We start from the raw sequence: 113,093 nt of genomic DNA on the forward strand, positions 1-113,093 counted from the left end.
CCGGCAAACCCCTGACGACTACCCCGGCGGGGGCCGGGCGCCACCCCGCCTGGTGCGGGGCCCCCCCCGGGGGCGGCGCCCCGTAAAACCCTGGTCCCGCGGCCCCCCGCCCCGTGTCGGTGATGGCGCGTCAGCGCCGATGCGGTGCCGTCGCTCAGGGAGCGCCGAAGCCGACCTTGCGGGCGGTGGGCTCGCCGAGCTCCACGTAGGCCACCCGGTCCGATGCGACGAGGACCTTGCGACCGTGGTCGTCCACCAGGGTCAGCAGTTCCGACTTGCCGGAGAGCGCGTCGCTCACGGCGCGCTCGACCTCTTCGGCAGACTGCCCGCTCTCCAGAACGATCTCGCGGGGTGCGTGCTGCACGCCGATCTTGACCTCCACGGCTTCTGTCCCTCCGAATGCTCTGGGTTCCCCAACGTCAGCTGGGGAAGGGTGCGCGGCCAGCCGCGCGGTACGCAGCACACATTAGCCCGGTACGGGGACGGAAACGGACGTCGCCGACCACGCCAGCAGCGAACACGGTCAGTGTGTGTCGTTGCCGTGCAGCGGGAAACCGGCGATGCCCTTCCAGGCGAGCGAGGTCAGCAGCTGCACCGCGGTCTCCCGGGGGACGGTGCTCTCCGAGGAGAGCCAGTACCGGGCCACCACCTGGGAGACCCCGCCCAGGCCCACGGCCAGCAGCATCGACTCGTTCCGCGACAGCCCGGTGTCCTCGGCGATCACCGCGCTGATCGCCTCGGCGCACTCCAGGGACACCTTGTCCACCCGCTCGCGCACGGCCGGCTCGTTGGTCAGGTCCGACTCGAAGACCAGCCGGAAGGCGCCGCCCGGGTCCTCCACGTACGCGAAGTAGGCGTCCATGGTGGCCGCCACCCGCAGCTTGTTGTCGGAGGTCGACTCAAGAGCCGTGCGCACCGAGTGCAGCAGCGCCTCGCAGTGCTGGTCGAGCAGGGCCAGGTACAGCTCCAGCTTCCCGGGGAAGTGCTGGTAGAGCACCGGCTTGCTGACGCCCGCCCGCTCGGCGATGTCGTCCATCGCCGCCGCGTGGTAGCCCTGCGCGACGAAGACTTCCTGGGCCGCGCCCAGGAGCTGGTTGCGCCGCGCTCGTCGTGGCAGGCGTGTGCCCCGCGGGCGCGCCGCCTCGGTCTGCTCGATGGCGCTCACGCTGCCTCCCAGAGATCGTTCCGTTCGCGGCCCGTACAAGGTGGTGCACCGCGGCCGTCATCGTACTTTTGGGTAACGGGGCTGTGCGCGGTCCGCGGGGAGAAATTCTGCCCGGCTCCGCTCTCCGAAGGCGACATAACGCCCCAGGTCATCGGTATTCGTCTTCGTTGAGCTCGACGACCCGGGCCTGTTCGGCGCGGTCCGCCTCGTTCGCGGAGAAGCTGCTGCCGGTCACCTTCTCCTCGCGCTGCGCCGCGAGTTCGGAGTACTTCTCGGCGGTGTCGGCTTCCGGCTCCTCCACGCCGATCCTGGTGATGGTCGGAGCCTCGGCCGCTTCCTTGAAGGTGTCGGGTTCTGTCGGGTCGACGCGCATGATGGCTCCCTTCCCGGTGCTCGCCTGGGGCCGTGGCCCGTCGTGGGCGGCCGCCCTAGATACGAGCCTAGGAGAGTGCCCGCAACCGCGCGATGCGGTGTGTGACGGCGAACACACGATCGGGGGCGTGATCGTCTCGTAACATCGAGACCATGTCTTCGACCGAGTCGCCGGACGCCGCGACAGCCGCCGCCCTCCCGGTTCCGCCGGCCGGTTCAGGGGCCCCGGACGAGTTGGTCGAGCGGTTGACGCTGGTCTCGCCGCCGCGGTTGACGATGGCGGTCCGGACCCCGGCCGCGCGCCCGGGCGCCCCGGCGGACGCCGCCGCGCCGGCCCGCGAGCCCGCGCTGTACGTCCATGGCCTGGGCGGCTCGTCCCAGAACTGGTCGGCCCTGATGCCGCTGCTCGCCGACCGGCTGGACGGCGCCGCGATCGACCTCCCCGGCTGCGGTGAGTCACCGCCCCCTCAGGACGGCGACTACGCGGTCTCCGCGCAGGCCCGCGCGGTCATCCGCTACCTCGACGCGGTCGGCCGCGGCCCCGTCCACCTCATCGGCAACTCCATGGGCGGCGCCGCCGCGACCCGGGTCGCCGCCGTCCGCCCCGACTTGGTCCGCACCCTCACCCTCATCTCGCCCGCGCTGCCCGAACTCCGGCCGCAGCGCACGGCGATGCCCACCGCACTGCTCGCGGTCCCCGGCGTGGCCCGGCTGTTCGGCCGCCTCACCCGCGACTGGACGCCCGAGCAGCGCACCCGCGAGGTGCTGGCGCTGTGCTACGGCGACCCCTCCCGGGTCACCCCCGGGGGCTTCGACGCCGCCGTCGAGGAGTACGCCCGGCGGCTGGAACTCCCGTATTTCTGGGAGGTGATGGAGGAGTCGGCGCGCGCCCTGGTGGGCGCCTACACCCTCGGTGGCCAGCACAATCTCTGGCGCCAGGCCGAACGGGTCCTGGCACCCACGCTCCTCGTCTACGGTGGACGCGACCGCCTGGTGTCCTTCCGGATGGCCCGGCGGGCGGCCGCGGCGTTCCGCGGCTCGCGGTTGCTGACACTTCCGGAGGCGGGGCACGTGGCGATGATGGAGTATCCCGACGTGGTGGCGCGGGCGGTCCGCGAACTGGTCGACTCCGTGGCGGCGGAGCCGGCGACGGCCGCCGGCGCAACCGGTGTCGAACAGCCCGCCGCGAACGGGAGTTGACGGCGCGTGGGACGACACAGTCGCCAGAGTGGAGCGCAGGGCCCGGCCGGTGAAGCGGCCGAGCCCGCAGGCAGTACGCCGTACGTCCCGGGGACGGGGCGCCGCCGCCGGAGGTCCGGCCCGGCGGAGGGCGACGGGACGGTGCGCGGCGGCCATCCCGAGCAGCACGAGGCCGGCGGCGGCTGGGGCGCGACCCCGGCGCGGCCGGCGGCCGCCCGCCCCGCGGGGGCGCCGTCCGCGCCGCAGATGCCGGCCGGTGTGCGCATCCCCCGCCCCCGGACCGGCGAGCCCGAGACCAGGCCCGCCGGCCCGGCCTCCGGTGCGCCCGGCACCGGGACGCCCGCGTTCGGTGTGCCGGTGGCCTCGCCGGACGGCGGATCGGGCCCGCGGCGCGACTACGTGGAGGCGTTCGACGGACCGTCCGCGCCGCCGGTCCCGCCCGTGCGCGCCCCGCGGGGCGTCACGGAGCCCCTGGAGCAGGTCCCCGGCGGGCCGGCCGAGGCCGCTCCGCCCGTACGCCCCGCCGGAGTCGACGGGTTCCCGGCCGACGGCGACGAGGTACCGCCCGAGGACGAGACCGCGACCGCCGCACGCGGGGGCCGCAAGGGCGGCAAGGCGCGGACGCTGACCGGTGCGGCGGCCGCCGCGGTGACCACCGCGCTCGCCGTCGTCATCGCGGGCCAGGTCGCCGAGCAGCGCCAGGACAGCGGCGGCGGCCCGCAGCCCCGCAGCGGCGACGACCGCAACGACGGCGGTACCGACCAGGCCCCGCGCCCGCAGGTCGGGGACGCCAAGGCCGCCGACTACGCCACCCAGATGACGCAGGTCTTCCCGCTGGACCCGCAGCTGACCGCCAGCGGGCAGTTCCACCCGGTCGGCGGCGACGCCAAGGCGCCCGGCCACGGGAAGGTGCTGCGCTACCGGGTGGACATGGAGCGGGGACTTCCGCTGGACGGCGACCTGTTCGCCGAGGCGGTCCACAAGACCCTCAACGACGACCGGAGTTGGGCGCACGGCGGCCAGCGGGCCTTCCAGCGCGTGGGGTCCGGCGACGCGGACTTCGTGATCACGCTGGCGAGCCCCGGCACCACCGCCGCGTGGTGCGCCAGGTCGGGCCTGGACACCACCGAGGACAACGTCTCCTGTGACTCGGCGGCCACCCAGCGCGTGATGATCAACGCCTACCGGTGGGCGCAGGGCGCCAAGACCTACGGCCCCGACAAGATGCTGGCCTACCGCCAGATGCTGATCAACCACGAGGTCGGCCACCGTCTCGGCCACAACCACGAATCCTGCTCCCGGCAGGGCATGTTGGCCCCGGTGATGATGCAGCAGACCAAGTTCCTCACCACGGACGGGGTGACCTGCCGCCCCAACTCCTGGCCGTACCCGACCGGGCACTGAGCCGGGCGCCCCTCCCTGCGCGTCGTCGATTGGGCGCGGTTCGTCGGGGCCGTCAAGTGCGGGGAGTTCGCGGGCTGAGTGCCCTGGCGGGCGGTCGCTCGGCGCTCCCTTAGCGCGCGGAAACGCCCCCAGGGGTGGAAAGTCACGCGTGTTCACCCCTTCCGGTGGCGCGATGGACAACCGTCCATCGCGCCACCGGCCCTTTTGCATAGCTTCTTCCTGCGAGTGGCGGGGACGGGCCGCGCCAGGACGCCGATATGGGAGGACGGGGGTGCCGTCGTGCGCATCGGACTGCTCACCGAGGGTGGTTATCCCTACGCGTTCGGTGAGGCGCAGGGGTGGTGCGAGCGGCTCGTGCGCGGGCTCGCCGGCCATGACTTCGCGCTGTACGCGCTCATCGCGCATTCCCGGCCGGAGGCCCGCGATCCGGCCGAACTTCCGGCCAATGTCACGTTGACGGGGCGGGCGCGGCTGTGGGGGGAGGTGCCGGCGGCGCGGCCGCGGGTCGGCCGGCGGGCGCGGCGCCGCTTCGCCGAGCACTTCGGTGACCTCGTGGCGGCCTGTGTGGCGGCGTCGGCCGGTGAGCGGTCCGCGGTGGACGGGCAGGCGGACCGTTTCGGCAGCGGTCTGTACGGGCTCGCCGATCTCGCCCGTACCGGCGTCGCGCTGCCCGCGCTGCTCCGCGGCGAGGATGTCGTCCGCGTGCTGGAGGCGGCCTGTCACGGTCCCGGTGCGCCGTCCGCCGTCCAGGGGGCCCAGGTCGCCGATCTCCTGGCGTGCGTCGCGGAGTTGGAGTCGGCGTTGCGGCCGCTGTCCCTGGACTGGTATGGCGAGGACGGCCTGGCCCGGGTCGCTCTGTGCCACGCCGCCTCGGCCGGTACCGCCGCCCTCCCGGGGCTGCTGGCCAAGCGCTTCTTCGGGACGCCGCTCCTGGTGACCGAGCACGGCGTGCGGCTGCGTGAGCACTACCTCGCGCACCCCGGCGCACCGCGGCCGGCCCCGGTGCGCGTGCTGCTCGCCGCGTTCCGGCGTGCGCTGGCCGCCGAGACCTACGCCCAGGCCGCGCTGATCACCCCCGGCAGCGGCCGGGCCCGCCGCTGGCAGGAGCGCTGCGGTGCGGACCCGGCGCGGCTGCGCACGGTCTACCCGGGCATGGACGCGGGCCCGTTCGCGGAGGTCCCGGACGCCGCGGCGGACGACTCCGCGACCCTGGTGTGGACCGGCGCCATCGGCCCGGACAAGGGCCTCATCGGGCTGCTGCACGCCTTCGCCGAGCTCCGCCGGGCCGTGCCGGGCGCCCGGCTGAGGATCATCGGCGGCCTCGGCGCCGACCCGGAGGCCGCCGGCTACCGCGCCCAGTGCCGGGCGCTGGCCGTCCAGCTCTTCCCCGACGAGGCCGTCGACGACCGGACGGCCGGGGAGTCCCCGGTCAGCTTCGAGGAGATCGGCGACCCCACCGCGCCCACCGTCGTCGACGTCTACGCCTCCGCGACCGTGCTGGTGCTCTCCAGTACTGTCGAGGGCTTCCCGCGCTCCCTGGTGGAGGCGATGTTCTGCGGCCGGGCCACGGTCTCCACCGACACCGGCGCGGTCTGCGAGGTGATCGGCGGCACCGGTCTGGTGGTCCCGCCGCGCAACCCCCGCGCGCTGGCGGACGCCTGCCGGGCGCTGCTCACCGACCCGGAGCGGCGCGCCCGGCTGGGCGCCGCGGCCCGCGCCCGGGCCCTCGAACTGTTCACCGTCGAGCAGAACCTCACGGCATTTCGTGGCATCTACGCGGAGTTGCTCGCACGCGGACCGGTCGGTCCGGCGGGGTGCGGCGCCGCGGCCGGGGGCGGCGTCCCGCGGCCGTTCGCCCGGCCCGCCGAGATCCGGGTGCCCTGCGGGCCGTCGCCGACGGCCGCCGCCCGCCCGCCGAGTTGGGCGCGGGGCGAGCGGGCCGACCGGGCGGGGGGAGAGGCTGGGAGAGGTGAGGGTGCATGACCGTCCCCGAGAGCGAGGCCGCGGCTCCGGCCGCCCGCCCGGCCCCCCGGTTCGGGCCGGCCGATCCCGTAAAGGTCCTGATGCACCGTCATCGCGACCTGTGCGAACGGGCCGTCGACCCGCTGGAGATCGCCGCCGGGCTGGAGGTGCACGGGGTCACCGACCGCGCCGCCGCCCGCTTCCGGCACCGCGATGTCTTCTCGTTGGCCGAGGAGCTCTACGCCCGGGTCCCGCGCGCGGGCGGGCCGGAGCGCCCCGCCGTGCAGCGGGCGCCGGACCCGGAGGCCACGGCTGCGGGGGGCGGGGCCGCGCGCGGCGCGGTGCAGCTGCTGCCCGGCGCGATCGGCCTCGCCACGGTCGCCGCCCATGCCTCCGCCACGTCCGCAACGCCCCACGTCCGGACGGTGGTTGACGCGGCAGGGGTGCTGCTGACCCTCCTCGCGCTGCGGCTGGCGCTGCGGCACGGACCGCTGCGTCCCCGTCGCGGCCGCGGCTCCCGTACGGCGCTGCTGTGGACCGCCTGGCTGGTGGGGTACGCGGTCTACGGGGACTGGCTGCTGGCCCAACTGCTGTCCGGCGGGCCTGATGTGCCCGGTCCGCATCCCCGGGCGGCCGTCGCCGCCGCCGTCGGGCTGGTCTGCGCGGTCGCCCCGGCCGCCGGGTGCGCGCGGATCTTCGCGGTGCGGGCCCGGCGCCGGCTGGCCGTCAGCCGTGCGCTGGCCGAACTCGCCGCCCGCGTACGGCCGTTGCTCCTCGGGACCACGCTGCTCTTCGCCGCCGCGGCGGGGGCGCCGGCCGTCGGTGCCGCGCTGCTGCTCGGCGCCTGGGGGAGCCCCGGCGGGCGGTACGGCGTCGCGGCGGCGGTCGCGCTGGCGGGGCTGCTCTTCCTCGCCCGGCTGCTCACGGTGCACGGCTTCCCCGGCGCGGCGGCGGCCGGTACGGGCCTGGCCGTGGCCCTCGAAGCGGCGGCCCTGGCCCTCGTCCTGGCCGCCCGGCTGCCGGGGCTGGCACCGCTCGGCGCCCCCGTGACGCACCTGGTCGCCGCCGCCGGACCGGCCGCGGTCCCCGCGCTCGCCTGCGCGGTCGCGGGGCTGGGCCTCCTGGCTTGCGGACTGCGGGCGCTCACCGGCGCCTGCGCACACCCGCCCGCCCCCGCGCCCGACCGGCACGGGGGCACCCCCCTCACCGACGCGGCGGAGGCACACCGGCCATGACCCGCCGCACGCCCACCCCACACCCCCCTCGGCGCGGCGCCCCGATGCCGCCGCTCCCCACCCTCCGGCCCCCACACCGCGGACCTCACCCCCCATCCGGCCCCCGCCCCCACGGGCGGGCGCCGAACCCGCGGCCGGAGCCGGCGGAATCCAACCCGCTTCCCTCGATCCGCATGAGGAGTCCATACATGAACGTCCACCCGACCACCCGACACGCGCTCAGGGGGGACGCACGATGAGGGTGCTGCTCATCGGCGCCAACGGGTACCTCGGCCGCTATGTCGCCGACCGCCTGCTCGCCGACCCCGCCGTCCAGCTCACCGCCCTCGGCCGCGGGGACGACGCCGACGTCCGCTTCGACCTCGCCACCGGCAGCCCCGGGGCGCTCACCCGCTTCCTGGACGCGGTCCACCCCGGCGTGGTCGTCAACTGCGCCGGCACCACCCGCGGCGGCGCCCGGGACCTGACCCGGCACAACACCGTCGCGGTCGCCACCATCTGCGAGTCGCTGCGCCGCAGCGGGTGCGGCGCCCGCCTGGTCCACCTGGGGTGCGCCTCCGAGTACGGGCCCTCGCAGCCCGGTTCGTCCACCGCCGAGGACGCGGTGCCGCGCCCCGGGGGCCCGTACGGGGTCAGCAAACTGGCCGCCACCGAACTGGTGCTGGGCTCCGGGCTCGACGCCGTGGTGCTGCGGGTCTTCTCGCCGGTCGGGCCCGGCACCCCGGCCGGCTCGCCGCTGGGCCGGCTCGCCGAGGCGATGCGCCGCGCCATGCAGTCCGGCGACAACGAGCTCAAGCTGGGCGGCCTCGGGGTCCAGCGGGACTTCGTCGACGTCCGGGACGTGGCCCGGGCGGTGCACGCGGCCTCGCTGTCGGCCGCACAGGGCGTGGTCAACATCGGGACGGGGCGCGCGGTGCGGCTGCGGGAGGCCGCCGCGGTGCTCGCCCGGGTCGCCGGGTTCGGCGGCTCGCTGCACGAACTCGACTCCCCGCCGGCCCGGTTGGTGATCCCGGCCCCGGCCTCCGAGGGGCATCCGGCGGGCGGGCCGCCCACCGCCTATCCGTACCCGGACGGCTGCGGCACCTGGCAGCAGGCCGATGTCCGCACCGCCCGCGACCGGCTCGGCTGGCGGCCGCGGATCGGCCTGGAGGAGTCCCTCGCCGACATCTGGATGGAGGCCGCGTGCCGGATCTGAGCGCGCCCCCGCATCCGTGAGACGGATGTCCGCCTGCTGGGACGCCCGGACCCCGGGCGCGGGGCCCGCCCAGGCGCTGACCTGGTCGCGGTCACCCACCGTCGCCCGGACGTCGCTGCCCGGCTGCTGGGACGCATTCGTCTCGCGCACCGAAACGGGTGTCTCGGAATGAAGAAGGGCGTGGCAGTGTTACGGGGAGAGTCCACTCCGTCGTTCCCGGTTCCGGCCGGGGCGGGGGAGTCCCATCGACCGACCAACGGAGTCCCCGTGTCGCTGCCACCCCTGGTCGAGCCCGCTGAGGAGCTCACCGTCGACGAGGTCCGCAGGTACTCCCGCCACCTGATCATCCCCGATGTCGGGATGGACGGGCAGAAGCGGCTGAAGAACGCCAAGGTGCTGTGCGTCGGCGCCGGCGGCCTGGGTTCGCCCGCGCTGATGTACCTGGCCGCGGCCGGCGTCGGCACCCTGGGCATCGTGGAGTTCGACGAGGTCGACGAGTCGAACCTGCAGCGCCAGATCATCCACAGCCAGGCGGACATCGGCCGCTCCAAGGCCGCCTCCGCCAAGGACACCGTCCTCGGCATCAACCCGTACGTCACGGTCAACCTCCACGAAGAGCGCCTGGACTCCTCCAACGTCATGGAGCTCTTCGCGCAGTACGACCTGATCGTCGACGGTACGGACAACTTCGCCACCCGTTACCTCGTCAACGACGCCTGCGTGCTGCTGAACAAGCCGTACGTCTGGGGTTCCATCTACCGCTTCGACGGCCAGGCGTCGGTGTTCTGGAGCGAGCACGGGCCCTGCTACCGCTGCCTGTACCCCGAGCCCCCGCCGCCCGGCATGGTGCCCTCCTGCGCCGAGGGCGGCGTGCTCGGCGTGCTCTGCGCCTCCATCGGCTCGATCCAGGTCAACGAGGCCATCAAGCTGCTCGCGGGCATCGGCGACCCGCTGGTCGGCCGCCTGATGATCTACGACGCGCTGGAGATGACGTACCGCCAGGTCAAGGTCCGCAAGGACCCCGACTGCGCGGTCTGCGGCGAGAATCCGACCGTCACCGAGCTCATCGACTACGAGGCCTTCTGCGGTGTGGTCTCGGAGGAGGCCCAGGAGGCGGCGGCCGGTTCGACGATCACTCCCCGGCAGCTCAAGGAGTGGATCGACAACGACGAGAAGATCGACATCATCGATGTCCGGGAGCCCAACGAGTACGAGATCGTCTCGATCCCCGGTGCCCGGCTGATCCCGAAGAACGAGTTCCTGATGGGCACCGCCCTCCAGGACCTCCCGCAGGACCGGAAGATCGTCCTGCACTGCAAGACGGGCGTGCGCTCCGCCGAGGTCCTCGCGGTCCTGAAGTCCGCGGGCTTCGCCGACGCGGTGCACGTCGGCGGCGGCGTCATCGGCTGGGTCAACACCATCGAGCCGGAGAAGCCGGTCTACTAGAGCCGCTTCCCGAAGCCGCTTCTGAAAGCTGCTTCCCCGCGCTGACGCGAGAAGGCGCCGGTCCGTACCCGACGGACCGGCGCCTTCTCGCGCGGCGGGCAGCGCGTCAGATCTCGCCCCGGCGCGTCAGGTAGTTGAACGCCAGCCAGCCGGGCAGCACCGGCAGCCAGAACACCATCAGCCGGAACAGCATCACCGCCGGGAAGGCCGTCTCCCCGGGGAGCCCGGAGATCGTCAGCGCGGTGATCAGCGCGGTCTCCACGGCGCCCACACCGCCCGGGGTCGGGGCGGCCGAGCCCAGCGCGTTGCCGGCGAGGAAGGCCACGGCGATGCTCGCGTAGCTGAGGTTCTCGCCGCCGAACGCCCGGATCGAGGCGTCCAGGCACATCACGTTCGCCGCGGTCAGCAGCAGCATCCCGCCGATCCCGGTGATCAGCTTCCGCGGCTGCTGGAGGATGTCCAGCATCCGCGGCACCACGCCCGCGAACAGCGACCGCACCCGCGTCACCACGAGCTTGCGGAGCACCGGGACGGCGGTGACCACCAGGACCAGCACCGCCACCGTCAGCAGACCGGCGATGACCGTCCGGGACGGCGAGATGTCCTGGGTCTGCTCGGTGCCGGTCAGATAGCCGAAGGCCAGCAGCAGCAGGATGTGGCTGCCCAGCCCGAACAGCTGGGACGCGCCGACACTGGCCACCGCCAGCCCCGGACGGACCCCGGCGCGCTGGAGGAAGCGGGTGTTCAGCGCCACCCCGCCGATCGCCGCGGGGGCCACCAGCTTCACGAAGTTGCCCGCGATCTGCGCGAACACGGTCCGCACGAAGGAGACCTTCTCGGTGACGAACCCCAGCAGGCTCATCGCCGCCGCGATGTAGGTGAGCCCCGAGAAGAGCATCGCCACCAGCACCCACACCCACTGGGCCTTGCTCACCACGTCACCGAGGTTGAAGTTGGTGAGCTGGGACATCAGCAGGTACACCGCGAACGCACCGGCGATCCAGCTGAGCAGGATGCGCGGGCTGAGCCGCTCCAGCTTCGCCGGCTCGATCACCGCGGTGGGCCGGATCAGCAGCACCTGGTGGCGGATCTGGGCCAGCAGGTCCTCCTCCCTGGCCTCCGCCGACGCCTCCTCCAGGGCCCGCTTCTCGGCGTTCTTCTGGGCGTTGCGCTCGGCCCGCCGCGCCTTGCGGTCCTTGTGGTCCTCGGCGGCGCGGGCCTGCTTCGACGCCTCGGATGCGGCCAGCACCGCGTCCCGCTCCCGCTTGGACCGCTCCCGCGCCAGCTGGCGCAGGGTGGCCCGGGTGGTGCGGCTGAGCGCGATCGGCTGGAGCAGCGGCAGGCTGTCGGCCACCGCGTCCGGGCCGAGCACCTCGACGGCCGCGGCGACCGCCCGCTCGGCGCCGACCCGCAGCCCGCAGGTGGCCAGCAGCTGGGCGATGTCCATCCGCAACACCAGATCGCCGGCGGCGATCTCCCCGCCGCGCAGGTCGGTCAGCACGACGGTGCCGGAACGATCCACCAGGAGGGCGTCCCCGACCAGCCGCCGGTGGGCGATCCGCCGCGACTGGAGCGCGGCCACCTGGCGCCAGGCGCTGTGCATCAGCTCGTCGGTGATCTCCTCGTCCGCGAGCTGGTCCAAGCGGCGGCCCTCGATGTGCTCGTAGACCAGCATCACCGCGTCCGGGCCCAGCTCGGAGGTGGCGATCAGCCGGGGCGCGTTGGCCCCCGCCGCGATCGCCGCGTACGCCAGCAGCGCCTCCTGCTCCAGGGCCTGGCGCAGCGACTGGAGGCTGCGGCGCTGGTTGATCCCGCGCAGCGACAGCCGCCGCCACACCCGGTAGAAGAAGCCCTGCGCCTGCTGCTCCCGGTCGACGACGGTGACGTCGATCGGCGGGCCGTCCTCCAGGGCGACGAGGTAGCCGCGGCCCCGGTCGGGGTGCTCGGGGTTGCCGTCCTCCGCGCGCATCGCGCTGACCGGCCGGAAACCGACCCGGCGCAGCCCGGCCAGGAGGTTCTGGCCGGTGGGGCGGACGTTGGGGGAGCCGACGGCGTAGAGGGTGCCGAAGGCGACGGTCCAGCCGATCAGCACCGTCACCACGATGGCGAACGGTGTGGTGTACCGCCCGATGAGGACCGCGAACGCCTCCAGCAGCAGGACGCACCACATCGCCACCCGCCACCGGGGGCGCTGGGACATCCCGACCGCCGTCATATAGGCGATCACCGGCGCCAGATAGCTGTGCACCGGCGCGGAGAGCGCCCCGTTGGCCAGCGGCTGGGTGAGCGCGCTGCGGATCGAGGCGGGGGCGGCCTCGGCCACCCACAGGTCGGTGGCGAGCGACACCCCGTGCGCCAGTACGGCGGCCAGGACGCCGTCCGCGATCCGCAGCCCGTCCCGTTTGATCAGGCGCTCCACCGCGAAGGCCACCGGCACGATCAGCACCAGGACGCTGGAGGCCAGCCCCGCCAGGTTGATCAGCAGCGGCGGGGCCGCCCCGGCGCTCTGCCCGATGTCGTTCTTCAGGCCCTGGGTGGTGCCGTGCGCGAAGGTCGCCAGCGCCAGCACCAGCGCGATCCCGGCGATGCCGAGCAGCAGCCGGAGCAGGTCGGCGGGGCGGTGCACCCGCGCGGGCAGCAGCGGCTCGTCCACCGCGAGCCGGTCGACGTGGAACTCGCCGCGGTCCCCCTCGGGGCCGCCCTCGGCGCGGTGCGCGCCCGTACGGGGCGTGTCGTCCGCGGTCTTGTGGTGCTCCAGCCGCTCGTCCGGCTGCTGCCTGCCCTGGTCGCCCTCCTTCGTCCGCCGGCCGGGCTCGTGCCGCTCGGGTGGCTCGGGCGCCGTGGGCCGTCCTGGCCTCGCGGACGCCTCGGGTCGTTCGGCCTTCTCGATCGTGCTCGCCTTTTCGGTCGCGGAAGCCGGGGTCGGCTCCCGTTGCTGCGCCCCCGGTGTCGCCGCCCGCGGCCCTTTCGGCTGCGCGGTCCCTGCGGTCGGTTCCGGGGCGGTGCCGGTGTCGCCGGCGGCCAGCACATCAGGGGCGCCCGCCTCCCGCGGAGGCATCGCACCCTGCTGTTCGGCCGTCTCTTCTTGATCTCGTATCACCAGTCACCGTCCGGAAGATGGTGGCACGGCCATCCGGTCCGGGGAGGCATCAGGGTGCATTTGGGGGCCGGGGAAAGCCGAACTGTGACCACCGCACCGGGTCTCCGCCGCCCTCCGGGATCGCCCGGAACGGGCGCAGAACCAGGCGTCCAAGCCCATTGTCGGTGCTGTGCGGCAGGATGGACCGAATGAAGGGGACCGGAGACACGGACAGCGCAGGCACCGCCGGTGACCGGGCCGCGCCGGACGACGCAGACCAGCTCCCGGACTACGCGGAGCGGGTCCTCGGCGTCGCCGAGCTGATCCCGCCCGGCAGGGTCATGACGTACGGGGACGTCGCGGAGTGGCTCAAGGACGAGGACCACCCCGAGGGGCCGGCCCTGGGCGGCCCCCGGCAGGTGGGCCGGGCGATGGCGCTCTACGGCGGCGCGGTGCCCTGGTGGCGGGTGGTGCGCGCGGACGGCGCGCTGCTGCCCGGCAGCGAACTGCGCGCCCTGGCCCACTACCGGGACGAGGGCACGCCCCTGAAGGGGGCCTCAAGGGTGGCGGAGGGCCATATACCGCGGATCGACATGCGGCGGGCGCGGTGGGACGGCGGCGCCGGGGGCGAGAGCGGCGACGGGGGCGAGGGGGCCTAGGGCCGGTCGTCACCCTCCCGTCCGCCGGCCCGCCTTCCGGGCGGACGCGGGCCGGGACGAGGGGTTCCAGGGCGCGGCTCGGGGCCGGCCGCTCGACCCGGTACGGTCGAAGACCGCCGTCCCGGCCGCGCGTCCGCGCGCCCGCCCGGGACGGCCCCGCCGCACTGCCGGCACCGTCCGCACCACCACCAGTACCTCCTCCCAGGACCGGCGATCCACGTGAGTTCCTCCCTTCCGGCCGTTCCGCCGGCGCAGCCCCGCGAGGCGGCGCGGCGGGGCGCCCCCGGCGCGTACCGCCTGGTGCGCACCCCGCCGGAGCGGACCGCGCCGCCCACGCTGGACGCCGCCCAGCGCGCCGTGGTGGCGCACCGGCACGGACCGCTCCTGGTCCTCGCCGGGCCGGGGACGGGCAAGACCACGACGCTGGTGGAGTCCGTGGTGCGCCGCGTCCGGGAGGGGGCCGACCCCGAGCGGATCCTTGTCCTCACCTTCAGCCGGAAGGCCGCGGTCGCCCTCCGGGACCGGCTGGCCGCCCGGCTGGCCGACGACGAGAGCACCCTTGTGCCGTCCGGGCGCGCGGAAGGGCCGTCCGCGGGCCGCCGGCCCGGCGCCCCCCAGGCCACCACCTTCCACTCCTTCTGCTACGCCCTGGTCCGGGCCCATCAGGACGCCGACCTCTTCGCCGACCCGCTGCGGCTGCTGTCCGGCCCCGAACAGGACCTGGTCGTGCGCGAGCTCCTGGAGGGCCAGGCGGAGCTGGCCGGCGACGGCCGCGCCCGGGTCGACTGGCCGGACGAGCTGCGCGCCTGCCTGACCACCCGCGGCTTCGCCGACGAGGTCCGCGCGGTGCTGGCCCGCAGCCGCGAGCTGGGCCTGGGCGCGGGCGCGCTGGGCGACTTCGCCCGCCGCACCGGCCGCCCCGACTGGCAGGCCGCGGCCGCCTTCCTCGCCGAGTACCTCGACGTCCTGGACGCCCAAGGGGTGCTGGACTACGCCGAGTTGGTGCACCGCGCGGTGCTGCTGGCCGAGACCTCCGAGGTCGCCGCCCAACTGGCCGGCGCCTACGACGCGGTGTACGTCGACGAGTACCAGGACACCGACGCCGCCCAGGTGCGGCTGCTGCGCGCGCTCGCCGGCCACCAGGGCGCACCGGCCGCCGCCGGTTCCCCGGGGCGGACGCTGCTGGCCTTCGGCGACCCGGACCAGTCGATCTACGCCTTCCGGGGCGCCGACGTCAACGGCATCCTCGACTTCCCGGAGACCTTCCGACGCGCCGACGGCACCCCCGCCCCGGTGGCCGTCCTGCGCACCTCCCGCCGCTCCGGCGCCGCGCTGCTGGCCGCCACCCGCCTGTTCACCCGCCGGATGCCGCTCACCCGGCTCCCCGCCGACGCCGTCCGCGCCCACCGGGAGCCCGCCCCCGTCCAGGAGGGTGGCCGGGCCGAGGTGTTCACGTACGCCACCCCCGGCGCCGAGCTGGACAACATCGCGGACCTGCTGCGCCGCGCCCACCTGGAGGAGGGGGTGCCCTGGCGCGAGATGGCCGTCCTCGTACGCGCCGGAGGGCGCTCGATCCCCGGCATGCGCCGCGCGCTCACCGCCGCCGGGATCCCCCTCGACATCGACGGCGACGACCTCCCGCTCCGCCACGAACCGGCGGTCGCACCGCTCCTGACCGCCCTGCGGGTGGCGGCGGAGGCGGCGGCACCGGGCGGGGCCGCGTTCGGCGGCTCTCGGGGGCCGGGCGCGGAGGTGCCGGAGTCCGAGGGCGCGACCGTGCTGGAGGGCGAGGAGGCGCCGGAGGCGGGGGACGTACCGGAGACCGCGGAGGCGTCGGATTCCGAGGACGTACCGGAGGCGTCGGAGTGCGAGGACGAGGACGTACCGGAGACCGCGGGCATACCGGAGGCCGAGTGCGCGTCGGAGGTCGAGGGCGCGCCGGAGTCCGAGGGCGGCGCGCCGGACCGTACGGCCGCGGCCGCCCCCCGGATCGACCCCGAGACCGCCATCGACCTGCTGACCTCCCCGCTGGGCGGGATGGACGCGGCCGATCTGCGGCGGCTGGGCCGGGCGTTGCGCGAGGAGGAGCGGGCCGCCGGCCGGCCGGTGCCGCCGCCCTCCGACGAGCTGATCGCCCGCGCGCTGGCCGAGCCCGAGCGCCTGGTCGCCCACGAGCCCCGCTACGCCCGCGGGGCCCAGCGGCTCGGCCTGCTGCTGCGCAAGGTCTCCGAGCTGCTCGCCGGCGGCGGGACGGCGGAGGAGGCGCTGTGGGAGCTGTGGGACGGCACCCTCTGGCCGGACCGGCTGGAACGGGCCGCCCGGCGCGGCGGCGCCGCCGGCCGCAACGCCGACCGGGACCTGGACGCGGTGGTCGCCCTGTTCGAGACCGCGGCCCGCGCCGAGGAGCGCACCGGCGGCCGCGGCGCCCGGAACTTCCTGGAGGAGCTGGCCGCCCAGGACATCGCCGCGGACACCCTCACCCGCCGTACGGTCCGCCCGGACGCGGTCCGCCTGATGACCGCGCACCGCGCCAAGGGCCTGGAATGGCGGTTCGTGGTGGTGGCCGGGGTCCAGGAGGGCCTCTGGCCCGACCTGCGCCGGCGCGGTTCGCTCCTGGAGGCGGACCGGATCGGCCGGGACGGCCTGGCCGAACCGCTCCCCGCGGGCGCCCTGCTCGCCGAGGAGCGCCGGCTGTTCTACGTGGCCGCGACCCGGGCCCGGGAACGCCTGGTGGTCACCGCCGTCAAGGCCGCGGCCGAGGACGGCGACCAGCCGTCCCGGTTCCTGACCGAACTGGGCGTCACCCCCCAGGACGTCACCGGGCGCCCCCGCCGCCCCCTGACCGTCGCCGCGCTCGTCGCCGAACTGCGCGCCACCACTGTGGACCCGGACGCCGGTCCCGCGCTGCGCGAGGCCGCCGCCCAGCGGCTGGCCAAGCTGGCCGCACTGCGCGACGACGACGGCTACCCCCTGGTGCCGGCCGCGCACCCGGACAGCTGGTGGGGCCTGGACGAGCCCACCCACAACGCGGTCCCGCTGCGCGACCGCGACCACCCCGTACTGCTCTCCGGCAGCGCCCTCGACCAACTGGCCAACACCTGCTCCCTCCAGTGGTTCCTGGGGCGCGAGGTGAAGGCCGACGCCCCGGCCACCGCCGCCCAGGGCTTCGGCAACGTCGTCCACGTCCTGGCCGACGAGGTCGCCTCCGGCCGGACCCCCGCCGACCTCGCCGTCCTGATGGCGCGGCTGGACTCCGTATGGGACGCGCTCGCCTTCGACGCCCCCTGGAAGTCCCGCCAGGAGAAGGACCAGGCCCGCGCCGCCCTGGAGCGCTTCCTGCGCTGGCACGTCATGGAGCGCGAGACCCTCGGCCGGGACACCGTGGCCACCGAGCACGGCTTCGACGTCACCCTCGGCGCCGGCGCCTACGAGGTCCGCGTCCGCGGCAGCATGGACCATGTGTCCCGGGACGCCCAGGGCCGCGCCTACGTCGTCGACTTCAAGACCGGCAAGCAGAAGCCGACCGGCCCCGAGGTCGCCCGCCATCCGCAGCTCGCCGTCTACCAGCTCGCGGTCCGCGAGGGCGCCCTCGACGACGCCTTCGACGGCCACCGGCCGGAATCCGGCGGCGCCGAACTGGTCCACCTGCGGCTGGGCGCGCCCCGCAAGGAGGGCGGCGAGGCGCTGCCCGCCGTCCAGACGCAGCCGCCGCCGGAGGACGACTGGGTCGGCGACCTGCTCGCCACCGCCGCCGGCCGCGTCCTGGAGGAGCGCTTCACTCCCACCACCGGCACGCACTGCACGCACTGCGCCTTCCGGGCCTCGTGCAGCGCGCAGCCGGAGGGCCGGCAGATCGTCGAGTGATCCTCCCGCCGGCCGCTCTCGTACCGCGTCGACCTGCACGGATGGTCGCCGGGGCGGGAATGTCGGTGGCGGCGGTTACGGTGTTTGACGTGTCAGCCCGCATCAGCGACCCCGAGCAGCTCAAGGAGCTGCTGGGCATCCCGTTCACCCCGGAGCAGACGGCGTGCATCACGGCCCCGCCCGCCCCGCAGGTCATCGTGGCCGGCGCCGGTTCGGGCAAGACCACCGTCATGGCCGCGCGGGTGGTGTGGCTGGTCGGCACCGGCCAGGTCGCTCCCGAGCAGGTCCTGGGGCTGACGTTCACCAACAAGGCCGCGGGGGAGCTGGCCGAGCGGGTCCGGGCGGCCCTCCTGGCGGCCGGCGTCACCGACCCCGACGGCCTTCCTGAGGGTCCGGGCGGCGCCGAGACGCCCCCCGGGGAGCCGCGGATCTCCACCTATCACGCCTTCGCCGGCCAGCTCCTCAAAGACCACGGCCTGCGCATCGGCCTGGAGCCCAGCGCCCGCCTGCTCGCCGACGCCACCCGCTTCCAGCTCGCCGCCCGCACCCTGCGCGCCGCCCCCGGCCCCTACCCCTCCCTCACCACCTCGCTGCCCACCCTCGTGGAGGACCTCCTCGCCCTCGACGGCGAGCTGTCCGAGCACCTGGTGGCCCCGCCCGCCCTGCACGCCCACGACACCGCCCTGCTCGCCGAGCTGGAGCGCGCCAAGCTCAGCAACGCCGATCTGCGCAAGGTCCCCGAGGCCGCCCGCGGCCGGCTGGAGCTGCTCGACCTGGTCGGCGCCTACCGCCGCGAGAAGCGCCGCCGCGATCTGCTGGACTTCGGCGACCAGATCGCGCTGGCGGCCACCCTGGCCACCACCCGCCCCGAGGTCGGCGCGCTGCTGCGCGAGGAGTTCCGGGTGGTCCTCCTCGACGAGTACCAGGACACCTCCGTCGCCCAACGCCTGCTGCTCTCCGGCCTGTTCGGCGCCGCCGGCGGCACCGCCACCGGCCATGCCGTCACCGCCGTCGGCGACCCGTGCCAGGCCATCTACGGCTGGCGCGGCGCCTCGGTGGCCAATCTGGACGACTTCCCCGAGCACTTCCCGTTCGCCGACGGCACCCCGGCCCGCCGCTTCGCACTCAGCGAGAACCGCCGCAGCGGCGGCCGCCTGCTGGATCTCGCCAACGGCCTCGCCGCCCCGCTGCGCGCCATGCACGCCGGCGTCGAGGCGCTGCGGCCCGCCCCCGGCGCCGAGCGGGACGGCGTGGTCCGCTGCGCCCTGCTGCCCACCCACGGCGAGGAACTCACCTGGCTCGCCGACTCCCTCGCCCACCTGGTGCGCACCGGCACCCCGCCCGGCGGGATCGCGGTGCTGTGCCGCTCCGCCGCCGACTTCGCCCATATCCAGGGCGAGTTGGTGGCGCGGGACGTCCCGGTGGAGGTCGTCGGCCTCTCCGGACTGCTCCACCTCCCCGAGATCGCCGACCTGGTCGCGGTCTGCGAGGTCCTCCAGGACCCGACGGCCAACGCCTCCCTGGTCCGCCTGCTGATCGGCCCCCGCTGGCGGATCGGCCCCCGCGACCTGGCCCTCCTGGGCCGCCGGGCCCGCGCCCTGGCCCGCCCCACGGCTCCCGACGACGACCCCGAGCGCCGCCTGGCCGCCGCCGTCGAGGGCGTCGACCCGGCCGAGACGGTCTCGCTCGCCGACGCGCTGGACACCTTCCTGGAGGCCGGCGGCCCCGACGACGGCCTGCCGTTCTCCCCGGAGGCCAAGGTCCGCTTCGCCCGCCTGGCCACCGAACTCCGCGATCTGCGGCGCTCGTTGGCCGATCCGCTGATGGACGTGCTCCACCGCATCCTCGCCGTCACCGGCCTGGAGGTCGAGCTGTCCGCCTCGCCGCACGCCCTCGCCGCCCGCCGCCGGGAGACCCTGGGCACCTTCCTGGACGTCGCGGCCGGGTTCGCCGCCAAGGAGGGCGGCGCCGCCCTCGACGGCGAGGCGAGCCTGCTCGCCTTCCTCGGCTTCCTGCGCACCGCCGTCCAGTACGAGAAGGGCCTGGACAGCTCCCTCCCCGGTGGCGAGAACACCGTCAAGGTGCTCACCGCCCACAAGTCCAAGGGCCTGGAGTGGGACGTCGTCGCGGTGCCCGGCCTGGTGGCCAAGCAGTTCCCCAGCGAGCAGGCCCGCGAGGCGTGGACCAGCCGCGCGAAGGTGCTGCCGCACGCCCTGCGCGGCGACGCCGCGACCCTGCCCGAGGTGGGGGAGTGGAGCGCCCGCGGCGTGAAGGACTTCAAGGAGTCGATGCGGCTCCACCAGGAGACCGAGGAACTCCGCCTCGGCTACGTCACGTTCACCCGCCCCCGCTCCCTCCTCCTCGGCTCCGGCCACTGGTGGGGCCCCAGCCAGAAGCGCCCCCGCGGCCCGTCCGCCTTCCTCACGGCGCTCCGCGAGCACTGCGAGGCCGGCCACGGCGAGATCGAGGCCTGGGCCGACCCGCCCGAGGAGGGCGCGGAGAATCCCGCCCTGGCCGAGGCCACCGTCGACCGGCCCTGGCCGCTGCCCCTGGACGAGACCGCCAGGGCCCGCCGCCGCGCGGCCGCCGCCACCGTCCGCGCCCACCTCGCCCGCCTCGCACCGGACGCCGCCCCGGCCCCCTCCCCCCAGGCCCCGCCCCCCGCGTACGACGCGGAGTGGCCACCGCCACCGGACGACGAGGAGTGGGCGGCCCGCTACGGCGACGAGCCGCCCCCGGACGCCGAGGACGCCCCCTACGACCCCTACGGCGAGCCGCCGTACGACGACGCCTCCGTGCCGTTCGACGAGGCGCACGTCCCCGCGCCGTTCGACGGCGTCCCGTATGACGAGGCGCCGTACGGCGAGTCCCCGTACGCCGACGCGCCCGCGTCCGCCGACGAGGCCGGGCGCGCCGACGCGCCCCCGTACGGCGACACCCCGCGCCCCCGTCTGATCGCCCAGCGCTCCGCCGAGCCCGACCCGGCCGCCACCGAAGGCCCCACGGGCGGGCAGCCCCACCCGCTGCCCCCCGAGGAGCGCCGCCTCGCGGCCTCCTGGGACCGCGATCTGGAGGCGCTCGCCGCCGAGCTGCGCAGCTCCCGCGCGCGGGTCCGCGACGTCCCGCTCCCGGCCTCGCTCACCGCCACCCAGCTCCTCCAGATCGCCGCCGACCCGGACGGCTTCGCCCGCGAGCTGGCCCGCCCGATGCCGCGCCCGCCGCAGCCCGCGGCCCGCCGCGGCACCCGCTTCCACGCCTGGGTCCAGTCCCGTTTCGAGGAGCTGCCGCTGCCGCTGCTCGGCCCGGAGGAGCTCCCCGGCGCCGAGCCGGGCGAGGACGCGGAGATCGCCGACGAGCAGGACCTGGCGGCCCTGAAGGAGGCGTTCGCCCGGACCCCGTACGCCCGGCGGGCACCGTTCCGGGTGGAGGTCCCGTTCCGGATGACGCTCGCCGGGCGGGTGATCCGCGGCCGGATCGACGCGGTCTACAAGGAGCCCGGCCCGGGCGGCGACCGCTTCGAGATCGTCGACTGGAAGACCGGCCGCAACCTCCCCTCCGGCGCCGGCGGCGCGGACCCCCTCCAGCTGGCCGTCTACCGCCTGGCCTGGGCCGAGCGGTACGGCCTGGACCCAGCCGAGGTCGGCACCGCGTTCCTCTTCGTCCGCACCGGAGAAGTGGTCAGACCCGCCCGTCTACCGGGCCGGGACGGGCTCGAACGGATCCTGAGGGGCGAGACCCCCGGCCGGTATCCCCCGGAAGGCCGATAGGCTCGGGCGTATGAGCACCACCCCGGACAACGCCGTCCGCGCGTACATCGCCGGCCACCGCGACGCCTTCCTCGACGACCTCGCCCAGTGGCTGCGCATCCCCTCCGTCTCCGCCGACCCCGGCCGCGCCGCCGATGTGCGCCGCAGCGCCGAGTGGCTCGCCGCCAAGCTCGCCGGGACGGGTTTCCCGGTCACCGAGGTGTGGGAGACCGAGGGGCTGCCCGCGGTCTTCGCCGAGTGGCCCTCCGGGGACCCGTCCGCCCCGACCGTGCTCGTCTACGGCCACCACGACGTCCAGCCCGCCGCCCGCGAGGACGGCTGGCACACCGACCCCTTCGAGCCGGTGACCGTCGACGGCAAGCTCTACGCGCGCGGCGCCGCCGACGACAAGGGGCAGGTGTTCTTCCACACCCTGGGCGTCCGCGCGCACCTCGCCGCGACCGGCCGCACCGCCCCCGCGGTCAACCTCAAGCTCCTCATCGAGGGCGAGGAGGAGTCCGGCTCCCCGAACTTCCCGGCCCTGATCAAGGAGCGCGCCGACCGCCTGGCCTGCGACGCGGTGATCGTCTCCGACACCGGCATGTGGGCCGCCGACACCCCCACCGTCTGCACCGGCATGCGCGGCCTGACCGACTGCCAGATCGATCTGTACGGCCCGGACCAGGACATCCACTCCGGCTCGTTCGGCGGCGCGGTGCCCAACCCGGCCACCGAGGCGGCCCGGCTCGCCGCCGGCCTGCACGACGCCGACCGCAGGGTCGCGATCCCCGGCTTCTACGACGGCGTGATCGAGCTCACCGACCGCGAACGGGAGCTCTTCGCCGAGCTGCCCTTCGACGAGGAGCGCTGGCTGCGCACCGCGCACTCGCACGCCACCCTCGGCGAGGCCGGCGCCTCCACCCTGGAGCGCATCTGGGCCCGCCCCACCGCCGAGGTCAACGGCATCGGCGGCGGCTACCAGGGCCCCGGCGGCAAGACCATCGTCCCGTCCTCGGCCCAGCTGAAGCTCTCCTTCCGGCTGGTCGCCGGCCAGGACGCCGAGGCCGTCCAGCGGGCCGTCCGCGCCTGGGTGGCCGACCGGCTCCCGGCCGGCATCCGCCACGAGATCACCTTCTGGGGCGCCACCCGCCCCTGCCTCACCCCGCTCGACCACCCCGCGCTGCAGTCCGTGGTGCGCGCCATGGGCCGCGCCTTCGAGACCACGGTCCGCTTCACCCGCGAGGGCGGTTCTGGCCCGGCGGCCGACCTCCAGGACGTCCTCGGTGTCCCGGTCCTGTTCCTGGGCATCTCGGTGCCCTCCGACGGCTGGCACGCACCGAACGAGAAGGTCGAACTCGACCTGCTGATGAAGGGCGTCGAGACCGCCGCCCACCTCTGGGGCGACCTGGCGGACGCCTGGCGCCCGTCCTGACCCGCGCGCACCGCCGAACGGCTCCGCGCCCGCACGCAGCAATCACCCACGCCATAGGGGGAGTTGGAAACAGTCGTGACCATCTGGACCGAACGCGAGGCCGAGAGGCCGCTCACCTTCAGCGCGCCGAGCGGAATTGACCGCTCCGCCCACCACCGCCTCGACGAGGCGTGGCTGGCGGCGGCCTGGAGCCACCCGACGACGCGCGTCTTCGTGGTGTCCGGGGGCCAGGCGCTGATCGACGACACCCCCGACGGCCGCACCGAACTGATCATGACGGCGTCCTTCGAGGCGCCGCCGACCGAGGCCCACCGCTACTACCTCGGCACCGACGCGGACGGGATCAGCTACTTCGCCCTCCAGAAGGACGCGCTGCCCGGTCGCCTGGACCAGTCCGCACGGGCCGCCGGGCTCCGCGAGGCCGGCATGCTGCTCTCCCCCCGGGACGCCGGCCTCCTCGTGCACGCCGTGGCCCTGGAGAACTGGCAGCGGATGCACCGCTTCTGCTCCCGCTGCGGGGAGCGGACGGTCATCGCGGCGGCCGGCCACATCCGCCGCTGCCCGGCCTGCGGCGCCGAGCACTACCCGCGCACCGACCCGGCCGTGATCATGCTCGTCACCGACGAGCAGGACCGCGCGCTGCTCGGCCGCCAGGTGCACTGGCCCGAGGGCCGGTTCTCCACCCTCGCCGGCTTCGTCGAGCCGGGCGAGTCCATCGAGCAGTCGGTGGCCCGCGAGGTCTACGAGGAGGCCGGGGTCGTCATCGGCGACGTCGAGTACGTCGCCAGCCAGCCCTGGCCGTTCCCCTCCAGCCTGATGCTGGGCTTCATGGCGCGCGCCACCTCCTCGGAGATCCGGGTGGACGGCGAGGAGATCGAGGAGGCCCGGTGGTTCTCCCGTGACGACCTGGCCGCCGCCTTCGCCTCCGGTGAGGTCCTCCCGCCCTACGGCATCTCCATCGCCGCGCGGCTCATCGAGAAGTGGTACGGCAAGCCGCTGCCCAGGCCGTGACCCCCACGGCCCGGGCCGCGGGCATGATTGGGCCGCCGACCGGCTCCCTCACCGGACCGGCCGGCGGCCCCGCCACGGCGGTGCGCCGGACCCTCAGGCCGCGGCGACCTTCTGCTTGACCTGCGCCAGGGACGGGTTGGTCAGCGTCGTGCCGTCGGCGAAGAGCACGGTCGGCACCGTCTGGTTGCCGCCGTTGGCCTTCTCCACGAACGCCGCGGACTCCGGGTCCTGCTCGATGTTGATCTCGGTGTAGGCGATGCCCTCGCGGTCCATCTGGCCCTTCAGTCGACGGCAGTAACCGCACCAGGTCGTGCTGTACATCGTCACAGTGCCCGCCATGCGTCCCGCGCTCCTTAGCTCGGTGTAGATCGTGATCAAGTGCCACGCGCATCCTGCCGACGCCGTGGCACGCCCCTTACAACGCCCCAGGCCCCCGGACCATTCCCGGCCGCCCGCCGGCCCTCCACCGCCGTCCCCAGCCGGGCCCGCCGGTACGACCGGTCCCGGGCGGTGTGGACGACTTTCCCGCGGGCCTTCGCGGACCTGGCAGCATGGTTGGGTGACAGCAGCAACGGACGCCACTCTCTTCCCGCAGGTCCCGGGCGGGTCCGCGTACCCGGCTCCGCCGAGTGGGCCCGACGAGGTGCTCGACGGGCTCGACCCCGAGCAGCGCGAGGTCGCCACCGCCCTGCACGGACCGGTGTGCGTCCTGGCCGGCGCCGGCACCGGCAAGACCCGGGCGATCACCCACCGCATCGCCTACGGCGTCCGGGCCGGCATCCTCCAGCCCTCCAGCGTGCTCGCGGTCACCTTCACCGCCCGTGCCGCCGGCGAGATGCGCGGCCGGCTCCGGCAGCTCGGCGCGACCGGGGTGCAGGCCCGCACGTTCCACTCCGCGGCCCTGCGCCAGCTCCAGTTCTTCTGGCCCCGCGCGGTCGGCGGCGAGCTGCCCCGGCTGCTGGACCGCAAGGGCCCGCTGGTCGCCGAGGCCGCCGCCCGCTGCCGCATCCGGCTCGACCGCAACGAACTGCGCGACGTCACCGGCGAGGTCGAGTGGTCCAAGGTCACCCAGACGGTGCCCGCCGACTACTCGGCCGCGGTCGCCAAGGCCGGCCGCGAGGCCCCCCGCGACCCCGCCGAGATCGGCCAGATCTACGCCGCGTACGAGCAGCTCAAGCGCGACCGCGGCACCATCGACTTCGAGGACGTGCTGCTGCTCACCGTCGGCGTCCTCCAGGACCGGCACGACATCGCCGAGCAGGTCCGCGCCCAGTACCAGCACTTCGTCGTCGACGAGTACCAGGACGTCAGCCCGCTCCAGCAGCGGCTGCTGGAGCTGTGGCTGGGCGACCGCGACAGCCTGTGCGTGGTCGGCGACGCCAGCCAGACCATCTACAGCTTCACCGGCGCCACCCCCGACCACCTCCTCGACTTCCGCCACCGCCATCCGCACGCCACGGTCGTCAAGCTCGTCCGCGACTACCGCTCCACTCCCCAGGTCGTCCACCTCGCCAACGGCCTGCTCTCCCGGGCCCGGGGCCGCGCCGCCGAGCACCGCCTGGAGCTGGTCTCGCAGCGCGAGCCGGACACCGAGCCGGTGTTCACCGAGTACGCCGACGAGCCCGCCGAGGCCGAGGGCACCGCCCGCCGCATCCGCGACCTGATCGCCGCCGGCGTCCCGGCGAGCGGCATCGCGGTCCTCTTCCGCATCAACGCCCAGTCCGAGGTCTACGAACAGGCCCTCGCCGACGCCGGCGTGCCCTACCAGCTCCGCGGCGCCGAGCGGTTCTTCGAGCGGCCCGAGGTCCGCGAGGCCGGCGTCAAACTGCGCGGCGCGGCCCGCTTCGGGGGCAACGACACCCTGCTGGACGGCGCGGCCGGCCTGCCCTCCGAGGTGCGCGCGGTGCTCAGCGACATGGGCTGGACCGACCGTCCGCCGGCCGGCTCCGGCGCCGTGCGCGACCGCTGGGAGTCGCTCGCCGCCCTGGTGCGGCTCGCCGAGGACTTCGCCCGGGCCCGGCCCACCGCCACCCTCGCCGATCTCGTCACCGAACTCGACGAGCGGGCCGCCGCCCAGCACGCCCCGACCGTCGAGGGCGTCACCCTCGCCTCGCTGCACGCCGCCAAGGGCCTGGAGTGGGACGCGGTGTTCCTGGTCGGCCTCACCGAGGGCATGCTGCCGATCCACCACGCCCGGACCGACGAGCAGATCGAGGAGGAGCGCCGGCTCCTCTACGTCGGCATCACCCGCGCCCGGCGCCACCTGGCGCTGTCCTGGTCGCTGGCCCGCTCGCCCGGCGGACGGCCCTCGCGCAGCGCCAGCCGCTTCCTCGACGGCCTGCGGTCCGGCTCCGGCGGGTCCCGCTACCGCGCCGCCCCGGGTGGGGCCACCGGCGGCGTCGAGCGCGGCAGCGCCGTTGCGGCCCCCGGCCGGTCCCGCCGCACGCACCGCAGCCCCGCCCGCTGCCGGGTCTGCAACCGCACCCTGACCGACCCCGGCGAGATGAAGCTGATGCGCTGCGAGGACTGCCCCTCGGAGCTGGACGAGGCGCTCTACGAGCGGTTGCGGGACTGGCGCTCCGGACAGGCCGCCGCGACCCGCCAGCCCGCCTACTGCGTCTTCACCGACAAGACCCTGATGGCCATCGCCGAAGTGGTCCCGGGGAGCGCCGAGGAACTGGCCGTCATCCCCGGCGTGGGCCGCCGCAAGCTCGATCGCTTCGGCGCCGACGTCCTGGCGATCTGCGCCGGTGAGGAGCCCGGCGCGGGCGCCGCGGAGGGGCGCGGAGAGGGCGCGGAAAACTCTTCGGAAAAATAGTTTGCGCGCGCGGAGCGCATCCCCATAGCCTTCGGGAGCAACGGAAACACTGGAACTTCCGGGATCCGATGGTTCCGTGCTGTACTTGAACACCCCGGATCGGGTTACCCCGGTCCCCTACGACGCCGAGAGGAGGCGAGCCCAGTGATCAGCTTCATCGAGACCAACAAAATGACCGATCTCTCGGTCGTCGCCCCCTGCGCTCTTGGCGTCTCGCTCCTGGGCACCGGTCTGTCCGGCTTCGGCCGTCCCTCCGGTACCGAGGTCGCGCGTGTCGAGTCCCTCGCCGTCCTGACGGCGGGCGAGCGCACCGTGCGACCGACCGAGGCACCCGCGGCAGCGGTAGCGACGGCAGCGGCCAACGCCATTGTCCTCGCCACGGCCGCCGATGGTGCCGAATCCCGGAAGCAGTACCCGTCGCAGCATGACATGTGGGCCTACCGCGGCCTCGAATCCTGGAGAGATCCAGCCTGATCGGCGATCAGGTCGGCACCTTCCAGGGCCGCGGAACCCACACCGGGATCCGCGGTCCTTTTGTTTTGCCCAACGTGCCCGCCACCAGCCGGGCCGGAACAGACGAGGAACACACACCGTGCAACTCACGACGCACACCCCGTCCGCCACCGACCTGATCCCTCCGCCCGACCTCCAGGAGAACCCCTTGCTGCCCCTCACCGAGCTCGACGACGAGATCGACCGCCTCGGCACCGCCGTCCCCTGCCGCACCTACGACCCCGAGGTCTTCTTCGCCGAGTCCCCGGCCGACGTCGAGTACGCCAAGACGCTGTGCCAGACCTGCCCGGTACGCGAGGCCTGCCTGGCCGGTGCCAAGGACCGCCGGGAGCCGTGGGGCGTGTGGGGCGGTGAGCTCTTCGTCCAGGGCGTCGTCGTGCCGCGGAAGCGTCCGCGGGGCCGTCCGCGCAAGAACCCGGTCGCGGCATGAGCACCGCGCGCACAGGAACGATCGACCGTCCCGTCACCCGGGACCCCCAGAAGCAGGACCCCACCATGAATCCGTCTTTCAACGAGACCCCCGCCCCCGCGAACTCCGGCACGCTCGAGTCGCGTCAGAACAGGAACCTCGCCATGCAACTCATGCCAGAAGCCCTGGCCAGGGCCCATGTGGAACATCGCCTCCACGAGGCCGAATCCGAACGGAGGGGCCACCGGCTCGCCGCCGCGCGGCGGATGCAGCGGCGCGCCGAGCGCGCGTCGCTGCGTGCCCGCCGGGCGTTGGCCATGGCCGTGATGCAGTGACCGGACACCCCGGTACCGCACACTGAGCCGACTTCAGTACGGGGCTCGTCCGACCGGACGGGCCCCGCACTGCGTTGCGCCCGGCTTCACGGGGCCGGCGGGGATACCGTCGGACGGTGGACCAGACGACGCATCAGACGCAGCAGCAGGCGGAGTTGACCTCCGACGGCACGGTGTGTGCGCGCTGCGGCGCGGTGGCCGAGGGCGCCCCGCCGACCTGGACCTGCTCGGTCGAGAACGGCGAGCGCCGGTACTTCTGCGACCGCTGTGCCCGGGACAACATCCGTGCCATCGAGGGCCGGCTGGATTCGAGCCGGTGGTGAGGGTCAGGCCGGACTCTCCGCCGGGCTCCCGGCGGAGTCCGCCGCGCCCGCCTCCGCCGCGCCTTCCTCGGTGGCGTCCTCCTCGTAGGCGTCGGGCAGGAACCCCGGCATCCACGCCTCCAACTCGTCGCGCAGCCGCACCGTCGCCCCCAACTGGCACAGCACCCCGATGGTGCTCAACGTCACACGGTGTATCAGCAGGTAGGAGGGCGGCAGATTGAGCTGCTTGCCCAACTGGTGGGCGGGGGAGCGCGGATCGCCGATCCGGGCCGCCTGCCGGCGCATCCAGCCCCGGGTGAAGGTGAAGGCGTGCACCTGCGCGGGCTCGATGATCGGCAGCAGGTAGTCCAGCACCTCGTCCGGATCCAGCGCGATGGACTCCTTGACGAAGCCCTCCTCGCACAGCAGGCGGTAGACCGCGTCCGCCTCGCCGTCCAGCGCCATCCGCAGCGATGTGCCGATCGTCGGCGGCAGTCCGTCCGGCAGCCGGTCGACGGTGCCGAAGTCCAGGACGCCCAGCCGCCACTCCGCCACCGGCCCGTCCGGTGATTCCCCGGGGAGCAGCCGGAAGTTGCCCGGATGGGGATCGGCGTGCAGCAGCCCCGTGCGGGCCGGACCGGAGAAGAGGAAGCGGGCCAGCAGCTGCCCGGCCCGGTCCCGCTGCTCCTCGGTGCCGTCGGCGATCACCTCGGACAGCGGCAGCCCCGTCAGCCACTCCGTCACCAGGACCTGGTCGCTCTGGTGCACCACCGCCGGCACCACCACGTCCGGATCGTCGGCGAACTCCGCGGCGTGCGCCTGCTGGGCCTCGGCCTCCAGGGCGTAGTCCAGCTCCTCCGAGACCCGGTCGCGCAACTCGGCGATCAGCGGCTTGACGTCCATGCCCGGGATCAGCGGCCCGAGCAGCCGCGCGAACCGGCTGAGCTGCGTCAGATCCGACAGCAGCGCCGTGCCCGCCCCCGGGTACTGCACCTTGACGGCCACCTCGCGGCCGTCGTGCCACACCGCCCGGTGCACCTGCCCGATGGACGCCGCCGCGGCCGGCCTGTCCTCGAATTCCTCGAACAGCTCCCGCCAGTCGGCGCCCAACTGCTCGGCCAGCACGCCGTGCACGGTGCTCGTCGGCATCGGCGGCGCCGCCTCCTGAAGCTTCGTCAGGGCCGCGCGGTAGGGGCCGGCGACCTCCTCGGGCAGCGCCGACTCGAAGACGGACAGCGCCTGGCCGAACTTCATCGCACCGCCCTTCAACTCACCGAGCACCTTGAAGAGCTGCTCCGCGGTGCGCTGTTGGAGCTCCCGGCCGACGATCTCGGCGGACCGGCCGCCGATCCGCTTGCCCAGGCCCCAGGTGGCACGGCCGGCGAACCCCAGCGGCAGCGCGGCCAGCTTGGCGGTCCGGGTGACCGCCTTGCGGGGAAGATCAGACATGCGCCCCTCCAACTCACACCGTCCCCTACCGGGGTTATCCCGTCATTGTGGCGTGTCGCGGCCGAGGAACCGAGACGTCTGCCACGGCCCGTACCGCGGCGGCGGCGCAGCCGCACTCGGGATGCGGGGCGATCCGCACCGTCCGCACGCTCGCACACGGCAGCGGGAGTTCCATCCGCGCCCCCGTGCACGGCGGGGGCTCGCCGCCGAGGAACGCCAGCGCCTGGACGGCGGCGAGCCCGGCCACCGCCGTGGCCAGCGCGGCGTCGCAGGCCGGCACCGCCGGCGTGCCGCGCCCCGAGCGCCACTGCGCGAGCAGCCGCGGCCAGGCCGGCTCGGCGTCGGTGCGCCGGAGCTCGTCGCAGCCGGCGCAGGCCGAGACGCCGGGCACCACCAGCGGGCCCACCACTCCCGTGCCCTCCAGCACGCCCGCGTAGAGGTGCGGGATGCCGGCGGTCAGCAGCGGCTCGGCGAGCACGGGATCGGGGGCGTAGGCGCCGAGGCCGTCGCGCGGCGCGAGCACCAGGAGGGAGATGCCGGGCTCGCCGGACTCGGTGACCGGGGCGCCGGACCGGGGCCGGCGGCTCCACGGGGAGGACTCCCGGACCAGCCGGCGGGCGGCCTCGCCCCGCCGCTCGCCGATCTGCCCGGCCGCCGGCCCGCCCGGCACCACGTCCCACGGCGCGACCGTGCCGCCGTCCACCACGTCCACCCGGCCGACCCCCGAGGCCGACAGCAGCGCCGCGATCTGGGCGCCCACCCGCCCCGCCCCCTTCACCTTGACCCGGACCGACCGGCGCACCCCCATCCGCGCCAGCGGCCCCGGCCCGTCCCCGGGCTGCCGCACCGACAGCGCGGCCAGATCCGCCCGCAGCCGCTCGACGGCCGCACCGTCCGCCCGCACGGCACCCTCCGCCGGCCCGTCCGCCGCCGGCTCCAACAGTCCGGCCGCGCCGAGCCGTTCCACCACCCCGCGCGCCCGCTCCGGCGGGACGTCCAGCGCCGCGGCCTGGTCGACCAACTGCCGCAGCGAGCGGGTGCCGTCGATCAGCTCGATGAAGCAGCCGGTCGCCACATCGACCGGCCCGACCACCCGCGCATGGGCCGGCGCCACCCCGAACCGCACCGTCTCCCGGTCCCGCCAGCCGCGCCGCAGCGCGGGCTTGAGCATCGGATGCATGTCATCCGCCCCCGTTCCTCCTCGACCGGACTCCAGCATGCGCCGACCGCAGGAACGGGGCCGAAGTTATCCACAGGCGACGGGCATTCGTCGTACAACGCGTGCACGCCGGGGGCGTTCAGGTGGCGAACCGTCCGTGCGGCGGGACTTCCCGCAGTGCCAGCGGGTAACGTCGGGCGCGTGCCCGCCGACCCTTCTCCGCGTGGATCCGGGGAGACGCCCCTGCGCCGCGCCACCGACCGCCCGCGCCGGGACGAGCCGAGCCCGTCGGCCCGCGCGGTCGAGGTGCGCCGCAGTGCGCGACGGCGCCGGACGGTCTCCGCGTACCGCGAGGGCGACCGCACCATCGTCCTGATCCCGGCCCGGATGTCGCAGGCCGAGGAGCAGCGCTGGGTCTCCGTCATGCTGGACAAGCTCGCCGCCCAGGAGAGCAGGCGGATGCTCGGCGACGGCGACCTGGCCGAACGGGCCGAGCGGCTCGCCGGTCAGTACCTCGCCGGCCGGGCCCGGCCGGCGTCGGTGCGCTGGGTCACCAACCAGAACACCCGCTGGGGATCGTGCACCCCGGCCGAGGGCAGCATCCGCCTGTCGCACCGCCTCCAGGGCATGCCCGAGTACGTCATCGACTACGTCCTGCTGCACGAGTTGGCGCACCTCCTCGTCCCCGGCCACGGACCGGAGTTCTGGCGCCTGTTGGAGTCCTATCCGCGCACCGAACGGGCCCGCGGTTACCTCGAAGGCGTGGTGGCCGCCGACCGGCTGCCGCATCTGCCCGCCGCCCGCCGCCGCTGACCGGCGAGGCACCGGGTGCGTCCCGGGAGCGCCCGTTGTCCGTGCCAGCGGTTAGCCTGGCGGGAGTACGGACTCAACGCGAGGCGCAGGGGGAGGGCCGCTGTCCATGGCCAGGGAATTCCAGCGCGGCCACAAGGCCAGGCTTGCCGATCTGACGACCGAACGGGACCTGTACGTCGGCGTGCAGATCGCCGGTCCCGGATTGGTCGTCGACATCAGCTGTTTCGGACTGGACGCCGACGAGCGTCTCTCCGACGATCGCTACTTCGTCTTCTACAACCAGCCCAAGTCGCCCGAGGAAGCGATCCAGTTGCTCGGGCCGCAGGACGGCGACACCGCCTCCTTCCGCGTCGCCCTCGACCGTGTCCCGGCGCAGGTGCGGAAGCTGACCTTCACCGCCGCCATCGACGGCGAGGGGCAGATGTCGCAGATCGGCCCCGGTTTCCTGCGCATCGTCGCCGGCGGCCGGGAAGTGGCCCGCTATCCCTTCGGCGGGGCCGAGTTCAGCACCGAACGTGCCGTGATGCTCGGTGACCTCTATCTGAAGGACGTCTGGCGGTTCGCCGCGGTGGGCCAAGGCTTCGACGGCGGACTGGAGGCGCTGCTGACCAACTTCGGCGGCGAGATCCTGGAGGAGGCGGAGGACGCGGGAGAGGCGCCGACACCGCCCGCCGCGGCCACGTCGGCCCCACCCGCCGCGGAGGCTCCGGCACCGCCTGCCACCGCACAGGGCGTGCCCGCCTCCGCACCGGCGCCCGACCCCGCACCGGCGCCGCCCGTGTCCGCCGTGCACGCCCCGGCGCCGTCCATTCCCGACCCGCGCGAGCCCGCGCCGTATCCGCCCCAGTCGGGCCCGCCCCCGCTGCCGCAGCCGTCCGTCGCGCAGTCCCCGGAGCCGTCCGCCGCGCAAATCCACAGTGCGCCCACGGTCGTTGCGCCGATGGTCCCGCCGGGCGGGACGCTGCCGCCCCAGGGCACACCGGGCCCGCCCCCGCCGCCCCCGGGCCCGCACGGGGCGCCTCCGCCGCCGCTTCCGCCGCCGCCCATCGGTGTGCAGGGCCCGCCCCCGCCGCCCCCGCTTCCGCACGGCCAGGCACCCGGCGGTCAACAGCCCCCACCGCTGCCCCCGTACGGTCAGCAGCCTCCGCCGCCTGCATACGGGCAGCAGCCTCCGCCGCTGCCCCTGTACGGTCAGCAGCCGCCTCCGCCGCCCGCATACGGTCAACAGCCGCCGCCCGCATACGGTCAACAGCCGCCGCCTGCGTACGGTCAGCAGCCGCCGCCCCCGCCCGTATACGGGCAGCAGCCCCCGCCGTCTCCGTATGGCCAGCAGCCTCCGCCGCCGCCCGCCTATGGTCAGCAGCCTCTGCCGCCCGGCGGGTACGGCGTGCCCCAGGGGCAGCCCGTTCCGCTTCCGCCGCCCGGTGCGTACGGTCAGCCGGGACAGCAACCCCCGGGGGCCCCGTACGCCCCGTATCCGGGGCAGGGTGCGCAGGTCCCCGAGGGCGGTGGGGGACCGTGGCACCCCGGGGCGGAGCAGGGCGGCCCCGACGGGGCGCCGGGCGCCGGGGATCATTACCAGGGCGATTCGCGCCGGGGGCACTGACCGGCGCGGACGCGGCGGCCGGCGCCCACCGGCACGGCCCGCATAACGCATCCGGCGCCCGCCCCCGAGGGGGCGGGCGCCGGATATGACACAGCGTCAGGAAGCCTGGGTCGGCGTCACGTTGCCGCGGACAGCAGCGCCCGGGTGTCCGCCACCAGGCGGACCACCGACGCGTCGGCGACCGCGGGCACCTCGTCGTAGCGGAACCAGCGCAGGTCCAGGGACTCGTCGCTGATCGCCGCCACCGCGTCGGCCGGCGCCAGCGCGGCGTACTGGACGTCCAAGTGCACCGCGCAGGGCGTCTGATGGCGGTCCAGCCGCACCGGCCCACCGCCCAGCAGCGTCAACCCCTGCGCGATCCCGGACTCCTCGCGCGCCTCCCGCAGCGCCGCATCGGCCAGGGACGCGTCCTCGGGCTCGCAGTGGCCGCCCATCTGGAGCCACATCTCCAACTTGCGGTGCAGGGTGAGTAGTACGCGGCCGCCCTCCGGGTCGATCACCAGCGCACTGGCCGTCAGATGCCCGGCCCTGCACGGCTTCCACATGCCGTCCTGATGGGCCGCGAGGTGGTCCAGATAGGCCAGCCGCAGCCCCTCCTGGTCGGCCGACGGCGCGGGCCACTCCTTGAGCACCCGCGCCGCGACGTCCCGCAGGCTCACTGGGCGCCGCCGCCCTTGCCCTCGTCCTCGGGGCCGCGCGCGCCGCCCTCGTCCTTGCCGCCCGACGCGCCCTCGCCGCCGGCGTCCTCGGACCGCTTGGTCAGATCCGGCGCGGCGCCGCTCGCCGCCTCGCCCAGCATCTTGTCGAGCTCGGAGAAGTCGGCGTGCTCGTGGTGGACGAAGCCGTCCGGGTCGTCCAGGTCGGCCGCGGTCGGCAGCATGTCCGGGTGCTCCCACAGGCCGTCGCGGCCGTCCAGGCCCCGCGCGTCCGTCAGGGAGGCCCACAGCCGCGAGGCGTCCCGCAGGCGCCGCGGACGCAGCTGGAGCCCGATCAGGGTGGAGAACGTCTGCTCGGCCGGACCGCCGGTGGCCCGGCGCCGCCGCAGCGTCTCGCGGAGCTTGTCGGCGGACGGCAGATGCGGCTTGGCCGCGGCGTGCACCACCGCGTCGACCCAGCCCTCGACGAGCGCCAGCGCGGTCTCCAGACGGGCCAGCGCGGCCTTCTGCTCCGGGGTGTCCTCGGGCTGGAACATGCCGCCCTGGAGGGCGTTCTGCAGCTCCTCGGGGTGCTGCGGGTCGATCTGGCCGACCATGTCCTCCAGCTTGGTCGTGTCGACCTTGATGCCGCGCGCATAGCCCTCGACGGCACCGAAGAGGTGCGAGCGCAGCCACGGCACATGGGCGAAGAGCCGCCCGTGGGCCGCCTCACGCAGCGCCAGGTAGAGCCGCACCTCCTCCTCCGGGACGCCCAGTCCGGCGCCGAACGCCTTGACGTTCGCCGGCAGCAGCGCGGCCTTGCCGACCGGGCCCAGCGGCAGGCCGACGTCCGTCGACCCGACGACTTCGGAGGCCAGCACGCCCAGCGCCTGCCCGATCTGGGTGCCGAACATCGCGCCGCCCATGGAGCGCATCATCCCGAGCAGCGGGCCCGCCATGGCCTGCATCTCCTCGGGCAGCACATCACCCATCGCCGCACCGACCCGCTCGGCGAGCGGGTCGACCAGGTCCTTCCACACCGGCAGGGTCTCCTCGACCCACTCGGCGCGGCTCCAGGCCACCACCGAGCCGGCGCCCGACGGGAGCGACGTCACGCCGTCCAGCCAGAGGTCCGCGAGCCGCACGGCGTCCTGGACGGCCGAACGCTCACCGGGGGAGACGCTGGCGTCCTTGCTGCCGTCCTCGGCGCCCTGCGCGACGGTCTGCCGCGCGATGTCCTTGGCCATCTCCCAGTTCACCGGGCCGCCCTCGTAGGAGAGCATCTGGCCGAGGCGCTGGAAGGCGGCGCCGAGGTCGCCAGGGTTCATCTGGCCGCCGGGTGCCCCCATGCCGCCGAAGAGCGCCGCGAACGGATTGTCCGCGTCGCCGCTCCCGCCGCCGAACCCGAAGGGGTTCGCGGGGCCCTGGCTACCTCCCTGGCCGCCCTTCTGCTTGCCGTTGTCGCCGTCCTCCGGCTCCTCCGGCGGAAGGCCGAATCCAAATGGGGTGTCACTCACGGGTTTCCTCGGCTCGTAGGGCCGCCGGCCCTTCGCCGACGGCGGCTGCCCGACATCACCTCCAGCGTAGACACTCGCCCCGCCCTGGGGCTCGGTGCTTCGCTGTCCCGGTGGCTGGGGCAGGATGGACGCCACCTGGTACGCACGCGTCCGTCGCGCCCGTACTGAAGACAACCGCTGGAGACGCCCGGTGAGTTCCCCAGATCCAACCGTTCGCGCAGCGCGAAACGCTGCCGCCACCACCGCACAGGCGGACCGCAGCCCGGCCGACGCGGACCGGCCGCTGCGCCGCCCCGTCGTCGCCGTCACCGGAGCCGCTTCCGGAGTCGGTGCGCTGCTCGTCCGCGCCCTGGTCGAGTCCGACGAGGTCAAACAGGTGGTGGCCATCGACGAGCGACCTGGCGACGTCGCCGAGGCGGAGTGGCACGTCCTGGACGTCCGCGACCCCGCCATCGCCGACAAACTGCGCGGAGCGGACGTCGTGGTCCACCTCGCGCTCGATCTCGACCTGGAGACCGACGCCGCGGCCCGCACCGCCTACAACGTGCGCGGCACCCAGACCGTGCTGACCGCCGCCGCGGCCGCCGGCGTCCACCGGGTGGTGCTGTGCACCTCCGCGATGGTCTACGGGGCGCTGCCCGACAACGACGTCCCGCTCGCCGAGGACGCCGAACTGCGCGCCACCGCGGACGCCACCGGCGTCGGCGACCTCCTGGAGATCGAGCACCTGGCGCGCCGCGCCCCGCGCGCCCACCCGGGCCTGAACGTCACCGTGCTGCGCCCCGCCGTCCTGGTCGGCGGCACCGACACCGCGCTGACCCGCTACTTCGAGTCGCCGCGCCTCCTGGTCGTCGCCGGATCCCGCCCCGCCTGGCAGTTCTGCCACGTGGAGGACCTGGTCAGCGCCCTGGAGTACGCCGCGCTGGAGAAGGTCGAGGGCGAGCTGGCGGTGGGCTGCGACGGGTGGCTGGAGCAGGAGGAGGTCGAGGAGCTCTCCGGTATCCGGCGGATGGAGCTGCCGTCCTCGGTGGCGCTGGGCGCCGCCGCCCGGCTGCACCGGATCGGCCTGACGCCGTCGCCCGCCGGGGACCTCGCGTACACCATGCACCCCTGGGTGGTCAGCGGCAGCCGGCTGCACGACGCGGGCTGGCGGCCCCGGTGGGCCAACGAGGAGGTCCTCGCCGAACTGCTGGAGGAGGTCGCCGGACGGCACACCGTCGCCGGCCGCCGGCTCGGCCGCAAGGACGCCACCGCCGCCGGCGCCGCCGGCGCGACGGTCGCCCTCCTGGGCACCGCGGCCCTGGTCCGCCGCGCCCGCAAGGCCCGCCGCCGCATCTGACGCCACCGGCACCCCGCCCGCCTCCGCACACCGCCGAACGGCCGGACCGCGACACCGGACCGCCGGACCGCCGGACCGGTACGCGCCTCCCCACGGGACCGCGGGCGCCCGGTGGGATCGCCGTTCCGGCCGCGCTCCCGGTACGGCACGATGGGACCATGTCTGGTACGCACCCCCGGCCGTCCACCGGCCGCGACCACCCTGGTGAGCAGGCCGCCGAGGCTCCCATCCGGCTCCTGGAGATCCGCGACACCCCGCTGTCCCTGGACGAGGTCTTCACGGCCGTCGGGGACGAGGCGGCGGGCGGCACGGCCCTCTTCGTCGGCACCGTCCGCTCGCACGACGGCGGCGCGGACGTCGACGGCCTGGGCTACTCCGCGCACCCGACCGCCGAGGCGGAGCTGCGCCGGGTCGCCGAGAAGGTCGTCGCCGACTACCCGGTCCGCGCGCTGGCCGCCGTCCACCGGGTCGGCGATCTGGCCATCGGGGACGTGGCCGTGGTCGTCGCGGTCGCCTGCCCCCACCGCGGGGAGGCGTTCGCGGCCTGCCGCAAGCTGATCGACGACCTCAAGCACGAGGTCCCCATCTGGAAACACCAGACGTTCTCGGACGGGACAGAAGAATGGGTCGGCGCGTAGCGCCGTCTCCTGGGGGTGGAGGTCGGGTGACGGGCGGGAGGGTCGGCGCGTAGCGCCGTCTTCTGGGGGTGGAGGTCCGGCGACGGGCCGGAGGGTAGCCGCGTAGGTCCCGTCTTCCGGGGCGGAGCACCGCCTTCCCCCGCCCCCGTGGGGCCGAACCGGTGCCGTGGGTTCCGGTTGCGTAACCAGCCCCTCCGGACCAGCGTTGACGTGGCAGATGATTAATCTGCTTATGGGTCGATCGCGGGCGCGTGAGGGGTAGGGAGGTCGCCATGGGAGCGCTCCTCTGGCTGCTGATTCCGGTGCTGGCCGGGCTGGCCGCTGCGATGTGGAGCAGCTGGGCGATGCGCCATCGCAAGTCCGGGGACGGCGCAGAGCTGGCGGGCTACGCGCGGTTCCGCGCCGCGATGGAGCGGGAGCATGTTGCCGCGGAGCCCGCCCCCGAGCACGTCTCGGACCCGGTCTGACCCGGTCCGTCCCCTCGGCCGCCGGCCCGGTGCGGAGGGCCGTCCCCGTACGGACGGCCCCGCGGGCCGGTAGTCATACCCGTCCCGTACTGTCGTTCCATGCCACGCCGCACCGCGACGCTGCTCGCCTCGACCTTGATGCTGATCGCGCTGCTCTGCGCCGGCGTGCTGATTCCCGTCCCGTATGCGGAGATGACGCCGGGACCGACGGTCAACACCCTCGGTGAACACGAGGGGGAGCCGGTCCTCCAGATCTCCGGCCGGAAGACCTACCCGACGACCGGGCACCTCAACATGACGACGGTCCGGGTCACCGGCCCCGACTACCGCATGAACCTCCTCGAGGCGGTCTACGGCTGGCTGGACCCCAACAGCGCGGTGGTGCCGCACAAGACGCTCTACCCCGAGGGGCAGACGGCCGAGCAGGCCGACCAGCAGAACGCCGAGGAGTTCTCCCAGTCCCAGGAGAGCGCCAAGGCCGCCGCGCTCCAGCAGCTGGACATCCCGGTCGCCACCCAGACCGTCGTCGGCACGGTCCTGAAGGACAAGCCGGCCGACGGGCTGCTGCACGCCGGCGATGTGATCAAGACGGTGGACGGGAAGAACGTCCAACAGACGGGCGACGTCGCGAAGTTCGTCACCCAGCACAAGCCGGGTGAGAAGGTGGTCTTCGGCATCATCCCGGCCAAGGACGCGGCCGCGGCGGAGAAGAAGGGCCGGCGGCCCGAGGGTCCCATCAAGCAGGTCACGATCACCACGGTGTCCGACGGCGGTCGCGCGGTGGTGGGCATCCAGGCCCAGCTGGACCACATCTTCCCGTTCCCCATCAACGTGAAGCTCGCGGACGTCGGCGGCCCGAGCGCCGGGCTGATGTTCGCGCTCGGCATCGTCGACAAGCTCACTCCCGGCGGCGGCCTGACGGGCGGCAAGTTCATCGCCGGTACGGGCACCATCGACGACCAGGGCAAGGTCGGCCCGATCGGCGGCATCTCGATGAAGACGATCGGCGCGCGGGAGAAGGGCGCGGAGTTCTTCCTGACGCCCAAGGACAACTGCGCGGCCGCGGCGAAGGACACCCCCGGCGGCCTCCGCCTGGTGAAGGTCGGCTCCATAGGGGACGCGGTCCAGGCGCTGAAGAAGATCAGGGAGAAGAACACCGCCGGCCTGCCGAGCTGTAGCACGGCAGGCCGGTAGCGGGGGCGGCCGGCGGGCCCGTCCGGCCCGCCGCGCCCGTGCTTCCTCTACTCCTCGAAGGTCGCCGACAGCGCCTCCGCGAGGCCGGGCACCAGCGCCTTGCCGGTCAGCACCTCGGAGGTGGAGTCCTTCTCGCGCAGCCGCAGCGCGGATTCCCGGGAGCCGTCCCGGAGGACGGCCACCGTCATCCGCACCTCCTGGCGCTCGGGGTGCTGGGCGACCCACTTGGCGAGCTGCTTCTCGGACATGCCCGCCGGCTCGGCCTCCTCGGCGGACGGCGGGAGCATCAACCGCTCCACGGTCAGCGCGCAGCCGACGACGGCGTCCGGCCAGGCGATGGTGGCGAGGAACTCGTCCAGCGGGGCGCCGGCGGGGATCTCGTCCTGCTCGATGGGGGTCAGGGACGTACCGGCCGACTCGTCGATGCCCAGCTGGGCGGCGAGCGAGGGCTCCTGTGCACGGAGCTTGGCGGTGTCGACGAGGGCGAACAAACGGGCGGGCTGGTCCCAGCCGAGCCCGGCGGTGTACTCGTCGATTTCGAGGACTGCGCGGGTCAGCGGGTCGGCGGCGAGCGGGGTGCCGTCAACGGGGAGGTTGGTCATGCCCAACATCGTGCCCTGTGAACCCCGGAAATCGGGAACCGAGTAAAGCCGTCGTAAGTTGCATCACTGGGTCCTACTATCGCCGGGCCTGCTCCACACGACAGCGAACTTCGAGGTGCGCACCTTGGCTTTCCAGATGCCGGACCGCGGCGGAGGCCCCACCGGGCCACGGATCAGAGTCGGCCGACCGTCGCGGCGGTTCCGAACCCTGCTCATGACGTTGGGCGTGCTGGCCGTGCTGGCCATGCTCTTCGTGATGTTCTCGGGCTTCTGGACCGACTGGCTCTGGTACCGCTCGGTCCATTTCTCCTCGGTCTTCACCACCACCCTGTGGACCAAGATCGGTCTGTTCTTCACCTTCGGCATCGTGATGGCGATCGCCGTCGGCATCAACATCTGGCTGGCGCACCGGCTGCGGCCGCCGCTCGCCGCGATGTCCATGGAGCAGCAGAGCCTGGACCGCTACCGCATGGGCATCGCCCCGTTCAAGAAGTGGGCGCTGGTCGCGGTCACCGCGGTGATCGGGCTGATCGCCGGGGCCTCCGCCTCCGGTGAGTGGCGGACCTGGCTCCAGTGGGTCAACCGCGTCCCGTTCGGCACGACGGACCCGCAGTTCCACAAGGACGTCTCGTTCTACGCCTTCGATCTGCCCTGGTACCGCTTCCTGCTGAGCTTCGGCTTCGCCTGCGCGGTGCTGTCCCTGGTGGCCGCGGCCCTCACCCACTACCTCTACGGCGGACTGCGGCTGACCAGCCCCGGTTCGCGGGCGACCGCGGCGGCCACCGGCCACCTCTCGGTGCTGCTGGGCCTCTTCGTCTCCCTGAAGGCGGTCGCGTACTGGCTCGACCGCTACGGCCTCGCGGTGAAGTCCAGCGGCCTGAAGTCGGCCGACAACTGGACCGGTCTGCGTTACGTCGACGCCAACGCCTACCTCCCGGCGAAGACCATCCTGTTCTTCATCGCGGCGATCTGCGCGGTCCTGTTCTTCGCCACCCTCTGGCGGCGCACCTGGCAGCTGCCGGTGATCGGCTTCGGCCTGATGGTGCTCTCGGCCGTGCTGATCGGCGGGCTGTACCCGGCGATCGTCCAGAAGTTCCAGGTCCAGCCGAACGAGCAGGCCAAGGAAGCGCCGTACATCAAGAACAACATCAAGGCGACCCGGGACGCGTACGACGTCCAGGACGCCGAGGTGACGCCCTACAAGGGCAACTACAAGCCGGTCACCAAGGAGGACAGACAGCGGCTGCGGGACGCGGCGGACACCACCGCCAGCATGCGGCTGCTCGACCCGAACGTGGTCTCCCCGGCCTTCCAGCAGCAGCAACAGGTGCGCGCCTACTACCAGTTCCCGTCCACCCTGGACGTCGACCGGTACAAGGACCAGGACGGCAAGGAGCAGGACACCGTCATCGGCCTGCGCGAGCTGAACATCGCCGGCATCCCCGAGCGCAACTGGATCAACGACCACTTCAAGTACACCCACGGCTACGGTGCCGTCACGGCCAAGGGGACCGAGACCGCCGAAGGCGGCGGCCCGGACTACACCCAGGCCAACCTGCCCTCCCGGGGGCAGCTGCCCCCGCACGAGCAGCGCATCTACTACGGCGAGAAGACCACCCAGTACTCCATCGTGGGCGGGCCGCAGAAGGAGCTGGACTACTCCGACGACAGCGGTGAGAAGAGCTACCGCTACCAGGGCAAGAGCGGGGTCAGCCTGGCCAACCCGATCAACCGCGCCGCGTACGCGGTGGCGTTCGGGGAGCCGCAGATCCTCTACTCCGGCGCGATCGGCGACGGCTCGCGGATCCTGTACAACCGCACGCCCAAGGAGCGCGTCGAGTCCGTCGCCCCCTGGCTGACCATCGACGGCGACGCCTACCCGGCGGTGATCGACGGCCGGATCCAGTGGATCGTGGACGCGTACACCACCAGCAACGGCTACCCGTACGCCTCGCGCACCACCCTCGGGGACAGCACCGCCGACTCGCTCACCAACGGCCAGCGGGCGGTGGTGGCCCAGCAGAACCAGGTCAACTACATCCGCAACTCGGTCAAGGCGACGGTCGACGCCTACGACGGCACGGTCAAGCTCTACCAGTGGGACACCAAGGACCCGGTCCTGAAGACCTGGATGAAGGCGTTCCCCGGCACGGTCGAGAAGAAGAGCGCCATAAGCCCCGAGCTGAAGGCCCACCTGCGCTACCCGCAGGACCTCTTCAAGGTGCAGCGCCAGCTGCTGACCACGTACCACGTCACCGACCCGGGCACCTTCTACACCGGTTCGGAGCGCTGGCAGATCCCCAGCGACCCGACCACCAAGTCGGGCAACGCGGTTCCGCCGTACTACCTGAGCATGAAGATGCCCGACCAGAAGGACCAGGCGTTCTCGCTGACGACGACCTTCACGCCCAACAAGAAGGACAACCTGGGCGCCTTCATGGCCGTCGACGCCGATGCGAACAGCGCTGACTACGGCAAGATCAGGCTGCTGAAGCTGCCGGCGCAGACACCGGTGCCCGGACCGCAGCTGGCCCAGTCGAAGTTCAACTCCGACCCGACGATCGCCAACGAGCTCAACATCCTCAAGAAGTTCGGCGACTCGGAGATCGAGTACGGCAACCTGCTGACCGTCCCCCTGGACGGCGGCCTGCTCTACGTCGAACCGGTCTACCTGCGCGGCGCCAACACCAACTACCCGCTCCTGAAGAAGGTGTTGGTGAGCTACGGCGACAACAAGCCCGTCCTGGAGAACAGCCTCAAGGACGCGCTCGACGTCGTCTTCGGCAAGAAGGCGCCGAGCACCGGCACCAGCCCGGAGAACCCGCCCGGCGGGGAGCAGACCGGCGAACAGCCGCCGGCCGGCCAGTCCGTGCAGCAGGCCCTGTCGGACGCCGAGAAGGCGTACGACGAGGGCGAGAAGGCGCGCGTGGCGGGCGACTGGGCCGCGTACGGCGACGCCCAGAAGAAGCTGAAGGCGGCGCTGGACCGCGCCGCCAAGGCGTCCCAGAAGGGCGGCAAGGCGGGCAGCTGAGCCGCCGCCAGGGGCTCCGGCCCGGTGGCCGCCGGTTCGTACCGGCGGCCACCGGGACCCGGGGTGTCAACCACGGTCCTCGTGGCGTGATACGTTGGAGTCACAACGACGCGGGGTGGAGCAGCTCGGTAGCTCGCTGGGCTCATAACCCAGAGGTCGCAGGTTCAAATCCTGTCCCCGCTACTGAAGGACGAGGCCCGGATTCCTTGAGAATCCGGGCCTTTGTCATGCGTTCCGATCAATGCCGGTCAGGGGCGGGTCGGACAACCCATGCGGGAAATCTGTGTGCTTGAGTTTGGGATGTCGCCGTGTCGGGAAGTCGACAAACCGCTGTAGTGACCTCACCGGCTGCGGTATACCAGGTGTACGCGGGTTACAGGTGATGCGACGATGGTTCTTATGGGGGACAAGGCAAGGTTGTTGGAGACGGACCGATTTGTGCAGGTGCCCGACGACGGGCGTGATTCCGAGAGAGCGCTGGACGCACTAGAGGCCGACGGAACGGCCGAGGCGTCCGACGCGGTGACCGAGTCCGGTCACCGCCGCGCCGCCGAGGCGGGCGACACCGCCGCCATGAGCGCCCTGGGCGCGATGCTGTTGCGCCGCACCGACCTGGACGGCGCCGAACCTCACCTCCGCTCGGCGGCCGCCGCCGGGGACCGTGCCGCGGCCAACAACCTCGGCGTCCTCCTGCATCAGCGGGGCTACGCCGACGAGGCCGCCGGCTGGTGGCGGATCGCCGCGGTCGCCGGTTCCGCCGCCGCCGCGCACGCCCTGGGCCGCCACTACCGCGAGCGCGGCGACGAGCCGGCTGCCGAGTACTGGCTGCGCCAGTCCGCCGAGTCCGGCCACTACCTGGGCGCCTACGCCCTGGCCGACCTCCTGGAGCACCGCGGCGACATCGGCGCCGAGCGCTGGTTCCGGGCCGCCGCCGAGTGCGGCCACCGCGAGGCCGCCTACCGCCTCGCCCGGCTCATCGAGGACGGCCGGGACGCCGACCGCCGTACGGTGCCCGCCTACGGGGAGTTGACCCGGCAGGTCGAGGCCGAGCAGTGGTACCGCCAGGCCGCCGCCCGCGGCCACCGGCGGGCCGCGCTGCAACTGGGCGCGCTGCTGGAGGAGCGCGGCGACATCCAGGAGGCCGGCCGCTGGTACCTCTCCGCGGCCAAGGACGGCGAGGCCCGCGCCGCCTGCGCGCTGGGCTTCCTGCTGCGTGACGCCGGGGACGAGGAGAGTGCCGCGGAGTGGTGGCGGCGGGCGGCCCAGGACGGCGACGGCAACGCCGCCAACGCCCTGGGCGCGCTGCACGCCGACCGGGGGGAGCTGCAGACCGCCGAGCGCTGGTACCGCGCCGCGCTCGACGCCGGCGACGTCAACGGTGCCTACAACCTCGGCCTGCTCTGCGCCGAGCAGGGCCGGCCCGGCCAGGGCGAGCAGTGGTACCGCCGCGCCGCGTACACCGGCCACCGCGAGGCCGCCAACGCGCTGGCGATCCTGCTGCTCCAGCGCGGCGACGCCTCCGGGGCCGAGCCGTGGTTCTCCAAGGCGGCCGAGGCGGGCAGCGTGGACGCCGCGTTCAACCTCGGCATCCTGTTCGCCGGGCGCGGCGAGGAGCGGATGGCGCTCTCCTGGTACGAGCGGGCGGCGGCCGCCGGGCACACCGAGGCGGCGCTCCAGGTCGCCATAGCGCAGCTGCGGGACGGCGAGCTCAAGGACGCCGAACGGAACCTGCGCTGTGCGGCCGGCGGCGGCAGCGCCGAGGCGGCCTTCCGGCTCGCCGACCTGCTCGACCGGCGCTCCGAGGAGGCGGACGGCGAGCGGTCCGAGGGCGACGAGAGCCGGCAGTGGTACGAGCGGGCCGCGCGGCAGGGCCACCGCCGCGCCCAGGTCCGGGTTGGCATGTTCGCGGCGGCCCACGGGGACGTCGTCGAGGCGGCGACCTGGTACCGCGCGGCGGCCGAGGCCGGCAGCCGCAACGGCGCCTTCAACCTCGGGCTGCTGCTGGCCCGCGAGGGCAGCCTTCCCGAGGCCGCCCTGTGGTGGCAGCGCGCCGCCGAGGGCGGGCACGGCCGGGCGGCGCTGCGGCTGGCGCTGATCGCCGCCCGGCGCGGGGCGCTCGCGGAGGCCCAGCGCTGGTGCGTGCGCGCGGTGGAGCTGGGCCCGCCGGAGGTGGCGGAGCGGGCGGCCCGGCTGCGGACGGCGCTCCAGGAGGAGCTGAGCGCGTAACGGCCGACGGGCGCGGTCCGCGCCTTCGGGGCCGGTCGACGGGCCGGGCCCCGGGGCCGCGGACGGGCCGGCCGGACGGGATTTGCGCTGGTCGTCGCGGTGGGGTTAAAGTTGAGACACAACGACGCGGGGTGGAGCAGCTCGGTAGCTCGCTGGGCTCATAACCCAGAGGTCGCAGGTTCAAATCCTGTCCCCGCTACTGAAACCGAAGGCCCGGATCCTCAAGGATCCGGGCCTTCGGTGTTTTCTGTATGGGACGGGGTCGGTCCCGGTGATCGAGAAGCGCGGCGCGTCGGCTGCACGACGGGATGTCGGATACGCGTAACGGGCTTGCGGGGCAAGGCCGTTGGGCGCGCGAGCGCGGCGTGAGTGGCGATGGCGCTTTGTGTGCGCGGCAGGCATACGGGGCCCGGGTGTGGGCAGGTACGCGGGCGTGGCGTGCGCTGGGGGCGGCCGGGGCGTCGACCGCGGGCCGGGGGTGTCCCGGGCGGCGGTGGGCCGGACCGGTGCTCCGCGGGCGGGCCGGGCTCGTGCGGCGGCCGGGGCGAGGGGGTGTGCGGCCCGGGCCGCGGTGGCCTGGGGGCGCGGCCCGGACGGGGGCCGGGCCCGGATCAGGACGCGGTGGTGCAGTCGGGGCAGATGCCCCGGTACGTCACGGTGACCTCGGAGACCTGGAAGCCGTAGCGCTCGGGCTCGGGCAGCGCGGACAGCGGGTCGCCGTGGACGTGCACGTCGCGGATGGTGCCGCAGCGGGAGCAGACCAGGTGCTGGTGGTCGTGATGGGCGTTGGGGTCGTAGCGCTTGGCGCGGCCGTCGGTGCTCACCTCGATCACCTCGCCGAGCGAGACCAGCTCGCCGAGAGTGTTGTAGACCGTGGCGCGGGAGATCTCGGGGAGCCGCTCGGACGCCTTGGCGTGCACCTCGTCGGCGGTGTAGTGGACGTGGTCGCCGTCCAGGACCTCGGCGACGACGCGGCGCTGTGCGGTCAGCCGCCAGCCGCGTCCCCGGAGTCGTTCCAGCAGGTCACTCATGCCAATCACCTATCAGTCAGATATCCACCAGGGTATCAGCGGGCGTCCATCATCAGATCGGGTACGAGTTTCGGGTGCTTCTTGACTTAGACAATGTCCAATGTAGGATCGGGTTCGGCGAAAGCCAAGGGCAGGTGTACGAAGACTTCAGGAGGCGCACGTGTCGGTAGAGAGCACCACCGGGCCGCTGACCACGGAGGCCGGAGCCCCGGTCGCGGACAACCAGAACAGCGAGACGGCAGGTGTCGGCGGCCTCGGTCTGATCCAGGATCAGCATCTGATCGAGAAGCTCGCGCACTTCAATCGCGAGCGCATCCCGGAGCGCATCGTGCACGCCCGTGGCGCCGGCGCGTACGGCACCTTCACGGTCACCGCGGACGTGACGCGGTACACCCGCGCGAAGTTCCTCTCCGAGGTCGGCAAGCAGACCGAGACGTTCCTGCGCTTCTCGACCGTCGCGGGCAACCTCGGTGCGGCCGACGCGGTGCGCGACCCCCGCGGCTTCGCGCTGAAGTTCTACACCGAAGAGGGCAACTACGACCTCGTCGGGAACAACACCCCGGTCTTCTTCATCAAGGACGCCATCAAGTTCCCCGACTTCATCCACACCCAGAAGCGCGACCCGTACTCGGGCTCGCAGGAGGCGGACAACGTCTGGGACTTCTGGGGCCTGTCGCCCGAGGCCACCCACCAGGTGACGTGGCTGTTCGGCGACCGCGGCATCCCCGCCTCGTACCGCCACATGAACGGCTACGGCTCGCACACCTTCCAGTGGAGCAACGAGGCGGGCGAGGCCTTCTGGGTCAAGTACCACTTCAAGACCGACCAGGGCATCAAGAGCCTCACCCAGGCCGAGGCCAACAAGCTCGCCGGTGAGGACCCCGACAGCCACCAGCGGGATCTGCGCGAGTCCATCGAGCGCGGCGAGTTCCCGAGCTGGACGGTCCAGGTCCAGATCATGCCGGTGGCCGAGGCGGCCGCCTACCGCTTCAACCCGTTCGACCTGACCAAGGTCTGGCCGCACGCGGACTACCCGCCGATCGAGATCGGCAAGCTGGAGCTCAACCGCAACCCGGAGAACATCTTCGCCGAGGTCGAGCAGTCGATCTTCTCCCCGCACCACTTCGTGCCGGGCATCGGCCCCTCGCCCGACAAGATGCTCCAGGGCCGCCTCTTCGCCTACGGCGACGCGCACCGCTACCGCGTCGGCATCAACGCCGACCACCTCCCGGTGAACCGCCCGCACGCCACCGAGGCGCGCACCCACAGCCGGGACGGTGTGCTCTACGACGGTCGCCACGGCGGCCGGAAGAACTACGAGCCGAACAGCTTCGGCGGTCCGTCCGAGACCGGCCGGCCGCTGTGGCAGCCGGTCGTGGTCTCCGGCGAGACCGGCAAGGGCGCGGCGCCCTCGCACGCCGAGGACAACGACTTCGTCCAGGCCGGCAACCTCTACCGCCTGATGTCGGAGCCGGAGAAGGAGCGCCTGATCGACAACCTGGCGGGCTTCATCGCCAAGGTCTCCCGCGACGACATCGCCCAGCGCGCGATCGAGAACTTCCGCAAGGCGGACGCGGACTACGGCAAGCGGCTGGAGGCCGCGGTCCAGGCCCTGCGCGGCTAGCGGTCCCGCGCGGTGCGGCCGCCGCCGATGCGGTGGCCGCACCGCGGGGCGATGCGTCGTCGCTTGCCGTACATGCCGAAGAGGCCGGAAGCCCAGGGGCTCCGGCCTCTTCGTGCGTACGCCCGCTCGTGCGCCCGCACGGGGTGGGGCGGCCTCGGGGTACGCGGTGCCGGTCAGGCCGCCGCGGGCGTCCGGGCGGGGGTGTCGGACCAGCAGCGGATGATGTCGCGGACCGAGACGATGCCGACGGGTTCGAGGTCGTCGAGGACGACGAGGTGGCGGAAGCCGCCGCGCAGCATGGCGCCCGCGGCGTCGTCCAGGGTCCACTGCGGGGTCGCGAAGACCACGTCGGAGGTGGTGTGGCCGTGTGCGGTCTCCCGGTCGGGATTCTCGCCCGCGCCCAGGGAGTTGAGGATGTCGCGCTCGGTGAGGATGCCGATGCCGCAGGTGTCGTTGTCGAAGACCACGGCCGCGCCGATGCGGCGGGCCGCCATCAGTCGCGCCGCCTGGCGGAGGGTGTGAGCCGGCCCGATGGTGAGGACCACCGTGCTCATGGCGTCTTTGACGAGCATGGGCATGGAGAAGAGCCACCTCCTTGAGTGCGGGTGAAAATGCGAAACGATTCACAAGTTCACAAAGTGGGGGGTTCTCATGTTCACATGCGTTCGGGCGCACAACAAGGGGCAGATGTTGGACACCAGTCCGAACATCTGCCCCTTCGCAGGTCAGCGGTGGTTTGTGCGGGGAGTGGCCGGTGGTGGCCACCCGTGAGGGGTCAGCTCCGGTCGTCGCCGACGTAGGAGAGCAGGTCCTCGTGGAGCAGGCCGTTGGAGGCCGCGGCGTTGCCGCTGTGCGGGCCGGGGCGGCCGTCCAGGCCGGTGAAGCGCCCGCCGGCCTCCTGGACGATCACCGCGCAGGCCGCCATGTCCCACAGTGACAGCTCGGGTTCGGCGCAGATGTCCACCGCCCCCTCGGCGACCAGCATGTACGGCCAGAAGTCGCCGTAGGCGCGGGTGCGCCAGCAGTCCCGGGACAGGTCGAGGAAGCCGGCGAGCTTGCCGCGCTCCTCCCAGCCGGTCAGCGAGGAGTACGCGAAGGACGCGTCCTGGATGCTGCCGACCTGGGAGGCGTGCAGCCGGGAGGCCGAGGTCAGGCTGCGGCCGGTGAAGGCGCCCAGGCCCTCCGCGGCCCACCAGCGGCGGCCCAGTGCCGGGGCGGAGACGAGCCCGACGACCGGGCGGTCGCCGCCCGCGCCGCGCTCCATCAGGGCGATCAGGGTGGCCCAGACCGGCACCCCGCGGACGTAGTTCTTGGTGCCGTCGATCGGGTCGATGATCCAGCGGCGCGGGCCCGAGCCCTCGCTGCCGAACTCCTCGCCGAGCACCGCGTCCCGCGGCCGGGCGCGCTGGAGTTGGCCGCGGATCAGCTCCTCGGCGGACTTGTCCGCCTCGCTGACCGGGGTCATGTCCGGTTTGGTCTCCACCTTGAGGTCGAGGGCCTTGAACCGCTCCATGGTCGAGGCGTCCGCGGCGTCCGCCAGGACGTGTGCCAGGCGAAGATCATCGTGATAGTCGGGCATGTGCGAACAGTATCCACTGGTATGCGCGGGATCCACATGGCCGTGCCGCGCCCGCCGGGTGGTCTCCCCGCCGGCGGCGGCCGGGTCCGTCCCGGCGGGTCTTGACAGCTCCTGACGGCACGTCAATTCTGTGATCCGGCCCACAAGTCGGGCGAGGTCGGGGAGGTGGCGGATGCCCGCGGCGCGCGAGGCCCTGCTGGACGCCGCCTATGCGGCGCTGCTGACCCGGGCCTGGTCGGAGGTCCGGATGGTGGAGGTGGCGGCCGCGGCCGAGGTGTCCCGGCAGACGCTCTACAACGAGTTCGGCAGCAAGGAGGGGCTCGCCCGCGCGCTGGTCCGCCGGGAGACCGAGGCCTATCTGGCCGGTGTGGAGCGGGCGTTGGCCACCGGCGGCGCGGAAGCGGGCGGCCCCGCGGACGACCCGGCTGCCCGGGTGGCCGCCGCGGCCACCTGGACGCTGCGCACCGCGCGGGCGAACCCGCTGGTCAGGGCGGCGCTGACGGGCTTCTGGGACGACCGGCTGCCGGCCGGGCAGACCGGACCGGCCGAACTCGTCGACCGGTTCCGCGATCGGGCGGTGGCGGCGCTGGCGCCGGGCCGGCCCCGGGAGGAGCTGCCGGCCCTGGGCGCCGCCTGCGAGGCCGCGGTCCGGCTCACGCTGTCCTGGGTGATCGCCCCGGTGGCCCCGGACCCGGATCCGCCGGAGGCGGCCGTGCAGGTGCCGCGGCAGCGGGCGCCGGAGGGCGAGACCGAGGTGGTCGGCCGACTCGTCCGAAAGGCGTTCGCCGGGATCACGGCCTGAGCGCGGGCGCCCCTCGGACGCGCCGGGAGTGCTTCAGTGCGCCGAGCCGGACAGCTGGAGCCCGACCACCCCGACGATCACCAGGCTGATGGAGACGATCTTCAGCGTGGAGACCAGGTCGCCGAGGAAGGCCATGCCGTAGATCGCGGTGCCGGCCGCGCCGATGCCGGTCCAGACCGCGTACGCCGGGCCGACGTCGAGCTTCCGCAGCGCCAGCGTCAGGAGGCCGAAGCTGCCCAGGGCGAAGACCGCGAAGGCGATGGTGGGGTAGAGGCGGGTGAAGCCGTGCGAGAGCTTGAGGCAGACCGCGAAGCCGGTCTCCAGCAGCCCCGCCACCACGACCAGCAGCCACGCCATATCCCATTGCCTCCGTCAGCTCGGGGACCGCTTCAGCCAGGTGACCACTTCCGGTCCGTCCCAGACCGGATCGGACGGGAACGGACCGGCTTGGACCGTGGTGTGAAGGCGATTATGCCCGGGGCCCGGACGGTCGGCAGGGGATTGCCGCGATCAGTCGCCGTCGCGCCGCTCACGGGTGGCCAGCAGCCGGCGCAGGGAATACAGGCGGGCCGGGTCGGCGTGCCCCTCGGCCACCCAGGCGTCCAGCGCGCAGTCCGGCTCGTCGTGGCTGCACGCCCGGGGGCAGTCGTCGGTGCCGGACGCCAGGTCCGGGAAGGCGTGGATGACCCGGGACGGGTCGATGTGGGCCAGGCCGAAGGACCGCACGCCCGGGGTGTCGATGACCCAGCCGGTGTCGCCGGGCAGCGGCAGCGCCAGCGCCGAGGTGGTGGTGTGCCGGCCGCGGCCGGTGACCGCGTTGACATGCCCGGTGGCCCGGCGGCGCTCCGGCACCAGGGCGTTGACCAGGGTCGTCTTGCCCACCCCGGAGTGCCCCACGAACGCCGTCATGTGCCCGGTCAGCTTCTCCCGGACCCGCTCGGCGGCGCTGCCGTCGGCCAGCTCCTCGCGGTTGGTGACCACGTACGGGACGCCGAGCGTGCCGTAGGACTCCAGCAGCGCGTCCGGCGGGGCCAGGTCCGACTTGGTCAGCACCAGCAGCGGCTCCAGCCCGGCGTCGTAGGCGGCGACCAGGCAGCGGTCGATCAGCCGGGGGCGGGGCTCGGGGTCGGCGAGTGCGGTGACGATCGCGAGCTGGTCGGCGTTGGCGACCACCACCCGCTCGAACGGGTCGTCGTCGTCGGCCGTGCGGCGCAGCGTGGAGCTGCGCGGCTCGACCCGGACTATCCGGGCCAGGGTGTCCTTGGCGCCGCTCAGATCGCCGACGACGGAGACCCGGTCGCCGACCACCGCGCTCTTGCGGCCCAGCTCGCGGGCCTTCATGGCGGTGACCTTGCGGCCGTCGATCAGGCACGTCAGGCGGCCCCGGTCGACGGTCAGGACCAGGCCCTCGCGGGCGTCCTCGTGCTTGGGGCGGATGTTGGTCCGGGGGCGGTTGCCCTTGCGGTTGGGACGGACCCGGACGTCGTCCTCATCGGGGTTCTTGCCGTAGCGACGCATGGTGCGGCGACCCTCAAGCTCTCCGGGCGGCGGTGGACGACGGATCGAGCATCTGCGTCCACAGCGCGGGGAAGTCGGGCAGGGTCTTGGCGGTGGTGGCGACGTTCTCCACCTCCACGCCCTCGACGGCCAGGCCGATGAGCGCGGCGGCGGTGGCCAGCCGGTGGTCGTCGTAGGTGTGGAAGATCCCGCCGTGCAGCGGCCGGGGCCGGATGTGCAGGCCGTCGGCGGTCTCGGTGACGTCGCCGCCGAGCTCGTTGAGCTCCTTGGTGAGCGCGGCCAGCCGGTCGGTCTCGTGCAGCCGCAGGTGGGCGACGCCGCGCAGGGTGGACGGCGAGTCGGCGAGCGCGGCGACCGCGGCGATGCCCGGGGTCAGCTCGCCGACCTCGCCGAGGTCGACGTCGATGCCGTGGATCCGGCCGCTGCCGGTGAACGTCAGCCCCTCGTCGGTCAGTTCGCAGGAGCCGCCCATGGCGGTGAAGATCTCGCGCAGGGCGTCGCCGGGCTGGGTGGTGTGCTCGGGCCAGTCCGGGATGGTGACCCGGCCGCCGGTGACCAGGGCCGCGGCCAGGAACGGCTGGGCGTTGGAGAGGTCCGGCTCGACGACCAGGTCGCGGCCGAGCAGCGCGCCGGGGGTGACCCGCCAGACGTTCGGCTCGCCGCCCGCCTCCGGGGTGTCCACCTGGGCGCCGACGCTGCGCAGCATGTCGACGGTCATCCGGATGTGCGGCATGGAGGGCAGCGCCGCGCCGACGTGCCGGACCTCGACGCCCTGGTTGAAGCGCGGCGCGGACAGCAGCAGCGCGCTGACGAACTGGGAGGACGAGGAGGCGTCGATCTCCACCGCGCCGCCCTCCAGGGCGCCGCCGCCGAAGACCGTCAGCGGCAGGGCGCCGCGGTTGTCGTCGTCGATCCGGGCGCCGAGGGCGCGCAGCGCGTCGATGACGCCGCCCAGCGGGCGCTCGTAGGAGCGCGGGTCGCCGTCGAAGCGGATGGGGCCGTCGGCGAGCGCGGCGACCGGCGGCAGGAAGCGCATGACCGTGCCGGCGTTGCCGACGCCGATGGTGGCCGGGCCGTGCAGACCGGCGGGGATGATCCGCCAGGCCTCGCCGCCGGAGGTGCCCGAGGAGTCGGAGGAGACGGTCTCCTCGATGCCCACGCCCATGGCGCGCAGCGCCTCGGCCATCAGCAGGGTGTCGCGGGAGCGCAGCGGGCGGCGCAGCCAGCCGGGCTCGGAGGACAGGGCGGCCAGGACCAGGCCGCGGTTCGTGACCGATTTGGAGCCGGGCACGGTGACGGTCGCATCGACCGCCCCCGGGGCTACGGGGGCAGGCCACAGGGCAGGGAGGGCGGGGCTCTCGGTCATGCCCTTACTTTAATGGCTGGGCAAGGACACCGATCTTGATCAAAAGCGGCGCAACCTGTGCGAAACATGTCTCCGGTGATGCAACCGCAGGCAGGCGGCCTTTTCGGGGCAACAAGGGCGACGCCGACATACGGAATACGGGTTACCGGACGCGGCCGGTGGGGACCTTTGCCCCTCATATACCGAGCAGCCAGCGCCCGCCGCCCATCAGGGAGCAGAGCGTCACCACGTGGAAGAAGCCGAGCCAGACGGCGGCCGGGAGGTGGGTGAGCCGTGCCAACTGGTCCGGATCGGAGTCCGCCGCTCCGCCGCTCCGCCGCTTCCCCTGGAGCTCGAACGGCGGCCGCACCCCGCCCAGCAGCAGGAACCACACCACCGCATACGCGAACACCGCCTGCACCTGCGGTTCGGTCAGCCAGGACACCAGGAGGAAGGTGCCGCCGGCCAGCACGACGGTGAGCACGCCGTACGCGTTGCGGATCATCACCAGCATCACCAGCAGCAGCGCGGTGGCCCCCCACAGCAGCGCCGTGATGTGCCCGGCGGCCAGCAGGGCGGCGCCCGCCAGCCCCAGCAGGGAGGGGGCGAGATAGCCGGCCGCGGCGGTCAGGATCATGCCCAGGCCGTGCGGCTTGCCCCGGGAGACGGTCAGCCCCGAGGTGTCGGAGTGCAGCTGGATGCCGTCCAGCCGGCGGCCGGTGAGCAGCGCGATCAGCCCGTGGCCGCCCTCGTGGGCGATGGTGACGGCGTTCCGCGACAGCCGCCAGGCGGTGCGCGGGACGACGGCTCCCAGGGCCAGCACGCCGGTGACGATCACCAGCCAGAGCGCCGGGCCGGGCTGGGCCGAGACGACCTGGTCCCAGACGTCGGTGATGCTGTGGGTGTCCATGTCTCCCCTTCGTGTGGCATGGCAGTGTGGCATGCATGTGCGGTAGGTATGCAGCGAGCCGGAAGCCCGAGGACCTGGTGGGGATCTTCGGCGTCCAGCACTGGGAGCCCACGGAGACGCTGGCGCCCAGCTGGAACATCGCCCCGACCGACAACGTGTGGGCGGTGCTGGATCGTCCCCTCAAGGGCGAGGCGGCCGCCGCCCTCCCGCCCGGCCCGGTGCGCCAGCTGCGGACGCTCAAGTGGGGCCTGGTCCCGTCGTGGGCGAAATCCCCCGAGGGCGCGGCACGGATGATCAACGCGCGGTCGGAGACGGTGCACGAGAAGCCGTCGTTCCGGCAGGCGTTGGCCGCGCGCCGCTGCCTGATCCCCGGGGACGGTTACTTCGAGTGGGTCACCGGCGCCGTCGAGCGGGAGCTGGAGGAGCAGGGCCGGAAGAAGCGGCCCCGCAAGCAGCCGTACTTCGTCACGCCCGCGGACGGCTCGGTGATGGCGATGGCCGGGCTCTACGAGTTCTGGCGGGACCGCACCCTGCCCGGGGACCATCCGCTGGCCTGGTGGGTGACCTGCACCGTCGTCACCACCGACGCGGAGACCACCCCGCTCGCCGGGGCCACCGGCGGCGAGGGCCCGCACACGCTCGCCGACATCCACCCGCGGATGCCGCTGGTGCTGCCGCCGGACCGCTGGGACGCCTGGCTCGACCCGGCCACCGACCCCGACGACCTCCGGTCCCTGCTGGCCCCGCCGCCGCCCGGACTGATGCGCGCCTACCCGGTCCCCACCGGCGTCAGCAACGTCCGCAACGACGGCCCGGAGCTGGTCACCGAGCTCGACGGCCCCGAGGTCGGCACGCTGTTCTGAGCCGCCGGGCGGGCCGCGCCGCCCGCCGCGGCGCCCGCGCGGGCAGGATGGGCGTATGAGCACGAGGGCGAATGAGAGCGAGACGGTCGCGACGCCGGCGGGCGACGCCCGGATCTCCTGGTACCGCGACGTCGAACCGGCCCGGGCGGTGGTCGCCGTCAGCCATGGCGCCGGCGGCGGCATCGGGGCCCGCGACCTCGCGGCGCTGGCGGCGGCGCTGCCGGCCCGCGGCTACACCGTCGCGCTGGTCGAGCAGCCGTGGCGGGTGGCCGGCAAGAAGGTGGCGCCCGCGCCGAAGACCCTGGACGCCGGATGGACCGCGCTGTGGCCGGCGCTGGAGAAGCCCGGCCTGCCGGTGGTCGCCGGCGGCCGCAGCGCCGGCGCCCGGGTGGCCTGCCGCACCGCCCGCGAACTGGGCGCGCACGCCGTACTGGCGCTGAGCTTCCCGCTGCACCCGCCGGGGAAGCCGGAGAAGTCCCGGGTCGAGGAGCTGACCGGGGCCGGGGTGCCGACCCTGGTGGTGCAGGGCGGCCGGGACCCGTTCGGGCGCCCCGCGGAGTTCCCCGCGGGCACCGAGATCACCGAGGTGGCCCACGGGGACCACGGTTTCGCGGTGCCGAAGTCGGCGGGGGTGACGGAGGCGGAGTCGATGGCGGTGCTCACCGACGCGGTGGTGGCCTGGCTGGACGGGATGTTCGGCTGAGCGGCCCCGTACCCCGCGCCCTCCCATGGCGCGGGGCCCCGGCACCACCTGCCGGAAACACGCGGAGAATCGGGCGGCCGGGCCGGGAATGATCTGGCGCGGTGCCGCTGTTGTGCCAGGCGTAGACAGTGGAGTACGTCCAGCGCGCACGAGGATTGGGAGTCCGCCGCATGGGAATCGCTTGCCCGGCCCGCCCGGCCGCCGACCTGCAGTGGCCGACGATGCAGGCGTCGCAGCCGGCCCTTGCCGGAGCGGCGGGGGCCCCGGATCGTCGTCTATTCTCCGAATCGAGAGGGCCCGCGGTGCACGCAGCGGGATCCGCCACGGTGATGGAGGAGGTGGGTCCGGTCACCGGAACCGACCCAGGGACCGACGGCCCGGCTGCGGAGCAGTCCGCGGCCCGGACGGAGAGCGACGTCGAGCGCAGCGCGCGCTTCGAGCGGGACGCCCTCGTCTTCCTCGACCAGATGTACTCCGCCGCCCTGCGTATGACGCGCAATCCGGCCGACGCGGAGGACCTGGTGCAGGAGACGTACGCCAAGGCGTACGCGTCCTTCCACCAGTTCCGGGAGGGCACCAACCTCAAGGCGTGGCTGTACCGGATCCTCACCAACACCTTCATCAACTCGTACCGCAAGAAGCAGCGTGAGCCGCAGCGCAGCGCCGCCGACGAGATCGAGGACTGGCAGCTCGCGCGCGCCGAGTCGCATATGTCGACGGGTCTGCGCTCCGCCGAGTCGCAGGCGCTGGACCACCTCCCGGACTCGGACGTGAAGGCCGCGCTCCAGGCGATCCCGGAGGAGTTCCGGATCGCCGTCTACCTCGCGGACGTCGAGGGCTTTGCGTACAAGGAGATCGCGGACATCATGGGGACACCCATCGGTACGGTGATGTCCCGTCTCCACCGCGGCCGGCGCCAACTCCGCGGCATGCTGGAGGATTACGCCCGTGAGCGCGGGCTGGTCCCGGCGGGGGCGACCGCCGAGACGCGGTCCGCCGAAACGCCGGAGTCGCACGACCGGAAAGGCTCGGGATCATGAGCTGCGGAGAGCCGCACGAGAAGGACTGCTCAGAGGTCCTTGACCACCTTTACGAGTACCTCGACCGCGAGATGCCGGCCGGGGAGTGCGCCGAGTTCCAGGTCCACCTCGACGAGTGCTCGCCGTGCCTGGAGAAGTACGGCCTGGAGCAGGCGGTCAAGAAGCTCGTCAAGCGCTGCTGCGGGCACGACGACGTCCCCACCGACCTGCGCTCCAAGGTCATGGGCCGGATCGACCTGATCCGGTGCGGGGAGACCGTGCCCGAGGTGAGCGTGCTGGACCAGGCCCGGCACGAGCAGGCACAGCGGGAGCGCGCGGACGCCCGGGGCGACGCGGAGAAGACCCCGCAGGGCGATGCGGCGGGCGACAGCGCGCACGCCGAATAGCGGCCCGAGAGCACGGCCCGCGCGCCGAACAGGCGCGCGTCGAATTCACTCCTGAGAGTGAGCGGCGGGGCGATCCGTCCCGTCCGATCCGCCGATGCGGCCCTTCTGGTGCCCCGGTCCCTCTATCCTCGCCGGACCCGACGTGCGCGGCCTCCGCCGTGACGGGGGTGCGTCGGGCAGGGTGAGGAGGGCGCGATGCGGGAACTCCCGGCGGCCGCGCGGGTGTACATCGGCTGCGCCGCCCTGGCCGCCGCGCTGTGCGCGGCCCCCGCCCTGCGGCTCGGCGCCGCCGCCCCCTGGACCTGCGTCCTGGCCCTCGGTGTCCTGCACGGCCTGTGCGAGCGGATACGCCGCTGCTCGATGATCACCGGCCCGGCGCGCCGCGCCCCGGGCCCCGACGAGCCGCCCGAGGCGTTCCCGCCGGGCTGGGCCACCCCGGTCCTCCTTGCCGGATCCTTCCTGCTGCCCCCGCCGCTGGCCGCGCTGGTGGCCGTCCCCGGCGCACTGCTCGCCCCCGCGGCCCGGCCCTGGCGAGCCACCCGCCGCGTCTGGCACACCGCCGAACTCGCCCTCGCCGCCTGGACGGCCGCCCACGTCTTCCGCGCCGCCGCCCCCGCCGCGCCGGCCGTGCCCCCCTTCCCGGAGCTGCTGCTGCCCGCCCTGGCCGCCGCCGGGGCCTTCTGCGCCGTGCTGGTCGGGCTCGGCGGCGGGGTGCTGGTCCTGGCCGAACGGCACCCGCCGCGCACCGCCTGGCGCGGCCCGGCGGCCCGACTGCCCCTGCCGCACCTCGTCCACGGGCTGACCGGACTGATGATGGCGGTGCTCTGGCACAGCGCCTACGGGCCGCCCGCGGCGCTGCTGGTGCTGCTGCCGGTCCACCTGACCTGCTGGGCCTTTGCGCAGTACCAGCGCGAACACGCCGCCCACCAGGCCACCGTCCGCGCCCTCGTCCAGGCCGTCGACATCAAGGACCGTTACACCCGCGGGCACAGCGAGCGGGTCGGCCGCGCATCGGTGCTGATCGCCCGGGAGTTGGGCCTGCCGGAGGACCGGCTGGAGGTGCTGCGCTTCGCCGGCATCCTGCACGACGTCGGCAAACTCGGCGTGCCCACCCGGGTGCTGTGCAAGGACGGGCCGCTGACCCCGGAAGAGCGCCGGATCATCGAGCTGCATCCGGAGTACGGGCACGAGATCGTCCGCGGCATCGGCTTCCTGGGGGAGGCGCGGGCGGCGATCCTCCACCACCACGAGCGGATGGACGGCACGGGCTACCCCTACGGACTGACGGACAGTCAGATCCCCGAGTCCGCCCGGGTGGTGGCGGTGGCCGACGCCTTCGACGCGATGACCTCCACCCGCTGCTACCGCCGCGCCCGCCCGGTGCCCGCCGCCGTCGAGGAGCTCCGCCGGTGCGCCGGGACGCAGTTCGACCCGCGGATGGTCCGGGCGCTGGCCGCCGCCCTCGACAGGTACGGCTGGCAGCCGGGCGAGGTGGCCGCGGGGGAGGAGCGGGCGCCCGACCCGGTGCGGGACGGGCGCGGAAACGTCCCGCCAACCCGGGCGGACCGGCCCGGCGCGCGCCGCGGCGCCGCCCGATGAGTCGCCGCACCGCCGGCTGGCTCCACGCCCCGGCCGCCGCGCTGGCCTGCTGGGGCCTGGGCCACACCCTGTGGCACGGCCTCACCGGGCCGCGCACCGCGCTGGCCTTCGGGGCGCTGATCGCGGCGGGCGAGGCGGTGCGCCGGGTCCCCGCCGAGGCCCGGCCCCCGTTCGAGCGGCCCCCCACGGGGCGCCGGGCCCGGGCGCCGTCCCCGGAGAACCTCCGGGCGCTGCCGCCGGGCCTGCGGGAGGGCGCCCCGCTCGGGGCGGCCGGGGCGCTCGGCTACGCGCTGCTCGGCGAGGTGGGCGGGCGGCCGGCCGCCCACGGGGTGCCGCAGACCGTGGCGGTGGTGGTGGCGGCCCAACTGGTCGGGCTGGTCGTGTACTTGGTGCGCGGCGGCGGCCCGGTGCTCGATCCGTTCGCCCGCCGGGTGCTGATCGCCGGGTTCGCCGCCGTCTGCTGCCAACCCCTGTACACCTCCGGCGCGTTGCGCGACTGGGGCGTCACCGGCCCCGTCCGCCCGCTCTTCCTGGCGGTGCTGCTGGTGCTGACCGCGCTGTGCGACGCGGTGCTGGTGGCGGCGCTGATCCGGGCCCGGACCGGCTGGCCGTACGGGCCGCTGCTGCGCGACGAGTTGCGGGCGCTGCCCGGCATCGGCACCGCCATCTGCGCCACCGGGGCGGTCAGTGCGCTGGCCGTGGCCGTCGCCGGGCTGTGGGCGCTGCCCGTCTTCTGCCTGCCGCTGCTGCTCACCCAGATCGCCTTCCGCCGGTACGCCGCGGCGCGCGCCACCTACCGCCAGACCATCGCCTCGCTGGCCCGGGCCACCGAGATCGCCGGCTGCACCCCGCCCGGCCACGCCCGCCGGGTGGCCGCGCTCAGCCGCGAGGTGGGGCGGGAACTGGGGCTCGGCAGACCGGACTTGGAGGTCCTCGAACACGCCGCGCTGATGCACGACATCGGCCAGCTCTCGCTCGTCGACCCGGTGCCGGAGGGGGCCACCGCCCCGCTGCCGCCCGCCGAACAGCGGCGGATCGCGCTGCTCGGCGGCGCCGTGGCCCGGCAGACCGGGGCCCCGCCGGAGGTCGCGGTGATCGTCGAGCGGCAGGCCGATCCGTACCGGCAACAGCCGGTCACCGCCCGTGTGGTCCGCACCGTCAACGCCTACGACGACCTGGTGGCGGGCGCCGCGGGGCCCGCGGGGCGGCTGCGGGCCCTGGAGCGGCTGCGGCTGTCCACCGCCCGGGACCACGAGCCGCGGGTGGTCGAGGCGCTCGCCCGGGTCCTGGCCCGCCGGGAGAACGCGGGCTGAGCCGGGCGGACCGGGGCGCGAACACCGGCTCGCAGGCGCCGCCGAGAGCGCCCGCGCACCACTGTCGCGAAGTGTTCCCCGGCCGTCCACCGACCGGGAACCCACGGGTAATGAGCGCCCCGCGAGATGGGCATGGTTGGATGCGAAGGAAGCCCCCTGAAGGGGGATTCAGGGGGTCGGCGCAGGGCATGAGCCGCACGGGGGTGCTGTGCACCGGGCTGAGCCCGACGGCAATCTGTGGCAGGTTGTCGAGTGGGCCCCCAGAAGGCCCCGGGCGCCGCCCGGGACACCTCCGGAGTGGCACAAGAGCAACCAGCAGGCGGGAATCGTGAGGATCTTCGGCAAGGTACGGCACCGGCCCTCCGCCTCGTGGCGGCAGGCGACCGACCGCGCTTTCACGCTGATCGGCGACGGCCGTTACGAGGACGCGGGGGCGCTGCTGACCCGCGCGGCGGACATGGAGCCCTGGCTGTCGGAGTCCTGGTTCAACCTCGCGCTGCTGCACAAGTTCCGGCACGACTGGGAGCAGGCCAGGGCCGCCGGGCTGCGCGCGGTGGCCCTGCTGGACCGCGAGACCGGGGCGCCCGACTGGTGGAACGTGGGCATCGCCGCCACCGCCCTCCAGGACTGGCCGCTGGCCCGCCGTGCCTGGCAGGCCTACGGCCTGAAGGTGCCCGGCGAGGGCTCGCCGAGCGGGGAGCCGCTGGGCATGGCGCTGGGCAGCGCCGCGGTCCGGCTGTCGCCCGAGGGCGAGGCCGAGGTGGTCTGGGGCCGCCGGCTGGACCCGGCCCGGATCGAGGTGCTCTCCGTCCCGCTGCCGTCCTCCGGCCGCCGCTGGGGCGAGGTGGTGCTGCACGACGGCGTCCCGCACGGCGAGCGGACCACCACCGCGGCCGACGGTGCGACCCGCTCCTTCCCGGTCTTCGACGAGATCGAGCTGTGGGCGCCCTCCCCGGTGCCCACCTGGGTGGTGCTGCTGGAGGCCGCCACCGAGGACGACCGGGACGCCCTGGAGCAGCTGGCGGCCGACGCCGGCTTCGCCGCCGAGGACTGGTCGTCGTCGGTCCGGCTGCTGTGCCGCACCTGCTCCGAGAGCCGGATGCCCAGCGACGAGGGCGACGGCGCCCACCCGGACCCGCACGACCACAGCGAACCGGGCCACCCCGGGCCGCTGGGCCACCGCACCGCCGGCTCCGGCTCGCTGTGGGTCCCCGAGCGCGAGTGCGGTATCGCGGCGCCGGCGGCCCTGGTGCGCGGGCTGCTGGACGGCTGGGTCGCGGACAGCCCGGACACCCGGGAATGGCGCGATCTCGAAGAGGTCTGCTGAGCGCGGGGAGTGCGCCCCCGTAGGCTGTACGACGTTCCCCGAGGGTTTTGCAGGAAGGCGTGCGGCGGAGATGGCCCAGCAGGACAGTGATCAGCAGCAGAGCGTCGAGTTCATCGACGACGTCACGGACGCCGAGCAGCGCGAGGCGGCCCACCGGGAGCGCGGCACGTCCCGGCCGATCACCGTGGTCGGCAACCCGGTCCTGCACAAGGAGTGCAAGGACGTCACGGAGTTCGACGACGAGCTGGCGCAGCTGATCGACGACATGTTCGCCAGCCAGCGCACCGCCGAGGGCGTCGGCCTGGCCGCCAACCAGATCGGCGTGGACCTCAAGGTCTTCGTCTACGACTGCCCGGACGACGAGGGCGTCCGGCACGTCGGCGCGGTCTGCAACCCCGTCCTGGACGAGCTGCCGGCCGGCCGCCGGGTGCTGGACGACTCCAACGAGGGCTGCCTGTCCGTCCCCGGCGCCTACGCCGAGCTGCCCCGCCCCGACTACGCGGTGGTCCGCGGCCAGAACGCCAAGGGCGAGCCGATCGTGGTCCAGGGCACCGGCTACTTCGCGCGCTGCCTCCAGCACGAGACCGACCACCTCTACGGCTACCTCTACATCGACCGGCTCTCCAAGCGGGACCGCAAGGACGCCCTGAAGCAGATGGCCGAGCGGGAGCCCCGCTACGCCGTCGTGCCCAACGACTGACGCGGCGGGCGGGGCTCCGGCCCTGCGGTCCTACGAGGCGTTCTGGTAGGCGGTCCAGACCTGGGGCGGGAGCGAGGTGCCCAGCCCGGTGTCGGGGCCGCCGACGCCGTTCAGCGGCAGCAGTTGGGGCGCGCCCGGCTTGTTCCGGAACATCGCGATCGCCGTGGTCGGCTCGGTCCCGTTCCCGTTCCCGTTCCCGTCGCCGTCACCGGGAGCGCGGTCGGCGCGGACGCCGTTACCGGGCGCGGGGCTCTCCCCCGGTCCCCAGAAGCCGCCCGCCGACGGGGTGCCCACGAACCACGCGGACTTCATCCGGTCCCCGGACTCGGTGGTCGCGGCCGCGACCTGGTGCCGCATCGGCGGTTTGCCCGGCGTGCTCAGGGTGCGCCAGCCCAGCCCCTCCAGCGTGGTGGTCATTTCCAGCGCCACGTCCGGGGTGAGCACCTGCTGCGGCTCGCCGCGGTCGAAGCCGGAGACGTTCTTGCCCTGGTAGCTCATCCTCGTCACGGCGTACGGCTCGGCGTGCAGCCCGCCGTTGGCGAACGTGGTGTAGGCGCTGGCCAGCCGGATCGCGCTGGGCGCCGAGGTGCCCAGCGGGAAGGTCTGCTCCAGCTGCGCCAGGCTCTCCTTGCGCAGTCCGGCGCTGAGCACCAGGTCCCGGATCGGGCCCAGCCCGATCTGCTTCCCGGCCTGGACGAACGGGGGGCTCTCGCCCTGCATCAGGGCGCCGCGCAGATCGTCACCGCTGCCGGCGGACCCCGTCGGGCGCGGCCCGCTCCCGTACCGCTCGGCCTCCTGCTGGAGGACGGCGGCCAGCACGAACGGCTTGAAGGCGGAGCCGGCCGGGACCGCCGAGGTGTCCGCGTTGTTGACGAAGTGGGTGGTGGCGTCCGCCCCGCCGTAGAGGGCGACGATCGCGCCGTCGCCGGGGCGCACCGAGGCCGCGCCGAACTCCACGAAGGTGTCCTCGGCGCGCTTCTTCGGGTCGAGGGTCCGCTTGCGGACGTCGCTGACGGCCTGCTCCAGCCGGCGGGTGCGCTGCTTGTCGAACGTGGTGTGGATGCGGTAGCCGCCGCGGGCGAGGTCCTTGTCGGTCAGCCCGGTCGCGCTCTTGACGAACTTGTTGGCGATGTCGACGAGATAGCCGATCTGGCCGGCCTGGCTGGTGGGTTTGGCCACCGGGCGCGGCTCGGGGAAGGTCTGGTAGCGCGCCCGCTCCTGCTTGCTCATCGCGCCGGTGACGACCAGCCGGTCGAGTATCCATTTCCAACGCGCCACGGCCCGCTTGTGATTGGCCTTGCTCAGCCCCGGGTCGTACTGCTCCGAACCCTTCAACAGCGCCGCCAGCAGGGCGCCTTGGCTGGGGTTGAGATCCTTGGCGTCGATGCCGTAATAGGCGTGCGCGGCCGCCTGGACACCGTTCGAACCGCGGCCGAACCAGCTGGTGTTGAGATATCCCCGCAGGATCTCCTGCTTGGACTTCTGGTTGTTGACCTTCAGCGCGATGATGAATTCCTTCATCTTGCGGGTGGCGCTCTGCTCCGGCGAGAGATAGGTGTTCTTCACGAACTGCTGGGTGATGGTCGAACCGCCCTGGGTGTCCCCGCCGGAGACCATGTTCACCACGGCGCGGCCGATGCCGGTGAACGAGACGCCGTGGTCGTCGTAGAAGGTGGCGTTCTCCGCCGCTATCACCGCGTTCTGGACGTGTTTGGGGACTTTGTCGAGCGAGATGTTCTGGCGGTTGACGGCGCCGACGCTGACCATCTGGCTGCCGTCCGCCCAGTAGTAGACGGTGGCCTCCCGGGCGGCCAGCGCGTTCTCGCCGGGGATGTCGATCTTCGCGTACACGACCGCGAACAGCCCTGCCAGACAGGCCAGGAGAAACCCGAACGACCCCAGCCACAGCCGCCACGACGGCAGCCAGCGGCGCACTCCCGTACGGCCCTGCCGGGGGTAGTCGATATAGCGGCGGCGCTTTTTCCTTCCGTCCATACTTCCGTAGATGCGGTGGGGCAGGCTCCGGTTGCCGGAACGGCCGCCCGCGCATCGAACGCTCATATTCGACGGCGGGCGGCCGTTCCGGCAGGTCGCGGCGGTGGGATCAGAAGTCGTCGTCGAACGAGACCGAGCCCTCGACGGCGACCTGGTAGGCCGAGGCGCGCCGCTCGAAGAAGTTGGTCAGCTCCTGGACGTTCTGCAGCTCCATGAAGGAGAACGGGTTCTCCGAGCCGAAGACGGCCGGGAAGCCCAGGCGGCGCAGCCGCTGGTCGGCGACGCACTGGAGGTACTCGCGCATCGACGCGGTGTTCATCCCCGGCAGGCCCTCGCCGCACAGGTCGCGGGCGAACTGCAGCTCGGCCTCCACGGCCTCCTTGAGCATGTCGATGACCTGCTGCTGGAGCGCGTCGTCGAAGAGCTCGGGCTCCTCCTGGCGGACGGTGTCCACCACCGAGAAGGCGAACTCCATGTGCATCGACTCGTCGCGGAAGACCCAGTTGGTGCCGGTGGCCAGACCGTGCAGCAGACCACGCGACCGGAACCAGTAGACGTACGCGAACGCGCCGTAGAAGAACAGGCCCTCGATGCAGGCGGCGAAGCAGATGAGGTTGAGCAGGAAGCGGCGGCGGTCGGCCTTCGTCTCCAGCTGCTCGATCTGCTCCACGTGGTCCATCCACTTGAAGCAGAACTGGGCCTTCTCCCGGATGGAGGGGATGTTCTCCACCGCGGCGAAGGCGGCGGCCCGGTCGTCGTGATCGGGCAGGTAGGTGTCCAGCAGCGTCAGGTAGAACTGGACGTGCACCGCCTCCTCGAAGAGCTGACGGCTCAAGTAGAGCCGCGCCTCGGGGGAGTTGATGTGCTTGTAGAGCGTCAGCACCAGGTTGTTGGCGACGATCGAGTCACCGGTGGCGAAGAACGCCACCAGGCGGCCGATGAGGTGCTGCTCGCCCGGGGACAGCTTGGCGAGGTCGGCGACGTCGGAGTGCAGGTCGACCTCCTCCACCGTCCAGGTGTTCTTGATCGCGTCCCGGTACCGGTCGTAGAAGTCCGGGTAGCGCATCGGGCGCAGGGTGAGCTCGAAGCCCGGGTCGAGGAGGTTCTTCGTGCGCTTTTCGGCGGAGGTTCCGTCGGCGCGCAGTGCCGTCGATGAGGGGAGGTGGTCGGGTGACGGGTGGGGGGTCATTACTGGCATGCCTCGCAGGACTCGGGGTTCTCCAGGGAGCAGGCGACCGCCTCGGGGTCGGTCACCGGCAGTTGGGCGGGGACGGACGCGGCGCGGGCCGACTGGGCGATCCGGGTCGCCGGCCGCGAGCGCAGGTAGTACGTGGTCTTGATGCCGCGCTTCCAGGCGTAGGCGTACATCGAGCTGAGCTTGCCGATGGTCGGCGACGCCATGAAGAGGTTGAGCGACTGGCTCTGGTCCAGGTAGGGCGTGCGGTCCGCGGCCATGTCGATCAGGGCGCGCTGGGGGATCTCCCAGGCGGTGCGGTAGCGGTTGCGGACGTCGGCGGGGATCCAGGACAGCTCCTGGATCGAGCCGTTGGCCTCGCGGAGCGCGTCGCGGGTCCGCGCGTCCCACAGGCCCAGCTCCTTGAGCTCCTCGATCAGATACGTGTTGACCTGGAGGAACTCACCCGAGAGCGTCTCGCGCTTGAAGAGGTTGGAGACCTGCGGCTCGATGCACTCGTAGACACCGGCGATCGAGGCGATGGTGGCGGTCGGCGCGATGGCCAGCAGCAGGGAGTTGCGCATCCCGGTCGCGGCGATCCGGGTGCGCAGCGCCGCCCAGCGGTCCGCCCAGCGGGGCTCGGCGTTGGGGTAGTGGTCCGGGTGCAGCACACCGCGCGCCGTACGGGTCGCGGACCAGTTCGCGTGCGGGCCGTGCCGCTCGGCGAGGTCGGCGGACGCCTCGTAGGCGGCCAGCATGATCCGCTCGGAGATACGGGTCGACAGCTCCCGCGCCTGCGCCGAGTCGAACGGCAGCCGCAGCCGGAAGAAGACGTCCTGGAGGCCCATCAGGCCCAGACCGACCGGCCGCCAGCGGGAGTTGGAGGCGGCGGCCTGCTCGGTCGGGTAGAAGTTGATGTCCACGACCCGGTCGAGGAAGGTCACGGCGGTGCGGACGGTGGCGTCCAGCCGCTCCCAGTCCATCTCGCCGTCCGCGCCCAGGTGCGCGGCGAGGTTGACCGACCCCAGGTTGCAGACCGCGGTCTCGCCGTCGTCGGTGACCTCCAGGATCTCCGTGCACAGGTTGGAGGAGTGCACGACCCGGCCGGGCTCGGCGGTCTGGTTGGCGGTGCGGTTGGCGGCGTCCTTGAACGTCATCCAGCCGTTGCCGGTCTGCGCCAGGGTGCGCATCATCCGGGAGTACAGCAGCCGGGCCGGCACCTGCTTGAGGGCCTTGCCCGCGGCCTCCGCCGCCCGGTAGGCGGTGTCGAACTCCGCGCCCCACAGGTCGACCAGCTCGGGCACGTCCGACGGGGAGAACAGCGACCAGTCGGCGTCCGCCTCCACCCGGCGCATGAACTCGTCCGGGATCCAGTGCGCGATGTTGAGGTTGTGGGTCCGGCGGGCCTCCTCGCCGGTGTTGTCCCGCAGCTCCAGGAATTCCTCGATGTCCGCGTGCCAGCTCTCCAGGTAGACGCAGGCCGCGCCCTTGCGCCGGCCGCCCTGGTTGACCGCCGCCACCGACGCGTCCAGGGTGCGCAGGAACGGCACGATGCCGTTGGAGTGCCCGTTGGTGCCGCGGATCAGCGAACCGCGGGCGCGGATCCGGGAGTACGACAGCCCGATCCCGCCGGCGTGCTTGGAGAGCCGGGCCACCTGGTGGTAGCGGTCGTAGATCGAGTCCAGCTCGTCCAGCGGGGAGTCCAGCAGGTAGCAGGAGGACATCTGCGGGTGGCGGGTGCCGGAGTTGAACAGCGTGGGGGAGGACGGCAGGTAGGAGAGCGTGCTGGTCATCCGGTACAGCTCGGCGACGTCCGCCAGCGCCCGCGCGGAGCCGTCCTCGGCCAGACCGCAGGCCACCCGCAGCAGGAAGTGCTGGGGCGTCTCGATCACCTTGCGGGTGATGGGGTGCCGCAGCAGGTAGCGCGAGTGCAGGGTGCGCAGGCCGAAGTACCCGAAGCGGTCGTCGGCGCTCTCGTCCAGCGCCGCGTCCACCAGTGCGTCCAGCCGCGCGGTGTGCGTGGTGACGAACTCCGCGGTGGCGTCCGCGATCAGGCCCTCCCGGTGGCCGACCGCGATCGAGGCGGAGAAGGACGAGGCGCCCTGGCCGGCGGCCTCCTCGGCGATGGCCAGGGTGAGCAGGCGCGCGGCGAGCTTGGAGTACTGCGGCTCGTCGGCGATCAGCCCGGCCGCGGCCTCGGTCGCCAGGGACCGCAGTTCGGCCGCGTCGGAGCCGGGGTGCCGGCCGCGCAGCGCGGCGGCGGCCACCTTGCCCGGGTCGGTCGCGGTCAGGTCCGCGGTCAGCTCGGTCAGCGTGCGCAGCAGGGCGACGCCCGGCCCGTCCTCGGCCGCGGGAGGCGCGGCCACCACGGGCTGCACGACCTCGGCGTCTGACGCGGGCTCCGTTGGCGCGATGGTCACCTGATGCTCTCCCTCACTCGGCGGGGGCCGGGAGGGCGGCGGCTGCAACGGCGCGCGGGCAGGCAAGGGGGCACCCCGCGGTGAACCGGGGTGCGCGGGCCGGCCGCGCTCCGTCCACCGACCCATCCCTCGGGGCCCGGACGTCTCGACGCCGCACCGATGGCGGTGCGGACGTACCATCGGCAGGTCTTCGGACTCGGGAGCGCGGATTCCCCATGAAACGGGCCGTATCCTGCGCTCTCATACCGTTGCGGGACAGTTCCGGATTCGCACCGGATTCCCCTGCGGGCGACAGCGAGGAAGAGCATACATCTTGTGTTGCTCCCAGCATGCACCCCCACATCTTGTGTCGTAGCTCATGCCGTTCCTACGGGCGCACCAACCGCCGCACCGCCCGTCCACCGCCGGAAAACGCCTCAGGCCAGCTCTTGGGCGAACGCCCACAGCCGCACCTCCGGGACCGGGTTCCAGTCCCGCTCGGCCGCCCGTACGAACCCCAGCCGGTGGTAGAGCCGGTGCGCCGGCAGCAGGTGCCGCTGGCTCGACAGCACCATCCCGCGCAGCCCCAGCGTCCGCGCCCGCGCCAGGCAGGCCCGCACCAGCGCCTCACCGACGCCGCGCCCGCGCCCCTCGCTCCGCACCGCCAGCATCCGGAACTCGCCCTCCCCGGGCCCGGCCAGATCCGCGTACGGACTCCCGTATGCGGCGAACGTCACCGCCCCGAGCACCGTCCCGTCCGACCTGTCCGTCCCGTCTGCCCCGCCCTGTCCGTCCACGGCCACCAGCACCTCGGCGTGCGCCACCCGGTGCGCCACGTCCCGCAGCACCGCCGCATACGGATCGTCCGCCCCGGTCAGCAGGCCGTCGGCCAGGTACACCTCCACCACCAGCTCCCCGACCGTCTCGAACTCCGCCTGGCGTATGGGCCTGATCGTGATGTTCATGAGACCAGTGTGGCGGCGCCAACCGAGATGCGGAGGCGGGGCGTTGGACGTGTGCCGGTGACTGTCAGTGCCCGCCGCTATGGTCGGAAGCAGCTGTCGTCCCACTCCAACCCGAGCGCGGAAGGAGGAAGTTCCATGGCCCCGCCCACCGACCGGCCGCCCCGCATGTCCCCCGAACACTTCGAGGAGACCGCCCGGATACATGCCCGCGAGGAAGAGGGCGGGTGGCTGGAGCTGACGTAGACCGGCGGGCCGCCGCGCGTCCGGGGATGCGCGGCGACCAGTGAGGGGTGTTCGGGGTCAGTGCCCGGCCGGTGCCTCCGCCGGGGCCGGCGGCAGGTCGGGCGTGACGCCCTTGTCGCCGCGGTCGGCGGTGTAGTCGTCGGGGACGGTCTCGTCGGCGCCGTCAGGGGCCTTGAGGGCCTTCAGGACGAGCGTCAGCACGACCGTCACCAACACGTTCAGGACGAAGGCGGTGAAGCCGATGTAGCCGATCTGGCCGATGCCGGGGATCTCCGCGCTGGAGCCGCCGAAGTGCTTCTGCGTCGGGCTGGCGACGCCGTACGCGGCGAGGGTGCCGTAGACCATGCCGACCGCCCAGCCGGCCAGCAGCGCCCAGCGGTGGAACCAGCGGGTGAACAGGCCGCCGACCAGCGCCGGCATGGTCTGCAGGATCCAGATGCCGCCCAGCAGCTGGAAGTTGATGGCGACGGTCTTGTCCATGGTCAGGACGAAGGCCAGGGCGCCGACCTTGACCAGGAGGGAGACCAGCTTGGCGACCTTGTGCTCCTGCTCGGGCGTGGCGGTGGGCTTCAGGAAGTCCTTGTAGACGTTCCGGGTGAAGAGGTTGGCGGCGGCGATCGACATGATCGCGGCGGGCACCAGCGCACCGATGCCGATCGCGGCGAACGCCACGCCCGCGAACCAGCTCGGGAACATGTCCGCGAACAGCTGCGGGATCGCCAGCTGCGCATTGCCGTGGGTGTCCGTCCCGGCCTTCAGCGCCATGAAGCCGAGCAGGGCGAGGAGGCCCAGCATCAGGGAGTAGAGCGGGAGGATGGTGGTGTTGCGGCGGATGACGTTGCGGCTGCGCGAGGAGAGCGTCGCGGTGATCGAGTGCGGGTACATGAACAGCGCCAGCGCCGAGCCGAGTGCCAGAGTGGCGTACGCCCACTGGGCGTTGGGGCCGCTGGCCAGTTCACCGCGCGGCTTGCCGGTGGGCCCGGGCTGGGCGAGGGCCTTGCCGGCCGCGTGGAAGATCTCGTCGAAGCCGCCCAGCTTGATCGGGATGTAGATGATCGCCACCGCGATGACGAGGTAGATCAGCCCGTCCTTGACGAACGCGATCAGCGCGGGCGCCCGCAGGCCCGAGGAGTAGGTGTACGCGGCCAGCACGGCGAACGCGATCAGCAGCGGGAGGTCCTTGACGAACCAGTTGGCGTGCTCCCCGCCGCCGACCCCCATGACGTCCAGGACGGCCTGGATGCCGACGAGTTGGAGCGCGATGTAGGGCATCGTGGCGAGCAGGCCGGTCAGTGCCACGGCCAGCGACAGGCCCTTGGAGCCGAAGCGTCCGCGGACGAAGTCGGAGGTGGTGACGTAGCCGTGGCGGTGCGAGACCGACCACAGCCGGGGCAGGAAGGTGAAGATCAGCGGATAGACCAGGATGGTGTACGGGACGGCGAAGAAGCCGGACGCGCCCGCCGTGTAGATCGCCGCCGGGACGGCCACGAAGGTGTACGCGGTGTAGAGGTCGCCGCCGAGCAGGAACCACGTGACCCAGGTGCCGAAGCTGCGTCCGCCCAGCCCCCATTCGTCGAGGTTGGCGGACTGCTCGGCCTTGCGCCAGCGCGCGGCCAGGAAGCCCATGACCGTGACGGCGAGGAAGAAGAGGACGAAGACGGTGAGGGCCACCCCGTCGACGCCCTGGGGGGCCGCGGCGAGCGCGGTGTGCGGGAACGTCATCGGGCCGCACCGCCCTTGCGGGCGCGCTGCTCACGCTGGACCAGCTTGTAGGCGACGGACGTCAGCGCCGTCGAGATCAGCACCCACGCCATCTGGTACCAGTAGAAGAACGGGATCCCGATCAGCGTCGGCTCGATCCTCGCGTACGAACTCACCCACAGCATCGCGACGAACGGGGCGAGCAGGCACAATCCGGCCACCACGCGTGTGGGGGTGACGATCGGTCTGTGGTCCGGTGATGCGGCTTTCTCGGCCATGGCCGTGGCTCCCGTCCCTGGTGAACTCCTGGGTGATCGGCTGGAAATCTATGCCAGGGTCGTGGCGCGCGTCACTAGCTGTCCGCATATCGGTATTCAGCAGTGACCGTAAGGGAGTTGGGGGCTTCCGGTGCGTGGGGCGGGGGTTGCCTGGTGGGGCGCGGCGGGGGCCGAGTGGCGGCCTTCCGGAATCCGTACGTCCGGGGACGGGACGAGACGGGACGGGGCAGGGCGGGGCGGAGCGGAGCGGAGGTGGCCCGGTGTGCGGACCGGGCCCCGGGGTGCGGACCCCGGGGCGGACGGGTGCTCAGTCCGCCGGGCGCCGGAGGCGGGCGACGAACTTGTAGCGGTCGCCGCGGTAGACCGAGCGCACCCACTCCACCGGCTGCCCCTGGGCGTCCAGGGAGTGCCGGGAGAGCATCAGCATCGGCAGTCCGACGTCGGTGCCCAGCAGTCCGGCCTCGCGCGGGGTGGCCAGCGAGGTCTCGATGGTCTCCTCGGCCTCCGCGAGCCGGACGTCGTAGACCTCGGCCAGTGCGGTGTAGAGCGAGGTGTACTTGACGAGGTTGCGGCGGAGCGCGGGGAACCGCTTGGCGGACAGGTGGGTGGTCTCGATGGCCATCGGCTCGCCGCTGGCCAGCCGCAGCCGCTCGATGCGCAGCACCCGGCCGCCGGGGGTGATGTCCAGCAGTTCGGCCAGCCGGTCGTCGGCGGTGACGTAGCCGATGTCCAGCAGTTGGGAGGCCGGCTCCAGGCCCTGGGCCCGCATGTCCTCGGTGTAGGAGGTCAGTTGGAGCGCCTGGGAGACCTTGGGCTTGGCGACGAAGGTGCCCTTGCCCTGGATGCGCTCCAGGCGGCCCTCGACGACGAGTTCCTGGAGGGCCTGGCGGACCGTGGTGCGGGAGGTGTCGAACTCCGCGGCAAGGGTGCGCTCGGGCGGAACCGGGGTGCCGGGCGGCAGGGTCTCGGTGATCTCCAGCAAGTGCCGCTTGAGCCGGTAGTACTTGGGTACCCGGGCGGACCGCGCGCCTGTGCCGCCGTTCTCGGCGCTGCCCGCCTCGGTGTTCATGACCCGCCTCTCCGATGTCTGTCGTGCTGCCGTCACCGGCTCCTCCGTACGTAGCGGCTCACATCGTGGCACGGGCCGGATGCCCAGGTGTCCACGCGGGTACCGGCCCGCCCCAGATGTCGGTCCGGTAACGGACCTGACAGCGACTCTTATACACCCTTGACACCCCTAAAGGTCTAGGCCAAGCTGCGGGAACTGGTCTAAACCATTAAAGCCACACCCGTCCTTGAGTGGGGAGAGCGCAATGAAGCGTGGGCTCATAGCGGCGACCGCGGTCGCGGGAATGCTGGTGAGCGTCGCTGCCTGTGGGTCGAGCGGCGGAAAGAATGCGGGCGCCGACGGCTTCAAAGGCCAGAAGCTGACTGTCTGGGTGATGTCCGGCTCTAATCCGGAGCAATGGACGAAGCAGGTTTCCGAGCAGTTCAAGAAGAAGACCGGCGCCACCGTCGAATTCAAGGTCCAGCAGTGGAATGGCATTCAGCAGAAGCTGAGCACCGCCCTTTCCGAGGACACCCCGCCGGACGTCGTCGAGATCGGCAACACCCAGACCGCCGCCTATGCCAAGGCCGGCGCCCTGGTCGACCTCGGTGACCTGAAGAAGCAGATCGGCGCCGACTGGAACGACGCCTTCAACAAGGCCGCGGTGGTGGACGGAAAGCAGTACGCCCTGCCGTGGTTCGCCGGCAACCGCGTGGTGATGTACAACAAGAAGATCTGGGCCGCGGCCGGGATCGAGAAGACCCCCACCACCCGTGCCGAGCTCTTCCACGACTTCGACACCATCAAGAAGAAGACCCAAGCCGATCCGCTCTATCTGCCGGGTCAGAACTGGTACTTCCTCGACGGCCTGACCATCGGCACCGGTGCGCAACTGGTGAAGCGGGAAGGCGGCAAGTGGGTCTCCAATTTCGGTGACGCCAAGGTCGCCAAGGCGATGGACATCTACAAGCAGTACATGGCGTTCAGCAGCGCCCCCAAGAACAAGGACGAGGCCACCCCGCAACAGGCCGAGATCTTCGCCAAGGGGAAGACCGGCGCCATGATCGCCATGGGTTACGAAGCCGCCACCGCCATCAAGGCCAACCCGCAGATCAAGGACGACATCGGATTCTTCACCATTCCCGGCGAGACCGCGGACAAGCCCGAGGGCGTATTCCTCGGCGGCTCCAACTTCGCCGTCGCCGGAATGAGCAAGAACCAGGAACTCGCCAAGGAATTCCTCAAGGTCGCCCTCTCCAAGGACAACGACGCCCAGATGGTGAAGGAGTCCGGCTGGACGCCCAAGTCCCCGGCCCTGGCCGGCGCCGCCAAGGACAACCCGGCCGCCGCTGCCGCCGCCCCGGCCGCCGAGAAGGCCGGCGGCACCACCCCGCTGATCCCCCAGTGGGCCGCGGTCGAGAACGTGCCGAACCCGATCAAGAACTACATGACCGCGGTCCTGAACGGTAAGGCACCGACCGACGCCGCCAAGGACATCGAGCCCGAGCTCAACACCCGGCTCGCCAAGCAGTAGCCGGCCACCGGACGCGTACGGGCCGGCCACCCCCGGCCCGTACGCCCGGCTCCGGGTCCGGCGGCCGCCACCGCGGGAACCACAGGCGCATCCACGGGAACGAGGGGACCACAGCTGATGGCAGTGCAGCTCGACGAGGCGGCCGGGAGGACCGCGCCGCGGACCCGCAAGGGCGGCGCCCCGCCCGGCCCCGACGGTCGGCGGATCGCCCGCGGCGCGCCGTACCTCCTGCTGCTCCCGGCCCTGCTCGCCACCGCGGTCTTCCTGGGCTGGCCCCTCGTCCGCAACCTGGTGCTCTCCTTCCAGAACCTCAACATGAAGGAGCTGATCCAGCACCTCACCGACTGGCGGGGCCTGGGCAACTATCAGGAGATCCTGGGCAGCGACCAGTTCTGGCGGGTCACCGCCCGCACCATCGTCTTCACCGCCGCCAACGTCGTGCTGATCATGGTGCTCGGCACCCTGCTCGGCCTGCTGCTGGCCCGACTCGGGACGAAGATGCGGCTGGCGCTGTCGGCGGCACTGGTGCTGGCCTGGGCGATGCCGTCGATCGCCGCCACCACCGTCTTCCAGTGGCTCTTCGACTCCCGCTACGGCGTCGTCAACTGGGTGCTCGCCCGGCTCGGTTGGCACTCCATGGCCCACTACGACTGGGTCGGAACCCAGTTCTCGACCTTCTTCGTCATCACCGTCCTGATCGTCTGGCAGTCGCTGCCCTTCGTGGCCCTCAACCTCTACGCGGCCACCACGACCATCCCCAAGGAGCTCTACGAAGCGGCCCGGATGGACGGCGCCGGCACCTGGAAGGTCTTCACCTCCGTCACTTTCCCCTTCCTGCGCCCCTTCTTCCTCGCCACGACGTTCCTCGAAGTCATCTGGGTCTTCAAGGCGTTCCCGCAGATCTTCGCGATCAACCAGGGCGGCCCGGACCGGCTCACCGAGACGCTGCCGATCTACGCCTTCACCGAGGGCGTCGGCAACCTCCACTTCGGCATGGGCGCCGCGATCTCCGTCCTGACCATCGTGGTGCTGCTCGCCCTCACCGCGTACTACCTGCGCCTGACGCTCAAGCAAGAGGAGGACGCGCTGTGAAGCGCTCACTCGCCGGCCGGATCTGGCCCAACGCGACCGCCGCCGTCCTCGCCCTCGGCTTCGTCTTCCCCGTGTACTGGATGTTCGCCACGGCCTTCAAGCCGACCGGGGACATCCTCAGCGAGGACCCCGTGTGGTTCCCGTTCCACGGCACCTTCGCGCACTTCGCGACGGCCGTGAACGCCCCCAACTTCTGGCGGCTGGCGACCAATTCGGTCACCGTCACCGTCCTCGCCGTCGGCCTCTCCCTGGTCATCGCGCTGTGCGGCTCGTTCGCCATCGCACGGATGCGGTTCAAGGGCCGCAAGGGCATCCTGCTGACCTTCATGGTCGCCCAGATGGCGCCCTGGGAGGTCATGGTGATCTCGATCTACCTGATCGTCCGGGACGCCGACCTGCTCAACAGCCTGCTGCCGCTCACCTTCTTCTACATGCTGATGGTGCTCCCCTTCACCCTCCTCACGCTCCGCGGGTATGTCGCCGCGGTGCCCAAGGAGTTGGAGGAGTCCGCGATGGTCGACGGCTGCTCGCGCCGCCAGGCGTTCGTCAAGGTCGTCCTGCCGCTGCTGGCCCCCGGTCTGATGGCCACCTCCCTCTTCGGCTTCATCACCGCCTGGAACGAGTTCCCCCTGGTCCTGGTGCTCAACAAGGAGCCCGGCGCCGGCACCCTGCCGCTGTGGCTCTCCCAGTTCCAGACCCAGTTCGGGGACGACTGGGGCGCCACCATGGCCGCCGCCTCGCTCTTCGCCGTCCCGATCCTGATCCTCTTCCTGTTCCTCCAGCGCAAGGCGGTCGGCGGTCTCACCTCCGGCGCAGTGAAGGGATAGCCCATGGCCACCGTCATCCGCCCGACCGACGCCCTCACCCGGGACGCGCTCGCCGTCCTCCAGCCCGGCTTCACCGGCACCACCGCGCCGGACTGGCTGCTGCGCCGCCTCGACGAGGGCCTGGCCTGCGTCGCCCTCTTCGGCCGCAACGTGCACAGCCCGGAGCAACTCGCCGCCCTCACCGGTCAGTTGCACGGCGTCCGCGACGAACTGCTCATCGCCATCGACGAGGAGGGCGGCGACGTCACCCGCCTCGAAGTGCGCGGCGGCTCCTCCTTCCCCGGCAACCTCGCGCTCGGCGCCGTCGACGACACCGCGCTCACCCGCGATGTCGCCCGCGAACTCGGCCGCCGGCTGGCCGACTGCGGTATCAACCTCAACTGGGCCCCCTCCGCCGACGTCAACTCCAACCCCGCCAACCCCGTCATCGGCGTCCGCTCCTTCGGCGCCGACCCCGCCCTCGTCGCCCGGCACACCGCCGCCTACGTCGAGGGACTGCAGTCCGCCGGCGTCGCCGCCTGCACCAAGCACTTCCCCGGGCACGGCGACACCGCCGTCGACTCCCACCACGACCTGCCCCGCATCACCGCCGATCTGACCACGCTCCGGGAACGCGAACTGGTCCCGTTCCGCGCCGCGGTGGCCGCCGGCACCCGCGCCGTCATGAGCGCCCACATCCTGCTGCCCGCACTGGACCCCGAACGCCCCGCCACGCTCAGCCCGGGCACTCTGCACGGACTGCTGCGCGCCCCCGCCACCGAGGGCGGCCTCGGCTTCGACGGCCTGATCGTCACCGACGGCATCGAGATGCGGGCCATCTCCGCCACCTACGGCATCGAACGCGGCAGCGTCCTGGCGCTCGCCGCCGGGGCCGACGCGATCTGCGTGGGCGGCGGACTGGCCGACGAGGACACCGTGTTGCGGCTGCGCGACGCGCTGGTCAGGGCCGTACGCGAGGGCGAACTGCCCGAGGAACGGCTCGCCGACGCCGCGGCGCGGGTGCGCGCCCTGGCGCACTGGACCCGGGTCGCGGGCGCGGCGGAGGGGGCCGCGCCCGCACCCGGGATCGGTCTGACCGCCGCCCGCCGCGCCCTCCGGCTGACCTCCGCCACCCCGCACCAGCCGCTCACCGCCCCCGCCTACGTCGCCGCGTTCACCCCGCTCGCCAACATCGCCGTCGGGGACGAGACCCCCTGGGGCGTGGCCGCCGAACTCACCCGCCTCCTCCCCGGCACCGAGACCGCCACCGTCGGCGCCGAGGACGCCGCGGCCGGCACCGGCCCCCTCGTCGACACCCTGCTCACCGCCGCCGGCGACCGCCCGATCGTGGCCGTCGTCCGCGATCTCCACCGCCACCCGTGGATGGCCGACGCCCTGCGGGCCCTGCTGACCGCCCGCCCCCACACCGCCGTCGTCGAAATGGGCGTCCCCCAGGCCCCGCCCCGCGGCACCCCGCACCTCGCCACCCACGGCGCCGCCCGCATCTGCGCCCAGGCAGCAGCCGAGGCCCTGACGGGACAGGCCTCCTGAGGGGCCGACTCCTCAAAGGCCCGCTTCCTGAGGGGCCGCGTCCTTAGAGGCCCGCTTCCTGAGGGGCCGATCCCTCAGAGGCCCGCTCCCTGAGGGGGCCGCTCCCTGAGGGGGCCGCTCGGTGGCGGGCTGCTGCCTGGTGGCCCTGCCACCCACCGTCTCCCGCCCCTGCCGCCTCTCCGTCCCCCGACGTGCCGAGGGCCCGTACCCGCACCGGCGCCCCACCGGGGCCCAGCACCGGGTACGGGCCCTCGGGCCGCCGGTGGGTTCCGTCAGAGCCCTTGCCACTCCGGCTTGGCGGCGTAGGTCGCGCGGAAGTACGCGGCCAACTTCAGCTTGGACGCGGCGGCTTCGTCGACGACCACCGTCGCATGCGGGTGGAACTGCAGCGCCGAGGCCGGGACCAGCGCGGCGACCGGCCCCTCGACGGCCTGGGCCACGGCGTCGGCCTTGCCCTCACCGGTGGCCAGCAGCACCAGGTGGCGGGCCTCCAGGATGGTGCCGATGCCCTGGGTGATGACGTGGTGCGGAACCTCGTCCGGGCTGTCGAAGAAGCGGGCGTTGTCCTCCCGGGTCTGCTGGGTGAGGGTCTTGATGCGGGTACGGGAAGCCAGCGACGAGCACGGCTCGTTGAAGCCGATGTGCCCGTCGGTGCCGATGCCGAGCAGCTGGAGATCCACCCCGCCCGCCTCGCCGAGCGCCCGGTCGTAGGCCTCGCAGGCGGCCTGGACGTCCTCGGCCGTGCCGTCCGGGCCCATGAACGCGCTCTCGTCGAGCCCCAACGGCTCCACCACCTCGCGCAGCACCACCGAGCGGTAGGACTCGGGGTGTCCGGCCGGCAGACCCACGTACTCGTCGAGCTGGCAGATCCGGGCCCGCGAGACATCGACCTCGCCGGCCCGGGTCTTGCGCGCCAGCGCCTGGTAGATGGGCAACGGGGTCGAGCCGGTGGCCACGCCGAGCAGCGCCTCGGGCTTGCGGCGCATCAGGGTGGCCATGGCCTCCGCGATGAGCTCGCCGCCTGCCGTGGCGTCCGGGACGATGACAACTTCCACGCTTGGCCTGCCGTTCTGAAGAATGGGCTATGTGGTATAGACCAATCTAGCAGAGGCGGGTGGTCGCGGTCCTGTGTCGCCGTTGAACGGCAGGGCACGTTTTCCGGGCCGTTCACCATCGGTCCGGTGACCGGTCCATGGCCTGCGGCCGCGGGTGGGGGAGCGGCGCGCAACCGGGGCCGGGACGCCGGACGGTCACAGCAGGGCGCCGCCCGTGGCGTCTATCCACTGGCCCGTCACCCACCGGCTGTCGTCCGAGGCGAGGAACCCCACGATGTCGGCGATATCGGTGGCGTCCGCGACCCGCCCCAGCGGGGAGAGCGCTGCGGTCGCGGCGCGCGCCTCGGCGTTCTCCTCGCCGCGCAGCCAGGCGGCGTTCATCTCCGTGTCGACCGCGCCCGGTGCCACCGCGTTGACCGTGATGCCGCGGGGGCCGAGCTCCTTCGCCAGGGAGCGGGTCAGGATGTCGACCGGGCCCTTGGACATCGCATAGGCGATCAGTTCGGACTTGGTCGCGCCGTGCGTCAGCCGCGTGGAGAGATTGACGACCCGTCCGCCGTCCCGCAGCCGGGACAGGCCCTCCTGGATCACGAAGTACGGCGCGGTGGCGTTGACCGCGAAGAGGTGCTCGACATCGGCGCGTGTCATCGCGCCGAAGGGGCGCAGCGCTCCGTCCAACGTCTTGTTGATCCCGGCGTTGTTGACCAGGATGTCCAGCCCCTCGGCGTGCGCGTCGAACGCCGTCCACAGTGCCTCGGCGTCCCCCGCCGCCCCCAGTGCGGCGCGGAGCGTGAACGCCTCGCCGCCCGCCGCCTCGATCGCCGCGGCCGTCTCCTTCGCCGCCGTCTCGTCGCTCCCGAAGTGCACGCCGACCCGCGCGCCGTCCCGGCCCAGCCGCTCCGAGATCGCCCGGCCGATCCCCCGGCCGCCGCCCGTCACCAGTGCCGTCTTCCCCTCAAGTGCCCCCATCGCGGGCCCCTCCCCTTCGTCCGTGCGTCCGCATGCACCGTCGGCGCGCGCACCCGCTCGCCCCGCGAACGATTTCTTTATCGATCGCTACATAAAAACCGTAGCACGCGTTTCTTACCGACCGCTATAAAATTCACTCCATGGTGGCCAAAGAGACCAAGCAGCGCGGCCGACCCCGCTCCTTCGACCGGGACACGGCCCTGGAGAAGGCGATCCGGTCCTTCTGGGAGTACGGCTACGAATCCACGTCCATCTCCGACCTCACCCGCGAGATGGGGATCAGCGCCCCCAGCCTCTACGCCGCCTTCGGCGACAAGCGGGCCCTGTTCGGCGAGGCGATAGCGGTGTACGGGGAGCAGTACGGCGGCTTCATCTCCCGTGCCCTGGCCGAGGAGTCGACCGCCCGCCGCGGCGTCGAGCGCGCCCTGCGCGAGGCCGCGGTCGAGTACACCGTCCCGGACCGCCCGCGGGGCTGCATGGTGATCAGCGCCGCGCTGAACACCGCCCCCGCCTCCGCCGAGGTCGCCGCGTCCCTGCGGGAGAAGCGGCAGTCCAACACCCAGGAGGTCGAGCGCGCGATCCGGGCGGACGTCGCCACCGGCGAACTCCCCGCCGGCACCGACGCCGGCGCGCTGGCCGCGTATGTGAGCGCGGTCATCGCCGGGATGTCGCAGTCCGCGCGGGACGGCGCGGACCGCGCCACGCTGGAGACGGTCGCCGCCCTGGCGATGTGCGCCTGGCCGCAGCAGAGGGAGCGGGCCTAAAGCGCCCGCGGGGTCAGGCCCCCGAAAACACCCGCGGGCCGCGGCGCCGGGACAGGACCCTCAACCTGTCCGGCACCGCAGCCCGGAGCTGACATCGGCCGGCCCCGTAGTGCGGGCGGTTGGTGCCCCCAGTGCGGTAGGGGGCACGGCCCCGTCCCGGGACCGGTCGATCGGAGGTCCGGGCGCAGTCAGGGCAGAGAGCGCCGTGGACCTCGGTCCGCCCTCCTGTGCGGGGAGAACGGAGGTTCCAGCGGTTCGGGGGTTCCCCCGGAGTGCCGCACCGCACATTCTGGACTAGACCATTCTTGTCTGTCCATGGGCGTGCAGACACAACCCGTACGGTACGCCGGTAGGCTCCGAGATGTGCCCTCGATGAACGATCTCGTACGCCAGCACACCGCTCTCAGCGATTCCGACCTGGAGTGGTTGCACCTGCTGGTCTCGGAGTGGCAGTTGCTCTCCGACCTCTCCTTCGCCGACCTCGTCCTGTGGATCCCCACCCTCGACGGCACGCGCTACGTGTCGGTCGCCCAGATGCGGCCCAACACCGGACCGACCTCCTACCAGGACGACATGGTCGGCCACCTCGTCCCCCGGGGCCGCCGCCCGATGCTGGACTGCGCCCTGGACGAGGGCCGCATCGTCCGCGAGGGCGACCCCGAGTGGCGCGAGGAGGTGCCGGTGCGGGTCGAGTCCATCCCGGTCCGCCGCGGGGGCCGGGTGCTCGGGGTGATCGCCCGGAACACCAATCTGCTGACCGTGCGGACCCCCAGCCGGCTGGAGCTGACCTACCTCCAGAGTGCCTCCGACCTGGCCCAGATGATCGCTGCCGGAACGTTTCCCTTCCCTGGTCAGCAGGTCGACATGGACGCCTCGCCGCGCGCCGGCGACGGACTGATCCGGCTCGACGCCGACGGTGTCGTCCAGTACGCCAGCCCCAACGCGCTCTCCGCCTACCACCGCCTCGGCCTCGCCGCCGACCTCGTGGGCCACCACCTCGGCCAGACCACCGCCGAACTGGCCCCGGCCCGCGGCCCGGTGGACGAGGCGCTGGTCAAACTGGCCAGCGGCTGGGCGCCGCGGGAATTCGAGGTCGAGGGTAACGACGGGGTGATCCAATTGCGGGCCATCCCCCTCAAACCCAAAGGAACGCATATCGGTTCACTGGTCCTGTTGCGCGACGTCACCGAACTGCGCCGCCGGGAACGGGAACTGATCACCAAAGACGCCACCATCCGGGAAATTCACCACCGGGTGAAGAACAATCTCCAGACCGTCGCCGCCCTGCTGCGGTTGCAGTCCCGCCGAATGGATTCCGAGCAGGGACGCGAGGCCCTCAACGAGGCCGTGCGCAGGGTCGGTTCGATCGCGATCGTGCACGAGACGCTTTCCCAGACCCTTGACGAGCGGGTGGAGTTCGACGAGATCGCCGACCGGGTCCTGGCCATGGTCGCGGAGATCGCCCCGGGGAAGGTGACCACCCGCCGCACCGGACGCTTCGGCATCCTGGAGGCCGAGGTGGCCACCCCGCTGTCGATGGTGCTCACGGAGGTGCTCCAGAACGCCCTGGAGCACGCCTTCGAGCAGGTGCAGCACGGCGCCGTCGAGGTCGCCGCGGTGCGCGGCGGCAGCCGCATCGAGCCCCGGCTGCTGGTCACCGTCCAGGACAACGGCCGCGGGCTGCCCGAGGGATTCGACCCGCACCGCGCCGGAAACCTGGGGCTGCAGATCGTACGGACCCTGGTGGAGGGGGAGTTGGGCGGAACATTCGACATGACCCGCCGGCCCGAGGGCGGCACCCAGGTGCTCCTCGACATCCCCGTACGGGCCGAGAAGAAGAAGCACTGAGCGGAGGATCACAGCGGGAGCCCCGGGCTCCCGCCCTCCGCCGGCCCCTCGGCACAGCAACAAGCCCCGGACCGAAGTCGGTCCGGGGCTCAAAGCTGTAGCGATGCGATATCGACCGGGTCTCACCGGGCGGGCATCGAAGGTACTGCGCGCTGCGGCTCGGGGGCCACGGGGAGGCTGGCTCAGGCGCTGGCGTTGCGCGCCCGGTTGCGAGCTGCACGGCGCTTCATGGCGCGGCGCTCGTCCTCGCTCAGACCACCCCAGACGCCAGAGTCCTGACCGGACTCGAGCGCCCACTGCAGGCACTGCTCCATGACGGGGCAGCGGCGGCAGACGGCCTTGGCTTCCTCGATCTGCAGCAGCGCGGGACCGGTGTTGCCGATGGGGAAGAAGAGCTCGGGGTCTTCTTCGCGGCAAACGGCGCGGTGACGCCAGTCCATGGCTGCTCCATCTCCTCGTGTGACGGGATCGTTGCTTGTGAATGTGAACGCTTTCACGAATCCCTCCACAAGGGAAGGGCCGAAAGCCAGTCAAGGACTGGTGCGGTCCTGTGGAATGAGGAGGAGGATTCGGGCTCTCAAGGGGGCCGGTAAAGCGGCCGTCCCGATCGCCATGAAGAGACTCGCAAACCTCGGCGACGGATACAACCCCTTCCGGAAACTTTTTTTTGATTCCTTGGTGTCGCCTAGCTCACAGCCGTCATTCCAGGGGGTGGAAGCCAGCCTAAACGTTCGAGTGAAAGGACTTTGGGCCCTACTGCTCACACAATCACACGCAGTGCACGGCGTACGCCTGTGAACGTCACACTCGTCCGCAGTCCCAAGTGGTCACCGTCCATCTGAAACGGCAGGGGAACCTGCGAATGCAAGGTGAAGTCGGTGAGGTCGTGAAGTGAGAGAACGTGCTTGCCCCGGGGGCCGCGGTCCGGTGTGGAGGCGAGGAGCTGGGAGGCGTAGCGGGTCACCGCCGGCACCGAGAACCTGTCCAGCGCGAAGAGGTCCAGGGCGGTGTCGAAGGACGCCTCGGGGGAGGGGTAGATCGGGCGGTTGCCCAGGTACGACCAGGGGGCGGTGTTGCAGATTATGGACATCGCGAGGTTCTCGGTGACCTCCGTGGTGCCCGGCTCGGCGCCCGGTCGTTCGAGTGTGATGGTGCCCTCGCGGCGGTTGGCCTCGCCCAGGAACTGCCGGACGACCTGGCGCACGTACAGGGCGTGGGTGGACCGCTTGCCGCGCTCGCGCTGCTGCTCGACCCGGCCGACCACGCCCGCGTCGAAGCCGAAGCCGGCGCAGAAGGTGAACCAGCGGGCCGGCACCCCCTCGTCCGGCGTGCCGGGCGTGCCCGCGGCCAGGCCCAGGCCGACCGTGCGCTCGCTCTTGTCGCGCAGCGCGTCCAGCAGGGCGCCGGTGGCCTCCACGACGTCGTTGGGCAGTCCCAGGGCGCGGGCGAAGACGTTGGTGGAGCCGCCGGGGACCACGGCCAGCCGGGGATGCGCGTCCGGGTCGGGCCCGGTGCTCAGCAGGCCGTTGACGACCTCGTTGACGGTGCCGTCGCCGCCGAGCGCCACCACCAGGTCGGTCTCCCCGCCCTCGGCGGCCTCCCGGGCCAGGTCGCGGGCGTGGCCGCGGTACTGCGTCTCGGCGACCTCCAGCTTGAGGTCGCTGGCCAGTGCGTGGGTGAGGACTTCACGGGTGCGGAGGCTCGTGGTGGTTGCTGCGGGATTGACCACGAGAAGTGCGCGCATATGCAGCAGCGTACCTACCTGCGGGTACCGGCCTCACTCCCGTCCGCGCTCCGGGCGCCCCCGGACCGGCCCGGGCCCGGCGCTACCCTGCTGGGGTGACCAGTCAGCAGAAGCAGTCCCCGAAGCGAGCCGCCGGCGCCCCCGCGGTGCCCGAGCCGGCGGGCCCGCGGCCCGCCCGGCTGAGCGCCGCCGCGGTGCTCACCGCCGTCGAGGGGCTGGCGCTGGCCGCCCTCGGAGCCTCCATGCTGATCAACGGCCTGGTCGGGACGCCCGACAGCCCGCAGCAGGCGGAGATGGGCGGGGTGACCATCCTGGCGCTGGCGGTGCTGCCGCTGGTCGCCGCGCGGGGCCTGTGGCTGCGCCGCCGGTGGAGCCGGGGGCCGTCGCTGATCACCCAGATCGTGGCGCTGCCGGTCGCCTGGACGCTGGTCAAGGGCGGCGGCGTGCTGATCGCCGCCGGCGCCGCGCTGGCGGTGGCGGCGCTGGTCGTGCTCGTCCTGCTGGTCAATCCGACGGCCACGACGGCACTGGGCATCGGCCCGCGGGAGGCGCCGTAGGCGCCCCGTAGGGGCCGAGACGGCCCCGTGGCCCGGAGGCGGGTCCCGATAGCAGGAGTGGCCCCGTAGGGGAGGGGCGAACGGATCCCGTAGGGGATGTCGCCGCCCCCTGCGGGGCCACAACGCGTTGGGGCGGGGCGCTGTTCCCGCGCTCGGCGGGTCTTTGACGTATCGGGGGGCGGGGTGCCGTTGCCGTGCGCGTGCCGTGCCGCGGTGGGGCGGGCCGGGGCGTGGCGCGGGGGTGGCGGGTGGGCATGTGGTCCTTGTCCCGGCCGCGTCGCGTGGTCCTGCCCCGGCCAGGCAGCGTGGTCCTGACTGGTGCAGGCGCGGGGCTGTCCGGTGCGGGCGTGCGGGTCTGTGCGGCGCGGGGGAGGGCTGCCCGGGGTGGGGCTACTCCTCGACCAGGAGCTTGTCGCGGAGTTGGGCCAGGGTGCGGGCCAGCAGACGGGAGACGTGCATCTGGGAGATGCCGACCTCCTGGGCGATCTGCGACTGGGTCATGTTGCCGAAGAACCGCAGCAGCAGGATCTTCTTCTCGCGCGGCGGGAGGTCCTCCAGCAGCGGCTTGAGGGACTCGCGGTACTCCACGCCCTCCAGCGCCTCGTCCTCCGCGCCGAGGGTGTCGGCGACCGCCGGGGACTCGTCGTCGGTGTCCGGGACGTCCAGCGACAGGGTGCTGTACGCGTTCGCCGACTCCAGGCCCTCCAGGACCTCCTCCTCGGAGATCCCCAGGTGCTCGGCCAGTTCGTGGACCGTGGGCGCCCGGCCGTGCCGCTGGGACAGCTCGGCGGTCGCGGTGGTCAGCGACAGCCGCAGCTCCTGGAGGCGGCGCGGGACCCGGACCGCCCAGCCCTTGTCGCGGAAGTGCCGCTTGATCTCCCCGACGACCGTGGGCGTGGCGTACGTGGAGAACTCCACGCCGCGGTCCGGGTCGAACCGGTCCACCGACTTGATCAGGCCGATCGTGGCGACCTGGGTCAGGTCGTCGAGCGGCTCACCGCGGTTGCGGAACCGCCGGGCCAGGTGCTCGACCAGCGGCAGGTGCATCCGCACCAGGGTGTTGCGCAGCTCCGCGCGCTCCGGGGAGCCCGCGGGCAGCGCGCGCAGCTCGTAGAACATCGCACGGGCGCCGCCGCGGTCGTGCGGATCCGCCGGCCCCTGGGCATGCCCGTCCTGGGGCCGGTCGCCGGCGGCCGGCGGATCCTGCCGGTCGGCCTGCCGGTCCTGCTGCTCGCTGTGGTCCATGTGGTCCGCCCGCTCTGCCTGCTCCGCCGCGTCCAACCGGCCGCCGTGGTCGTCCGCTCCCACCGGGTGCGGCCGGGCGTGCTGCCCGGGGATGACCGCGCCCGCCGCCATCCTCGCGCCGCGTTCGAGATCTTTCACGGGGCCCCCTGTTCAGTCATGACGGTCCGGGACCGGCGCCGCGCTCCTTGTAGAGACTGATGGTGACCGTACGGTCCTCGGCGACGTCCGAATCGACCTTGCCGGCCAGTGCGGAGAGCACCGTCCAGGCGAAGGTGTCGCGCTCGGGGGCGCGGCCGTCGGTCGTCGGGGCCGACACCGTCACCTGCAGCGCGTCGTCGATGAGCCGGAAGACGCAGCTGAGCACGCTGCCGGGGACGGCCTGTTGCAGCAGGATCGCGCAGGCCTCGTCCACCGCGATGCGCAGATCCTCGATTTCGTCGAGGGTGAAGTCCAAGCGGGCTGCGAGACCGGCCGTGGCCGTACGCAGCACTGACAGGTAGGCACCCGCAGCGGGCAACCGGACTTCCACGAAGTCCTGAGTCCCGGGCTCGCCTGCGATCTGGGACACCCTCACCTCCAAGGTGGCACAAGCTGGTAGAGCTGAAATGCGTGATGAAGCTCTAGCGTTCGCTACTTCGCGTTCTTCGGGCATCCGTGCCGGGCGGTTCCCCTTCCACGTGCTCAGGAGAACGATCCGGCGCGGCTGTGGTACGGCTGTGACGCTACCGCGATCGGCGGGCCGATGTCGCCCGGAAGGAGCAGGGCAGCCCCTCGGACGTCGACCGGCGGCTCACCGACGCCACGTCTGTTACAGAGTGTAAAACCTCAGGCACGGACGGTGGTAGGGGTTGGAGCCGCCAATTCGAGGCCGATTACGCTCCGTTGGAAGGCGTGCTCTCCGCGAGGGAGTGCAGCGCGTCTCCAGTGAGCCGGAAGCCCCGCCATTCGTCCATGGGCCGGGCGCCGACCGACTGGAAAAAGCCGAGGGACGGTTCGTTCCAGTCCAGGACCGACCACTCGAAACGCTGGTACCCGCGCGTCACGCAGAGCTGCGCCAGGGCCGTCAGCAGCGCTCTGCCGTGGCCGCCGCCGCGCGCCCCGGGGCGGACGAACAGGTCCTCCAGATAGACACCGTGCGTGCCCGTCCACGTCGAGAAGTTCCGGAACCACAGGGCGTAGCCGACCGGTGCGCCGGCCTCCTCCGCGAGCAGTGCGAACGCGGCCGGCTGCGGGCCGAACAGGGCCTCGGCCAGCTGCGGTTCGGTGGCCTGCGCGGACTCGGGGGCCCGTTCGTAGGCGGCGAGTTCGCCGATCATGGCGAGCAGGACCGGGACGTCGTCGGGCGTCGCTTCGCGGATCATGCCGCAAGGCTAGACCCACCGCCCCCGAGGGCCCCGCGGCGGTACCCGCCCCCGCACCCCGCGGTGCGCGTCAGACCAGCACCTGGTCCACATAGCACCACCGCCACGACGCACCCGGCTCCAGCGACCGCATCACCGCATGGCCGGTCTCCTCGTAGTGCCCGGTGGCGTGCCGGTACGGCGAGGAGTCGCAGCAGCCGACGTGCCCGCACACCAGGCACAGCCGCAGCTGCACCGGGTGGCTGCCGACGGCCAGGCACTCCAGACAGGTCTCGCTCGCCGGCGCCGGCCCGGCATCCGGGAGCCCGGAAAGGTGCGTGCACGCGTTCATGCCGAAGCCCCGCTCCGCTCGGCCTCGCAGACGCGAGGCGCGCACCCCTGGACGATTCGCCCGCTGCGCTCGCTCATGCCGAAGCCCCGCTCCGTTCCGCCTCGCACGCACGAGGCGGGCACCCATTCGTGATTCGCTCGCTGCACTCGCTCATGATGGCCAGACTAGATCGCCGGGACGGCCGGCGGCGGAGCGTGGGGACGGTGCGGGCGTGAACGTGATGCCGCTGTTGCTGCTGGTCGCGGGCAGCGCGGGGGTCGCCGGGCTGGCGCGGCGGACACCGGTGCCGGCGCCGCTCCTGCTGGTCGCCGCGGGGCTCGTCGCCGCGTACATCCCGGGCGTCCCGGACTACACCCTCGATCCGCACGTCGTGCTGCCGCTGCTGCTGCCCCCGCTGCTGCACACCGCCGCGCTGGACAGCTCCTACCTGGACCTGCGGGCCAACCTGCGGCCGGTGGCGATGCTCTCGGTCGGCTATGTGCTGTTCGCGACGCTGGTCGTCGGGTACGTGGCGTACCTGGTCATCCCGGGTCTGCCGCTGACCGCGGCGCTCGTCCTGGGCGCCGTCGTCGCCCCGCCGGACGCCGTCGCGGCCACCGCGATCGCCCGCAGACTGGGCCTGCCGCACCGGATCACGACGATCCTCCAGGGCGAGTCGCTGGTCAACGACGCCACCGCGATCACCGCGTACCGGGTGGCGCTGGCCGCCGCCGTCGGCGTCAGCGCCACCTGGGGCCAGGGCCTGAAGGAGTTCGCCGTGGCGTCCCTGGGCGGCATCGGGATCGGCGTGGTGCTGATGGTGCCGCTGCACTGGCTCCGCTGCCGGCTGCGGGCCTCGGCGCTCCTGGAGAACACCCTCTCGCTGCTCATTCCGTTCACCGCGTACGCCGCCGCCGAACAGGTCGGGGCCTCCGGGGTGCTGGCCGTCGTGGTGGTCGGCCTCTACCTGGGCCACCGCTCCTGGCAGGTGGACTTCGAGACCCGGCTCCAGGAGGAGGCCGTCTGGAAGATGGTCTCCTTCGTGCTGGAGTCCGCGGTCTTCGCGCTGATCGGGCTCCAACTGCCGGTCGTGCTGCGGGGCCTGGGGGAGTTCAGCACCGCCGAGGCCCTCGGGTACGCGGCGGTGGTGTTCGCCGTCGTGGTGCTGGCGCGCTTCGCCTGGGTCTTCCCCGCCACGTACCTGCCGCGGCTGCTGTCGGCCCGGATCCGCGCCCGCGAACCGGACACCACCTGGGCCGCGCCGGTCATCGTCGGCTGGGCCGGGATGCGCGGGGTGGTCTCGCTGGCCATCGCCTTCTCGATCCCCGCCACGGTGCACGACGGCGGCCCCTTCCCGGCCCGCAACCTCGTGCTCTTCCTGACCTTCACCACCGTCATCGGCACCCTCGTCGTCCAGGGGCTGACGCTGCCGCCGCTGATCCGGCTGCTGCGGCTGCCCGACCGCGACGCACAGGCCGAGACGCTGATCGAGGCGCAGGCCCAGAACGAGGCGTCCCGGGCCGCGGAGGCCCGGCTCGACGCCCTGCTCCAGGACGAGCGCAACGCCCTGCCCGGGCCGCTCGCCGACCGGCTGCGCACCGTCCTGGAACGGCGCCGCAACGCGGTGTGGGAACGGCTGGGCGCGGTGAACGAGGTGACCGGGGAGTCCGCCGACGACACCTACCGGCGGCTGTCCCGGGAGGTGATCGACGTCGAACGGCGGGTCTTCGTCGAACTGCGGGACGCCCGGCGCATCGACGACGAGATGATGCGGACGCTGCTGCGGCGGCTGGACCTGGAGGAGGCGGCGGCCTATCGGGAGGGCGCGCCGTGACCGGCCGGCGGGCCGCCTACGGGGTGCCGGTGACGACGGCGGCGACGGTGCTGCCGGGCGGGAAGGCGCCCCGCTCGACGAGGGCGGTCAGCGCGAACAGCAGCTTGGCGACGTAGACCCGCTCGACGGGCAGGCCGTGCCGCTCCTCGAAGGCGTCGGCGAACGCGTCCAACTCCGGGGTGCGGCGGGCGTAGCCGCCGAAGTGGAAGTCCTCCGCCAGCGTCCAGTCGCCGCGTATCCCGCCGAAGGCCGCGCGCTGGAGCGCCGCGACCTCCTCGTGGAGGAAGTGCGGGCTGCCGCCCTTGAGGACCGGGACGCCCAGCGCGCGCCGGCCGGGCCCGAGTCCGGCGGCGAGCCCGGCCAGCGTGCCGCCGGTCCCGCACGCCACCGCGACGGTGTCGGCTCGCCCGCGCAGCTCCCGGCCCAACTCCGCGCAGCCCTGCGCGGCCAGCGCGTTGCTGCCGCCCTCCGGTATGACGCGGAAGGCGCCGAAGCGGTCCCGGAGGGCGGCGAGGACGTCCGGGTCGGACTTGCGGCGGTAGGCGGTGCGGTCGACGAAGTGCAGGCGCATCCCGTCGGCGGCGCAGCGGGCCAGTGACCAGTTGAGCGGGGCGGTGGCCAGTTCGTCGCCGCGGACCACGCCGATCGTGGACAGGCCCAGCAGCCGGCCGGCCGCGGCCGTGGCACGCAGGTGGTTGGAGTACGCGCCCCCGAAGGTGAGCAGCGCACGGTCGCCGGCCTCGGCGGCGGCGCGCAGGTTGGGGGCCAGCTTGCGCCACTTGTTGCCGGGGAGGGCGGGGTGGATGAGGTCGTCCCGTTTGAGGACGAGGCGGACGCCGCGGCGGGTGAACGGCCCGTCGTCGACGGGCTGGAGCGGCGAGGGGAGGTGGGGCCGCAGTATCTGGGGAAGGGCGCTGGTCACGGGGAGCGGAGGGGAGGGGGAGGGGACGGGGGTGCGTGGAGGGGCGCGGTCGTCAGCCGCGCAGGAAGCCGTCGCCGTGCGTGCTGATGTGGGCTTCGAGGGCGGTGAGGGCGCTCTGGGTGGCATCGGGAGTGCCGCTGCCGCGCCGCTCCGCGTAGTAGGCGGCGCCGAGCTTCCTCAGCAGGTCGTTGCCTGCGCGCTGCTGCTGCAACTCGTCGACCTTCTGCTTGCCTTGGGCCAGTCCCTGCTTGGCCTGCTCCTTGGCGCGGTCGAGAAACCCGGACATTGCTGCCTCCCTGGCGTACGGGCCGGTGCGGCCCGGTCGGTGTCGGTTTCGTAGGGGATCAACGGCGGGGACGGCCGTGGGGTTCCCGTGCCAGGCTGCGGGATGTTGGGGAGGAGCGCGACATGGACGACCCGGTTGGCGCAGGCGGAGCGGAATCCCGGCGACCGGTTCGCGGGGCCTATCGGGAGCGGGCGTCACGGCTGGCGGGGGCGGTGCTGTGGACCACCACCACGGTGCCGGGCGCCGACCCGGTGCTGCCCGACGGCTGCACGGACCTGATCTGGAGCAGGGGGCGGCTGCTGGTGGCCGGGCCGGACACCGGGCCGCAGCCCGCGGACGAGGCCGTGGCGGCCGGGACGCGGTGGGTGGGCCTGCGGTTCGCACCGGGGCAGGGGCCCGCGGTCTTCGGGGTGCCGGCGCACGAACTGCGCGACCGGCGCGTGCCGTTGGCGGAGCTGTGGGGCGCCCGGCGGGCCCGGGAACTGGCCGAGCGGGCGGCGGAGAGCGCCGGTCCCGGGGCCGTGCTGGAGGCGGCGGCGCGGGACCGGCTGCGGGCGGGCGGAGAAGGCGCCGGCGGGCCCGGCGCGCTGCCGGGGCGGTCCGCGCGTACCGGGGCGATCGTGGCCGCGCTCGGGCGCGGCCGGCCGGTGGCCGAGGCGGCCCGCCTGGCCGGGATGGGCGAACGGCAACTGCACCGGCACAGCCTGGCGGTGTTCGGGTACGGGCCGAAGACGCTGGGCCGGGTGCTGCGGCTGGTGCGGGCGCTGGAACTGGCCCGCGCCGGCGTCCCGTACGCCGAGGTCGCGGCGCGCGCCGGGTACGCGGACCAGGCCCATCTGGCGCGCGAGGTGAAGTCGCTGGCGGGGGCTCCTATGAGGGCGCTCCTCCGGGCGGGTTAGCGTGTCCGTTATGGACTACCAGGCCGTTCTTGAGGAGGTAGCGGCCTATGCGAGGCCGTTCGTGGGGCGCGGGCACGTCGCCGACTACATTCCGGCGTTGGCGGAGGTGTCCCCGGACCGGTTCGGGATCGCGGTAGCCGACATCAACGGCGAGGTCTACGGGACCGGTGACTGGGAGATCCCGTTCTCGGTCCAGTCGATCTCCAAGGCGTTCTCGCTGGCCTTGGTGATGGCCGGGTCCCACGGGCACGAGGACATCTGGCAGCGGGTCGGGCGGGAGCCCTCGGGGACGCCGTTCAACTCGCTGGTGCAGCTGGAGTGGGAGAACGGCATCCCGCGGAATCCTTTCATCAACGCCGGTGCGCTGGTGGTGACCGACCGGCTGCTGACGATGACCGGTGACGCGAGCACCTCGATGCTGGAGTTCCTCCAGGCCGAGAGCGGCAACGCGGAGCTGGCGTTCGACCAGACCGTGGCGGGTTCCGAGGCCGACCACGGGGACCGCAACGCGGCCCTGGCGCACTTCATGGCGTCGTTCGGCAACCTGGAGAACCCGGTGCCGAGCGTGATCGAGCACTACTTCTGGCAGTGCTCGATCGAGATGTCGTGCCGGGACCTGGCGGTGGCCGGCGGGTTCCTGGCCCGGCACGGGCTGCGGGCCGACGGGAGCCGGCTGCTGGAGGCGCGCGAGGCCAAGCGGATCAACGCGGTCATGCTGACCTGCGGGACCTACGACGCGGCGGGGGAGTTCGCGTACCGGGTCGGGCTGCCGGCGAAGAGCGGCGTGGGCGGCGGCATCGTGGCCGTGGTGCCCGGACGGTGCACGCTGTGCGTGTGGAGCCCGGGGCTGGACGCGCGGGGGAACTCGGTGGCCGGCATGGCGGCGCTGGACCACTTCACGACGCTGACGGGATGGTCGATCTTCTAGGCCCCTCGCCAACGGCGTTCCGTGCAGCCGGGCGGGGCGGTGGCCCCGCGGGCTGGCGTTGTGGGGTCGGGGGCGGCGGCGCATGGTGGGCGATAGGAGGTGCACCTGCCATGGAGCATGAGATGCGCGCTGAGTATGCGGAGGGCGTGCTGCCGCACGAGGACACACCGGTCAAGAAGTGGCACATGACCCGGGTGGGCGCGACGACCGCGATGTGCGGCCAGCCGCTGGCCCCGGCCGCCGCCACCCAATCGGCCGGTAGGTGGGGAACCGCGCAGGCGCAGCCGTTCTGCCGTACCTGCGGCGTGATGTACCTGGAGGAGCACCCCCAGGACACGGAGTGACCGGCCGGGCCGCGGTGGCCCCGGCCGGCCGGACCGGTCAGGGCAGCGGGGCGAACAGGTCGACGCCGCGGCCGTCGGGATCCTGGACGACGGCGTAGCGCTGGCCCCAGTCGGCGTCCCAGGGAGCCTTCTGCCCCGTGTGGCCGGCGGCGGTCAGCTCCGCGTACACGGCGTCGACGTGGGCCGGGTCCGCGCAGGCGAAGGCCAGGCCGGTGGGGGTGCCGGCCGGCGGCGGCGCCCAGCGGGGGTCGAGGGTGCGGGCGGTCTCATGGGTGTCCCACATCAGGCGCAGGCCGCCGGGGAGCGGGGCCTCGGCGTGCGGGGCGGTGTCGCAGCCGTCGGGGACGGCGAGGCCCAGTCGTCGGTAGAACGCCAGGGAGGCGGCCATGTCGGCCACGACCAGGCCGATCGCGTCGAGGCGGGGTGCGGGTCGGGTGCTCATGGCGGCGAGCGTAGGAGCACCCCCGGGGCGCCGTCTTGAAGGAATCGGACGCCGTCAGGGGCTGTGGACGACCTGGCCCGCGTAGGAGAGGTTGCCGCCGAAGGCGAAGAGCAGGACGGGTGCGCCGGCCGGCACCTCGCGCCGTTCCACCAGCTTGGACAGGGCGAGCGGGACCGAGGCGGCCGAGGTGTTGCCGGAGTCGACGACGTCCCGGGCGACGACCGCGTTGACCGCGCCGAGGCGCTCCGCGAACGGCTCGATGATCCGCAGGTTGGCCTGGTGGAGGACGACGCCGGCGAGGTCCTCGGGGCGGAGGCCGGCCCGGTCGCAGACCTGGCGGGCGATCGCGGGGAGCTTGGTGGTGGCCCAGCGGTAGACGGTCTGGCCCTCCTGGGAGAAGCGGGACGGGTCGCCCTCGATGCGGACCGCGTTGCCCATCTCGGGCACCGAGCCCCACAGGACCGGGCTGATCCGGGGTTCGGTCGAGGCGGTGACCACCGCGGCGGCGGCGCCGTCCCCGACCAGGACGCAGGTGGAGCGGTCGGTCCAGTCGACCACGTCGGTGAACTTCTCGGCGCCGATGACCAGGGCGTGCCGCGCGGCGCCGGCCCGGATGGTGTGGTCGGCGGTGGCCAGCGCGTGGGTGAAGCCGGCGCAGACCACGTTGAGGTCCATCGTGGCCGGAGAGGCCAGGCCCAGGCGGGCCGCGACCCGGGCCGCGGTGTTGGGGCTGCGGTCGGTCGCGGTGCAGGTGGCGACCAGGACCAGGTCGATGTCCCCGGGGGACAGGCCGGCGGCGGCCAGCGCCTTCGCGGCGGCCGCGGCCGCCATCGCGTCGACCGTCTCGTCCGGTGCCGCGATATGGCGGGTGCGGATGCCGACGCGGCTGCGGATCCAGGCGTCGTCGGTGTCGACCATCGCGGCGAGGTCGTCGTTGGTGAGCACACGGGAGGGCTGGTAATGGCCGAGGGCCAGGATGCGCGACCCGGTCATGAGGTCCCCTGAGGTACGTGGAGCGGGCGGTACCCGGACAGTCTCGCCGCTCGGCGGCGGGGGACGGCTGTGCGAATCACCAACGTTCGGCGGCGAGAACTGGAGGCTTCCGACGCTCCCGGCCCCGGCGGCGCGGGTGCGCGGCCGGGGCCGGGGCGGGCGGCGACGGGCTCAGGCCAGGGCGCGAAAGCGCCGCAGGCGGAGGCTGTTGCCGACGACGAAGACCGAGGAGCAGGCCATCGCGGCGCCGGCGATCATCGGGTTGAGCAGGCCGGCGGCGGCCAGCGGCAGCGCGGCGACGTTGTAGCCGAACGCCCAGAAGAGGTTGCCGCGGATGGTGCCGAGGGTGGCGCGGGCGAGCCGGATGGCGTCCGCCGCGGTGCGCAGATCGCCGCGGACCAGGGTCAGATCGCCGGCCTCGATGGCGGCGTCGGTGCCGGTGCCCATCGCCAGCCCCAGGTCGGCGCGGGCCAGCGCGGCCGCGTCGTTGACCCCGTCGCCGACCATGGCGACCGAGCGGCCCTCGGCCTGGAGGCGCTCGACGACGGCGACCTTCTCCTCGGGCAGCACCTCGGCGATCACCTCCTCGATGCCGACCTCCGCGGCGACGGACTCGGCGACCGCGCGGTTGTCGCCGGTCAGCAGCACCGGCGTCAGCCCCAGCGCGCGCAGCCGGCGGACCGCCTCGGCGCTGGTCGGCCTGACCGCGTCGGAGACCACCAGCACGGCGCGGGCCGCACCGTCCCAGCCGACCGCGACCGCGGTGTGCCCGGCCCGCTCGGCCGCGTCCTTGGCCTCGGCCAGCGCCGGCGGCAGCGGCAGGCCGCGGTCGTTCAGCAGCCGCTCGCGGCCGACGAGGACGCTGTGCCCCTCGACGGAACCGCGGACCCCGAGGCCGGGGAGGCCCTCGAAGTCCTCGGGCGCCGGCAGCGTGCCGGTGGGCTCGGCCTCCTGGGCGGCGGTGGCGACGGCCCGGCCGATGGGGTGCTCGGAGGCGTGCTCCAGCGCGCCGGCCAGCCGCAGCGCCTGCGCGCGGGTCACGCCGTCGGCGAGATGGACGCCGGTCAGGGTCATCACGCCGGTGGTGACGGTGCCGGTCTTGTCCAGGACGACGGTGTCGACGGTGCGGGTGGTCTCCAGCACCTCCGGGCCCTTGAGGAGGATGCCGAGCTGGGCGCCGCGGCCGGTGCCGACCATCAGGGCGGTGGGCGTGGCGAGCCCCAGCGCGCACGGGCAGGCGATGATCAGCACCGCGACCGCGGCGGTGAAGGCGGCCACCGCGCTGTGGCCGGTGAGGAGCCAGAGGCCGAGGGTGCCCAGGGCGAGCGCGATGACGACCGGGACGAAGACCGCGGAGATCTTGTCGGCCAGCCGCTGCGCCGCCGCCTTGCCGTTCTGCGCGTCCTCCACCAGGCGCGCCATCCGGGCCAGTTGGGTGTCCGCGCCGACCCGGGTGGCCTCGACGACCAGCCGGCCGCCGGCGTTGACGGTGGCGCCGGTGACGGTGTCGCCGGGGGCCACCTCCACGGGGACGGACTCGCCGGTCAGCATCGAGGAGTCGACGGCCGAGGAGCCCTCCAGCACCCGCCCGTCGGTGGCGATCTTCTCCCCGGGGCGGACGACGAAGCGGTCGCCGACCCGCAGCTCGCCGACCGGGACGCGGACCTCGCGCCCGCCGCGGAGCACCGCCACGTCCCGCGCTCCCAGCTCCAGCAGGGCGCGCAGGGCGGCGCCGGCCCGCCGCTTCGCGCGGGCCTCGGCGTAGCGGCCGGCCAGGATGAAGGCGGTGACACCGGCCGCGGTCTCCAGATAGAGGGCGCCGCCGCCGTCGGTGCGGGCCAGGGCCAGCTCGAAGGGGTGAGTCATCCCGGGCGTCCCGGCCGTCCCGAAGAACAGCGCCCACAGCGACCAGCCGAAGGCGGCGAGGGTGCCCAGGGAGATCAGGGTGTCCATGGTGGCCGCGCCGTGCCGCAGATTGGTCCAGGCGGCCCGGTGGAAGGGCCACGCCCCGTACACCGCCACCGGCGCGGCCAGGGTCAGCGAGAGCCACTGCCAGTTGGTGAACTGGAGCGCGGGGACCATCGCCATCAGGATCACCGGGACGGCGAGCGTCAGGGAGATCGTCAGGCGCTGCCGGAGGGCGGCGAGCGGGCCGTCGTCCTCCGGGGCCGGACCGCCCTCGGCGTCCCCGGTGGACGGCTCCGGGGCCGGCGGCTCGGGGACCGCGGCGGTGTAGCCGGTCCGCTCCACGGTGGCGATCAGGGCGGCGGTGTCCACGCCGCTGCCCTCCGCGAGCATCACCTGCGCCTTCTCGGTGGCGTAGTTGACGGTGGCGGTGACCCCGTCCATGCGGTTGAGCTTCTTCTCGACGCGGGCCGCGCACGAGGCGCAGGTCATCCCGCCGATCTCCAGCTCGACGACGGGCCCGTCGATCGCGGTGGTCATGAGGGCGGTTCCTCCTGTTCACGGGGCCGTGGGGGCGCCGGCTCGCGGACGGTTCCCGTCCACCGTCCGCCGACTCCCGCACCACTGTACCCCCCTGGGGTATTTCGCCAGTGCGGCCCCGCCGTGCCCCCGCCATCCCCGCCGTCCCCGCCGTCCCCGCCGTCCCCGCCGTCCCCGCCGTCCGCCGCCCCCGCCGATTCCGCCGCCCGGAGCGCCCGGCCGCCCAACGCCCGCAGATACGCGGCGAGCTCGGCCGGTTCGTGCACCGTGAACTCCAAGCCCAGCAGCGTCAGCCGCATCGCCAGCCACTCCAACGAGTCGGGCGTGCTGTGCCAGCGGCAGGACCCCGCGTCGAGCGGGGTGGCCTCGCCCGCCGCCGGGCCGCCGAGCCGGGCGGCCACCTCGCCGGCCGGCCCGTGCACCGTCACCACCGCCCGGTACCCCGTCGTCAACCCGCGCATCCGCTCCCGGACGTACGCCCCGGCGTCGTCGGCCGGCAGCGTGCGCGGCGGGGTCCGCACCCCGGTGGCGAACGGCTCGCTCAGCCGGTCCACCCGGAAGATCCGCCAGTCGTCGCGGTCGTTGTCGAACGCCACCAGGTACCAGCGGCGGCCCGCGGCGACCAGCCGGTGCGGCTCCACCAGGCGCCGGCTCAGCTCGCCCGCGCCGGCCCGGTAGCGGAAGCGCACCCGCTCGTGGTTGGCGATCGCCGCGGCCAGCACCGTCAGATGCTCCGGGTCGACGGTCGGGCCGTCGGCGGCAGGCATCGGGACGGTGGCTGTGCCCAGGGTGCCCACCCGCCGCCGCAACCGGGCCGGGAGCACCTGCTCCAGCTTGGCCAGCGCCCGGACCGACGCCTCCTCTATGCCCACGATGGTGTGCCCGGCGGTCGAGCGCAGGCCCACCGCGATGGCCACCGCCTCCTCGTCGTCGAGCAGCAGCGGCGGCATCGCGGTGCCCGCGGCCAGCCGGTAGCCGCCCTCGGCGCCCATCGTGGCGTGCACCGGATACCCCAGATCGCGCAGCCGCTCCACATCGCGGCGGATGGTCCGGGTGGTCACCCGCAGCCGCGCGGCCAGCTCCCGGCCGGGCCACTCCCGGGGGGTCTGGAGCAGGGACAGCAGGTTCAGCAGGCGTGCCGACGTCTCACTCATGGGTCGATGATGGGGGAGGTAGTAGGACGGAAGCTGTCCTAGAGAGCCACCGGTCGTCCTCGGGCCCCTGCCGCGCCGGGCGCACGTCGGGCGCACGCCGGGGGCGCAGGGGCAAACGGACGGCAGGGGGCGGGCCACGGGACGGTGCGGAGTGCGCAAAATCCGGCCGCGGCGCCTGTGCCGCGGGCGCCCACGGGCGATACTTGGCCGGTGTCGATGATCAGCAACCTCCGCAAAGCCGTCCGGCTGCCGCAGCCGCGTCGGGGCGGGGTGGACCTCAGCCACCCGGCCCGCTCGCCGCTCGGCACCGCCGTGGTGAACTGCGCGGTCTACGTGGCCGGGGTGCGCCAGGAGGGCCACCTGCCGGCCCAGGAGGCGATCCGGCAGGTCCGGCGGAGCGGCGACGGCTTCGTGTGGATCGGGCTGCACGAGCCGTCCGAGGTCGAGTTCGCCGGCATCGTCGAGCTGTTCGGGCTGCACCCGCTCGCCGTCGAGGACGCCGTCCACGCCCACCAGCGCCCCAAGCTGGAGAACTACGACGACTCGCTGTTCACCGTCTTCAAGACCGTCCGCTACGTGGAGCACGACCAGCTCACCGACACCAGCGAGGTCGTCGACACCGGCGAGATCATGGTCTTCACCGGCGCCGACTTCGTGATCACCGTGCGGCACGGCGGGCACGGCTCGCTGGGTCCGCTGCGCGAGCAGCTGGAGCGCGATCCCGAGCAGCTGGCGCTAGGCCCGTCCGCGGTGCTGCACGCCATCGCCGACCTCGTCGTGGACGACTACCTCGACGTCGCCGCCGCCGTCCAGGACGACATCGACGACGTCGAGAGCGAGGTCTTCTCCATACGGGGCAGCCGCGGCGCCGGCCGGATCTACCAGCTCAAGCGCGAACTGCTGGAGTTCAAGCGGGCGGTGACCCCGCTGGACCGCCCCCTCCAGGAGCTTGCCACCCGCTCGCTGCAGCACATCGACCCCCGGATCAAGACCTACTTCCGGGACGTCGCGGACCACCTCGACCGGGTCCGGGAGCAGATCACCGGCTTCGACGAACTGCTCAACTCGATACTCCAGGCGCATCTCGCCCAGGTCGCCAACGCCCAGAACGAGGCGATGCGCCGGATGTCCGCCTGGGCGGCGATCCTGGCCGTCCCCACCATGGTCACCGGCGTCTACGGCATGAACTTCGAGTACATGCCGGAGAAGAACTGGACCTTCGGCTACCCGATGGTGATCGTCCTGACGGTGTCGATCTGCTGGATGATGCACCGCGGCTTCCGGCGGAACGGCTGGCTGTAGGGCCGGCCGCCGACCGGTCGCCCCGCACCGGGCGGTGAACTCACCTGCGCCTCCCGGCACTTGACGACCGGCCCCAGCCAGCGCTCAGCGCCCCGCCACGTGCAGCGGCCGTGCCGCGCCGAACCCCATCACCACCTGCGGGACCAGCAGCACCAGCAGCACCGCCAGCGGCGCCGTCCAGGTGCCCGAGGCGTCGTGCACGGCGCCCAGGACCGCCGGACCGGTGGCGGCGAGGATATAGCCGAAGCACTGGGCCATGCTGGAGAGTTGGGCGGTGTGCCGGGCGTCCGGGGCGCGCTGGACGATGAACAGCAGCGCCAGGCTGATCGCCGCGCCCTGGCCCAGGCCCAGCAGCGTCATCCACACGTACGCGCCGCCGACCGGCGCCGCCCAGACCCCGACGAAGCCCGCCGCGCAGAGCACCGCGCCCAGTGCGGCCAGCGCGCGGGCCGGCAGCCGGCGGCCGACGACCACCGGCGCCAGGAACGAGCCCGCGATGCCCAGCAGCGAGGAGAACGACAGCATCCAGCCGGCGTCGCCCGCGTCCATCCCGGCGTCCTTGAGCATCGTCGGCAGCCAGGCGGCGGCCGCGTAGTAACTCAGCGACTGCAACCCCATGTAGCCGGTGACCTGCCAGGCCAGCGGGGAGCGCCACAGTCCGCGCACCGGGTGGGCGGCCTGCCGGGCGGCCGCCGCGGACACCTGGGTGCGGGTGCGGACCTGCGGCAGCCAGACCACCAGCGCGAGCACCGCCAGCGCGCCCCAACAGGCCAGCGCGGTCTGCCAGGTGAGATGCGCGGCCTGCTGCACGGGGACGGTGATGCCGGCGGCCAGCGCCGCGCCGCCGAACAGCGACATCGAGTACAGCCCGGTCATCAGGCCGGCCCGCGCCGGGAAGTCCCGCTTGATCAGGCTGGGCAGCAGGACGTTGGCGACGGCGATACCGGCGCCGATCACGACCGTCCCGGCGAACAGCGCCACCACCGAGTCCAGCAGCCGCACCCCGGCGCCCAGGCAGATCAGCACCATGGTGCCCAGCAGCGAGCGCTCCATCCCCAGGCGCCGGCCCAGCCGCGGCGCGACCGGCGCCAGCAGCCCGAAGCAGAGCAGCGGCAGCGCGGTCAGCAGACTGGTGGCGGCCGCCGACATCCCGCTCTCGGTGCGGATGGTGCCGGCCAGCGGGGAGACCGCGACCAGCGCGGGGCGCAGGTTCAGCGCCAGCAGGACGACGCCGAGGCCGAGCACGACGGCGCGGCGGCCGGTGGCGCCGCCAGGGGCGGGGGCGTCCCCGGCCGCGGCGTCCGGCTCGCCGGCCGGGCGCGGCCGGGCCGGGGGTATCTCCGTTGTCGGTCCTTGTGTCATGACCGGGGTTCCTCCGATGTCCGCTCTTCTTCGTCCGCCGGCTCGCCGGGCGCCGCGCGCAGCACGTCGGCCGCCTCCGCGAGGTGCGCCAGCGCCGCCCGCTCGGCGGCGTCCGGATCGCGCGCCTCGATGGCGTCGACGATCGCGGTGTGCGCGTCGCGCTGGTGCCGGACCGCGTCGGGCAGCAGCGGTGTGCCGACCACGGCCTGCAACGCCTCCCGCAGCGCATCGCTGAACTGCTCGTACAGCTCGGCCAGCAGGGTGTTGTGCGCGGCGGCCGCCACCGCCTGGTGGAAGCGCATGTCCGCCTCGACGAACCGGGTCACGTCGCCGGCCTCCCAGGCCCGGCCGCGCACCGCCAGCGCCTCGCGCAGCGCGGCCAGGTCCTCGTCGCTGCGGCGCTCGGCCGCATGGCGGGCGGCATCGCGCTCCAGGCACGAACGGACCTCGTACGCCTCCAGGTTGGCGGCCCGGCGCAGCCGGCGCTGGACGGCGGCCCCGAAGCCGCTGCGGGCTCGGACGTAGGTCCCGTCGCCCTGTCGCGGCTGAAGCATTCCGGTGTGCACCAGGGCGCGGACCGCCTCGCGGACGGTGTTCCGGCCGACGTCCAGCTGCTCCACGAGCACCGGCTCGGCCGGGATCTTCGCGCCGACCGGCCACTCGCCGTCGGCGATCAGCCGCTCCATCTGCTCGATGACCAGCTCGACGAGGCTGGTGCGGGCGGTACTGCGCAGCGGCATCGGCGCCGTCCTCTCGTCCGCGTCACGCGGTGTCTGCGTCCGCCGGTGCCGCGCGGGCCCGGTCCCGGATTCCACCGGTGATGGGAACATCCCATGTTTAGCGGTGTCAAATGACCGGGCTTAGCCTGAGGGCGGCGACGCCCCGCGGCGGACCGGGCCCGCCCGGCCCCTTCCGGCGGACCGCGCCGCCGCTCGGACGCACGACACGGAGGCCCGCGGACCCATGGACGAGCCAGCCCGCCGCCCACCGCCCTGGCAGGGCGAGTGGCCGGTGATCGGCGCGGTGGCCGCGGGCGGCGGCCTCGGCGCCGCGGCCCGCTACGGCGCCGGCCTGCTCTGGCCGACCGCCCGGGACGCCTTCCCCTGGACCACGCTCCTGGTCAACGTGGTCGGCTGCGCCCTGATGGGCGTGCTGATGGTGCTGATCACCGAGGTCTGGACCGCCCACCGGCTGCTCCGCCCGTTCCTGGGCACCGGCGTCCTCGGCGGCTTCACCACCTTCTCCACCTACGCCGTGGACATCCAGCGCCTGACGGGCGCCGGGCGGTTGCCGCTGGCCCTGGCCTACCTCGCGGGCACCCTGCTCGCCGCGCTGGCCGCGGTGGCGCTCGCCGGGGCCGCCACCCGGGCGCTCCTGACCCCCGGGCGGCGAGCGGTATGACCGACGGTGCGGTGGAGCGCGGCCCGGCCGGGGCGTCGAGCGGGCCGGCGCCGTCCGGCGGCCCGGCCCTGCGGCTGACCGTCGTCGTCGGCGAACAGGACGTCTGGCACCACCGGCCGCTCTACGCGGAGATCGTGCACCGCGCCCGCGCGGCGGGACTGGCCGGGGCGAGCGTCTTCCGCGGGGTCGAGGGCTTCGGCGCGACCTCGCTGATCCACACCCACCGGCTGCTGTCGCTCAGCGAGGAACTGCCGGTCGCGGTGATCGTGGTGGACGCCGAGGAACGGGTGCGGGCCTTCCTGCCGCATGTGGCCGAACTCCTCGCCGACCGGGGCCTGGTGACCCTCGAACCATGCGAGCGGATCACGTTCCGGGGCCGGGCGGACGACGCCGCCGGCGGGGAGGACGCACACGGGTGAACTGGCTGCTGGTGGTGGCCGGTGCCATGGTCGGGGCACCGCTGCGCTTCCTCACCGACCGCTTCGTGCAGTCCCGGCACGACACCGTCTTCCCCTGGGGGACGTTCACCGTCAACGTCGTCGGCAGCCTGGTCCTGGGCGTGTTGGTCGGCGCCGCCGACCCGGACACCCAACTGGCGCTCGGCACCGGCGTGTGCGGGGCGCTGACGACCTATTCGACCTTCTCCTACGAGACCCTGCGGCTGACCGCCGACGGGGCGCGCTGGTACGCGGTGCTCAACGTGGCGCTGAGCCTGGTCGCCGGACTGGCCGCCGCCGGCGCCGGGTTGGCCCTCGGCCGGGCCCTCCGATCCTAGGGCCGGCCGTCACACTCGACGGCGCCCGGCCTGCCCTTCGGGCAGACGGTAAGGCCCCTGAGCCTGTCAACTGCCCGCACACACGCAAGCGGTGGGGCTCCCGGAAGGAGCCCCACCGCAAGGGCGGACGTGCGGAGTGCGAGGGCTGGTGGGGGGTACGGAGCAGGCCGCCAGGTGCCCGCTCCGTCAGCCCCGGCCCGCCGTCTGCCCGGCCACCGTCAGCCCGGCCGGGTGGACGGCGGGCGACCGCCGTGCCGCGTCCCGGGAACGACCCGGGAGGTCAGCCGCCGAAGCGGACGCCGGCCAGGCCGTTGGCCCAGAGCTGGTCCACCTGGGCGCGCTCATTGGCGTCCGGCTGGGTGTTCTGGCAGGACGTGCCGGGCCCGCCGCCGGACATCAGCTCGCTGCACGGGCCCTCGTAGTGGTCCGGCAGCCCCAGCACGTGGCCGGTCTCGTGGGCGACCACGCGGGTGGAGTTGTACTGCTGGGTCTGGCTGTAGTCGATGAAGACGAAGCCCTTGCCGTGCCCGTCGGTGCTCGCGTACGAACCGCGCGGGTCGTTGCCCTCCTTGTACTGGAAGTCGCCGCCGCTGCCCTCCTGGAGCTTGACGTTCTGGACGGCGCTGTTCCAGATGGAGGCGCTCTGGGATATCTGGCCGGCGAAGGTGGGGGCGGCGCTCGCGTCGTAGGTGACGGTCACCGACTTCAGGTGCGGGTTGGCCTTCAGCTTGGCCTTGGCCGACTTCATGACGGCCTCGAAGAACGCCTTGGTGTTCGCCTTCTCGGCGGCCGAGCCGGTGTAGGCGGCGATCGAGGCGGGGGTGCTGCGGTGGGAGGCGGAGTGCGCGGCGGGGGAAGTCGCCGACACCGGGGCCGCAGCGGCGAGCGCGGCGGCCAGGCCCAGACCGAGCGCAGCCGACAGCGCCGTCTTGGGAGATCTCATGTGGGGGGCTCCTTAAAGTTCCGAGGGGCCGTACGGCCGCCGTGTGGGGCGGCGGCCGGGGCCCTGCGGATTTCTTGGTGCCGTTGAGTGTGGACGGAGTTCACCCGTGGGGCGGAGATGCCAGGTGGCGATAGCGCGAGCCAATACCCCTGGTGTCGCCAGGCCAACGCGGCGGTGAAAAACCGGAGTTCAGACCGGTCTGAGAGTCTGGTGTGAGCCGCGCCCGCGCGTTTATGCTCCGCTCGTGGAGCTAGAGGTAAGGCACCTTCGCGCCCTGTGCGCCATCGCCGACACCGGCAGCGTGCGCAAGGCGGCCCGGCAGCTGGGGATGGCGCAGCCCTCCTTGACCACCCAGCTCCACCGCATCGAGAAGGCCCTCGGCGGTCAGCTCTTCTTCCGCGAGCCGACCGGCAGCCGGCCCACCCCCCTGGGGCATTCCGTGCTCTGCCGCGCCCGGCCGATAGTGGCCGAGATGCGGGCACTTGTCGAGGACATCGCCTCGGTCTCCGTGCGGGCGGAGGGCACCCGGCTGCGGATCGGCAGCACCAACAGCCCGGCCGTCGCGGGCTGGTTGCGCCGGCTGCGCACCCGGCTGCCGGAGACCGACACCACGATACGCACCGATGTGTCCGCCAACGCCCTGCTGCACATGGTCGACATGGGGCAGCTCGACGCGGCCTTCGTGCACGAGGTCGAGGGCGCCCCGCTGCGCGTCCCCGACGGGCTGGCCGTCCATGAACTCCTCGCCCGCGAACCGCAGTTCATCGCCCTCGCGGAGACCCACCCGGCGGCCGCCCACCCCGTGGTGCGGGTCGCCGACCTGGCCACCGACCAGTGGATGGTCGACCCCACCGTCGACGGCGAGTGGGCCGGCCTGCGCCGCATCTGGTCCGCCGCCGGCGTCAACCCCCGGGTCGTGCACGGCGATTACCTCACCGCCGTGGACCTCGTCATGGCCGGCGAGGTGGTCACCCCCTGCCAGCCCACCGCCCGCCCCCGCCCCGGCATGGCGATCCGCCCCCTGCACGGCGATCCGCTGGCGGTCCGGCTCTTCATGGCCTGCCGCACCGACGGCCCGCCGGCCGCCTCCGCCACCAACCTCTTCACCGACCTCACCGCCGCCTACATGGAGATCGCCTGGGCCAGCGAGGCCTACCGGGACTGGCTGGTGAGCCACGGCGGCCTGCTCACGGACGGCCACCACGGAGTCAGGGGCTTATAGGACGGGGCTATCACCTGGCGGGGCGGGGGCGCGGCATGCGTTCTCGACGCGGGGACGAGCGGCGACCTCCAGGCGGACGGTCGCGCGCGACGACGGCCGGGCAAAACACCGCACCCGGCCCGCCGGCACCGTCGGCTTGCGACGGTGGGGCGGACCGGGTGCGGTGCGGCCGGCGGTCGGTGGAGCGCCGGTCGGGGCGTGAGCGGGGCTCAGGCCTTCTTGGTCTCCTAGTAATGGGGTGGGGCGGTGACCTGTGGCGAGGGGTGCTGTGGGTCGCTGACCTGGCCTTTTGTCGACTGGTAGCGATGGGGTGCGACGGTCGCCATCGGGTGTCTTGCGGACTGTGTGCGGACTGCGGCAGCGCTTCGCCGTCGGACAGCGGTGGCCTTGCTTCTCTGGCGCAGTGCTGGTCCAGGGGGAGCGGGCCTTCCTCATGTCTCAGCGTTTGTGGAAGAAGTGATGGACCACGGGGCGCTGATGGTGCCGTCCGGCTCCCAACCGTAGTCTTTCAGCCGCTTCGCTTCCTCGCGGCGTCCTATGTGCTGGCGGCGGCAGCCGGCGGTGTGTCGACTGCCCTGGTGAACGGGCTTGTCGACTTCGTCGTCGAAGCCGTACGGATCGTACCGGGACCATGACCTGTAGTTGGTGCCTCTATCGCCAGCCGTTGAGGGAGACCTGCGAGCCTCCCGAGAGGTACCGGCGAAGGGCGCTTGAGGTGGTGTCCACGAAGTTCTCAGGGATTGCGTCGGTGTTGACCCACCGGACTTGGGCGTGCTTGCGAGGTTCGAGGTTTTCGGGCTCGCCTACCCACTCGTGGGCGACGAAGACGACCGTGAGGAAGCCGTTGGGGGCTTCCACGCCCCAAGAGCCGTGGATGATGTGGGCGACCTTGAGCGCATCCGGTTTTACGGTCATGCCGGTCTCCTCGTACAGCTCGCGTACGGCGGTTTCGGTGATGGGCTCGCCGGGTTCGCTTTTGCCGACGGGGAGGTCCCACATGCCCTGGGCGAACTTGGCGTTCTCGCTGCGCTGGAGGAGGACGACGCGGTTGGTGGCTTTGTCGTGAACGATGACGGCGGCGACCAGCAGGGTCATCGATTCGAGCGCCGGCTTGAGGGCCTTCGGCTGGGCGTCGGTCTGCTGGGTCACGGGAGTTCCCTTCGTCGGGCGGGTGTCGGGCATGTTAGGCCAGGGCTTCGCGGGCGCGGCGGGCGAGATCGGCGGCGCCGGGAACGCGGCGGCGCTGGTAGACCGCGAGCGTGGAGCGGAGCGAGGCGATCGCCTTGCGGGTGCGGTCGGAGGTCATGCCCTCCATGAGGGTCAGGGCCTGGGACCAGGCGGCGACAGCCTCGTCGGCGCGGGCCTGGGCGGCGAGGCTGTCGCCGAGGTCGGCATGGGTGAGGGCGTGGACGCGCTTGTACTTCTCGGGGTCCCAGCGGACGAGCGCGTCCCGATGCCGCTGCTCGGTGCCGACGTGGTCGGCGAGGTCGGTGAGCGTACGAGCGGTGTGGCTGGTGACGGTGCCGGCAGCCGGCCCGCTGACGAGGGAGTAGCTGGGCTGAGGGCCGTCGTCGCGAAGCAGAGCGTCTTCGGCGGCGAGCAAAGCGCGGGCCGCTTCGGATTTCTCGTCAATCGCAGCGAAGGCGCGGGCGTGAGTGATGTGGAGCAGCGCCTCGGTCTGACCGTCCACGCGACCAAGACCGCGGGCGAGGGCCCCTTCGACGAGGTCGACGCAGTGGCGAGGCTGCTTGAGGCTGAGGGCCTGGTGGGCGAGGGCGCGCATCATCCAGGCGGCGTGGCCGTGGGGGTCGGCCTCGCAGGCGAGTTGGTAGCCGACCTGGTAGTAGCGCTGGGCGGCGCCTTCCTGGCCGAGGTCGTGGTGCTTCCAGCCGGCCAGGTACGCGAGTTCGGCGACCGTACCGAAGGCGGCCTGGCGTAAGGCTTCGTTGGGGAAGCGTCCGCGGAGCATGGGGGCTGCGGTGTCGGCGAGGTAGGCGGTGACGGTGGTGAGGCCGTGGCCGCCGCCGAGGCGTTCGTCGGCGGCGCTGAAGGCTGCGGTGATCTGGTGTACGACGTCCACGTCCTCGACGCCCACCATGGCCGTGGCGGTGCGGGCGCGGAGCATGCGGGCGGTGGCCTCGTGGTCGTAGCCGAGCGGCATGGCAACGCCGGCGGTGGTGAAGGCCGCGATGGCGAGGAAGCGGCGCCGCTCGACGTCGGCGCGACCCAGGTCGGTGGCAGCGAGGACGGGGTCGGATTCGGTCGGCCCTTCGGCGTCATCGGCCTGAAGGCCGATCTCGGTCCGGGTGATCGTGCGGCCCGCTCGGCGGGACAGCGCCTCGGCCAGGTACTGACCTACCCGGCCCGAGGGAGTGCGGGCGCCGTTCACCCAGTGCGAGACGGCCGACTTGTTGGTCTGGAGGATCTCGCCGTTCTCGGCGGCGACGCGACGGACGTCCTTGGCCAGGGCGTCGTAGGTGCAGCCGATCGCGTCGATGGTCTCGCGCAGGCGGGAGTTGGGCGCCTTGGGCCGGTCCTTCTGCGCTGTCACGATTGCCTCCGAGTCGGGGCTGTAAACCGCGTATACCGCTTCAACTGCCTCTCACCGTACCCACTGTGCGTGACGACGGGTTCACTAATCATCAGCCGCCCGGAACGGTGCAACCGTGATCCAGGTTCCCCCTTGGGCCGGGCGGCTTCTCGAAGTTCCGTACGCCTACACCGGTTTCGGGCACGCCTGTGTCTGAAACCGGCCGATCAGAGACGGAGACACGGTGACCACCATCGACACGACGGCCATCACGGTCGAGCTGCCCGAGGCGTTCGACGCGCGCTGGAGCCGCCTGCCCGGCATCCAGGTCGAGGGCCGGCGCATCACCATCGACCCGGCCGAGTACTTCTTCCGCTTCGAGTCCCACTCCTGGCTCGTCGCCGACTGGGAGCTGGTCGAGTCCCAGCTCCTGGAGGTGGACGAGACGACCGAGAGCGCGGTCGAGCAGCTTGCCCTCGACTTCATCAAGGCCCACGGACGGTCCACGGCGGATGCCGGCCTGGTCCTTCGCACCGCGTACGAGGTGTACGCGTACCTGTTCCGTGACGAGCACCTGGTCGGCCTCGGTCTGCCGCAGATCACCGCCGAACACCTGCGGATGCTGCGCGAGGCGGCGACGCTGATGGCGCTGAACAAGGTGGAGTTGGACGGGCGCATCTCCAACGTCGGCCCGTGCTGGTTCTTCCCCGCCGCCACCTCGGTCGTCTTCGACCTGGACGAGGAGAGGGGCGGGCTGCTCGACGAGGTCTACCACGGCGGCTGGTTCAACGAGCACCGCCGCATCGAATCCATCAAGGCCCACGTGGCCCTCGGTGGGCGGCTGGTGCACGGCTGCCAGTCCGTGCCGGACCAGTCCGGCGGCGTCGTGGCGCCCTACGGTGCGTCGATGGCCGTCTTCCACGACGACCTCGCGGCCTTCAAGACCGGCTGGATCGAGCAGGTCTACGCCCATCGCGTGAGCCCTGCCGCGTAGTCCTGCCGCGCAGCCCCCTGCCGACCAGGCTCCGGGGCGGGCCGGCATGAATCGCCCGCCCCGGACGCCTCCAACCTCGAACCGGAGCCCCCACATGGATACGAACCTCAACGCCGAGCTCCTGGGCAACCTGCTCACCATCGCCGGCCGACCCGGCCCAACGCGCGAGATGGTGCGCGTGTGGTCCATGTCCGGCGTCGAGCGTCTGACCTTCCCCGATGGCACCACCGCCATCTTCAAGTACGCGAAGAAGCCGTTCGACAACGAGGACCGGGCCCTCCGCCTGGCCCACACCCACGGCGTTCCGGTCCCGCAAGTCCGTGCCTCCGCCGTCGTCGGCGGCTGGCTCGGGATGCTGTTGGAAGACCTCGGTCCCGCAACCCGAGAGGCCGACGACCTCGACGGCGCCGCCGCGGCCGCGCTCCTCCACCGCACCCCTACGGCTGCCGCGCTGCCCGTCCTCGATCGCGATCGGCTGCGCATGCTGCCGAGCCGAGCCTTGGACCACCTCGATCAGCTCCGCAAGGGGGAACGGTGGCAGGACACCGACGACATCGAGGAGGCCCTCGATCGGATCGCCCGCGCTGCCGAGACCCGCTCGGCCGGGGCGACGATGGCTCCGTTCGGCTGGGTCCACTCGGAGTTCCACCCCACCAGCCTCCACATCGGCCAACGCGGCTGGCACCTGCTCGACTTCGCCCGCGCCTTCACCGGCCCCGGATTGCTCGACCTCGCCAGCTGGCACGGCACCCTCGACACCCCCGACCCCGTACGCCTGCGCGTCTTCCTGGAGACGTACGTCACCGAAGGCGGCACTCCCGATGCCCTCGCCGAACGCGGTGGGCTCGCCGTCGAGAAGTGGGCACTGGGCTGGCACCGCATGTGGGCCGTCGAATGGTTCATGGAGCAGGCCATCCACTGGATCAACGACCCGTCCACCGACCCCGCGTACCTCAAGACCGTCCGCCGCCACCTGACCGACATCCTCCGGCTCCTGGAGGTCTAGATGCTCGCCCAGGTTTCACCGTGGTACGCCCACGCTCTCCAGCGCACTGAGACCACCCCCGCCGAACCGCTGCCCGTGCCAGCCCGGATGGAGTGGACGACGCGGCCCGGCCAAGGCCCTGGCGCCGAGATATTCGGCATGGACCTGCGGGGCAAGCGGGCGCTGGAACTCGGCTGCGGCCCCGGCCACAACGCCGCCAACCTCGCCATCTGCCAGGGAGCCCGAATCACCGGCGTCGACCTGGTCGGGCTGCAGGTCCGTCGAGCCCGCTCGCACTACGGACGGTTGGGCAACCTCACGTTCGTCGCCGGCCACGCCCTGCACTACCTGCAGGCATCCGACGAGCGGTTCGACGCGATCTACTCCGTCTTCGGCGCGGTCGGCCTCGTCGCCCCCGAACTCCTGCTGCCTGCCATCGCCCAACACCTCAAGTCAGGCTGCACGTTGGCTTTCTCCACTCCTCATCCCCAGCGCGGTGGCAGACAACCGGCCGTCCATGGCCGGCCCTGTCGTGACTACGTCACCTTGCCCGACCGCAGCCGGATCCCGATCGCCCGTTGGGACTTCGACGCCGGCCGCTGGGAGAAGCACCTCGACAGCGCCGGCCTCCGGCTCACCTCGGCCCGGGAGTTCCACGACGCCCGCGCGGGCGGCTGGCCCACCACCTTGCTGATCACCGCACGCAAGCCCTGAAACCGCCCGGCTCCCACGGAGGAACCGATGCGCCTGCCCCACCTGCTCCTCGACATCGACGGCGTGCTCGTACCGTTCCCCGACGACCACGGGAACATCCCGGCCACCCACGTCCGCCACGACGTCGTCCCCACCGGCCGTAGCGCCGACGCCCCGGTCACGGTCTGGCTCAACGCTGCCGACGGCCCCATGCTCATGGACGTGATCCGCTCCGGGCTGGTCGCTCCGGTCTGGTGCACCAGCTGGCGCCAGGACGCCACCACCCTGATCGGGCCACTCCTCAGCCTCCCGCCCCTGCCGCACGTCGATCTTCCCCGGCCGCAGATCACCACCAGCCACCCCAACGGCTACCTCTGGAAACGCGACCACGTCGATGCCTGGCTGGGAGATGCACCCGCCATCTGGATCGACGACGACTTCACCAACCTCGACCACGCCTGGGCTACGGAACGCACCGACCGTGGCGCGGCAACGCTCCTTCTCCAACCCGATCCCTACGTCGGGCTGCGAGCCGAGCATCTGATGGAGGCTCTGGAATGGGCCGGGCAGTTGTCCGTTGCGCACGATGGTGAGCCTGGTGACTCGCGTGGAACCGGAGCGGCCTGACGTGATCACAGTGTCAAGCAGGTAGCTACGCCGACCTGCGGCCGGGCGCAAAACACCGCACCCGGCCCGCCTGCACCGTCGGCTTGCGACGGTGGGGCGGACCGGGTGCGGTGCGGCCGGCGGTCGGTGGAGCGCCGGTCGGGGCGTGAGCGGGGCTCAGGCCTTCTTGGTCTCCCAGAAGATCTTGTCGATCTGGGCGATCAGGTCCAGGGCCTTCTGGCCGGTGGCCGGGTCGTTCGAGCCCTTGGCCGCGCTGAGGGCCTTGAGGGTGTCGTTGACCAGCTGGTGCAGCTCCGGGTACTTCTCGAAGTGCGGGGGCTTGAAGTAGTCGCTCCACAGCACCGAGACGTGGTGCTTGGCCAGCTCGGCCCGCTGCTCCTTGATCAGGACGGCGCGGGTGCGGAAGTCCGCGTCCTCGTTGGCCTGGTACTTCTCCTGGACGGCCTTGACCGACTCGGCCTCGATACGGGCCTGGGCCGGGTCGTAGACACCGCAGGGCAGGTCACAGTGGGCGCTGACCCGGACCTTGGGGGCGAACAGGCGGGAGAGCATGTTCAGTCCTTCCTCGTGATCGTCTTCTCAGGTGCGAGATTACTCGGTGCGGGAAGGCTTTTCTCGGGTGCCCCGGGGGTCTTAGGGCAAAAGTCCGGTGTCGGGCCGGGACTGATGGAGGATGGTCCTGAGGGTACGACGGGGGCTGGACCAGGAGGTACGGATGCCGGAGCGGGTGCGCGAGCCGGAGCGGGGCGACGGCGCGGAGTCGGTGCGCGGCGGGCCGCTGCGGGCGTTCGGGCTGGCGGAGGTCTACAACCCGTCGATGGTGCCGACGCTCCAGCCGGGGGACCAGCTGGTGGTCCGGTACGGCGCGGTGGTGCGCCCCGGTGACGTGGTGGTGCTGCGGCATCCGTTCCGGCAGGACCTGCTGATCGTCAAGCGCGCGGTCGAGCGGCGGGACGGCGGCTGGTGGGTGCGCGGTGACAACCCGTTCGTGGAGAACGACAGCCGGGAGTTCGGGGCGGTCCCCGACGAGCTGGTGGTCGCCCGGGCCTGGCTGCGGGTGCGGCCGCCGCGCGGGCTTCAGCGCTCGCCGCGGGCGGTGGCCTCCTGGGCGCTCTCGGCGGTGCGGCCGCTCTCCCGGCGCTTGCGGGCGCGGTAGGCGGCCACGTTGGCGCGGGTGGCGCAGCGGTCCGAGCAGTAGCGCCGGGAGCGGTTGGTGGAGGTGTCCAGGTAGGCGTTGCGGCAGGGCTTGGCCTCGCAGATGCCCAGGCGGTCCACGCCCAGCTCGGTGAGGTGGAAGGCCAGGCCCATGCAGGCGGTCGCGGTGAAGCCGGCGGTGGCGTTGGCGGCGTGGTCGGCGATGTGCATGTGCCACTTGGGGCGGCCGTCGTCATCGCGGTACTCGTGGCCGGAGATCTGCGGGCTGACCGGGAACTCCATCATCAGCGCGTTCAGCAGGTCGACGGCGAGCACCTCGTCACCGCCGTCGGCGGCCTCGAAGACCGCGCGCAGCCGGGAGCGGACCGCCCGGAGCCGGGTGACGTCGCTCTCGGTGGCGCGCCGGGCGGCCTGCTGGGCGACGCCGAAGAGATCGCGGACCGCCTCGACCGTGGTGAGGCTGTCCCCGCCGCGCTCGGGCTGCTCGGTGTTGACCAGCCGCACGGCATAGTCCGAGTAATAGGCCAGTTCCACGTTGAGTCCTTACGGAGCTGCGTCTGAGGTGCGAGTGCCCAGAGGTAATGAGCCTTGTCTCAACGAGGGTATTACGCTTCGCCGCCCCGTCGTTTTGGCCGTGGGCCTCGCGGCCGGCGGTACCCCACGTTGTCGGCTTCCCCGCCGCGGGGGTTGCTGTTCTTCGCGCCTGCGGCGCGGGTCCGCTGCGCGGGGCTTGTCGGGTGCGGTGCCTGTCCGCTGCGCGGGGCTTGTCGGCCGCGGTGCCGGGTCTGCGGGGCAGGGGTGTGCCGGACTGCTTCGCTTTACGTCCGGCACACCCCTGCCCCGCAGACCCGTCCCCTCCCGCGTGTGGTGGGGAATTCAGGTGGGTGGGGGCAACTCCCGGTGGGTGGGCGCGGGTTGTGTGTTGCGTGGTGACCGTCAGAAGACCAGTCGTCTCAGCACCGACTGGGGAATTCCCACCCTCCAACGGGAGGGGACGGGGCTGCGGGGGTGGTGTGTCGGACGTAAAGCGCAGCAGTCCGACACACCACCCCCGCAGCCCCGGCACCGCACCCGACAGCCCCGCGCAGCGGCAACGCCCGCCGCAGGCGCCACGGCTGGAGAGCCGACGACGTGGGGCGAGGCCCCGCACCGCGGCAACGCCCGCCGCAGGCGCCACGGCTGGAGAGCCGACGACGTGGGGCGAGGCCCCGCACCGCGGAACCGCGCCGCGGGCGCGAAGAACAGCAACCCCCGCGGCGCGGGAGCCGACAACGTGGGAAGCAAACCAAGCGCAGCGTCAAAGCACCTTGGACAGGAACGACTGGGTCCGCTCGTGCTGCGGGTCGGTCAGTACATCGCGCGGGTGGCCGGACTCGACGACCACGCCGTCGTCCATGAAGACCAGCGAGTCGCCGACCTCGCGGGCGAAGCCCATCTCGTGGGTCACCACGACCATCGTCATGCCGTCGGCCGCCAGGTCCTTCATCACGTCCAGGACGTCGCCGACCAGCTCCGGGTCGAGGGCCGAGGTCGGCTCGTCGAAGAGCATCAGCTTGGGCTCCATGGCCAGGGCCCGGGCGATCGCCACCCGCTGCTGCTGGCCGCCGGAGAGCTGCGAGGGGTAGTTGCCGGACTTGTCGCCCAGCCCGACCCGCTCCAGCAGTGCGCCCGCCCGCTCCCGCGCGGCCGCCTTGGACTCGCCCTTGACCTGGACCGGCGCCTCCATGATGTTCTCCAGCGCGGTCATGTGCGGGAAGAGGTTGAAGCGCTGGAAGACCATGCCGATGTCCCGGCGGCGGGCGGCGACCTCGCGGTCGCGCAGCTCGTAGAGCTTGCCGTTGTGCTCGCGGTAGCCGACCAGTTCGCCGTCGACCGACAGCCGGCCGGCGTTGATCTTCTCCAGGTGGTTGATGCACCGCAGGAACGTCGACTTGCCGGAACCGGACGGGCCGATCAGGCAGAAGACCTCCCCGGGCGCCACCTCCAGATCGATCCCCTTGAGGATGTGCGCGGTGCCGTAGGACTTGTGGACGCCCTCGGCCTTGACCATCGGGACGACGGCCGCGCCGGAGTCCTTCTCCGCGGTCGTGCTCGTGCTCTTGCTCATGCCGCACCTCCGGCGCGGTTCAGGCCGGCCAGCTTCGCCTTGACGCGCTGGAACGGGGTGGGCGGAAGCTGGCGGCTGGCGCCGCGGGCGTAGTAGCGCTCCAGGTAGTACTGGCCGATGCTGAGGACCGTCGTGGCGATCAGGTACCAGGCGGCGGCCAGGACCAGCATCTCGACCACCACACCGGAGTCCCGGCCGACGTTCTGCGCGGCCTGGAGGAGGTCGTAGTACTGGACGGCGATGACCAGTGAGGAGGTCTTGAGCATGTTGATGACCTCGTTGCCGGTCGGCGGCACGATCACCCGCATCGCCTGCGGCACGACGATCCGGCGCAGCGTCTTGGCGTGGCTCATGCCCAGCGCGTGCGCCGCCTCGGTCTGGCCCTCGTCGACGGCGTTCAGACCGGCCCGACAGATTTCGGCCATGTACGCGGCCTCGTTGAGGCCGAGGCCGAGCAGCGCGCACAGGAACGGGGTCATGAAGTCCGACCACTCGTCCTTGTAGATCGGCATGATGTCGATGTACTGGAAGACCAGGCCGAGGTTGAA

The 113,093-nt window shown here is 73.1% G+C and carries 101 protein-coding genes, 2 tRNA genes, 1 pseudogene and 1 riboswitch (1 of these 105 cut by a window edge); of the genes and pseudogenes, 57 read left to right on the forward strand and 47 right to left on the reverse strand.

The genetic code is table 11. The features are described from left to right. Positions 1–154: 154 nt before the first annotated feature. The 3 genes from ACIQE0_RS16140 to ACIQE0_RS16150 all read right to left on the reverse strand — a co-directional run bounded on the left by ACIQE0_RS16140 (position 155) and on the right by ACIQE0_RS16150 (position 1,538). Complete coding sequence (locus ACIQE0_RS16140) at positions 155–382, reverse strand: DUF3107 domain-containing protein (protein WP_366335231.1); 228 nt, start codon at positions 380–382, stop codon at positions 155–157. A gap of 141 nt (positions 383–523) precedes the next feature. Further along, a complete protein-coding gene (locus ACIQE0_RS16145) occupies positions 524–1,165 on the reverse strand; it encodes a TetR/AcrR family transcriptional regulator (protein ID WP_366335229.1) in 642 nt (213 codons plus the stop codon). A gap of 148 nt (positions 1,166–1,313) precedes the next feature. Further along, the gene (locus ACIQE0_RS16150) at positions 1,314–1,538 is read right to left on the reverse strand and encodes a hypothetical protein (RefSeq protein ID WP_366335227.1); all 225 of its coding nucleotides are present in this window, start codon (positions 1,536–1,538) and stop codon (positions 1,314–1,316) included. Between the two features lie 152 nt (positions 1,539–1,690). Here ACIQE0_RS16150 and ACIQE0_RS16155 point away from each other — a divergent pair, with 152 nt between their 5' ends. From ACIQE0_RS16155 to moeZ, 6 genes are all read left to right on the forward strand, one after another. Further along, complete coding sequence (locus tag ACIQE0_RS16155; RefSeq protein WP_402332441.1) at positions 1,691–2,737, forward strand: alpha/beta fold hydrolase; 1,047 nt, start codon at positions 1,691–1,693, stop codon at positions 2,735–2,737. A gap of 6 nt (positions 2,738–2,743) precedes the next feature. Continuing rightward, positions 2,744–4,141: a DUF3152 domain-containing protein gene (locus tag ACIQE0_RS16160; RefSeq protein ID WP_402332444.1), complete on the forward strand. Its 1,398-nt coding sequence runs from the start codon at positions 2,744–2,746 to the stop codon at positions 4,139–4,141. A 279-nt stretch (positions 4,142–4,420) separates the two neighbouring features. Beyond that, a complete protein-coding gene (locus tag ACIQE0_RS16165) occupies positions 4,421–6,124 on the forward strand; it encodes a DUF3492 domain-containing protein (RefSeq protein ID WP_402332447.1) in 1,704 nt (567 codons plus the stop codon). Next, positions 6,121–7,338, forward strand: a complete 1,218-nt coding sequence (locus tag ACIQE0_RS16170) for a hypothetical protein (RefSeq protein ID WP_402332450.1) — start codon at positions 6,121–6,123, stop codon at positions 7,336–7,338. Before ACIQE0_RS16165 ends, ACIQE0_RS16170 begins: the two co-directional genes overlap by 4 nt. A 235-nt stretch (positions 7,339–7,573) precedes the next feature. Beyond that, positions 7,574–8,533 carry an NAD-dependent epimerase/dehydratase family protein gene (locus tag ACIQE0_RS16175; protein WP_366335217.1) on the forward strand — a complete coding sequence of 320 codons (960 nt, stop codon included), beginning with the start codon at positions 7,574–7,576 and terminating at the stop codon, positions 8,531–8,533. A gap of 267 nt (positions 8,534–8,800) precedes the next feature. Further along, positions 8,801–9,979, forward strand: a complete 1,179-nt coding sequence (gene moeZ, locus ACIQE0_RS16180; protein ID WP_366335215.1) for an adenylyltransferase/sulfurtransferase MoeZ — start codon at positions 8,801–8,803, stop codon at positions 9,977–9,979. Positions 9,980–10,085: 106 nt separating this feature from the next. On the opposite strand, the gene ACIQE0_RS16185 is transcribed toward moeZ, so the two are convergent. Further along, a complete protein-coding gene (locus ACIQE0_RS16185) occupies positions 10,086–13,037 on the reverse strand; it encodes a flippase-like domain-containing protein (protein WP_402332454.1) in 2,952 nt (983 codons plus the stop codon). A gap of 230 nt (positions 13,038–13,267) precedes the next feature. Between ACIQE0_RS16185 and ACIQE0_RS16190 the strand changes: the two genes are divergently transcribed. The 5 genes from ACIQE0_RS16190 (at position 13,268) to nudC (ending at position 23,770) form a co-directional block, all read left to right on the forward strand. Continuing rightward, a complete protein-coding gene (locus ACIQE0_RS16190) occupies positions 13,268–13,717 on the forward strand; it encodes an MGMT family protein (RefSeq protein WP_402332457.1) in 450 nt (149 codons plus the stop codon). A gap of 219 nt (positions 13,718–13,936) precedes the next feature. After that, positions 13,937–17,581 carry a UvrD-helicase domain-containing protein gene (locus tag ACIQE0_RS16195; RefSeq protein ID WP_402332460.1) on the forward strand — a complete coding sequence of 1,215 codons (3,645 nt, stop codon included), beginning with the start codon at positions 13,937–13,939 and terminating at the stop codon, positions 17,579–17,581. 89 nt (positions 17,582–17,670) lie between these two features. Continuing rightward, on the forward strand, positions 17,671–21,348 hold the full coding sequence (locus ACIQE0_RS16200; RefSeq protein ID WP_402332462.1) for a UvrD-helicase domain-containing protein: 3,678 nt from the start codon (positions 17,671–17,673) through the stop codon (positions 21,346–21,348). A gap of 10 nt (positions 21,349–21,358) precedes the next feature. Beyond that, positions 21,359–22,759, forward strand: coding sequence for a dipeptidase (locus tag ACIQE0_RS16205; protein ID WP_366335205.1), 1,401 nt, complete (start codon positions 21,359–21,361; stop codon positions 22,757–22,759). Between the two features lie 75 nt (positions 22,760–22,834). Next, positions 22,835–23,770, forward strand: coding sequence for an NAD(+) diphosphatase (gene nudC, locus ACIQE0_RS16210; protein WP_366335203.1), 936 nt, complete (start codon positions 22,835–22,837; stop codon positions 23,768–23,770). 93 nt (positions 23,771–23,863) lie between these two features. Here nudC and ACIQE0_RS16215 read toward each other — a convergent pair whose 3' ends face one another. Next, on the reverse strand, positions 23,864–24,109 hold the full coding sequence (locus tag ACIQE0_RS16215) for a mycoredoxin (protein WP_366335201.1): 246 nt from the start codon (positions 24,107–24,109) through the stop codon (positions 23,864–23,866). Positions 24,110–24,329: 220 nt separating this feature from the next. On the opposite strand from ACIQE0_RS16215, the gene ACIQE0_RS16220 reads away from it, so the two are divergent. The 5 genes from ACIQE0_RS16220 (at position 24,330) to ACIQE0_RS16240 (ending at position 28,168) form a co-directional block, all read left to right on the forward strand. Further along, positions 24,330–26,588, forward strand: coding sequence for an ATP-dependent DNA helicase UvrD2 (locus ACIQE0_RS16220; RefSeq protein WP_402332467.1), 2,259 nt, complete (start codon positions 24,330–24,332; stop codon positions 26,586–26,588). A 144-nt stretch (positions 26,589–26,732) separates the two neighbouring features. Further along, entirely contained in the window at positions 26,733–27,062 is a 330-nt protein-coding gene (locus tag ACIQE0_RS16225; RefSeq protein ID WP_366335197.1) for a hypothetical protein, read from the forward strand. Between the two features lie 118 nt (positions 27,063–27,180). Beyond that, positions 27,181–27,531 (forward strand): WhiB family transcriptional regulator, encoded by a 351-nt coding sequence (locus ACIQE0_RS16230; protein ID WP_366335195.1) that lies wholly within the window; start codon positions 27,181–27,183, stop codon positions 27,529–27,531. Next, positions 27,528–27,845 (forward strand): hypothetical protein, encoded by a 318-nt coding sequence (locus ACIQE0_RS16235; RefSeq protein WP_366335193.1) that lies wholly within the window; start codon positions 27,528–27,530, stop codon positions 27,843–27,845. Before ACIQE0_RS16230 ends, ACIQE0_RS16235 begins: the two co-directional genes overlap by 4 nt. Positions 27,846–27,961: 116 nt before the next feature. Further along, positions 27,962–28,168, forward strand: coding sequence for a hypothetical protein (locus tag ACIQE0_RS16240; protein ID WP_366335191.1), 207 nt, complete (start codon positions 27,962–27,964; stop codon positions 28,166–28,168). Positions 28,169–28,171: 3 nt separating this feature from the next. Here ACIQE0_RS16240 and ACIQE0_RS16245 read toward each other — a convergent pair whose 3' ends face one another. Together ACIQE0_RS16245 and ACIQE0_RS16250 are read right to left on the reverse strand one after the other, a co-directional pair. Then, positions 28,172–29,596, reverse strand: a complete 1,425-nt coding sequence (locus ACIQE0_RS16245) for an ABC1 kinase family protein (RefSeq protein WP_402332471.1) — start codon at positions 29,594–29,596, stop codon at positions 28,172–28,174. 34 nt (positions 29,597–29,630) lie between these two features. Continuing rightward, complete coding sequence (locus tag ACIQE0_RS16250) at positions 29,631–30,767, reverse strand: ThiF family adenylyltransferase (RefSeq protein ID WP_402332780.1); 1,137 nt, start codon at positions 30,765–30,767, stop codon at positions 29,631–29,633. Between the two features lie 189 nt (positions 30,768–30,956). On the opposite strand from ACIQE0_RS16250, the gene ACIQE0_RS16255 reads away from it, so the two are divergent. After that, the gene (locus tag ACIQE0_RS16255; protein WP_366335187.1) at positions 30,957–31,568 is read left to right on the forward strand and encodes a M48 family metallopeptidase; all 612 of its coding nucleotides are present in this window, start codon (positions 30,957–30,959) and stop codon (positions 31,566–31,568) included. A gap of 106 nt (positions 31,569–31,674) precedes the next feature. Further along, the gene (locus tag ACIQE0_RS16260; protein WP_402332474.1) at positions 31,675–33,174 is read left to right on the forward strand and encodes a TerD family protein; all 1,500 of its coding nucleotides are present in this window, start codon (positions 31,675–31,677) and stop codon (positions 33,172–33,174) included. Positions 33,175–33,290: 116 nt separating this feature from the next. On the opposite strand, the gene ACIQE0_RS16265 is transcribed toward ACIQE0_RS16260, so the two are convergent. Together ACIQE0_RS16265 and ACIQE0_RS16270 are read right to left on the reverse strand one after the other, a co-directional pair. Beyond that, complete coding sequence (locus ACIQE0_RS16265; RefSeq protein WP_402332476.1) at positions 33,291–33,833, reverse strand: NUDIX hydrolase; 543 nt, start codon at positions 33,831–33,833, stop codon at positions 33,291–33,293. Continuing rightward, positions 33,830–35,326, reverse strand: a complete 1,497-nt coding sequence (locus ACIQE0_RS16270; protein WP_366335183.1) for a zinc-dependent metalloprotease — start codon at positions 35,324–35,326, stop codon at positions 33,830–33,832. The genes ACIQE0_RS16265 and ACIQE0_RS16270 overlap by 4 nt, the downstream gene beginning before the upstream one ends. Before the next feature lie 190 nt (positions 35,327–35,516). Here ACIQE0_RS16270 and ACIQE0_RS16275 point away from each other — a divergent pair, with 190 nt between their 5' ends. The 4 genes from ACIQE0_RS16275 to ACIQE0_RS16290 all read left to right on the forward strand — a co-directional run bounded on the left by ACIQE0_RS16275 (position 35,517) and on the right by ACIQE0_RS16290 (position 38,964). Beyond that, the gene (locus ACIQE0_RS16275; RefSeq protein ID WP_366335181.1) at positions 35,517–36,665 is read left to right on the forward strand and encodes an SDR family oxidoreductase; all 1,149 of its coding nucleotides are present in this window, start codon (positions 35,517–35,519) and stop codon (positions 36,663–36,665) included. A 158-nt stretch (positions 36,666–36,823) separates the two neighbouring features. Next, positions 36,824–37,303: a molybdenum cofactor biosynthesis protein MoaE gene (locus ACIQE0_RS16280; protein WP_366335179.1), complete on the forward strand. Its 480-nt coding sequence runs from the start codon at positions 36,824–36,826 to the stop codon at positions 37,301–37,303. Positions 37,304–37,575: 272 nt separating this feature from the next. Then, the gene (locus ACIQE0_RS16285) at positions 37,576–37,770 is read left to right on the forward strand and encodes a hypothetical protein (protein ID WP_366335177.1); all 195 of its coding nucleotides are present in this window, start codon (positions 37,576–37,578) and stop codon (positions 37,768–37,770) included. Positions 37,771–37,869: 99 nt separating this feature from the next. Further along, a complete protein-coding gene (locus tag ACIQE0_RS16290; protein WP_402332481.1) occupies positions 37,870–38,964 on the forward strand; it encodes a PDZ domain-containing protein in 1,095 nt (364 codons plus the stop codon). Between the two features lie 47 nt (positions 38,965–39,011). On the opposite strand, the gene ACIQE0_RS16295 is transcribed toward ACIQE0_RS16290, so the two are convergent. Beyond that, a complete protein-coding gene (locus tag ACIQE0_RS16295) occupies positions 39,012–39,566 on the reverse strand; it encodes a PPA1309 family protein (RefSeq protein ID WP_402332484.1) in 555 nt (184 codons plus the stop codon). Positions 39,567–39,702: 136 nt separating this feature from the next. On the opposite strand from ACIQE0_RS16295, the gene ACIQE0_RS16300 reads away from it, so the two are divergent. From ACIQE0_RS16300 to ACIQE0_RS16315, 4 genes are all read left to right on the forward strand, one after another. Then, the gene (locus tag ACIQE0_RS16300; RefSeq protein ID WP_366335242.1) at positions 39,703–42,597 is read left to right on the forward strand and encodes a UPF0182 family protein; all 2,895 of its coding nucleotides are present in this window, start codon (positions 39,703–39,705) and stop codon (positions 42,595–42,597) included. Between the two features lie 109 nt (positions 42,598–42,706). Continuing rightward, positions 42,707–42,780 (forward strand) — tRNA-Met (locus tag ACIQE0_RS16305). A 207-nt stretch (positions 42,781–42,987) separates the two neighbouring features. Then, on the forward strand, positions 42,988–44,823 hold the full coding sequence (locus ACIQE0_RS16310) for a sel1 repeat family protein (protein ID WP_366335171.1): 1,836 nt from the start codon (positions 42,988–42,990) through the stop codon (positions 44,821–44,823). 125 nt (positions 44,824–44,948) lie between these two features. Then, positions 44,949–45,022: transfer RNA gene (locus tag ACIQE0_RS16315), tRNA-Met, on the forward strand. Positions 45,023–45,434: 412 nt separating this feature from the next. Here ACIQE0_RS16315 and ACIQE0_RS16320 read toward each other — a convergent pair. Beyond that, on the reverse strand, positions 45,435–45,854 hold the full coding sequence (locus tag ACIQE0_RS16320; protein ID WP_366335169.1) for a Fur family transcriptional regulator: 420 nt from the start codon (positions 45,852–45,854) through the stop codon (positions 45,435–45,437). Between the two features lie 160 nt (positions 45,855–46,014). Between ACIQE0_RS16320 and ACIQE0_RS16325 the strand changes: the two genes are divergently transcribed. Further along, on the forward strand, positions 46,015–47,478 hold the full coding sequence (locus ACIQE0_RS16325) for a catalase (protein WP_366335167.1): 1,464 nt from the start codon (positions 46,015–46,017) through the stop codon (positions 47,476–47,478). A 173-nt stretch (positions 47,479–47,651) separates the two neighbouring features. Here the strand turns inward: ACIQE0_RS16325 and ACIQE0_RS16330 are convergent, their stop codons facing one another. Both ACIQE0_RS16330 and hisN read right to left on the reverse strand, forming a co-directional pair. Next, positions 47,652–48,050 carry a CBS domain-containing protein gene (locus tag ACIQE0_RS16330; protein WP_366335241.1) on the reverse strand — a complete coding sequence of 133 codons (399 nt, stop codon included), beginning with the start codon at positions 48,048–48,050 and terminating at the stop codon, positions 47,652–47,654. A 203-nt stretch (positions 48,051–48,253) separates the two neighbouring features. Next, on the reverse strand, positions 48,254–49,057 hold the full coding sequence (gene hisN / locus ACIQE0_RS16335; RefSeq protein WP_402332489.1) for a histidinol-phosphatase: 804 nt from the start codon (positions 49,055–49,057) through the stop codon (positions 48,254–48,256). Between the two features lie 172 nt (positions 49,058–49,229). On the opposite strand from hisN, the gene ACIQE0_RS16340 reads away from it, so the two are divergent. Further along, positions 49,230–49,859 carry a TetR family transcriptional regulator gene (locus ACIQE0_RS16340; RefSeq protein WP_366335163.1) on the forward strand — a complete coding sequence of 210 codons (630 nt, stop codon included), beginning with the start codon at positions 49,230–49,232 and terminating at the stop codon, positions 49,857–49,859. A 33-nt stretch (positions 49,860–49,892) separates the two neighbouring features. Here ACIQE0_RS16340 and ACIQE0_RS16345 read toward each other — a convergent pair whose 3' ends face one another. The 4 genes from ACIQE0_RS16345 to ACIQE0_RS16360 form a co-directional block, all read right to left on the reverse strand. After that, positions 49,893–50,216, reverse strand: coding sequence for a multidrug efflux SMR transporter (locus ACIQE0_RS16345; protein WP_366335162.1), 324 nt, complete (start codon positions 50,214–50,216; stop codon positions 49,893–49,895). Between the two features lie 153 nt (positions 50,217–50,369). Beyond that, on the reverse strand, positions 50,370–51,377 hold the full coding sequence (gene rsgA / locus ACIQE0_RS16350; protein WP_366335160.1) for a ribosome small subunit-dependent GTPase A: 1,008 nt from the start codon (positions 51,375–51,377) through the stop codon (positions 50,370–50,372). 13 nt (positions 51,378–51,390) lie between these two features. Continuing rightward, a complete protein-coding gene (gene aroA, locus ACIQE0_RS16355) occupies positions 51,391–52,743 on the reverse strand; it encodes a 3-phosphoshikimate 1-carboxyvinyltransferase (protein WP_402332493.1) in 1,353 nt (450 codons plus the stop codon). 175 nt (positions 52,744–52,918) lie between these two features. Then, on the reverse strand, positions 52,919–53,632 hold the full coding sequence (locus ACIQE0_RS16360; protein ID WP_366335156.1) for a M50 family metallopeptidase: 714 nt from the start codon (positions 53,630–53,632) through the stop codon (positions 52,919–52,921). A 35-nt stretch (positions 53,633–53,667) separates the two neighbouring features. On the opposite strand from ACIQE0_RS16360, the gene ACIQE0_RS16365 reads away from it, so the two are divergent. The 8 genes from ACIQE0_RS16365 (at position 53,668) to def (ending at position 61,563) form a co-directional block, all read left to right on the forward strand. Next, positions 53,668–54,495, forward strand: coding sequence for an SOS response-associated peptidase (locus ACIQE0_RS16365; RefSeq protein WP_402332498.1), 828 nt, complete (start codon positions 53,668–53,670; stop codon positions 54,493–54,495). A 55-nt stretch (positions 54,496–54,550) separates the two neighbouring features. Further along, positions 54,551–55,198: an alpha/beta family hydrolase gene (locus ACIQE0_RS16370; RefSeq protein ID WP_402332501.1), complete on the forward strand. Its 648-nt coding sequence runs from the start codon at positions 54,551–54,553 to the stop codon at positions 55,196–55,198. A 338-nt stretch (positions 55,199–55,536) separates the two neighbouring features. Beyond that, positions 55,537–56,238 (forward strand): sigma-70 family RNA polymerase sigma factor, encoded by a 702-nt coding sequence (locus ACIQE0_RS16375; RefSeq protein ID WP_366335239.1) that lies wholly within the window; start codon positions 55,537–55,539, stop codon positions 56,236–56,238. Beyond that, complete coding sequence (rsrA, locus tag ACIQE0_RS16380; RefSeq protein WP_366335150.1) at positions 56,235–56,624, forward strand: mycothiol system anti-sigma-R factor; 390 nt, start codon at positions 56,235–56,237, stop codon at positions 56,622–56,624. The genes ACIQE0_RS16375 and rsrA overlap by 4 nt, the downstream gene beginning before the upstream one ends. 195 nt (positions 56,625–56,819) lie before the next feature. Further along, positions 56,820–58,223, forward strand: a complete 1,404-nt coding sequence (locus ACIQE0_RS16385; protein ID WP_366335148.1) for an HD-GYP domain-containing protein — start codon at positions 56,820–56,822, stop codon at positions 58,221–58,223. Further along, positions 58,220–59,536: an HD-GYP domain-containing protein gene (locus tag ACIQE0_RS16390; RefSeq protein ID WP_402332505.1), complete on the forward strand. Its 1,317-nt coding sequence runs from the start codon at positions 58,220–58,222 to the stop codon at positions 59,534–59,536. The genes ACIQE0_RS16385 and ACIQE0_RS16390 overlap by 4 nt, the downstream gene beginning before the upstream one ends. 328 nt (positions 59,537–59,864) lie before the next feature. After that, positions 59,865–60,863, forward strand: a complete 999-nt coding sequence (locus ACIQE0_RS16395) for a hypothetical protein (protein ID WP_366335144.1) — start codon at positions 59,865–59,867, stop codon at positions 60,861–60,863. 70 nt (positions 60,864–60,933) lie between these two features. Beyond that, on the forward strand, positions 60,934–61,563 hold the full coding sequence (gene def, locus ACIQE0_RS16400; protein ID WP_366335142.1) for a peptide deformylase: 630 nt from the start codon (positions 60,934–60,936) through the stop codon (positions 61,561–61,563). A 30-nt stretch (positions 61,564–61,593) separates the two neighbouring features. On the opposite strand, the gene ACIQE0_RS16405 is transcribed toward def, so the two are convergent. From ACIQE0_RS16405 to ACIQE0_RS16435, 7 genes are all read right to left on the reverse strand, one after another. Further along, positions 61,594–63,558, reverse strand: a complete 1,965-nt coding sequence (locus ACIQE0_RS16405; RefSeq protein WP_402332509.1) for a transglycosylase domain-containing protein — start codon at positions 63,556–63,558, stop codon at positions 61,594–61,596. 109 nt (positions 63,559–63,667) lie between these two features. Further along, positions 63,668–64,747 (reverse strand): ribonucleotide-diphosphate reductase subunit beta, encoded by a 1,080-nt coding sequence (locus ACIQE0_RS16410; RefSeq protein WP_402332784.1) that lies wholly within the window; start codon positions 64,745–64,747, stop codon positions 63,668–63,670. Beyond that, entirely contained in the window at positions 64,747–67,152 is a 2,406-nt protein-coding gene (locus tag ACIQE0_RS16415; protein WP_366335138.1) for a ribonucleoside-diphosphate reductase subunit alpha, read from the reverse strand. Before ACIQE0_RS16415 ends, ACIQE0_RS16410 begins: the two co-directional genes overlap by 1 nt. 163 nt (positions 67,153–67,315) lie before the next feature. Then, a riboswitch (cobalamin riboswitch) is annotated at positions 67,316–67,466 on the reverse strand. Between the two features lie 102 nt (positions 67,467–67,568). Then, complete coding sequence (locus tag ACIQE0_RS16420; RefSeq protein ID WP_366335136.1) at positions 67,569–68,096, reverse strand: GNAT family N-acetyltransferase; 528 nt, start codon at positions 68,094–68,096, stop codon at positions 67,569–67,571. A 300-nt stretch (positions 68,097–68,396) separates the two neighbouring features. Then, complete coding sequence (gene mctP, locus ACIQE0_RS16425; protein WP_366335134.1) at positions 68,397–70,061, reverse strand: monocarboxylate uptake permease MctP; 1,665 nt, start codon at positions 70,059–70,061, stop codon at positions 68,397–68,399. Then, positions 70,058–70,318, reverse strand: a complete 261-nt coding sequence (locus ACIQE0_RS16430) for a DUF3311 domain-containing protein (RefSeq protein ID WP_366335132.1) — start codon at positions 70,316–70,318, stop codon at positions 70,058–70,060. The genes mctP and ACIQE0_RS16430 overlap by 4 nt, the downstream gene beginning before the upstream one ends. A gap of 307 nt (positions 70,319–70,625) precedes the next feature. Further along, complete coding sequence (locus ACIQE0_RS16435) at positions 70,626–71,387, reverse strand: GntR family transcriptional regulator (protein WP_402332514.1); 762 nt, start codon at positions 71,385–71,387, stop codon at positions 70,626–70,628. Between the two features lie 244 nt (positions 71,388–71,631). Here ACIQE0_RS16435 and ACIQE0_RS16440 point away from each other — a divergent pair, with 244 nt between their 5' ends. From ACIQE0_RS16440 to ACIQE0_RS16455, 4 genes are all read left to right on the forward strand, one after another. After that, positions 71,632–72,900, forward strand: a complete 1,269-nt coding sequence (locus ACIQE0_RS16440; protein WP_402332517.1) for an extracellular solute-binding protein — start codon at positions 71,632–71,634, stop codon at positions 72,898–72,900. 117 nt (positions 72,901–73,017) lie between these two features. Continuing rightward, the gene (locus tag ACIQE0_RS16445) at positions 73,018–73,992 is read left to right on the forward strand and encodes a carbohydrate ABC transporter permease (RefSeq protein WP_402332520.1); all 975 of its coding nucleotides are present in this window, start codon (positions 73,018–73,020) and stop codon (positions 73,990–73,992) included. After that, a complete protein-coding gene (locus ACIQE0_RS16450) occupies positions 73,989–74,819 on the forward strand; it encodes a carbohydrate ABC transporter permease (protein WP_402332523.1) in 831 nt (276 codons plus the stop codon). Before ACIQE0_RS16445 ends, ACIQE0_RS16450 begins: the two co-directional genes overlap by 4 nt. 3 nt (positions 74,820–74,822) lie before the next feature. Next, positions 74,823–76,349 (forward strand): glycoside hydrolase family 3 protein, encoded by a 1,527-nt coding sequence (locus ACIQE0_RS16455; protein WP_402332525.1) that lies wholly within the window; start codon positions 74,823–74,825, stop codon positions 76,347–76,349. Between the two features lie 272 nt (positions 76,350–76,621). On the opposite strand, the gene nagB is transcribed toward ACIQE0_RS16455, so the two are convergent. Further along, on the reverse strand, positions 76,622–77,404 hold the full coding sequence (gene nagB / locus ACIQE0_RS16460) for a glucosamine-6-phosphate deaminase (protein WP_366335120.1): 783 nt from the start codon (positions 77,402–77,404) through the stop codon (positions 76,622–76,624). A 195-nt stretch (positions 77,405–77,599) separates the two neighbouring features. After that, positions 77,600–78,373 carry an SDR family oxidoreductase gene (locus ACIQE0_RS16465; protein WP_402332528.1) on the reverse strand — a complete coding sequence of 258 codons (774 nt, stop codon included), beginning with the start codon at positions 78,371–78,373 and terminating at the stop codon, positions 77,600–77,602. A gap of 140 nt (positions 78,374–78,513) precedes the next feature. On the opposite strand from ACIQE0_RS16465, the gene ACIQE0_RS16470 reads away from it, so the two are divergent. Together ACIQE0_RS16470 and ACIQE0_RS16475 are read left to right on the forward strand one after the other, a co-directional pair. Next, the gene (locus tag ACIQE0_RS16470) at positions 78,514–79,137 is read left to right on the forward strand and encodes a TetR/AcrR family transcriptional regulator (RefSeq protein ID WP_402332531.1); all 624 of its coding nucleotides are present in this window, start codon (positions 78,514–78,516) and stop codon (positions 79,135–79,137) included. A 372-nt stretch (positions 79,138–79,509) separates the two neighbouring features. Further along, positions 79,510–80,985 carry a sensor histidine kinase gene (locus tag ACIQE0_RS16475; protein ID WP_402332534.1) on the forward strand — a complete coding sequence of 492 codons (1,476 nt, stop codon included), beginning with the start codon at positions 79,510–79,512 and terminating at the stop codon, positions 80,983–80,985. A gap of 182 nt (positions 80,986–81,167) precedes the next feature. On the opposite strand, the gene ACIQE0_RS16480 is transcribed toward ACIQE0_RS16475, so the two are convergent. Beyond that, complete coding sequence (locus ACIQE0_RS16480; protein ID WP_003983230.1) at positions 81,168–81,425, reverse strand: WhiB family transcriptional regulator; 258 nt, start codon at positions 81,423–81,425, stop codon at positions 81,168–81,170. 320 nt (positions 81,426–81,745) lie between these two features. Further along, a complete protein-coding gene (locus tag ACIQE0_RS16485) occupies positions 81,746–82,729 on the reverse strand; it encodes a diacylglycerol kinase family protein (RefSeq protein WP_366335112.1) in 984 nt (327 codons plus the stop codon). A gap of 95 nt (positions 82,730–82,824) precedes the next feature. Between ACIQE0_RS16485 and ACIQE0_RS16490 the strand changes: the two genes are divergently transcribed. After that, a complete protein-coding gene (locus ACIQE0_RS16490) occupies positions 82,825–83,286 on the forward strand; it encodes a hypothetical protein (RefSeq protein WP_366335110.1) in 462 nt (153 codons plus the stop codon). Between the two features lie 390 nt (positions 83,287–83,676). Here ACIQE0_RS16490 and ACIQE0_RS16495 read toward each other — a convergent pair whose 3' ends face one another. From ACIQE0_RS16495 to ACIQE0_RS16510, 4 genes are all read right to left on the reverse strand, one after another. Continuing rightward, positions 83,677–84,642, reverse strand: a complete 966-nt coding sequence (locus ACIQE0_RS16495) for an RNA polymerase sigma factor SigF (RefSeq protein WP_366335235.1) — start codon at positions 84,640–84,642, stop codon at positions 83,677–83,679. 43 nt (positions 84,643–84,685) lie between these two features. Further along, positions 84,686–85,099, reverse strand: coding sequence for an anti-sigma regulatory factor (locus ACIQE0_RS16500; protein WP_366335108.1), 414 nt, complete (start codon positions 85,097–85,099; stop codon positions 84,686–84,688). A gap of 304 nt (positions 85,100–85,403) precedes the next feature. Continuing rightward, on the reverse strand, positions 85,404–85,892 hold the full coding sequence (locus ACIQE0_RS16505) for a GNAT family N-acetyltransferase (RefSeq protein ID WP_366335106.1): 489 nt from the start codon (positions 85,890–85,892) through the stop codon (positions 85,404–85,406). 70 nt (positions 85,893–85,962) lie between these two features. Continuing rightward, positions 85,963–86,223, reverse strand: a complete 261-nt coding sequence (locus ACIQE0_RS16510) for a UBP-type zinc finger domain-containing protein (RefSeq protein ID WP_366335104.1) — start codon at positions 86,221–86,223, stop codon at positions 85,963–85,965. 220 nt (positions 86,224–86,443) lie between these two features. On the opposite strand from ACIQE0_RS16510, the gene ACIQE0_RS16515 reads away from it, so the two are divergent. Next, on the forward strand, positions 86,444–88,036 hold the full coding sequence (locus tag ACIQE0_RS16515; RefSeq protein WP_384099418.1) for a Na+/H+ antiporter: 1,593 nt from the start codon (positions 86,444–86,446) through the stop codon (positions 88,034–88,036). Positions 88,037–88,052: 16 nt separating this feature from the next. Here the strand turns inward: ACIQE0_RS16515 and ACIQE0_RS16520 are convergent, their stop codons facing one another. Next, a complete protein-coding gene (locus ACIQE0_RS16520; RefSeq protein WP_402332540.1) occupies positions 88,053–88,958 on the reverse strand; it encodes a 1-aminocyclopropane-1-carboxylate deaminase/D-cysteine desulfhydrase in 906 nt (301 codons plus the stop codon). 52 nt (positions 88,959–89,010) lie between these two features. Then, entirely contained in the window at positions 89,011–89,244 is a 234-nt protein-coding gene (locus ACIQE0_RS16525; RefSeq protein ID WP_366335098.1) for a hypothetical protein, read from the reverse strand. 122 nt (positions 89,245–89,366) lie between these two features. Between ACIQE0_RS16525 and ACIQE0_RS16530 the strand changes: the two genes are divergently transcribed. The 3 genes from ACIQE0_RS16530 (at position 89,367) to ACIQE0_RS16540 (ending at position 91,415) form a co-directional block, all read left to right on the forward strand. Next, positions 89,367–90,143, forward strand: a complete 777-nt coding sequence (locus ACIQE0_RS16530; protein ID WP_402332544.1) for a helix-turn-helix domain-containing protein — start codon at positions 89,367–89,369, stop codon at positions 90,141–90,143. Between the two features lie 10 nt (positions 90,144–90,153). After that, the gene (locus ACIQE0_RS16535; RefSeq protein WP_366335095.1) at positions 90,154–91,071 is read left to right on the forward strand and encodes a glutaminase; all 918 of its coding nucleotides are present in this window, start codon (positions 90,154–90,156) and stop codon (positions 91,069–91,071) included. 110 nt (positions 91,072–91,181) lie between these two features. Continuing rightward, positions 91,182–91,415, forward strand: coding sequence for a hypothetical protein (locus ACIQE0_RS16540; RefSeq protein WP_366335093.1), 234 nt, complete (start codon positions 91,182–91,184; stop codon positions 91,413–91,415). A 37-nt stretch (positions 91,416–91,452) separates the two neighbouring features. Here the strand turns inward: ACIQE0_RS16540 and ACIQE0_RS16545 are convergent, their stop codons facing one another. The 4 genes and pseudogenes from ACIQE0_RS16545 to ACIQE0_RS16560 form a co-directional block, all read right to left on the reverse strand. Next, positions 91,453–91,857 (reverse strand): VOC family protein, encoded by a 405-nt coding sequence (locus ACIQE0_RS16545; protein WP_402332549.1) that lies wholly within the window; start codon positions 91,855–91,857, stop codon positions 91,453–91,455. Between the two features lie 54 nt (positions 91,858–91,911). After that, a complete protein-coding gene (locus ACIQE0_RS16550; protein WP_402332552.1) occupies positions 91,912–92,850 on the reverse strand; it encodes a beta-ketoacyl-ACP synthase III in 939 nt (312 codons plus the stop codon). A 171-nt stretch (positions 92,851–93,021) separates the two neighbouring features. After that, positions 93,022–95,295 (reverse strand): heavy metal translocating P-type ATPase, encoded by a 2,274-nt coding sequence (locus ACIQE0_RS16555; RefSeq protein WP_402332555.1) that lies wholly within the window; start codon positions 95,293–95,295, stop codon positions 93,022–93,024. Positions 95,296–95,453: 158 nt separating this feature from the next. Next, positions 95,454–96,449 (reverse strand): annotated as a pseudogene (locus ACIQE0_RS16560) (helix-turn-helix transcriptional regulator); the annotation flags it as partial. Positions 96,450–96,665: 216 nt separating this feature from the next. On the opposite strand from ACIQE0_RS16560, the gene corA reads away from it, so the two are divergent. Next, complete coding sequence (corA, locus tag ACIQE0_RS16565) at positions 96,666–97,751, forward strand: magnesium/cobalt transporter CorA (protein WP_366335233.1); 1,086 nt, start codon at positions 96,666–96,668, stop codon at positions 97,749–97,751. Positions 97,752–97,835: 84 nt separating this feature from the next. Here corA and ACIQE0_RS16570 read toward each other — a convergent pair whose 3' ends face one another. Beyond that, a complete protein-coding gene (locus tag ACIQE0_RS16570) occupies positions 97,836–99,113 on the reverse strand; it encodes a CynX/NimT family MFS transporter (protein ID WP_402332558.1) in 1,278 nt (425 codons plus the stop codon). Continuing rightward, a complete protein-coding gene (locus tag ACIQE0_RS16575) occupies positions 99,110–99,853 on the reverse strand; it encodes a FadR/GntR family transcriptional regulator (RefSeq protein WP_366335081.1) in 744 nt (247 codons plus the stop codon). Before ACIQE0_RS16575 ends, ACIQE0_RS16570 begins: the two co-directional genes overlap by 4 nt. Before the next feature lie 223 nt (positions 99,854–100,076). Between ACIQE0_RS16575 and ACIQE0_RS16580 the strand changes: the two genes are divergently transcribed. Genes ACIQE0_RS16580 through crcB form a run of 3 tightly spaced genes read left to right on the forward strand, consistent with a single transcriptional unit; the run spans position 100,077 to position 101,289 of the window. Beyond that, positions 100,077–100,514, forward strand: coding sequence for a fluoride efflux transporter FluC (locus ACIQE0_RS16580; protein ID WP_402332561.1), 438 nt, complete (start codon positions 100,077–100,079; stop codon positions 100,512–100,514). Beyond that, positions 100,511–100,933, forward strand: coding sequence for a DUF190 domain-containing protein (locus ACIQE0_RS16585; RefSeq protein WP_402332564.1), 423 nt, complete (start codon positions 100,511–100,513; stop codon positions 100,931–100,933). The genes ACIQE0_RS16580 and ACIQE0_RS16585 overlap by 4 nt, the downstream gene beginning before the upstream one ends. Beyond that, positions 100,930–101,289, forward strand: a complete 360-nt coding sequence (crcB, locus tag ACIQE0_RS16590; protein ID WP_402332566.1) for a fluoride efflux transporter CrcB — start codon at positions 100,930–100,932, stop codon at positions 101,287–101,289. The genes ACIQE0_RS16585 and crcB overlap by 4 nt, the downstream gene beginning before the upstream one ends. A 280-nt stretch (positions 101,290–101,569) precedes the next feature. Here crcB and snpA read toward each other — a convergent pair whose 3' ends face one another. Further along, positions 101,570–102,232, reverse strand: a complete 663-nt coding sequence (gene snpA, locus ACIQE0_RS16595) for a snapalysin (protein ID WP_366335073.1) — start codon at positions 102,230–102,232, stop codon at positions 101,570–101,572. A 244-nt stretch (positions 102,233–102,476) separates the two neighbouring features. Between snpA and ACIQE0_RS16600 the strand changes: the two genes are divergently transcribed. Then, positions 102,477–103,454 carry a LysR family transcriptional regulator gene (locus ACIQE0_RS16600; RefSeq protein ID WP_366335071.1) on the forward strand — a complete coding sequence of 326 codons (978 nt, stop codon included), beginning with the start codon at positions 102,477–102,479 and terminating at the stop codon, positions 103,452–103,454. Between the two features lie 651 nt (positions 103,455–104,105). Here the strand turns inward: ACIQE0_RS16600 and ACIQE0_RS16605 are convergent. Both ACIQE0_RS16605 and ACIQE0_RS16610 read right to left on the reverse strand, forming a co-directional pair. Next, the gene (locus tag ACIQE0_RS16605; RefSeq protein WP_402332570.1) at positions 104,106–104,636 is read right to left on the reverse strand and encodes an NUDIX domain-containing protein; all 531 of its coding nucleotides are present in this window, start codon (positions 104,634–104,636) and stop codon (positions 104,106–104,108) included. Position 104,637: 1 nt separating this feature from the next. Next, positions 104,638–106,005, reverse strand: coding sequence for a tetratricopeptide repeat protein (locus ACIQE0_RS16610; RefSeq protein ID WP_402332573.1), 1,368 nt, complete (start codon positions 106,003–106,005; stop codon positions 104,638–104,640). A gap of 223 nt (positions 106,006–106,228) precedes the next feature. Here ACIQE0_RS16610 and ACIQE0_RS16615 point away from each other — a divergent pair, with 223 nt between their 5' ends. The 4 genes from ACIQE0_RS16615 (at position 106,229) to ACIQE0_RS16630 (ending at position 109,283) form a co-directional block, all read left to right on the forward strand. Then, positions 106,229–106,978, forward strand: a complete 750-nt coding sequence (locus tag ACIQE0_RS16615) for a hypothetical protein (protein ID WP_402332576.1) — start codon at positions 106,229–106,231, stop codon at positions 106,976–106,978. Between the two features lie 94 nt (positions 106,979–107,072). Next, on the forward strand, positions 107,073–107,984 hold the full coding sequence (locus tag ACIQE0_RS16620) for an aminoglycoside phosphotransferase family protein (protein ID WP_402332579.1): 912 nt from the start codon (positions 107,073–107,075) through the stop codon (positions 107,982–107,984). Continuing rightward, positions 107,985–108,677, forward strand: a complete 693-nt coding sequence (locus tag ACIQE0_RS16625) for a class I SAM-dependent methyltransferase (protein ID WP_402332582.1) — start codon at positions 107,985–107,987, stop codon at positions 108,675–108,677. 27 nt (positions 108,678–108,704) lie between these two features. Further along, positions 108,705–109,283 carry a hypothetical protein gene (locus ACIQE0_RS16630; RefSeq protein WP_402332585.1) on the forward strand — a complete coding sequence of 193 codons (579 nt, stop codon included), beginning with the start codon at positions 108,705–108,707 and terminating at the stop codon, positions 109,281–109,283. Positions 109,284–109,439: 156 nt separating this feature from the next. On the opposite strand, the gene sodN is transcribed toward ACIQE0_RS16630, so the two are convergent. Next, complete coding sequence (gene sodN / locus ACIQE0_RS16635) at positions 109,440–109,835, reverse strand: superoxide dismutase, Ni (protein ID WP_066973937.1); 396 nt, start codon at positions 109,833–109,835, stop codon at positions 109,440–109,442. 163 nt (positions 109,836–109,998) lie between these two features. Here sodN and sodX point away from each other — a divergent pair, with 163 nt between their 5' ends. After that, positions 109,999–110,439: a nickel-type superoxide dismutase maturation protease gene (sodX, locus tag ACIQE0_RS16640; protein WP_402332589.1), complete on the forward strand. Its 441-nt coding sequence runs from the start codon at positions 109,999–110,001 to the stop codon at positions 110,437–110,439. Here the strand turns inward: sodX and ACIQE0_RS16645 are convergent. The 3 genes from ACIQE0_RS16645 to ACIQE0_RS16655 all read right to left on the reverse strand — a co-directional run. After that, positions 110,361–110,972, reverse strand: a complete 612-nt coding sequence (locus tag ACIQE0_RS16645) for a CGNR zinc finger domain-containing protein (protein WP_366335065.1) — start codon at positions 110,970–110,972, stop codon at positions 110,361–110,363. The two genes, sodX and ACIQE0_RS16645, sit on opposite strands and share 79 nt — an antisense overlap. A 763-nt stretch (positions 110,973–111,735) precedes the next feature. Next, positions 111,736–112,488, reverse strand: a complete 753-nt coding sequence (locus tag ACIQE0_RS16650; protein WP_366333935.1) for an amino acid ABC transporter ATP-binding protein — start codon at positions 112,486–112,488, stop codon at positions 111,736–111,738. Positions 112,489–112,541: 53 nt separating this feature from the next. Next, positions 112,542–113,093 carry the 3' portion of an amino acid ABC transporter permease gene (locus ACIQE0_RS16655; protein ID WP_366333921.1) on the reverse strand. It continues 384 nt past the right edge of the window, so only the last 552 of its 936 coding nucleotides appear in the window; its start codon lies off the right edge, out of view; it ends in the stop codon at positions 112,542–112,544.

Origin of the sequence: Streptomyces sp. NPDC093097 (assembly GCF_044754325.1) — a bacterium.
In the GTDB taxonomy this organism is placed as follows: domain Bacteria; phylum Actinomycetota; class Actinomycetes; order Streptomycetales; family Streptomycetaceae; genus Streptomyces.

Bases quoted from the DNA above. Each gene is read 5' to 3' on its own strand.
- ACIQE0_RS16150 (WP_366335227.1), bottom strand. From the start codon at position 1,538: ATGCGCGTCGACCCGACAGAACCCGACACCTTCAAGGAAGCGGCCGAG.
- ACIQE0_RS16155 (WP_402332441.1), top strand. From the start codon at position 1,691: ATGTCTTCGACCGAGTCGCCGGACGCCGCGACAGCCGCCGCCCTCCCG.
- ACIQE0_RS16170 (WP_402332450.1), top strand. From the start codon at position 6,121: ATGACCGTCCCCGAGAGCGAGGCCGCGGCTCCGGCCGCCCGCCCGGCC.
- ACIQE0_RS16175 (WP_366335217.1), top strand. From the start codon at position 7,574: ATGAGGGTGCTGCTCATCGGCGCCAACGGGTACCTCGGCCGCTATGTC.
- ACIQE0_RS16185 (WP_402332454.1), bottom strand. From the start codon at position 13,037: ATGCCTCCGCGGGAGGCGGGCGCCCCTGATGTGCTGGCCGCCGGCGAC.
- ACIQE0_RS16190 (WP_402332457.1), top strand. From the start codon at position 13,268: ATGAAGGGGACCGGAGACACGGACAGCGCAGGCACCGCCGGTGACCGG.
- ACIQE0_RS16205 (WP_366335205.1), top strand. From the start codon at position 21,359: ATGAGCACCACCCCGGACAACGCCGTCCGCGCGTACATCGCCGGCCAC.
- ACIQE0_RS16215 (WP_366335201.1), bottom strand. From the start codon at position 24,109: ATGGCGGGCACTGTGACGATGTACAGCACGACCTGGTGCGGTTACTGC.
- ACIQE0_RS16235 (WP_366335193.1), top strand. From the start codon at position 27,528: ATGAGCACCGCGCGCACAGGAACGATCGACCGTCCCGTCACCCGGGAC.
- ACIQE0_RS16245 (WP_402332471.1), bottom strand. From the start codon at position 29,596: ATGTCTGATCTTCCCCGCAAGGCGGTCACCCGGACCGCCAAGCTGGCC.
- ACIQE0_RS16250 (WP_402332780.1), bottom strand. From the start codon at position 30,767: ATGCTCAAGCCCGCGCTGCGGCGCGGCTGGCGGGACCGGGAGACGGTG.
- ACIQE0_RS16260 (WP_402332474.1), top strand. From the start codon at position 31,675: ATGGCCAGGGAATTCCAGCGCGGCCACAAGGCCAGGCTTGCCGATCTG.
- ACIQE0_RS16280 (WP_366335179.1), top strand. From the start codon at position 36,824: ATGTCTGGTACGCACCCCCGGCCGTCCACCGGCCGCGACCACCCTGGT.
- ACIQE0_RS16285 (WP_366335177.1), top strand. From the start codon at position 37,576: ATGGGAGCGCTCCTCTGGCTGCTGATTCCGGTGCTGGCCGGGCTGGCC.
- ACIQE0_RS16290 (WP_402332481.1), top strand. From the start codon at position 37,870: ATGCCACGCCGCACCGCGACGCTGCTCGCCTCGACCTTGATGCTGATC.
- ACIQE0_RS16295 (WP_402332484.1), bottom strand. From the start codon at position 39,566: ATGACCAACCTCCCCGTTGACGGCACCCCGCTCGCCGCCGACCCGCTG.
- ACIQE0_RS16300 (WP_366335242.1), top strand. From the start codon at position 39,703: ATGCCGGACCGCGGCGGAGGCCCCACCGGGCCACGGATCAGAGTCGGC.
- ACIQE0_RS16310 (WP_366335171.1), top strand. From the start codon at position 42,988: ATGGTTCTTATGGGGGACAAGGCAAGGTTGTTGGAGACGGACCGATTT.
- ACIQE0_RS16320 (WP_366335169.1), bottom strand. From the start codon at position 45,854: ATGAGTGACCTGCTGGAACGACTCCGGGGACGCGGCTGGCGGCTGACC.
- ACIQE0_RS16330 (WP_366335241.1), bottom strand. From the start codon at position 48,050: ATGCTCGTCAAAGACGCCATGAGCACGGTGGTCCTCACCATCGGGCCG.
- hisN (WP_402332489.1), bottom strand. From the start codon at position 49,057: ATGCCCGACTATCACGATGATCTTCGCCTGGCACACGTCCTGGCGGAC.
- ACIQE0_RS16340 (WP_366335163.1), top strand. From the start codon at position 49,230: ATGCCCGCGGCGCGCGAGGCCCTGCTGGACGCCGCCTATGCGGCGCTG.
- ACIQE0_RS16345 (WP_366335162.1), bottom strand. From the start codon at position 50,216: ATGGCGTGGCTGCTGGTCGTGGTGGCGGGGCTGCTGGAGACCGGCTTC.
- rsgA (WP_366335160.1), bottom strand. From the start codon at position 51,377: ATGCGTCGCTACGGCAAGAACCCCGATGAGGACGACGTCCGGGTCCGT.
- aroA (WP_402332493.1), bottom strand. From the start codon at position 52,743: ATGACCGAGAGCCCCGCCCTCCCTGCCCTGTGGCCTGCCCCCGTAGCC.
- ACIQE0_RS16360 (WP_366335156.1), bottom strand. From the start codon at position 53,632: ATGGACACCCACAGCATCACCGACGTCTGGGACCAGGTCGTCTCGGCC.
- ACIQE0_RS16365 (WP_402332498.1), top strand. From the start codon at position 53,668: ATGTGCGGTAGGTATGCAGCGAGCCGGAAGCCCGAGGACCTGGTGGGG.
- ACIQE0_RS16370 (WP_402332501.1), top strand. From the start codon at position 54,551: ATGAGCACGAGGGCGAATGAGAGCGAGACGGTCGCGACGCCGGCGGGC.
- rsrA (WP_366335150.1), top strand. From the start codon at position 56,235: ATGAGCTGCGGAGAGCCGCACGAGAAGGACTGCTCAGAGGTCCTTGAC.
- ACIQE0_RS16385 (WP_366335148.1), top strand. From the start codon at position 56,820: ATGCGGGAACTCCCGGCGGCCGCGCGGGTGTACATCGGCTGCGCCGCC.
- ACIQE0_RS16390 (WP_402332505.1), top strand. From the start codon at position 58,220: ATGAGTCGCCGCACCGCCGGCTGGCTCCACGCCCCGGCCGCCGCGCTG.
- def (WP_366335142.1), top strand. From the start codon at position 60,934: ATGGCCCAGCAGGACAGTGATCAGCAGCAGAGCGTCGAGTTCATCGAC.
- ACIQE0_RS16405 (WP_402332509.1), bottom strand. From the start codon at position 63,558: ATGGACGGAAGGAAAAAGCGCCGCCGCTATATCGACTACCCCCGGCAG.
- ACIQE0_RS16410 (WP_402332784.1), bottom strand. From the start codon at position 64,747: ATGACCCCCCACCCGTCACCCGACCACCTCCCCTCATCGACGGCACTG.
- ACIQE0_RS16420 (WP_366335136.1), bottom strand. From the start codon at position 68,096: ATGAACATCACGATCAGGCCCATACGCCAGGCGGAGTTCGAGACGGTC.
- mctP (WP_366335134.1), bottom strand. From the start codon at position 70,061: ATGACGTTCCCGCACACCGCGCTCGCCGCGGCCCCCCAGGGCGTCGAC.
- ACIQE0_RS16430 (WP_366335132.1), bottom strand. From the start codon at position 70,318: ATGGCCGAGAAAGCCGCATCACCGGACCACAGACCGATCGTCACCCCC.
- ACIQE0_RS16435 (WP_402332514.1), bottom strand. From the start codon at position 71,387: ATGAACACCGAGGCGGGCAGCGCCGAGAACGGCGGCACAGGCGCGCGG.
- ACIQE0_RS16440 (WP_402332517.1), top strand. From the start codon at position 71,632: ATGAAGCGTGGGCTCATAGCGGCGACCGCGGTCGCGGGAATGCTGGTG.
- ACIQE0_RS16445 (WP_402332520.1), top strand. From the start codon at position 73,018: ATGGCAGTGCAGCTCGACGAGGCGGCCGGGAGGACCGCGCCGCGGACC.
- ACIQE0_RS16455 (WP_402332525.1), top strand. From the start codon at position 74,823: ATGGCCACCGTCATCCGCCCGACCGACGCCCTCACCCGGGACGCGCTC.
- ACIQE0_RS16465 (WP_402332528.1), bottom strand. From the start codon at position 78,373: ATGGGGGCACTTGAGGGGAAGACGGCACTGGTGACGGGCGGCGGCCGG.
- ACIQE0_RS16470 (WP_402332531.1), top strand. From the start codon at position 78,514: ATGGTGGCCAAAGAGACCAAGCAGCGCGGCCGACCCCGCTCCTTCGAC.
- ACIQE0_RS16475 (WP_402332534.1), top strand. From the start codon at position 79,510: ATGAACGATCTCGTACGCCAGCACACCGCTCTCAGCGATTCCGACCTG.
- ACIQE0_RS16480 (WP_003983230.1), bottom strand. From the start codon at position 81,425: ATGGACTGGCGTCACCGCGCCGTTTGCCGCGAAGAAGACCCCGAGCTC.
- ACIQE0_RS16485 (WP_366335112.1), bottom strand. From the start codon at position 82,729: ATGCGCGCACTTCTCGTGGTCAATCCCGCAGCAACCACCACGAGCCTC.
- ACIQE0_RS16495 (WP_366335235.1), bottom strand. From the start codon at position 84,642: ATGGCGGCGGGCGCGGTCATCCCCGGGCAGCACGCCCGGCCGCACCCG.
- ACIQE0_RS16505 (WP_366335106.1), bottom strand. From the start codon at position 85,892: ATGATCCGCGAAGCGACGCCCGACGACGTCCCGGTCCTGCTCGCCATG.
- ACIQE0_RS16510 (WP_366335104.1), bottom strand. From the start codon at position 86,223: ATGAACGCGTGCACGCACCTTTCCGGGCTCCCGGATGCCGGGCCGGCG.
- ACIQE0_RS16515 (WP_384099418.1), top strand. From the start codon at position 86,444: ATGCCGCTGTTGCTGCTGGTCGCGGGCAGCGCGGGGGTCGCCGGGCTG.
- ACIQE0_RS16525 (WP_366335098.1), bottom strand. From the start codon at position 89,244: ATGTCCGGGTTTCTCGACCGCGCCAAGGAGCAGGCCAAGCAGGGACTG.
- ACIQE0_RS16530 (WP_402332544.1), top strand. From the start codon at position 89,367: ATGGACGACCCGGTTGGCGCAGGCGGAGCGGAATCCCGGCGACCGGTT.
- ACIQE0_RS16535 (WP_366335095.1), top strand. From the start codon at position 90,154: ATGGACTACCAGGCCGTTCTTGAGGAGGTAGCGGCCTATGCGAGGCCG.
- ACIQE0_RS16540 (WP_366335093.1), top strand. From the start codon at position 91,182: ATGGAGCATGAGATGCGCGCTGAGTATGCGGAGGGCGTGCTGCCGCAC.
- ACIQE0_RS16545 (WP_402332549.1), bottom strand. From the start codon at position 91,857: ATGAGCACCCGACCCGCACCCCGCCTCGACGCGATCGGCCTGGTCGTG.
- ACIQE0_RS16550 (WP_402332552.1), bottom strand. From the start codon at position 92,850: ATGACCGGGTCGCGCATCCTGGCCCTCGGCCATTACCAGCCCTCCCGT.
- ACIQE0_RS16555 (WP_402332555.1), bottom strand. From the start codon at position 95,295: ATGACCACCGCGATCGACGGGCCCGTCGTCGAGCTGGAGATCGGCGGG.
- corA (WP_366335233.1), top strand. From the start codon at position 96,666: ATGATCAGCAACCTCCGCAAAGCCGTCCGGCTGCCGCAGCCGCGTCGG.
- ACIQE0_RS16570 (WP_402332558.1), bottom strand. From the start codon at position 99,113: ATGACACAAGGACCGACAACGGAGATACCCCCGGCCCGGCCGCGCCCG.
- ACIQE0_RS16575 (WP_366335081.1), bottom strand. From the start codon at position 99,853: ATGCCGCTGCGCAGTACCGCCCGCACCAGCCTCGTCGAGCTGGTCATC.
- ACIQE0_RS16580 (WP_402332561.1), top strand. From the start codon at position 100,077: ATGGACGAGCCAGCCCGCCGCCCACCGCCCTGGCAGGGCGAGTGGCCG.
- ACIQE0_RS16585 (WP_402332564.1), top strand. From the start codon at position 100,511: ATGACCGACGGTGCGGTGGAGCGCGGCCCGGCCGGGGCGTCGAGCGGG.
- snpA (WP_366335073.1), bottom strand. From the start codon at position 102,232: ATGAGATCTCCCAAGACGGCGCTGTCGGCTGCGCTCGGTCTGGGCCTG.
- ACIQE0_RS16605 (WP_402332570.1), bottom strand. From the start codon at position 104,636: ATGCCCGACACCCGCCCGACGAAGGGAACTCCCGTGACCCAGCAGACC.
- ACIQE0_RS16620 (WP_402332579.1), top strand. From the start codon at position 107,073: ATGGATACGAACCTCAACGCCGAGCTCCTGGGCAACCTGCTCACCATC.
- ACIQE0_RS16625 (WP_402332582.1), top strand. From the start codon at position 107,985: ATGCTCGCCCAGGTTTCACCGTGGTACGCCCACGCTCTCCAGCGCACT.
- ACIQE0_RS16630 (WP_402332585.1), top strand. From the start codon at position 108,705: ATGCGCCTGCCCCACCTGCTCCTCGACATCGACGGCGTGCTCGTACCG.
- sodN (WP_066973937.1), bottom strand. From the start codon at position 109,835: ATGCTCTCCCGCCTGTTCGCCCCCAAGGTCCGGGTCAGCGCCCACTGT.
- sodX (WP_402332589.1), top strand. From the start codon at position 109,999: ATGCCGGAGCGGGTGCGCGAGCCGGAGCGGGGCGACGGCGCGGAGTCG.
- ACIQE0_RS16650 (WP_366333935.1), bottom strand. From the start codon at position 112,488: ATGGTCAAGGCCGAGGGCGTCCACAAGTCCTACGGCACCGCGCACATC.